Genomic DNA, 113,956 nt, shown 5'->3' with positions numbered 1-113,956 from the left:
GGGCTATAGGTGAGGCCCGGGGACACTGTCCCCTCCGCAGCCACGTAGACAAGAACGGCCGACCCCTCCGCGTTGTTCCGCATCCACTCCCGCGCCGGGCGTGATCCACGTCACGCCCGGCTTCGGGGGCTCAGCCCTCGGACGCCTGGGCGATCAGCGTCTGCAACCGAAGGCCACGACGGGCGTCGAGCTCGCCGGAGACACCGGCGCGTACCGCGGTCGCGAACTCGCGGCGCAGCACGGGCCAACTCTCCTCGTGGTCGAGTTCGGAACTGTCGAAGATCAACTCCGGTCCGGAACCGTAGAGTTCGACGCGGGCGACACCCTGCGCCACGTTGACCGAACCGGACAGGGAAGCCTGGCTCACCGCGCCGTTCTCGTGCTCACAGGTGAGCTCGATCCAGCGGCGCGGATCCCCGGTCCCGCGTACTCGTGCGATCCGCCCCACGGACGCGTCGAGCAGGTCCAGGACATGCGGCCCCAGATCGAGTAGCGCGCCGTGTTCGAGCCGCCAGGGGGTCGCGAACGCACCGCTCAGGAAGGCGTCGCTGAGGAAGCACGCCCGCGCGCCGAGCACGTCCGCACCGAGGGCCGCCTCCAGGAACCGGCGCGTCTCGGGGTGGTAGCGGTTCGTCAGGGTGACCTGAGAGACGACCCCGGCCTCGCCGATCGCGTCCACCAGCTGCCGGGCCGCCCCGAGATCCTCGGCGATCGGCTTCTCCAGCAGCACGGCCTTGCCCGCCTTCGCGGCACGCACGGCGAGCTCGGCCTGAACGGCGGGCGGTACGGCGAACGCCACCGCCTCGCAGGAGTCGAGCAGTTCCTCGAACCGGGCGGCGACCGGGGCCCCGTACGGCGCCGCCGTCTCCTGGGCCGCCTCGGGGCGGCGCGCCCAGACCCCGGCGAGCTCGGTCTCGGGCCCGGCGGCCAGCACGCGCGCGTGCACCCCCCGCGCCCAGGGGCCGGCCCCGACGAGCCCGACCTTGACGGGCGGGTGCGACCACGGTGCGGCGGTACTGGTCACGGCAGGGTCCAATCCGTACGGGAGGCCGATACGGAGATCACTCTGCGGTTCCGTCCGCCGTACCGTCAACCAGGGTCAACGCCGCGTACGCGCCCTGTGCTCAGCGGAACACGTTGTCCGAGTCGTCCCAGTGCGCGAGTTCCTCCGCCGCCGCGTTCGGCCGGGGAGAGCGCGTCCTGGCCTGGTACATCGCGTCGATCTCGAAGGCGTAGTGCCGCACGATGTCGTCCCGGCGCAGTTTCATCGAGGGGGTCAGCAGGCCGTTGCTGAGGGCGAAGGGCTCCGCGAGGACCCGGAACACCCGGATCGACTCGGACCGCGACACCGTGCTGTTGGCGGCGGCGACGGCCCGGCCGATCTCCTCCCGCAGGGCGTTCTCCTCGCGGGCCTGGCGGTGCGGCGTGTCCTCCTGAAGGGCCAGCGACGCGCGCCAGTGGGCGAGAAAGTCCGGGTCGAGGGTGATCAGGGCGCCCACGCACGGCCGGTTGTCGCCCACGATCACCGCCTGGTGCACCAGCGGATGCATCCGCAGCCGCTGCTCCAGGGCGGCCGGAGCGACGCTCTTGCCGCTGCTGGTGATGATGATGTCCTTCTTGCGCCCGGTGATCGTCAGATACCCCTCCGTGTCCAGCCGCCCGATGTCCCCGGTCGCCAGCCAGCCGCCCCGCAGCGCCTCCCGGGTTCCGGCGTCGTCGTTGACGTACCCCTGGAAGACGGAGGCGCCGTACACCAGGATCTCCCCGTCCGCGGCGACCCGGATCTCGGTGCCGGGCAGGGGCTGCCCGACCGTCCCGAACTTCTCCCGGCCCACGGGCTGCGCGGTGACGCCGCCGCTGGTCTCGGTGAGGCCGTAGCCGTCGTGGACGAGGATGCCGATACCCGAGTAGAACAGGGCGAGTTCGCGGTTGAGGGGCGAGCCGCCGGACACCGCGCCGCACACCCGTCCGCCGAGGGCGGCACGGAGTTTGCGGTACACCGTCCGTTCGTAGAGGGCGTGTTGGAGCCGCAGGTCGAAACCGGGGCCGGAGCCCGTGCCCAGTCGCTGCCGCTCGACGGCAGTCGCGAAGTCCCGTGCGGTACCGACGGCCCGCTCGAACAGGGCGCCCCGGCCCGCCTTCTGGGCGGCGCGCAGGAAGTTCTTGTAGATCTTCTCGAACACGGACGGCACCGCGTACAGATACGTCGGCCGGAAGGAGAGCAGCGCCGCCGACAGCGCCTCCCCGCTCAGGTCGGGTTCATGGCCCATCAGCAGGCCGCCGCGCAGGCACAGGCCCTGGATCATCAGGCCGTACACGTGCGAGAAGGGCAGGAAGGCGAGGACCGTGGGCTGTACGCCGGGCGGCGCCGCCGTGTGTCTCCAGCCCGCGAGGAGGGTGTCGCAGGGGCTGGCCAGGCTGCGGTGGCTCAGGGCGCAGCCGCGGGGATGCCCGGTGGTGCCGGACGTGTAGGCGACCACCGCGGCCGAGTCGGGGAGCACGATCCGGCGCATCGAGTCGACCGTGGTCGTCGGCACCGGCCGTCCCAGTTCGACGAGTTGGGACAGGGCCCCGTCGTCGAGCTGCCACACGTTGCGCAGCAGGGGCAGCGAGGTGCACACCGAGCCGACGGTCATGAGGCCCTGTTCGTCCTCGACGACGATGGCACTGCACTGCGAGTCCGCGAGGATCCAGGCGACCTGGTCGCGCGAAGAGGTCGGATAGATCGGCACGACCTCGGCGCCCACCGCCCAGAGCGCGTAGCAGAGCACCGTCCACTCGTAGCGGGTGCGGGCCATGATGGCCACGCGGTGGCCCGGTGAGATGCCGGAGGCGATGAATCCCTTGGCCAGGTCGACGACCTCGTCCCGCAGTTCGGCGGCCGTCACCTGGGTCCAGACCTGTTCGGCCGGGTCGTGGCGGCGCGAGAGCTGCGGCAGGTTCGGTTCGCGGAGCGCCGTGTCGAAGACGCTGTCGGCGAGGCCGCCCGTCAGCGGTGCGGTGGTGGTGGGGGGAGCGAGGGCGAAGTCGCGCATGCGCTGCTCCTGGATCGTACTGATTGTGACCGCGCCGACCAGTGGAGTTATCGACGGTGAACGAATCTAGCTCAGGTGACGGGCTTTGTTGCCGGGAACTGTGAAGTCGTTTTCCGCGTGGAGGTTTCGGAAGTCGTTTTCCGCGAATCACCCCGCTTGCCCGAGGCCCAGGTCCGTTCACGGGCACGCACTCACGGTCTTCTGGCAGTGCTCGGGATGACCGGGGGCAGTCGGAACCAGTGGAAGACGGCGCGTTCGAACCACTCGGGGTCCCGGTCCTTGGCGGGAGCGTCCTCGAAGGTGTCCGGGAGGGGTGGCGCTATCCCCCCGCAGTGGAGCGCTGGACCGCAGGGGCGGTGTGCCCGGTGAAACGGTCGCCGTGGGCCCATCCGGCCTGCTCCCGCAGGTAGGCGACCAGGCTCGTGCGGAGATAGCGCTCGGCGGCGTGCACGGCCTCCCGGGCGCACCGTTTCCCCATCAGCACGCACAGGGTGTAGCCCGAGTCCTCGAAACTGTCCCGCGCCGAACGGTCGGACGGGGCCGCGAGCATGACGCGCTCCCACGCCCGGTACCTGTCCAGCTGTCGGGCGACCTCGGCTTTGGCGGGCAACAGCATGGTGCTGGTCCCCTTCCTCGTGACTCACTGCTTCTGCGTTCCTACGGCGAGACCTTCACTCATGGTGCATGGGCGACGACCCATCGTCTTGTTGGATCTTCAATCACCGCTGGTGGTGCTCGTGTTGCACGAATGGACTAGCGCTTCCACTCTGGAGCTGACTCAGAAGCGAACAGTGCTCACGCTTCGCGTTCGGGGCCCGGCCCCGCAGAGCGTGGAGGAACGTGGGCCCGCCGTGAGGAGCCAACGAAGATGAAGACCGCAGAGTCCTGCTACTACCACCTCGACGTGGAGGTCTGTCCCGAACGGGTCGGGCAGGTGGGCCGCATCCTGGCCGCCCACCTCCGGCTCTGGGGCCTGGAGCACCTTGCCGGGTCCGTCTGCCACGGCACGGAATCGCTGTTGCGCGCCATCGACGAGCACGCGACCGACAAGCAGGCGGTGATCGAGATGTGGTGGAACGGCCAGCACCTCATCACCGCCATCGCCGGGAACGACCGCGACCTGCGCCTGGAACAGGAACTCGGCGACTGCCTGGCGTGGATCGCCGCGGTGAGCGACGGCTGGGGCTGCTGTGCCACCGGTACCGGTGCCAAGGTCGTCTGGTTCTCACGCCGTGCCCTGGCCTGCGAAGGCGTTCCCCGGCTCCCGGTCCCGCCCGCACCGACCCTGCGGGAGGTGCGCCAGGTACCCCGAGCGGGCTCGGCAGACAGGGCACCGGGTGCTCTCGTGAACGCGTAGGGCGGCCCGCGGGCTCAGCGGGGGAGGCGCGCCGTCACCGTGAACTGCGCCCCGTCCGGATCGCGCAGCACCGCCTCGTACGGCACGGAACCGGAGTCGTACCGCAGGACGCTGCCGCCGTTGTCCTGCGCGGCCCCGACGCAGGCCGCCACGTCCTCGACCGCGAAGTGGACCTGCCAGTGCGGCCGGACGGTGGGGTCGGGCGCCGCCTCCAGCGCGCCCGAGACGATGCGGGCCACCACGTCCCCCCGGCTGCGCAGCACGACCTCGTCGCCCTCGTAGTGGACCTGGCAGCTGCCCGGCCGGTCCGACGCCCACTCCAGGATCTCGCCGTAGAAGATGGCCGCGTCGAACGCGTCGCGGGTGTGCAGCCGCACGAATGTCGGGGCCGCCCGACGCCAGGCCTCCCAGCCGGCGAGCAGCTCACCCTCCCAGATCCCGAAGATCGCCCCGTCGCGGTCGGCCAGCAGGGCTGCCCGGCCGGGCGGGAAGGAGAGCGGCCCGACCGCCGCCGTACCTCCGCGCTCGCGGACCCGCGCCACCGCGTCGTCCGCGCTCGGTACGGCGAAGTACGGGGTCCAGGCGACCACCATCTGCCAGACGGAGGCCACCGCGGCGATCCCCGCGACCGGCGTGCCGTCCGCCAGTGCGACCCGGAAGCGGTCGCCCAGGCGGGCCGAACGCCACCTCCAGCCCAGTACGGCGCTGTAGAACGCCTCGGTGGCCCGGGTGTCGCGGCTGGTCAGACTCACCCAGCAGGGTGCGCCGAACACGGAACGGGTCGAGGAGACGACGTCCGTCGCGCCGCGGGGATGTGTCGGGTGGTTCATGGCACTCATGTCCTGACTTCGTCGACCGGCAGGCACCGGTCGGGCACCAGTCTCCGACCGAACCCCGTCCCGGTGCCTGTCGACTACCCCGATCGGGTCTTTCGGCACCTGCGGAGCCGGTCCCGGGAGGGCGGGCCCTCAGCGGGCACCGGCGAGGATGTCCCCGTGCCGTGTCCGCCTCCCCCCGGCGTGTTCGACGGGCGGACCGGCGGACGATTCCTTGCCCTGCTTTGTGTGCTGTTCCTCGTTCTGATCCTCGTTCAGTTCCTCGCGTATGCGTGCGCAGCAGGTGCTGAGCAACCGGGAGACGTGCATCTGTGAGATGCTCAGCTGCGACGCGATCCGGCTCTGTGTCATCCCGCCGAAGAACCGCAGATAGAGGATGGTCCGCTCACGTTCGGGCAGAGCCCGAAGACACGGACCCACGGCCGTTCGGTCGACGATCAGGTCGAAACCGGGGTCGGTCCTGCCGACGGTGTCGGTGAGCGCGTACCCGTCGGTGCGCGGCAGCTCCGCCTCCAACGAGAGCACGGAGAAGCACTCCAGGGCCTCCATGCCGGTACGCACCTCGCTCTCGCTCAGTTGTGCGTGAGCGGCGATCTCGGCGACGGTCGGTGGCCGCCCCGAGATGGTGGCGGACAGTTCCCTGGAGGCGGTGCGCACCCGATTGCGCAGGTCCTGGACCCTCCGCGGCACATGCAGCGCCCACAGGTGGTCGCGGAAGTGGCGCTTGATCTCGCCGGTGACAGTGGGTACGGCGTAGGCCTCGAAGGCGGTGCCGCGCTCGGGGTCGTAGTGGTCGACCGCCTTGACGAGTCCGACGGCCGCGACCTGGTAGAGATCCTCCAGGGACTCTCCGCGCCCCCGGAAGCGGACCGCGATCCGCTCCGACATGGGCAACCAGGCCCGTACGAGGTCGTCCCGGAGGGCTTGGCGTTCGGGACCCTCGGGCAGCCGGGCGAGCCGCTCGAAGTCGGCGGCCGTGTCGGGGGCGTCGTCATGCGGATGTTGCTTCGATCTGGTGGCGACAAGCATCGCGCGCACCTTCTTCGCACTGGTGCTGTTGGACAGACACCGGGGGAGGGTGCGCTCACGGACCGGACGGAGGTCGGCCGAGATCCGGCGAACCGGTTCCCACGGGCGTGCCTCCAGTCCGAAGCACTGTCTGACGAGTTCCCGTTCCGGTCGACATGAAAACAAATCGACATAAAAAGTGACTCGCTGCTCTCGGCTGCTTTCCATGCGAATTCACCACAAGGTACATGACGCATGCATGTTCTTGACTCTTCCATTCCCTCCAGATGGCTCTTTACCTCTGACTCAGAGCTAATATCGATGTGTGGAACCAGTGACCTTCGCGGACGAACTGGCCGACACCCTCGTCGGGGTGCAGCGGCTGATCAGGCGCCGACTGCGCGGCGGGACGAGCATGCCCCGGCTGCGGGGCGCCGAGGTCGAACTGCTGCGCCTGGTCGAGGGCCGTCCCGGCATCGGCATCTCCGAAGCGGCCAAGGAGCTGTACCTGGCGGGGAACTCCGTGTCCACGCTGGTGAACCAGCTGGTCGGAGCCGGCTATCTGATCCGCGGCACGGACCCGGCCGACCGGCGGGCCGCCCGGCTGCTGCTCACCCCGGCGGCCGAGGCCCGTCTCGGGGAGTGGCGGCAACGGCGCACGGCCCTCGTACGGCGGCAGGTGTCCCGCCTCGACGACGCCGACCGGGAAGCCCTGCGGGCCGCACTCCCGGCCTTGCGGAAACTGGCCCGGAACCTGAGCGAGGAAACGGAGGAGACGTGACGTCCGCAAGGATCACGAAGGGCCCCGACGCCGTCAGCTGCACCGGTCTTGTGTACGCCTTCGGCGGGACCAGGGCCGTCGACGGACTCGATCTCGCCGTGCGGGAGGGCGAGGTGTTCGGGCTCCTCGGGCCCAACGGCGCGGGGAAGACCACGGCGATCCGCTGCGTCACCACACTCCTGCCGGTACCCGTCGGCACGGTCGGCGTCTTCGGTCATGACGCCGCCCGGGACCGGATGGCGGTGCGGCGGCTGCTCGGATACGTGCCGCAGCAGCTGTCCGCCGACTCCGGGCTCACCGGGCGCGAGAACGTCGTCCTGTTCGCCCGGGTCTTCGACGTCCCGCGCCGGGAACGCGCCGAGCGGGTCGGCCAGGCCCTCGCGGCGGTCGGCCTCACCGACGCGGCCGACCGGCTCGCCAAGACGTACTCCGGTGGCATGGTGCGTCGGCTCGAACTCGCCCAGGCGCTGGTCAGCGCGCCCCGGCTGCTCATCCTCGACGAACCGACGATCGGGCTGGACCCCATCGCGAGGACCGGCGTGTGGGAACACATCGACGCCGTGCGCGCCGCCACCGGTATGACCGTCCTGGTGACCACGCACTACATGGACGAGGCCGACCAGTACTGCGACCGCGTCGCCCTGATGCACCACGGCCGCATCCGCGCCCTCGGCACCCCCGACGAACTCCGGGCGGGCCTCGGCGAACGGCGCCGGGCCGAGGGCGCGTCCGACACCGCCCCGCCGCCCACGCTGGAGGACGTCTTCCGGGACGTCGCCGACAGTGGCCTCGACGACCGGTCAGGAGACTTCCGCGATGTCCGCAGCACCCGCCGCACCGCTTCCCGCGTCGGCTGAACCCGCCGCCCCGAACCTGCTGCTCGTACCGCCCCGGCCCAGAACGGGCTGGCGGCTGCTGCCCGCCCGGGTCGGCGCGATGTGCGCCGTCGAACTGCAGAAACTCCGCCACGACCGCACCGAGCTGTACACCAGGGCCGTCCAGCCCGCTCTCTGGCTGCTGATCTTCGGCGAGACCTTCACCCGGATCAAAGCGATTCCCACCGGCGGCATCCCCTACCTCGACTATCTGGCGCCCGGGATCATCGCCCAGTCCGCGATGTTCATCGCCATCTTCTACGGCATCATGATCATCTGGGAACGGGATGCCGGCATCCTCACCAAACTCCTCGTCACCCCGACCCCACGCGCGGCCCTCGTCACCGGCAAGGCCTTCGCGGCGGGCGTGAAGGCGCTGATCCAGGCCGTCGTCGTGATCGTCATAGCCGCCCTGCTCGGCGTGGCCCTGACCTGGAACCCGCTCAGGCTGCTCGGAGTCGCGGCGGCGGTCGTCCTCGGCTCCGCCTTCTTCTCGTGCCTGTCGATGACGATCGCCGGGATCGTGCTCACCCGCGACCGGCTCATGGGCATAGGGCAGGCCATCACCATGCCGCTCTTCTTCGGCTCCAACGCCCTCTACCCCGTCAGCGTGATGCCGGGCTGGCTCCAGACGGTCAGCAGGATCAACCCCCTGAGCTATCAGGTGAACGCCCTGCGCGGTCTCCTCCTCGGCACCCCGGCCGACCTCGCCGTCGACTTCGGAGTCCTGCTGCTCGCCGCCGTCCTCGGCATCGTCGCGGCCTCCTCACTCCTGGGCAGGCTGGCCCGCTGAACGCAGGTCACGACCATGCACCCGAACGTGATGTGCGGCACGCGCCCACCTGGTGTGGGACGGGCCTTCGCCGGATTTCCGCTGCACACCGCTTGATCAGTGATCAAGGGGAAGAATTCGCTGGCCACAGCGCATTCCGCTCATTTGACTGTGCGCCGGGCACAAGGATAGGAAGCAGCCATCCGAGGTCGAGAGGTGGACTGTGCACGAGCCGAACGTGGTCGGGGACTGGCACGAGTACGACGAGCATGCCGGCCTGCGTGTCCGCGTCCACCGTCTGGTGGCGGCCGAACCGCCGCGCGGGCGCGACGACGCAGCCGAGGGACTGACCTACTTCAGCCTCCGGGCGACGGTCGAGAACCGCGGCAACCGGCGTTTCGGCGTCCACCTGGAGGACGGCCAGATCGACATCCGGCTCGGCCCCGACGGTGAGGGTGCCTTCATCGACTGGCGGAGCTCGCAGTTCATCGAGGGCTTCGACGTCCACCCGCTGCGCCGCGCCACGGCCGTCCTGTACGCGGCCGGCCCGGAAGCCTCCCTCGCGCAGGTCGACGTACAGATCCAGCTGCGGGTCGAGGAGGAGTGGACCGGCCGGCACCTCTGGGCGGGCGGGATCGGCCTGCCCGAGGACTTCACCGGCGCCGGCGCACACCACGGCACGGTCCGGGACGGCGTGGCCCACCAGGTGAGCGACTTCCTCAAGGAGCAGCGGAACCTGAGGGAACAGCGGGACCAGAAGGGCCAGACGGAACCCACCTGAGCGACCGGCCGACCCGAACCGGCGTGCTGACAACGCTGCCGCCGGACGGGCTCAATCCGCTGCTCGTGACTTCGCGAGCCAGCGTGGCCTCCGTCGACCGTTGCTTCACTGACCTGCATAGATGTGCGCCAACGCGCCTCTGCTGAGCTCTGTTCCGGGCGGTTGCGCGGCGACAGAACCGTAGTTGAGGCCGTCCTGAGGCCGACGGGTATCGAAAAAGTGTCGGTGGAGCTTCTATCCGACCACCGTCTCGGCGAGTTCGAGACTGTGATGTGATGATTTTCCGGATCTGGGCCTTGTGGCGAGCGCGTCCGACGAGGGGCGTGAGCGCAGGGAAACGGCCCCGATGAGCTGCCCGAGCCTCTCGGTTGTAGTGCCGCCGACCTGGCCGCGACGGCACACACGGGCCGCTCAGCGTCGGGGCGGGTCGGGCTCTTTGCTCAGGGCTGCCGCATCTGGCCCACGGCTTGCGCGGCCGGAAGGCAACGACAGCGGGTCGGTGAATGCCGTGCCGAGGATGGCCAGGCTGTTGGGCAGGATCAGCGCGCCGCCGAGGCCGACGACCAGCTGCGCGGCGATCACCGTGGCGGTGGTGTCGGCGGTCGTGGCGAGCAGTCCTCCCGCGATCAACACCGCCACACCGACGCAGAACATCCGCTTGCGGCCGAGGAGATTGCCCAGCGTTCCGGCCGACCGCACCAGGCTGGCCACGGCCAGCGTGTACGCGCTGAGGATCCAGATCAGTGCGCTCGGGCCGACGTGCAGGTCGGCCTGGATCGCCGACAGCGCCGAGACCGAGGCGGTGATGAGCAGGGACGTCATCATCACGCCCAGGCACGTCGCCACTGGTATCAGAAGTTTCTTGCGCTGTACGGCAGTTCGCCCGCGGTTTCCTGCCCGAGGGCTGCCTCCCCTGCTGCCCGGCAGGCGGTCGGCTGCCGACACGGACCCGCCGGCCGAGGGGGCACGGTCCCTGATCATGGAGGTCCTTCCTCGTTCCCCGAGGGTGTGGAGGGAGTCGGTCGCGGGTGGAGTGACCCCCGAGACTCCGACACCTGGACGCTGGATGTTTCGTCATCCAGGAGAAGGGATCCATGGTGGTAAAGCGAAGGAATTTCCCGGACGAGTTCAAACGGGACGCGGTCGATCTCGTGCGTTCCTCGAAGGACCGCACTCTCACCGACATCGCCCGGGGCCTGGGCATCCATCTGGAAACCCTGCGGAAGTGGGTCCGCGAGGACGCCACCCGGCGTTCCCGGACGCTGGACAGCGGGGGTGATTCCAGTATGAGCGCCGACGAACAAGAGGAACTCAGGCGCCTGCGGCGGGAGAACGCCCGGCTGAAGGAGGACAACGAGATCCTCCGCAAAGCCGCCTTAGATTCAACCGGTCAAGGCAACACTCTCGGTTGGCGTGCGGAATCCCAGGCACTTGCGCGGACGGTTGTTGAGCTTCGTCGCGATGGCGTCGAGGCCGTCTTGGCTGAACGTCGACAGGTTCGTGCCTTTGGGCAGGTACTGCCGGAGCAGCTTGTTGGTGTTCTCGTTGGTGCCCCGTTGCCAAGGGCTGCGCGGGGCTGCGAAGGGCCGCTCGACAGGTGTCCCGACCGCCTTCGCAGTCCCGTCCCGGACTCGCTCCTGGGCCGGGTCCCAGTCGGCTTCGGTCGCGGTCCGGGAGAGCTCCGCCTCTTGGATCAGGCCGCTCGCGGTGAGACTCCACGAGATCCGCCCGGCACGGAGTGACGTAGTACTCGGCCCCACATGGACGCGTACTGGCGCCACAACGGCCCGCTCACGTACGTGATCCCGTGTCGGGCACAGATCTCGCGCACCTGCGAGGAGAGTTCGGCGTAGCGGTTGCTGGGCAGGTCGGGGAAGGCGTGGTGCTCGATCTGGTGGCTCAGGTTGCCGGTGAGGAGGTGGAGGAGGAAACCGCCCTCGATGTTCGCCGAGCCCTGGATCTGGCGCAGGTACCACTGGCCGCGCGTCTCGCCGTCGAGCTGCTCCTCCTCGTACGCGAAGGTCTGGACGTCACCCGGGAAGTGGCCGCAGAAGATCACGGTGTGCGCCCAGATGTTGCGGAGCCCGTTCGCGGTGACGTTGCCGACCAGGCAGGGCACTGCGGACGGGCCCGCGAGCAGGGGGAAGAGGACGTAGTCCTTGGCTGCCTGGCGCACGGCCTTCCGGGCCAGGCGGCCAAGGTCGCCGAGGAAGGCCCGCACGCTCTTGCGGCCTGACGGCACGGCGTCCGCCTCCAGGTCGTAGAGGGCGATGCCCCACTCGAAGACGGGGGCGAGCAGGGCGGTGTACAGCGGCTGGAGGAGGTGTACCGGGTGCCAGGGCTGGTCCGGGCTCATGCGCAGGATGGTGTAACCGAGGTCCCGGTCGAGGCCGACGACGTTGGTGTATGTGTGGTGCAGGTGGTTGTGGGTGTGCTTCCAGGCGTCGGCGGAGGTGAGGAAGTCCCACTCCCAGGCCGTGGAGTGGATCGCCGGGTCGCCCATCCAGTCCCACTGACCGTGCAGGATGTTGTGGCCCAGCTCCATGTTCTCCAGGATCTTGGCGGTGGTCAGCATCGCGGTGCCCGCGAGCCAGGCGGGCGGAAAGAGGGAGACGGCGAGGGCGGCACGGCCGCCGGCCTCCAGGCCGCGTTGGGTGGCGATCACGGTATGGATGTAGCGGGCGTCCTTCGCGCCGCGTGCGGCGACGACCTCGGCGCGGATCCGGTCCAACTCCCTTGCGAGCAGCTCCGTTTGATCTTCGAACGACTCAAGGGGGATGACAGGTACGGCAGTTGCGGACATCGAAGGCTCCTTCGAGGGCCTAGAGATCGAGGGCGAGCGGACCTGCCGCACCGTTGATGCAGGTCTGGATCAACTCGCCCGGTTCACCGTGCAGTTCACCGGTCCGCAGATCACAGACACGACCGTGGAGCAGTGGGACGAGGCAGCCGAAACAGATACCCCGGCGGCAGCCGTACGGCATCGCCACCCCTGCCGCCTCCCCGGCCTCCAGGAGGGGTACGGCCGCGGATGCCTCGGCCTCGACACCGCTGCGCTCGAACCGGACCCGGCCGCCCGGCGCTTCGGAGCCGGGCGGCAGCACGGGTGTCAGCCGGAAACGCTCCACACGCAGCCGCTCACCGGCCCCGGCCGCCGCCCAGTGCCGCTCCAGGGCGTCGAGCAGTCCGTCCGGACCGCAGGCCCAGGTCTCCCGGTCGTAGCGGTCCGGACAGAGCACGCCCATGTGCTCCGGGGCCAGTCGGCCCGCGGTACGGGTGTACCGCGTGTGGATGCTCAGCCAGGGCAACCGGGCCGCCAGCCCGGTCAGTTCGGCACGGAAGAGGAACTCGTCCGGGCCGGGCGCGCTGTGCAGGAGTACGACGTCGGGGGCGGGCCCGGGAAGGCGCCGGCGTGCCAGCGTGCGCAGCATCCCCGCCACCGGGGTGATGCCGCTGCCTGCCGTCACCATGAGTATCCGCGGCGGCAGCGTACCCTCCGGCAGCGTGAACTCGCCCTGTGCGGGGCCCAGTCGGAGCACCGTGCCGGGCCGGGTTCGGTGTACGAGATGGGGGGAGACCCGGCCGCCGGGTTGCTCCTTGACTGTGATCGTCAGGGTCCTTCCCGGCGCCTCGGGAGGTGAGGTGATCGAGTACGTACGCCAGTGCCGTACGCCGTCGATCTCCACCCCCACCGGCAGGTACTGCCCGGCCCGGTGTCCCGCCCAGCCGCGCCCGGGACGGATCTCCAGCGTGGCCGCCCCGCCGCACTCCGGCCGCACGGCGACCACCCGGCCCGCGGGATGGCGGGCGGACAGCAGCGGGTCGATCAGGCCGAGGTAGTCGTCCGGAGCGAGGGGACTCGCAAGCGGGCTCACGAGAGCACCCGCGATCCGGCCCGCCACCGTCGGCACACGGCCGCCGCCCCGGTCGGCGAAGCCGAGAAGAGCGGCGAGCAAGCGGGCCGACGGCGTCAGTGCGCGCAGAACCGGCATGTGAGGGAACCCTTCTCTCACCACAGGGCACACGCGGGGGCAGGGCGCGTCAGCTCGTCGGCTCGGCGGGCACGTTCCCGCATCATGTACTCGGGATCGCCTCGCTCACGTGCGTCGGCCCCTGGGTAGGGGCCGAAGCCGACGTCCCGCCAGAAAACCACAACGACACGGCCCACGGGGGACACGGAATCAGATTCCGCCACCCCAGCCGTCCCTTCGGCCACTCACGCCGAACGACACGGGTGATCGCGCCCGGCGCATGCGGAAGACCTCGGAAGCAAGGCGTACGAAGTCCGCGGCCGTCTGCCGCACCATGGCCGAATCCCGCGACCGCGCGGGCAGCCAGGACGGCGATCCGGTCACCTCCCTGACTCCGCACGCGCCGATTCCGGCCGCTGAGGCCGGCTACTCGGGCCGTTGGGTGCGGTCGTTGTGGGCGAGGCCGTCCGGATGGTCCTCCGTGCGCTCGCCGAGAGGAAGAACCAGTACGCGGAAGGTCGTCGGGCCGGGCAGGCGCTCGATCCGCCCCACGTCCTGCCAGCCCCAGCCCTTGAGGACGGCGAGGGTCCACCGGGCGGACTGATCCACCAGCGTGACGCCCAGCGAGGCCTGGTGGTCGGTGAGCAGGCGCTCCTGCATCCGGCGGGCGAGCCCGCGGGCGTGCTGGTGCGGATGGACGACGGTCTCCAGGATCGCGAACACATGCCCGGACGCGGTCAGTTGCTCCAGGTTCTGCGGCAGTGGTCCATCGAAGCCCTGCCACCAGGACCCGTCGCGTGGCACGGAGAAACCGCAGACGGACCCAGTCAGGGTCTCCGCCTCGGCGACCAGCATGTCGAATCCCGGCAGTTTCACGTCTTCCGCCAGACGCTGCAGGAACTTCTGCCGGTCGTGGAACTCCTCACCGGACTCGGCGTCGGAGGACTCCACGTACAGATCCGCCAGGTCCTCCCGCAGGCCCTCGGCCTGCCAGCGGTTCAGCCGGCGCAACCGCACTGTGTCGAGGCCGAGACGCTCTGGGCCTTCGGGTTCGTGTCGTTGCCGCTGGGTGTGCATGAGATGCCTCCGTTTCAGGAGACCGGCAGATGTGACGGGAGCGTCATCGCGGCCGATGGGCGGTGCTGCGCTGAGGTTCGGGACGTCTCTACACCAGCATAGTCCCGGATCGGCTTCCCGGCAGGGCCCGTTGGGGAGCACGGGCGGTGTCTCCCAGATGCACCTGCACCGCCTGATCACCCGCACCTGTGCCCACGGTGGCGCGTCGACTGTGGCGCGGAGTGGGTCCGACGGTCAGGCCGGGTAGGAATTCGGAGTCGTCGATGAAGGCCCGGGCCACGTCGGAGAGGCGTCGGTTGTGGGAGCGGGCGTAGCCGCGCAGGGCGGTGAAGGCCTGTTCCATGTCGATGTTCTGACGTTCGGCGAGTTTGCCCTTGGCCTGTTCGATCAGTACGCGGCTGTTCAGCGCGGTCTGGAGCTGTTCGTTGAGGACGTTGCTGCGGTGGATGGAGCGTTGTTGCAGGAGGCTGATGGTGGCCGCGTCGGCCAGCGCCTGCGCGATGAGTGTGCCCGTCGGGTCGAAGGGGCCGGGCTCGGCACGGAACAGGTTCAGGGCGCCGACGACCTCGTCCCGCAGCCGCATCGGCAGCGCCTGGACGGCGGAGAAGCCGCTGCGCTTGGCGGCGCTGGCGAACCGCGGCCAGTCCTCGACCTCCCGGGTCAGGTCGGGGACGAGCACCGGGGTGCCGGTGCGGTAGCACTCCAGGCAGGGGCCCTCGTCGCTCTGCAGCTGGAACAGCTCCAGCAGACGCACCCGTTCGTCCGAGGCGCCGATCACCCGCAGTTCACCGTGACGTTCCGCGAGCAGTGCACCGGCCGCGTCGGCGCCGAGTATCGCCGCACAGCGGTCGGTGAGCAGGCGCAGGAAGTCGGTCAGGTCGAAGTCGGCGACCAGGTTGTCCGCCAACTCGACGAACGTCTTGGCCAGGAGCTGCTGATTCATCGTGTCACCCTCGATAGAGACTATTCATGTCAAAAGGTGGCGGAAAGGCCAGGTGGTTCATCGGTCGGCGCCTGTGCGTCGGCGAGTCGGCGTCCCCGCACGTGGGCATGGGAACGGAGCCGTGGTCTGCCCGGACTTGGCGGCGCAGGGGCTTCGACACGGGCGGCCGGGTGTGGGAGTCCGTGATTTCCGCCGTGTGCACGTGTTCGACGCGTGGCGTCATGACTGCTGACTTCCGTCCTTGAGCAGGCGGGTTTCGCTGTCATCGCAGGTGCCTGACACCGCCGGATCCCGCGGGCGTGTCCTGGTCCGTGTCCAACGCGCGCACGGCCGCGATGACGCTGCCGCGGTCCAGTTCGACCTCTGACTCGGCCAGTCCCTGTCCGACCGCGCAGGCACCGGTGAGGTCGGCGAGGGACAACAGCGCCGCCACCGGGCGGTTCTCGGCGATGTAGGAGGCGCTGAAGGTGTGGATGCGCCGTTCCAGCGCCGCCTGGGCCAGGAGTTCGACCAGCGCGGTCGCCAGCCCGACCCGGCGCCAGGCCGGGTCCACCGCGACGGCGACCTCCGCGACACCGTCGGCCACCTGCTCGTAGCGTGCGATGCCGATGCCCTTTCCGGAGGCAGCTTCCGCGGCGACGAGGGCGAATCGGAGGTTGTAGTCCAGCGTCGTGAGCCGGGTCAGCAGTTCCGGTGTGAGGCGTGGCGGACCGCCCAGGAAACGTCGGCGCAGTGTTTCGGCGTCCGCCGACCGGATCGCCGCGGCCAGGGCCGGTGCGTCGGACGGCACGATCGGCCGGATCGCGGCGCGTCGGCCGTCACTGAGCCGCAGTTCGCGTTCGTACGCGAGCGGGTAGCCCGGTGGTACGTCGGCGGGATGGGGTGGAAGAGTCATCGGTGCTCCGTGTCCGCAGGACCGCCCTGTCGGCGCGGAAATCCTTCCCCCGCGAGGTGACTCCATCGTGGGATGTCCGTCCTCGGTTCGTCTTGGGCCGGTGAGCCCCCGCACGGTGCCGTTGGTCCCCTTGCGGGGGCTCACCGGAGCCGCAGTATGGGGGTATGGAGGAGCCATCGGACTCGGGGGCGTGGCGCACCCCGGCGAAGTACGTGACGTCGCCTCACATGAACGCGACCGACGACATTGTCGACAACGCCCTTCACCGCCCCGACCGCGAGGCGTTCGCCCGCAAGGTCGACGGTGTCTGGCGGACTGTTACCTCCAGGGAGTTCGCCGACGAGGTCCGGGCGCTGGCCGCGGGCTTGATGGCGACCGGGATCGCGCCGGGCGACCGGATCGCGCTGATGGCGGCTTCCCGCTACGAATGGATGCTGTGCGACTTCGCGATCTGGACCGCGGCGGCGGTCAGCGTGCCCGTGTACGAGACCTCGTCCCCGGTGCAGGTCGCGTGGATCCTGCGCGACAGCGGTGCCGTGGCCGCGTTCGTCGAGGACGAGGGGCGGGAACGCGTCCTGGCCGAGGCCGGGGTGGCAGCGGTGGGCCAGGTGTGGCGGATGGACGAGGGGCTCGGGCACCTCGTCGAGCTGGGCCGATCGGTCCCCCCGGAACGGGTCGAGCGGCGGCGGCGTGCGGTCGGCGCCGACGGGCTGGCGACCATCGTCTACACCTCCGGCACGACCGGCACGCCCAGAGGCTGCCTGATCAGCCACGGCAATCTGGTCGCCGAGGTGCGCAACGTCGCCCTCGCCGACGGGATCGGGGAGAAGGTCCTGACCGAACACACCATGATCCTGATGTTCCTGCCGCCGGCGCACGTTCTGGCGCGGGTCGTCGGGCTCGCCGCCGTGCACAACGGCGCGCAGGTCGCGCACACCAGCGACCTCAAGAACCTCCCCACCGAACTGCGGTCCTACCGGCCCACGTTGCTGCTGGCCGTCCCGCGGGTGTTCGAGAAACTGCGCAACACCGCTCAGCGCACGGCCGTGGAGGGCGGGCACGCGAGATTGTTCCGTGCCGCCGAAGCCACCGCTGTCGCTTACAGCAAGTCCCTGGACCACGGCGGTCCCGGCCTGTGGCTGCGCGGCAGGCGCCGGGTGTTCGACCGGCTGGTGTTCAGGAAGCTGCGGGCCGCGCTGGGGGGACGGGTCGCCTACGCGTGCAGCGGCGGCGCGCCCCTGGGAGCCCGCCTCGGGCACTTCTGGCGCGGCGCCGGAGTCACCGTCCTGGAGGGCTGGGGGCTGACCGAAACCACCTCAGGAGTGACCCTCAACCTCCCGGCCGCCCAGCGTGTCGGCAGCGTCGGCCGCCCGCTGCCCGGCTGCGCGGTACGCATCGGTCCCGGGGACGAAGTGCTCGTGAAGGGCCCGAACGTCTTCGGTGGCTACCTGCACGACAAGCAGGCCACGGACGAGGCGTTCGACTCCGACGGCTGGTTCCGCACCGGTGACGTGGGCGAGTTGGACGACGGGTATCTGACCATCACCGGCCGCAAGAAGGACCTCATCATCACCGCCGTCGGTAAGAATGTCGCCCCCGCTCCGCTGGAGGACCGGCTCCGGGCCCACTGGCTGATCGACCAGTGCGTGCTCGTCGGCGACCAACGGCCCTACATCGGTGCGCTCATCACCCTCGACCCCGAATTCCTCACCCGGTGGAAGCTCGAACACGGCCGGCCGCGAGCGGCCGACATCAAGGAAATCCGCCACGACCCGGAACTCAGGTCGGCCATCCAGGCCGCTGTGGACGAGGCCAACCGGACGGTGTCCGCGGCCGAGAGCATCAGGAGATTCCGCATCCTGAGCCGAGCGTTCGTCGTCGGTGAGGAACTGACACACTCGCAGAAAGTGCGGCGCGGATACGTGGTCACCAAGTTCGCGGCGGACATCGAGGCGCTCTACGCACCGGACCGACCGAAGGCCTGAGGATGCCGCGGCAATCGCAACCGGGAACGGATGTCTGATTTTCGTCAAACGGTCAGTGGGATTCCGGGTTCGTGGCAGGTGACCGTCGCGGGCCATGGCCAGCAGGACGTCGATGTGACGCCGGACGAGGCGGAGAAAGCCGATCGCTCTGCGCCCTTCACGCTCATCCCGCACAACAAGGTTCTCGCGGCCGTCACGATCGCACTGGTCGGCGCGCTGGGCTTCGCCACGGTCTCGACGTCGCAGCGGCACGTAACGGCTCGGCGGACGCGATTTCGTGGCAGGCCCCGGCTGTACGTCCCGACCGGGGCGGCACCCGCACAGCCCGATGCCAAGGCCTTTCACAGGCTGGCCAAGTACCTTGGTCCCGCCGGGTGTTCAAACCAAGACCCATCTGGTGTCCAGCAACGCCGGAAAGGGAATTCGCTGCGGGCAGGTTCGGTTCCCGTCCTTGAGTAGGCGCGATCCTGCTGGGCCCCATTGAGGCCGAGTTGAGGCCGCAAGGAAAAGAACAGACTGACAAGGACTGCGGAACTCCTACATGGATAAACCTGTCTGACCTGCGAAAAAATCAAGGAAGAGCGTTGATCGGCAAGGACTGCCAAGATCCTCAAAGGACTCATAATCCGTCGGCCGTGGGTTCGAGTCCCACCCGTCCCACCTGCGCAGGGCTCTGACCTGCGGAAACGTTCATTTGCGGGTGTCGGAGCGTCAACTTTGCCTGAACGGGCCGAATCTGCTGCTCGTGAGTTCGGCCTGATTGCCGGTGTTGATAGTGTGAACGTCCACTGGCCTGCACGGATGTTCCAGTTCGTAGCGGTTGAACCTTGCGGTATATGGCTCCTGCGGCTGGTTGGGTACTGGATTCTGGACGCCGGCTGGACGCGAGGAAACCGGAAGGGGCCGCTCCGGCACCGTTCCATCCACTCTGCCCAGGGGCGCAGCAGGGTAGGCGCGGTGTGGTGGCGACGGGGCTCGCCTGGATCGTGCCGTTGCCGACGTGGCCGGTCGGCGTGAGGGAGAAACGGCCCGTACTGAAATCGGCCCCAGATCGCACCAGGAAGTCGCCCCCAGTGCCTCTCGGCTTCCTCGGGGTATGGCCGAGAGCAGCCGACATACCCCGTCGGCTGCTCGGTCTACGGACTGCCTGTAGCTGGGTGTCCGAGTGACGGACGATGAGCAGGGTGCTGGGCGGCCCTTGGATCACGGCGTAGCCGCCAACCGTGGGGCGACGAGAAACGGCCCGTACAGGAAACGGCACGAAGGTCATTCAGGGTGCGCGGAGGGCTGTCGACCCTCACCGCGTTCCGTGCGCGGTGTTTGTTCTGCGGCGCGGGGGACGGGAGCAAGCCCAGCCTGCGCGGGGCCGACTCGTAGCCCTTGATCGTGTTTGCCTGGGGGTGGGAGCTATCCCCGCATGTACGGGGCCTCTGCTTCTACGGCAGCAACCTGTACGTCGATAAGGAGCTATCCCCGCCTGCGTGGAAATGGACCGTACGGCGTCATCGTTGAGGGCAGCGCGGCGTGGGCGGGAGGTCACCAGCCGGAACTGGCGGGCGGCGACGCTGGGTGGCCGGTGTCGAGGTGTGCGAGCCTGCCCGCCTCGTGCGCAACTGGGGTCTCTCCCCCCGTTACCGTTTTCGTGGTTCCGCAATGGGGCCTCCGGCCTTCGGTTCTGGCATGACTTGCCCCTCCTGTTGTGGATGATCCGGGGGGTGGTCCTACGTTGTTGATGGGTCGGACGGGCTGTCGTACGGTCCGGAGGATCCAGTGGCCCCGGGTATGGCTTGGGGGTGGTTGCCTTCAATGGTTCCTGTGACACCTGGCCGCCCGGGGCCGCACGACGCTCGACCACTGATGAGGGGCTTGAGCACCGGCTTCACCCGAGTCGGAAGAGCTCTCCGTAACGTGGATGTGACAGCTCGGTGCCCTGGCAGGGCCGGACGAAAGCGTGATGGAGGGGCCTGCACGTGATCGACACCGGCGACATCGACGTCTTCCTCGGCCTGGACGTCGGCAAGGGCGAACACCACGCCACTGCCGTCACGCCGGCCGGGAAGAAGACGTTCGACAAGCGCCTGCCCAACACCGAGCCCAAGCTCCGCGAACTGTTCGCAAAGTTGCAGGCCAAGCGCGGAACGGTGCTGGTCGTGGTCGACCAGCCGGCCTCAATCGGAGCCCTGCCGCTGGCGGTCGCGAGGGACATGGGCTGCCCGGTCGCCTACCTGCCCGGACTGACGATGCGGCGGATCGCCGACCTCTACCCCGGTGAGGCGAAGACCGGCGCGAGGGACGCGTTCATCATCGCGGACGCCTCCCGCGCCATGCCCCACACGCTGCGGGCCATCGACGGCGAGGACGAGACGATCGCCGAGCTGGAGATGGTGGGCTTCGACGACGACCTGGCCGGCGGGGCAACCCGGGTCGCGAACCGGCTTCACGGACTGCTGACCCCAGATCCATCCGTCGCTGGAGCGGGTGCTAGGTGTACTGTCCCGTGAGGTTGGGGACGCGGGTGGCTGGCCTTCGAGCGCGGTGTGTCCGCGGTGGTGATTGTAGGTGTGGAGCCACTGTGGGTAGGTGTCGCGTCGTTCGGCCTCGGGGCCTGTAGGGCCGCGCGTAGGCCCATTCGTCGAGGATGGCCGAGCGGCTGGTCGAGGAGATCTTCGCCGCCCTGGACGAGCAGACCGTCGTCGTTCCGGGGACCGAGGCGGCCGCGCTGATCGTCCCAAGCCTGGCCGGGTCCCTGACGGCCGTCCTTGACCAGCGCAAGCTGCTGGCCGCTCGGATCGAGGAACTCCTGGAGGCTCACCCTCTTTCGAAGGTCCTGACGTCCATGCGGGGCATCGGCGTCAGGACCGGAGCACGGATCCTGATCGAGGTCGGCGACGGCAGCACCTTCCCGACCGCAGGCCACCTCGCCACCTACGCCGGACTCGCGCCGACGACCCGCAGTTCCGGGTCGTCGATCCGCGGCGAACAGCCCTCCCACAGAGGAAACAAGCAGCTCAAACGAGCATTCTTCCTCTCCGTCTTCGCCGCCTTGGGCGACCCGGCATCGCGGGCCTAGTACGACTAGAAGATCACTCAGGGCAAGCACCACACCCAGGCCCTGCTCTGCCTCGCCAGGCGCCGGGCCGACGTCCTCTCCGCAATGCTCCGCGACGGCACCTTCTGCGAACCCCAGGCCGCCGCGGCGACTTGAGACCTCCTTGTCCTCCGGACAGGTGCGTGATCAGCTTCGGAGATGGGGGCCGAGGATTCCGAGCACATGCAAGTCATCCGCCGCTGGCTGGCTGGCGAAGTGGTCAACAACACCGTCGGCATCAAGCTGACCGGTGGCCCGTTCAACGGACAGACCAAGATCGTCCAGCTCGATCAAGACGCGCTTCCACCTTCACGCCTCCGTGCTCGTGGCGGCCGGGTACAGGGACCCTGGAACCCTGCCGCCTGGCACATCTACACACCCGTCCGTTCCCCCGATGCTCCCGCCGGCTGGATCTACGAATACACCGGGGCCGACACAGCCACGGACAACTGAAGCTCGCACCGGGGACTCCCGCGGACGCCCAGACGGCTTGACCGAAGAGATAGGGGCACCCCCCCGCCCGAAGGATGAGGAGAGTCGGGTGCCGCGAGGGTCGGATCGGCGGAGGCGATGCCGTTGGGAGACTGCTCTTGTCCAGGACTGTCCGGGCCAGGCGGAGGGTCGAGTTCCGGCCCGTCGGCGGTGGTGAGCCTGTCCTCCAGCGGACGCGATCCGGTACCGGAGTGGAGGCGATGTCGGCGAGTTGCTCACGTGTGGACAGGAGTTATTCGCGCCCGTCTGCAGGCTGTGTCTCCGTTCGCTCCCGGGGCGCCGACATCTTCTAGCGCAGGGGCCGCGCTCGGCCCGTCGGGGTGCGACGGGGGACCGTGCGCGTGAACGTGATCGCGATGGTGAGAGCCAGGCCGACGGCGGCCGGGGCGACGGCTGTCGCTCAGCTCCCGCCGCCGTCGGATCCTGTTGTCATCGCGACGGCCGCGGTGACCACGGCGGCCACCAGACCGCAGCCGAGGAGGGCGGCGACAACGTATGGGGAGAGGTCGTGTCTCCGGCCGTGCTGGGGCAGGCCGGCGTCCAACACCGCCCAGCGACGGGCCATCTCCCGTACCTCCTGGTGGTGCTGTGCGGCGGCACGGATCCGCAGCACAGCCGTGACGGCCGCACCCGCCACCGCCACGACGCATGCCGCCTGCCAGATCACGCCGACGAAGAGAAGCACGGCGATGCCCGCGAGCGTCGTCCAGCCGGTGAGGCAGGCCGCCGCCGCAGTACGGCGGGAGGCCGGACGGTCGGTGCCCGCGCGCAGGTCTGCGAGGGCCGGGAGGTACCAGACGCAGCCGGACGCGGTCACCATCGTGGCGCCCAGGGCCAGGACGGGCTGGGCCATGGCCTACTCCGCCGCCTCGAGCGCGACGATCTCCGGATGATGCAGGTCGAACGCCGGGGACTCGGACCGGATCCGCGGCAGGGACACGAAGTTGTGCCGAGGCGGCGGGCAGGAGGTCGCCCACTCCAGGGAGCGGCCGTAGCCCCAGGGGTCGTCGACGTCGACCTTCTTTCCGTACTTGGCGGTCTTCCACGCGTTGTAGATGAACGGCAGGATCGACAGGCCCAGCAGGAACGAACCCATCGTCGAGATCGTGTTCAGGGCGGTGAAGCCGTCCGCGGCCAGATAGTCGGCGTAGCGGCGGGGCATGCCCTCGGCACCCAGCCAGTGCTGGACCAGGAACGTGGTGTGGAAGCCGATGGTGAGCGTCCAGAACGTGATCTTGCCAAGACGTTCGTCGAGTATCTTGCCGGTCATCTTCGGCCACCAGAAGTGGAAGCCCGCGAACATCGCGTACACGACCGTGCCGAAGACGGTGTAGTGGAAGTGGGCCACGACGAAGTACGAATCGGAGAGATGGAAGTCCATCGGCGGCGAGGCCAGGATCACACCGGTCAGACCGCCGAAGGTGAAGGTGATCAGGAAGCCGGTCGCCCACAGCATCGGGGTCTCGAACGACAGGCTCCCCTTCCACATGGTTCCGATCCAGTTGAAGAACTTCACGCCGGTCGGCACGGCGATGAGGAGCGTCATGAAGGAGAAGAACGGCAGCAGCACGCCACCGGTGACGTACATGTGGTGCGCCCATACCGTCACGGACAGACCGGCGATCGCGATCGTGGCGCCGATCAGGCCCATGTAGCCGAACATCGGCTTGCGGGAGAAGACCGGGATCACCTCGGAGACGATGCCGAAGAACGGCAGCGCGAGCACGTACACCTCAGGATGGCCGAAGAACCAGAACAGGTGCTGCCACAGCAGCGCCCCGCCGTTCGCCGCGTCGAAGACATGGCTGCCGAACTTGCGGTCGCATTCCAGCGCGAACAACGCCGCCGCCAGGACCGGAAAGATGATCAGGATCAGTACGGCGGTCAACAGCACGTTCCACACGAAGATCGGCATGCGGAACATGGTCATGCCCGGCGCACGCATGCAGATGATGGTGGTGATGAAGTTGACCGCGCCCAGGATCGAGCCGAATCCGGACAGCGCGACGCCCATGATCCACAGGTCGGCGCCCAGGCCGGGTGAGTGCACGGCGTCCGACAGCGGGGCGTAGAGGAACCAGCCGAAGTCGGCGGCCCCGCCCGGGGTGAGGAAGCCGAAGGCCGCGATCGAGGAGCCGAACAGGAAGAGCCAGTAGGCCAGCATGTTCAGCCGGGGGAAGGCGACGTCCGGGGCGCCGATCTGCAGCGGCATGATCCAGTTGGCGAAACCGGTGAACAGGGGCATCGCGAACATCAGCAGCATGATCGAGCCGTGCATCGTGAACGCCTGGTTGAACTGCTCGTTCGACATGACCTGCAGCCCGGGCCGGGCCAGCTCCGCGCGCATCAGCAGCGCCATCACGCCGCCCACGATGAAGAACACGAACGCGGTGACCAGGTACATCGTGCCGATCTTCTTGTGGTCGGTGGTCGTCAGCCAGTCCGTCCACGACGGCCGGGCCGCGGGCCGCACCGCAGGTCTGGATGCCTCGTCTGCCACGGCGGCCATGGCACGTGGCCGCGTGGTCCTCGCATGCTCTGTCTCGTCCACCGGACGGCGTCCTCCCCTGCTGTTCATGTCGTCGACGAGCCGGGAAGCACCAGGAGTGCGGAAATGAACCTGGCCCTTCCCGGCCGCTGCCACATGATCGTCGGTGGGGGACGGGGTCCGGATAGGGTCGAACGGCCCCTGCGGAAGGCCGCACATAGGGTCCAACGTCCCCTCTTCGTGCCGCCTGGCGGCCGGGCGCTCCGCACCCCGCGCCACGGTCGTACGCTGCTGCGCACCGACTGGTTCAGGAGCGTCAGGAATGCCCGAATCGCCACCCCCGAACTCCGCGCCGTCACAGCGGAGACTCGACGTACCGGAGCGGATGCACAGCCTCCTCGACGCCGTCACGAACATCGGCCGCGGCCTGGAGCTGCCCCAGGTTCTAAGCAGCATCGTGGATGCGGCGGTCACTCTTACCGACGCCGAGTACGGCGCCCTCGGTGTGATCGGCGACGGGCAGCGACTGTCGCAGTTCCTGCCGGTCGGCATCGCCGACGACCTCGCGGCCCGCATCGGCCAGGCCCCCTGCGGGCGCGGCATCCTCGGCGAGCTGATCCGCAATCCGGTTGCCCTGCGTCTCACAGATCTGACCCGCCACCCGGCCAGTTTCGGCTTTCCCGAGCACCATCCGCCGATGCGGACGTTCCTGGGGGTGCCTGTCCGTGTCCGGGGCGAGGTGTTCGGCAACCTCTACCTGACCGAGAAGCGCGGGGGCACGGGGTTCGACTCCGAGGACGAGGCCGTGCTGGCGACGCTGGCCAACGCGGCCGGGGTCGCCGTCGACAACGCACGCCTTTACCACGACAGCCGACGCCGGGAACGCTGGCTGGAGGCGCTCAGTGAGATCACCCGCAGTCTGTTCGCCGGAACCGCCGCCCGCGAGGTGCTCCGCCTGATCGCCCGCAGGGCGTGCGAGGTGGCCGACGCCGACCTGACCGCCGTACTGCTCCCGGCAGAGGCGGACGGTGCCCGGCTCACGGTGGAGGTGGCGTACGGCCATGACGCCGAGCACGTCGAAGGAGCGGTCCTTCCCGCACACGGGTCGCTGGTCGGCCCGGCCGCCGGTGCCGATGAACCCGCGACCACCGCGGACGCCGGTGGCGACCTGCGGGCGCATGCGCTCGGCCACGAGAGCGGCGATCCGCAGGGGTACGGCCCCATGGTGGCCGTACCGTTGCCGCTGGACGCCTCGGCCTGCGGCGCACTGCGCCTGAGCCGGCGTGCGGGTCGCCCGGCCTTCGACGACACCGAGGTCGCCTTGGTCTCCCGGTTCTCCGACCAGGCCGCGATCGCCCTGGAACTGGCGCGGCGCCGCGCCGAGTCCGAGGAGCTGGCCGTGCTGCACGAACGCGACCGCATCGCCCGCGACCTGCACGACCTGGCGATCCAGCGGCTCTTCGCCACCGGCATGACGCTGCAGAGCGCCATCCGCATGATCGAGAGCCCCGACGCCGCCGAGCGGGTCTCCCGGGCGGTAGGGGATCTGGACACCACCGTCCAGATCATCCGCTCCACCATCTTCGAGCTGCGCTCGGCCGGGGACGACCGCGGCGGTCCGGGGCTGCGCCGCCGGATGCCTGAAACCGCCCGGCTGGCCGCCCAGTCCCTCGGCTTCAGCCCGGTTCTTCGGATCGACGGACCGGTGGACTCCACCGTCCCCGCCGAGGTGGCCGAACACGTCCTGGCGGTGACCGCCGAAGCCCTCAGCAATATCGCCCGGCACGCACGCGCCCGCCGGGCGGACGTCGTCCTGACCGTGCCGACGGCCGGGGATGTCCTCACTCTCGCGGTGACGGACAACGGAGTGGGTATGGGCGCCGCCCAGCACACCGGCGGACTGGCCAACCTGCGCTCCCGCGCCGCGCAGTACGGCGGGACGCTGACCGTCGAGTCCCCGGCACAGGGCGGCACCCGGCTCGTGTGGCGGGTGCCGCTGCCCGCCGACTGACGGAGCGCCGGTCTACCGCTCGGGCCGCCGCTGCTCCCGCAGCTTTTCGGCCAGCATCGCTGCCTGGATGCGGCGGCCCACGCCCAGTTTGGCCAGGATGGACGACACCCGGTTCTTGATCGTCTTCTCCGCGAGGAACAGCCGCTCGGCGATCTGGCGGTTCGTCAGCCCCTCGCCGATCAGCTCCAGGATCTCCTGCTCGCGCGGCGAAAGCCGCTCCAACTCGGGTGAGACGTACGGGGCTTCGGGTTCCGGCCGGGGGTCGCGCAGCCGCGTCATCACCCGCGAGGCCGCCCGGGGATCCAGCATGGACTCTCCCCCCGCCACCGTACGGACGGCGGCCACCAGGTCGGAACCGTCGATCCGCTTGAGCACATAGCCGGCCGCGCCCGCCATGATGGCGTCGAACAACGCCTCGTCGTCGTCGAACGAGGTCAGCATCAGACAGGCCAGTTCGGGCATCCGGGCCCGCAGCTCCCGGCACACCTCGACCCCCGCGTGGTCCCCGTTGCCGGCCTCGCCGAGCCGCACGTCCAGCACCGCGACATGCGGGCGGACCGCGGGCACCCGGGCGAGCGCCTCCCGGGCACTCGCCGCCTCGCCGGCCACGACGATGTCCGGCTCGGCCTCCAGCAGGTCGCGCACCCCTCGGCGCACCACCTCGTGGTCATCCAGGATGAACACCCGCAGAGGTGAGGCGGGCGAGGAGACGAGGCCGGTGTTCGTGTGTGCTTCCACGGAAGCCAGCGTACGAGCCGGGTGGCTACGGAGACCGACTGCTCCGTGCCGGGCGTCCTGCGGGTGGTGACGTTCATCCGGTTCCGGACATCAACCATGAGGAGGAGCGTGATGAGCTGCGCCGACTCCCGCTCCTCGAAACGGCGGGCTCCTTCGTCGTACGCCGCGTCGGGGACCCCCTGACCAGGTCGCTGAAGGGGCGCCCCTGTCTCTTTCGTCGAGGGCGGGGCGGTTGTTCTTCAAGTGACTTGCGTGACCTGCGAAAACACCCGCCTCCCGGCCTGGGGGAAAGCCCCTTCCGAGGGTTCCGCATCCAGAGGCGCCGCAAGCGGGAACGGACACGCGGCACGGAGCAACGGACCAGTGGCAACCCGGGCACCACGCTCCGTGCCGACTCGACAGGCACCTCAGACGGGAGCGGGGACGGAGCACCCGGTACGCGCCGGCCTCCGCGCCCGTACGCGCAAGTAGGGCCAAACGGCCCCTGCGGAACCACGGCGCGGCCTCATAACTTACGGAACCGTAGGTTCATCCCCGCAGCGAAAGGCCGGTTCCTCCATGGCTGCCGCCCCCCTAGGGTCCCCTTCCACCCGCCGCACCACGTGGACGGACGCGCAGCTCCTCCACGCGCTGGAGGAGGTGGTCGAGCGCGAACTCAACCGCCACCTGGGGGTGTTCAAGGAGTGGATGCCCCACGAGTACGTCCCGTGGAGCCGAGGCCGGGACTTCGACGGGGTCCTGGGCGGTGAGCCCTGGGTGCCGGAGCAGTCTCCGCTGACCGCGATGGGCAAGGTCGCGATGGTGGTGAACCTGCTCACCGAGGACAACCTGCCCAGTTACCACCACGAGATCGCCACCCTGTTCGGGCGTGACGGCGCCTGGGGCACCTGGGTGCATCGGTGGACGGCGGAGGAGGCCCGGCACTCCATGGCCATGCGGGACTACCTGGTGGCGTCCCGCGCCGTGGACCCGGCGGCACTGGAGCGGGCCCGCATGACCCACATGTCCGCCGGATTCGTCTCCGACAACCGGCACTCGCCGCTCCACACCGTGGCGTACGTCGCCTTCCAGGAACTGGTCACCCGCATCTCGCACCGCAATACCGGGCACAGCTCGGGCGATCCGGTCTGCGACCGCCTGCTGGCGCGCATCGCCACCGACGAGAACCTGCACATGGTTTTCTACCGCAACCTGCTGGGGGCCGCCCTGGAGATCGCCCCCGACCAGGCCTTGCACGCCGTCGCCGACGTGGTGAGCGGCTTCCGGATGCCCGGCCACGGCCTGCCGGGCTTCGAACGCGCCGCCGTCGAGATCGCCCTGGGCGGGGTCTACAACCTGCGCGTCCACCACGACGACGTCCTCCAGCCGGTGCTGCGGCACCTCAAGGTCCTGCGCCTGACCGGCCTCGGGCCCGAGGGGCTCAAGGCCCAGCAGGAGCTGGGCGAGTTCCTCGGTTCACTGGACGCGCAGGCGACCCGGTTCGACGAGCGCCGGGCCGCCGTCCTGGCGCGGCGCGCGGCCGCCAGGCGCTGAGCGCGGCGTGTCCGCACCGGGTGAGGCACCGCGCGGGTGCGGACCCCGTGCCGAGGGGCCGCAGCCGCTTCCAGGCCCTCCGGCTTCGAGCCTGCTGACCGGAAAACTCAACGGTCGGATGGGTACGGTCAGATAGCCCTTCGGCGGTGACGGCCGGGGGCTCTCGTGGTTCGGGTGATCCCCAAAGGACTCGGCTTCCGTTCGCCGGTTCTCAGTGCGCGATGTCGTCGATCAGCTCGCGCGCGCCCTGCCGCAGCAGCGCCACGGCCACGGACGTGCCCAGTGTGGCCGGGTCGAGTCGGCCCGCCCATTCGTGGGCGTTGAGCTGGACCTTGCCGTCCGGGGTGAACACGCAGGCGCGCAGGGACAGTTCACCGTTGCGGGCCACCTTCGCGTACCCGGCGATCGGGCTGTTGCAGTGCCCCTGGAGAACGTGCAGGAACATGCGCTCGGCCGTCGCCTCCCGATGCGTGTCCGGGTCACCGAGGCCGCTGACCGCGTCGATCAGCTCGGTGTCGCCCTCGCGGCACTGGAGGGCGAGGATGCCCGCGCCGATCGGCGGCATCATCGCCTCGGGGGAGAGGATCTCGCTGACCACGTCCATCCGGCCGATGCGCTCCAGACCGGACACGGCGAGGAGCAGCGCGTCGGCCTCCCCGGCCGCGAGCTTCTCCAGCCGCCGGTTGGCGTTGCCGCGGAACGGCACGCACTCCAGGTGCGGATGGGACGCGGCCAGTTGGGCGATCCGGCGCACCGAGGACGTACCGATCCGGGTGCCGTCCGGCAACTCGTCGAGGGTGCGGCCACCCGGGTGGATCAGGGCGTCACGGATGTCGTCCCGCTTGAGGAACGCGGCGAACATCGTGCCTGCGGGGAGCGGCCGGTCGGCCGGCACGTCCTTGACGCAGTGCACCGCGAGATCGGCCTCGCCGGCCAGCAGCGCGGCGTCGACCTCCTTGGTGAACGCCCCCTTGCCCTCGACCATGGACAGATCGCCCATCCACTTGTCGCCGGTCGTCTTCACAGGGACGACCTCGGTGCGCACCCGCGGATGTACGACGGCCAGTTCGGCACGTACCCGTTCCACCTGGGCCAGTGCCATGGGCGAGTCGCGGGAGACGATTCGGATCAGTTCAGGGACGGACATGCCGACACGATAGACCCTCGGGACCGCCCTCTCGGTACGAACCGGTCGCTTCGCCCGGGGAGTTCGCAACCGGCACGGAGACCACCGGGAGCCCCGGCGCCGACTCCACGGAAGGTACGACCGCCTGCCTGCGGGACAGGAGGAGCGCGATGCCGACAGCCCGCCACGCGGCCCCGGCACCGAAGCCCACGGCCGCCACGGCCACCCGGAACCCGTTCCCGGAGGGCAGCGGCACACCGCCGAACGAGGTGGTCTTCCTGGCCGGCACGACCCCTGCCCTCACGCTGGGCGCCGCCGCCACGACGAGCGCGGGCATCGCACCGTAGAAGAGTCCGGCACCCGCCCCGATCTCGCGGGAGACCAGGACGGGCTGCCGGACGTCGGTCATGAGGGTGAGGCTCAGTCCGTATCCGGCCGCCTCGGGGAACTGCGGTGGCGGTCTACGGGGCCCACGGACTGTCTGCCGAGCGGTGACCGCCGGGACCGCGGGCGGGGCGGGGTCCGGGGAGGCGTTTCCCGGGCCCCGCCCCGCCCGCTCGTCCTACTCGTCGAAGGTGACGACGACCTTTTCGGCGGCGCCCGGGGTGAGGGCGAGGTCGAAGGCGGTGTCGACGTCGGCGAAGGGGATGCGGTGGCTGATGAGCCTGGCGAAGGTTTCGTGGTGCTCGACGAGTTCGGGGGTGACCTCGAAGATCTCCGTGGGGTAGCCCTGGGAGGCGATCAGGGTGAGTTCGCTGCGGAGCATGCCGCCCAGGTCGATCTGGTCGGACTTCTTCTGCACGGCGACCATGACGAGCTTCGCGCCCCACTTGGCGGACTCGACGGTGGTGTTGAAGACGGCGGCGACACCGGCGGCGTCGATGTAGATGTCGGTGCCGGGGCGGGGCTGGCCGAGGGCGTTGGCGGACTGCCCGTGGAGTTCCGTCAACCGCTCGGTGACGTTCTCGGTGCGGGAGTTGATGACGGCGTCGGCGCCGATGGCGAGGGCGGTCTCCAGGCGTTCGGGGATGACGTCGGCGACGACGACGTGCTTGACGCCGCGGAGCTTGAGCCAGATGGTGGCGCCGAGGCCGATGGGTCCGGCACCGAAGACGACGACGGTGTCCTCGGGGGTGGCTTCGGAGCGGTTGACGCAGTGCCGGGCCACCGCCATGGGCTCGTTCAGGGAGGCGACGTCGAAGGGGACGGTGTCGGGGAAGACGGCGACCGTCCTGCCGACCTCGCAGTCGTCGAGGAGCAGGTACTGGCTCATCGCGCCGTGTGCGCCGCCGCAGCCGATGATGCCGGACGACACGCCCTGCGGGTTGACGACAACACGGTCGCCGACCTTCAGGTCCCGTACTTCCGCGCCGAGTTCGACGATCTCACCGGCGGGCTCGTGGCCCAGTGGGATGGCGCGCATGGTGCCGTCCGCGGTCGGCATGCCACCGAGGTGGAGGAAGAAGGTGTCGGTACCGCAGATGCCGCAGGCCCGGATGCGCATGAGGGCGTCCTTGGGGCCTGGTACGGGGCGTTCGACCTCGACGACCTCGACCTTGTCCTTCGCGGTGTGTACGGACTTCATGGTGGTGGACATGAGTAACTCGCCTTCTGAGTAACGAAGTTGATGCTCGGTTGGGTGGGGGATCCGGGTGCGGCCGTCAGGCCGCGGTCGGTGTCCGGGCCGGAACCGGCCCGGATGTCGGGGGCGCCGGTGGCCCTGGCCGGTCGAGTCGGCCCGGACGCTCCGCTCCAGGTGCGTCGCGACCGGGTTCCCGGCGCCTGGGCGTCTTGCGGTACTTGTCCGCTTCATGAGACATGGGTGCTCATCCCGACGCCTTCAGGGCGCGCAGTACGGCGTCGGCCATCCCGCGTTCGCCTCGCTCGTTGGGGTGAACCGGGGCCGCGTCCGCCGCCGGCATCAGCGGCTCGATCCAGCGGGTCTCCCGAGCCGCGCAGGCGTCACGGCCGACGGACGGCCCGTAGGTGTCGACGTACACCGCCCCGGCGGCCTCGGCCCGCTTCCGGAGCGTGCTGTTGAGCTGACGTTCCTTGGCGTCGAGGAACCGCACGTCCCCGGGAGCGAGGGTCATGTCGTCGTCGCAGCGCTTCCCCTCGGACGGCAGGATCGCCGGATAGCCGACGACGTACACCTCGGCCCGCGGCGCACGGCGCTTCACCTCGGCGAGCGCGCCGGTCAGCCGCTCGCCCGCCGCGTCGATCCGCCGCGCCACCTTGTCGGCGCCGTCGGAGACGTACTCCCGCCGGCAGGGCGCGTCGTTGCCGCTGAACCTGCCGCTGCCCGTCAGCCGATAGACGACGCCCTTCTTGACGCACTCCTGGACCGTGGCGGCGAAACCGATGTCGTTGCCGCCCATGCCGATGGTGACCAGTCCGGTCCTCGTGGTGAGTGCGGACAGCTGGGCCGGGTTGACGCCGTTGTCCGTGGACTGGGCCGAGGAGAGGTCGGCGATCTTCGCGCCGCTGCAGCTCATGTCGCGGAAGTCGGCTGTTTCCAGAGCCAGTTGCCGCGCGACCAGGGAGGGGTAGTTCCGGTCGGAACGGTCGCAGCCCGCGGGGTTGGTGGCCTGGGCGGGAATCCCCGGGCCCGAGGTGTAGGAATCGCCCAGTGCCACATACGGGCCCTGTGGCGGCGCCGGATCGCCGTCGTCGCGTCCGACGGCGATCACCGTGACCAGCACGCCGCACGCGACCGCCCCGGCCAGTCCGGCTCGTCCGTAGGTCCTCATCGGGGTGTCCTGCCTTCCGTCTCCTGGGGCCGGTCCGGCCGGCACTGCTCGCTTCGGGGGCGCGTGGCCCGGGGGACGGTGGTGGGCGGTGAGCGGAGCGGTCTCGGCGGTGCTGTCGGCCTCGTGCGCCGGGGGAGTGGGCCGGGGGCTGCCCAGTGGTCACGAGGAGTCGCCGTCGAACCGGGGGTGGGGTGTCCTCGGACTCGGCGCCGGACGGGGGGAGTTGTCCGAGGCCGAGTCCGAGGGGCGCGCCGGGCCCCGTCCCCACGGGTTCGGCGCGGCGGGGCCTCCTCCGCTCAAGGCGGCCCCGGTCCGGGTGCCCGCGGCTCTTCGCCGCGCGGGCTTCGGTGACCTGGACGGTCACCGGGGTGGTGGTCAGGTGGTGCGGGTCATGGGAACTCCTGCGGTCGCGGTGCGAGGGGTCCGTGGGGCCGCAGGGGTATTGCCGACGGCGACGGACTCCGTTTTGCTTGAGTCAGGCAAGCACATGTGAATTACTTGAGTCAAGCAAGCTAATGTCGAACGGTGTCGAACACGGAAGGGGAGTGAACTGTTTTGCTTGAGTCACGCAAGCAAAATGCTAGGGTGGCGGGCATGCCCACACCACCGTCAGCGGAAGTCCTCGCGTCAGCCGCGACGGACGTTGCCGAGATCGACCGGAATCTCAACCGGATCGCTCACCTGGCCTACCATGCCCGGCAGCACGGCCGATTGAGGGAACTGGCCGGTGTTCCCCTGGAGCGCTCCGCCGTCGTGCTCCTGCGGCAGATCGCCGACTCCGAACCCCTGCGTCTGGGGGAGCTGGCCAACCGGCTGGCGGTCGAGGCCTCCCACGTCACCCGCCAGGTGCAGCAGCTCCAGAAGGCCGGATACGTCACCCGCGTACCCGACCCCGACGACCGCCGTGCGCAGCGCATCCGGCTCACCACGGCGGGCGAGGAGGCGGTCGTCCGTATCCGGGAGGTCAGTTGCCGCAACATGCGGAGGGCTCTGGAAGGGTGGTCACCTCATGAACTCCGGCGCCTGACCGCCTTCGTGGACCGGATGGTCGACGACGTGCTCTCCGCCATCGACGCGAGCGACGGCCGCGAGGCCGCCGTACCGCACCACACCCCCTGACCGCACCGGGCGGCGCAATGCGTACCCCCGCTCGCCGTGCCGTCCCATGTCACCGGGACGGCCGGTCGCGGTGGCTCGCGCAGCCGTTGAGACGTGAAGCGTGGATCCCATATGAACGGTCTTTCCAAGGCGGGCATCTGTGAGAAACCGGCGCCGGTCGAGGATCGCGGGCAGCACATCCTGGTCATAGCCCGCGATCCCGTGGTCACCGAACTGCTGTCGACGACACTGGAGTTGGCGGGCTACCTGGTCACCACGGCGTGCTCCGGGGCCGAGGCGCTGACCAGGCTCGGGGGCTTCCGGTTCGACCTGGTGGTGCTCGACCTGGCGCTGCCGGACCTGGACGTACTGGCGCGGCGGCATCGCGTCACCGGTGCCCGCCCGGCGGTCCTCTTCCTGGCGGCTCCCGACTCCCTGGGTGCCTTGCTGTCGGCGATGGGCCCGGTCGGCCGGGACTACGTGACCACGCCGTTCCGTATCTCCGAAGTCCTGGTCCGCGTGCAGGTGCTGTTGCGCGGCTCCAGCCCCGCACCGCAGCTGAGAGCGCTGTCGTACGGAGATCTGGCCCTGGACGACGCCACCTGTGAGGCGCGCCGCGGGTCGCGTCCGCTCGATCTGACTCCGGCGGAGTACCGGCTGCTGCGCCACCTGCTGGTCAACTCCGGGAAGGTGCTGTCGAAGGAGCGGATCGCCCGGCACGTCTGGGGTGAGTACCGGGGCGGAAACGCGATCGAGCAGCTTGTCTCCCGGCTGCGACGCAAGGTGAACCAGGAGGCGCCGGCGCTGATCCACACCCGTCGAGGGTTCGGCTACTGGCTCGGCGCCCTGACGCCGTGAGCGGGACGGTTCCCGACCGGTTCTCACCGAACTCCGGGCGCGCGACACTTCTCGGTCGACCGTCCCGGGCCCCGGACGGTCGGGAGGGCGACGGTGGGGCCGATGGCTGAATTTACTTGAGTTACGCAACGAGATGGTAAACTTGAGGGTATGTCCACACCGCCACCCAAGACCGCTCCCGCCCCGAAGGATGTGGCAGAGATCGAGCGAGCTCTCACCCGCATCTCCTATCTGCTCAGCCGTGCCAGGCAGCACGACCGTCTGATGGCGATCGCCGGAGTGCCGCTCGACCGGGCCGCCACCGCGCTCCTTCGGCAGATCGCCGACTCCGAACCGATGCGCCCCGGGGAGCTCGCCAACCGGCTGGCGGTCGAGGCCTCCCACGTCACCCGCCAGGTGCAGCAGCTCCAGAAGGCCGGATACGTCACCCGCGTACCCGATCCGGACGACCGTCGCGCCCAGCGCATCGAGCTGACCGCGACGGGAGAGGAGGCCGTCGAGCGCGTCCGGGAGGCGAGCCGCCGCGGTATGCAGATGGCCCTCGGCAACTGGTCCGCCGAGGAACTTCAGCAGCTCGCGGGCCTGTTCCACCGCATGGTGGACGACTTCCTCTCCTACTCCCTCGACGATGAAGGCGAGGCGGACGTCGTCGAGCCCCTCCCCAGCGTCTGACGCAGCACCTCGTGCCGTTTCGCACCGCGCCCGCGGTGCGAAAGGTCACTCCCCGTCGAGCACCAGCTCGACCGTACGCCGACCGGTTTCGGTCGCGGCGAGAACCGGGGCGCCAGGCCGGCCGTCCACCGTGCAGGAGCGCACCCGGTTGCCCGCGCCGGTCAGTGCGATGTCCAGGGTCAGGCCCCGCCAGCGCAGCCCGCGCAGCCGGACCGGCCCCCACCGCCGAGGCAGGCAAGGTCTCAGCCGCACCGCGTCCGGCGAGTGCTCCAGGCCGACCAGCCCCTCGTGGACGAGGCGCAGATACGCGGTCGCAGACCAGGTCTGATGCGGCTGCGAGACGAAGTGCTCGGCTCTGCCGCTCGCACCGCTCTGCCAGCCCCCGTCGACCCTCCCGCTCACCGAGTCGTACACCTCGTAGAAATCGTCCCCGCTGCCGGTGACGAGGTCCGCGAAGGTCTCGACGGCGCGTGCGAACGGTTCGGGCCGGCCGGCGCCGGCCGCGGCGAGCCCGTACAGGCCGTGCACCATCGGCCAGACCATCACGTTGTGCCGCCCGGGACGGCCGGCGCCGAACCGGGCGAAGTGCGGCCAGACGTTGACGATGCCGTGGGGCTGCCAGTGGGCGCCGTCCAGGATCTGCCGCGCCCGCCGCTCGTCGGCCACGCCCAGCAGCAGGGCCAGAGCGAGCCCGGCGCCCTCCTGAGAAGTGTCGACGCGGCCGGCGGACGGACCGGCACCGTGCACGAGATACGCGTACGTGCCCGCGTCCGGTCGCCACAGATGCCGGTCGACCGCGGAGCGCAGCCGCTCGGCCGTCGCACGCCACGATGCCGCCTCCGCCGGGTTGCCCAGTGCGTCGGCCATGGCCGCCAGCGCCGACCGGGCACCGAAGTAAAGGCAGTTCGTCGACAGGCACATCAGGTCCGCTGCGTGCGGATGGTCGAGGACGAAGGACGAACGGACACCCGCGGTCCAGGGCGGATCGGGATATCCGGAGATCCCGTCGTTCATGAACCCCGGCCCCCGGAAGAGCCCGTACGCACTGTTGAAACTGTGCTTCTCGCGCGCCTCCATCGTGTGGACGGCCGTCTCGTGCGCCCTGGTCAGGAAGTCCCCGTCGCCGGTGACCAGGTAGTGGTGCCAGGCGGCCACGATCCATACGACCTGGTCCCACCACTGGTTGTCCTGCTGTACGACGAGTCCGCCCGGCCCGCGGTCCACCACGGACCAGAGGGTGTTGCGCCCGAGGTCCGGCGCCAGCAGGGAGGCCGCGCTCCACGCGTTGACGGCCGCGTCCCGGGTCCACCGCTGCGGTGCCGGATAGCCGGCCCCGGCTCCTACGACGGTGCCGGGCGGGTCGGTGAGCAGCCCGGCCTTGTCGTGGACCGCCGGATCCGCCGTGATGGTGTTGCGGTCGGACACGTCCGCCAGCGCGGACGCGTAGAGCCTGCCCAGACGGCGCTGGACGGCGGGGTCGTCGAAGGTGAGTGACGGCATGGTGGACCCGATCGTGGGGGCCACGGTACGGGCGGTGGCCGGGGGTGGGGCGGCGCCGACGCCGGCCGCCGCGAGCGCCGTACCGCTCGCGGCCTTCAGGAACTCCCGTCGGTGAACCGGGCCTCCCTTGCCGTCCCGGTCACCGGTGTCCTGCTCCGCAGCCGCCGTGCTCATTCCTCGCCGCTCCCTTTCCGTGTCCCGCGAGCAGTGTGTCCCCCGGAGCCTGGAGAACGACGGCACCGCCCGGTCGGTGACGCGGTGCGGGCATCGGCGTCGGAGGCCGCGCGTGGGCGGCTGTTGTCCGCGGAGGCTCAGGCGATGCCCCCGTTCGCACGCAGTACCTGGCCGTTGACCCAGTGGCCGGTCGGGCCGACCAGGAAGGACACCACCGAGGCGATGTCCTGAGGGGTGCCCAGGCGTTCCAGAGGCGGCTGGGCGGCCAGGCGGGCGACGGTCTCCTCGTCCTTCCCGTCGAGGAACAGGTCGGTGGCCGTCGGGCCGGGCGCGACGGCGTTGACGGTGATGTCCCGGCCGCGCATCTCCCGGGCGAGGATCAGCGTGAGGGCCTCGACGGCGCCCTTGCTGGCCGCGTAGGCGCCGTAGCCCGGGAAGGACAGGCCGAGGACCGACGTGGAGAAGTTGACGAGTGCTCCGCCCGGCCGCAGCCGGCGCGCCGCCTCCCGGTCGACTACGAACGTGCCCCGGATGTTGGTGCGGTGGACGGCGTCGAGCTCGTCCAGGTCGAGTTCGGCTATCGGGGACAGCGCCATCCGGCCGGCCGCGTGGACGACGGCGTCGACACCGCCGTAGGTGCTCTCCGCGAGGTCGAACAGGGCGCTCACGTCGGTCTCGTCGGCGACATCGGCGCGGGCGGAGAGCGCGGTGCCGCCGGCGTCCACGATGGTGTGCACGGCGTCCTCGGCGGCCTCCTTGTTGCCCGCGTAGCCGACCACAACGGCGAATCCGTCGGTGGCGAGCTGCCGGGCCACCTGGCGCCCTATTCCCCGCGAGCCGCCGGTCACGACAGCGACGCGCGGGCCGGTGCCGGGCGTGCCGGACGGGGTGGTGCTGGTCCGAGTGGTCATGACGGATCCCTTCGTCATCCGACGTAGCGGCGCTACGGTCGATTCGTATCGACGGTACCACCGAATCGTAGCGATGTTAAGGGGTACTCGTAACGTCGCTACGAATGTCGTACCGTGAAGTCATGGACGCGAGAGAGAAGATCCTGGACGCCGCCGCGGAGCTGCTGGCCCGGGCGTCGGTCGCCGATGTGTCGACGCGTGCCGTGTGCGAGGCCGCGGGCGTGGGGGCGCCGATGCTCTACCGGCTCTTCGGCGACAAGGCGGGGCTGCTCGCCGCAGTGGTCGACCGGGGGTTCGAGCAGTACCTCGCGTCCAAGCGCGCCGCCCGGCCCAGTGCCGACCCGGTCGCCGACCTCAAGCGCGGCTGGGACAACCACATGCGGTTCGCACTGGACCACCCGAACCACTACCGCCTGATGTACTCGCCCGAGCTCACCACGCCCCCCGCCGCCGCGCAGGAGGCCCACGCCCTGCTGCACGGCGTGCTGGAGCGGTGTGCGGCGGCCGGGCTGCTGACCGTTCCACCGGAAGCCGCCACCCGGGTCGTCATGGCGGCGAACGTCGGTGCCGCCCTGTCCGTGCTCACCAGGCCCGAGCAGTACCCGGACATCCGGTTCGCCGCCCGCCTGCGCGACTCGGTGATCGACTCCGTCACCTGCCCCGCCGGCACCGGCGAACCAGGTGACAGCGGCCGGGGAAGCGCGGTACCGGCCGCGGCGGCCACCCTCGCGGCCCGGCTGCGCGCCGAACCGCCGCAGCGACTCACCACGGTCGAGGCGGCGCTCCTCCAGCAGTGGCTGGAAACGCTCGCGGACTCCGGCGACCCCACGTCCTGACCGCGGAAGGCAGTCGAACACCCGACTCTCGAACTGGATTTACCGTCCAGTAGGATCGCCCGGCACACCATCCGAGGAGGAAGCGTGCCCCGGTCCCAACGCTCACCCCTGCTGCTCGCCGGTCTGCTGGCCGCCGCGGGCGTCACCCACTTCGTCGCACCTCGCACGTTCGACGCGATCGTGCCGCGCTCGCTGCCGGGCACACCCAGGACCTGGACGTACGCCAGCGGCGCCGTCGAAATCGCACTGGCGGCCGGGGTCGCGCTGCCGCGGACCCGGCGGGTCGCCGCGCTGGTCACGGCGGGCTTCTTCGTCGGGGTGTTCCCGGCCAACGTGAAGATGGCCGTCGACTGGCGCAACCGGCCCGCCGCCCTGCGGGCCGGGGCGATCGGGCGGCTGCCGCTCCAGGTGCCGCTCGTCCTGTGGGCACGCAGTGTCGCGAAGAACGGAGAGGGCCGGTCATGACAAAGGTGAGCGTCGGCGACAAGATCGAGGACTTCGAGCTGCCGGACGAGAGCGGAGCGCCGCGTCGACTGTCGGAGCTGCTCGTCGACGGGCCGATCGTCCTCTTCTTCTACCCCGCGGCCCTGACCCCCGGCTGCACGGCCGAGGCCTGCCACTTCCGCGACCTGGCCGCCGAGTTCGCCGCCGTCGGCGCGCGGCCGGTCGGCATCAGCGGGGACTCGGTCGACCGTCAGCAGGAGTTCGCGCAGAGCCACACGCTCGGCATGCCGCTGTTGTCGGACGCCGACGGGACGGTCCGTGAGCTGTTCGGCGTCAAGCGTGGGTTCTCGATGATGCCCACCAAACGGGTCACCTTCGTCATAGCCCAGGACCGGACCGTCCTGGAGGTGGTGACGAGCGAGCTGCGGATGAACACCCACGCGGACCGCGCCCTCGCCGCACTCCGCGCCCACAGGGGCTGACGCCCGGCTCGGCTGTCTCCTGGCCGCCCGCAGCGGGCGGTCGGCCGGGATTGCCTTGCCGGTGTGGGGCATCTGGGTTGATGCCCCGGGGCCCAGGGACCATCCTGGGGCGTATGAAACAAGTCGCCGCCGCGGTGATCATCGATGCCCGAGGCATGGTGACGGGATGGAGCGAGGGCGCCCGGCGGTTGACGGGGCACACGGCCGAGGCCGTCGTCGGACGCCCGGCCGCCGGACTCCTCGCCGAGGGCCCGACGCCGACGGCGATGACCGAACTGGCCGGCGTGGTGGCGCTCCGCCACCGGGACGGCCACCGCGTCGAACTCGCCGTCAGCGCCTGCGCCGTACTGGGCGAGGACGGCCGGGCGCGGGGATTCGTCGTCACCGCCCTCCCCGAACCGGTGGCGCCCGAGCCGCAGAGGGACGCGCAGGCGCAGGCGCCGGCCCTGCTGGAGAGGACCGTCCGGCAGGCCTCCGTGTCGATGTCCGCCTTCGACACCAACCAGCGCTACACGTGGCTCAACGACGCCGCCTGCGACCTGATGGGGATCGAGGAACAGACCCTGATCGGGCAGTTCTACGGGGACGGGAACATCGTGCCCGACGACCGGATCAGCGAGGGATTCCTGCTCAACCTGCGCGAGGTCACCCGCACGGGCGTCCCCGTACGCTACGAGACCTTCGGCAAGGACGCGGACGACGGCCGGGAACACGCGTGGACCCTTGAGATGTGGCCGGTGCGAGACGACCTGGGGGCCGTCGTCTCGGTGGGCATCGCCGCGTTCGACAGCAGCGAACAGCACTGGGCGCGACGGCGGCTCGCCCTGCTCAACGAGGCGGCCACGACCATCGGGACCACCCTCGACGTCGTCCGCACCGCCGAGGAACTCGTCGAACTCGTCGTGCCCCGGTTCGCCGACTTCGTCAGCGTCGACCTGCTCGACTGGGTGCTCGGCGCCGACGAACCCACGGACGCGCAGGCCGACGAGGTCGTACTGCACCGGGTCGCCCACGGCTCCGTCACCGAGGGCACTCCGGAGGCCGTCATTCCGCTGGGCGCGAAGGACACCTACCCGCCGTTCACCCCGCCCGTTCGGGCGATCGCGGAGGGCCGGGCGGTACTCGGGCGGGTCGGCGAGCAGGCGTTCGACGAATGGGTGGCCGAACGCAACGCCCGCGAGCCCGTCGGCCGCCCGTACCGCAAGGGCGTCCACTCCATGGTGACCGTGCCGCTGCGGGCCCGCGGCACCACACTGGGCGTCGCGGTCTTCCTGCGCATCGGATGCCCCGACCCCTACACCGAGGACGACGTCGTCCTCGCCGAGGAACTGGCCAGCCGCGCCGCCGTCTGTGTCGACAACGCCCGCCGGTTCGCCCGGGAGCGCACCACCGCGCTCGCCCTCCAGCACAGACTCCTGCCCCGGGGGCTGCCCGGCCAGGCGGCCGTCGAGGTCGCCCACCGCTACCTGCCCTGCGGATCGGTGGCCGGCATCGGCGGCGACTGGTTCGACGTCATCCCGCTGTCCGGCAGCCGGGTCGCCCTCTGCGTCGGCGACGTCGTCGGGCACGGCATCCAGTCCTCCGCGACCATGGGACGGCTCCGTACGGCCGTACGGACCCTCGCGGACGTCGATCTGCCGCCGGACGAACTCCTCACCCACCTCGACGACCTGGTCACCCACCTGGCCGACGAGGAGGACGGTGCCGACGTCGCCGAACTGGGCGCCACCTGCCTCTACGCCGTCTACGACCCGGTCTCGCGCCGGCTCACCCTCGCCTCCGCCGGACACCCGCCGCCGGCCGTCGTACCGCCAGGCGGCGTCGCCGAGCTGATCGAGGTCACCGCGGGACCGCCGCTCGGTGTCGGCGGCCTGCCCTTCGAGTCGACCGAGCTGAAACTGCCCGAGGGCTCACTCCTCGCCCTCTACACGGACGGCCTGATCGAGGACCGAGACCGGGACATCGACCACGCCACCGCCGAGCTCTGCCGCGCGCTGAACCTGCCCGGCGCCTCGCTCGACGCCGTGTGCGACGCGGTGCTCAAGGCCGTGCTGCCTGAGCAGCCAGGCGACGACGTGGCCCTGCTGCTCGCCCGTACGCACGCGCTGGGCGCCGGGCGGGTGGCCACCTGGGACGTCCCGCCCGACCCCGCGCACGTGGCCGTCACCCGCCAGGCCGCCATGGAACAACTGACCGCCTGGGGGCTGGAGGAGGAGGCCTTCGTCACCGAACTCGTCGTCAGCGAACTGGTCACCAACGCCATCCGGTACGGCGAACCGCCCATCCAGCTCCGGCTGATCCGCGACCGTGCCCTCATCGTCGAGGTCTCCGACGGCAGCTCCACCTCACCGCACCTGCGCCGCGCGCACGTCTACGACGAGGGCGGCCGTGGCCTGCTGCTCGTCGCCCAGCTCACCCAGCGCTGGGGCAGCCGCCAGACAGGTGCCGGCAAGACGATCTGGGCGGAGCAGCCGCTACCGGCCGAGTGATCCGGCCGAAGGGGGACAGCGCGGGTTCATCGGCCGGTCACTGGAAGTCGCACCCGGGGTTCGCCGCGTCCTCCGAGAAGGGCGAGCCGTGCGGCAGTACGTACAGGACGTCGAGTACGACCGGCGTGCTGCCGAGATTCCGGCCCAGGTGGATGTTCCCGGGACCGGCCGGCTCGCTGATGGTGCTGCCCTGCGGATACACGCCGTCGGACTCGCAGGTGGAGTCGAAGTGGCTGAGGGTGCCCTGCTTGACGAGGCCGTAGAGGGGGCCGTCGTGGTAGTGCCAGCCGGTGGCCTGGCCTGCGGGGATGGTGATCTCCCGCAGGGTGTAGTCGGTGTCGCCGATGGTGGTCTGGGCGAGTATCCGGCCCGACACTCCGGGCCCGGGCGGCGTGGCGTGGGCGGTGCCGCAGGCGAGGACCGCGGTGACCGTTAAGGCTCCGGCCGTGGCGGTGCGAAGCAGGTTGCGCATGGTGGGCGTCCCCTCGATGGCGAGAGCGTGAGCGCGTCATGACAGGTCAGCGTGATCTTAGAGCGGCGGAACGGCCTGCGGAAAGAGGGGAGCGGCGCCCGCTGAGCAGGAAACGCCGGTGACCGCCCGGCCGTCAGGCAGGGGCAGTCACCGGCGTCGGAGCGGGGCGGGATCTCAGGCTCGCTCGGCCACTGGCTCGGCCGGGATCTCCGTCTCCACCGCCTTGTCCGTGTCCGGCCGGGGCCGGCGCGGAATCCCCAGCGCGCACAGCGCGCCCGCGAACACCACGACGACGCCGACCCACACCGCGGGGTGCAGCCCGTCCACGAACTGCTGCGGCGACCCCGTGCTGCCGTGCGCCACGAACACGGTGCTCAGTACGGCGATACCGAGCGCCCCGCCGATCTCCCGGACGGTGGTGTTGGCGCCGGAGGCCTTGCCCGCGTGTTCGCGGCTGACCGAGCCCAGCACGACCGCCGCCGTCGGCGCGAACACGAAGCCCATGCCGATACCGGCCACGATCATCGGCCCGACCAGGGACGAGTACCCGGTGTCGGTGTCCGCGACCAGGTTGATCCAGCCGAGCCCCACGCCCTGGAGGAAGAGGCCCAGCGCCATCAGCCTGCCGCCGCCCACCTTGTCGGTGAGCAGGCCCGCGACGGGCGCGACGAACATCGGCATCAGCGTCCACGCCAGTGTGCGGACCCCGGCCTCCAGCGGCGAACGCGGCGGCACGATCTGGAGGTACTGGGCGAGCAGGAAGAGCGACCCGAAGACACCGAAGTACATGGCCGCGGAGACGATGTTGGTGAGGGTGAACGCCCGCACCTTGTAGAAGGACAGCGGCAGCATCGGCTGCGGGACCCGGGCCTCCCAGCGGACGAACACGGCCAGCAGCACCGCGCTCGCGGCGAACGCGCCGAGCACCTCGGCCGAGGTCCAGCCGTCCGTCTCGCCGTTCACGATGCCCCACACCAGTGCGAACAGGCCGGCGGCGGCCAGCACCATGCCGACCAGGTCGAGCCTGGCTTCCGGCAGCCTGCTCTCGCGGAGCGTCAGCAGGATCAGGGGCACGGCGACGACGCCCACCGGCACGTTGATCCAGAAGATCCACCGCCAGTCCAGTCCTTCGACCACCGCGCCGCCCACCACGGGGCCCATCGCGACGGCCAGGCCGCTCACGCCCGACCACAGTCCGAGCGCCAGCCCGCGCAGCCGGTCCGGGACGGCCTGCGACAGCAGGGTCAGCGACAGCGGCATCACGGCCGCGGCGCCGAAGCCCTGCACGGTACGGAACGTGATCAGCTGCGCGCTTGTGTCGGCGAGACCGCAGCCGACCGAGGCCAGCGTGAAGACGACGATGCCGATCACGAAGACCGAGCGTCGGCCGAACCGGTCACCGAGTGCGGCCCCCGTCATCAGGAGACAGGCGAAACTGAGGACGTACGCGTTGACGAACCACTGGAGCTGCTGGGTGTTCGCCTCCAGATCGACGGCCAGCGTGTGCAGGGCGGTCGAGACGACCAGGTTGTCCAGCGCGACCATGAACATGGGCACGCTGCACGCGACGATCGCGACCCACAGCGGCACACGCCGGCCCGTGGCCGGCGGCGCGTCGGCCGCGTCCTCCACGACCGGGTTCTCTTCGGACAGCGTCATGGCGGGGGAATCTCCTAGGGGGAGTGGCTGATCCATTGATCCATTGATCCAGTGGTCCAGCAGTCCAGTGGTCCAGCAGTCCGGTGATCCAGTAGTCCAGCGAGCCAGCGAGCCAGCGAGCCAGCGAGCCAGCGGTCCGGCAGTGCGGCCGAAGCCGGCGGGTTGTGTCAGGCGGTCGGCGAGTTGCCGTCGGCGTCCGAGCGTTCCTGGGCCGACAGCCGGTCGCGCGCGTCCGACCAGTCGATGGGCAGGCCGGCTGCCGGCGTCTCCCAGAAGGTGAAGACCGAGCGGTTCATCGTGGAGCGCAGGCCGGTCATGACCGACTTGTGGGGCTCGGTCCGTGCGTATGTGTAGAGGGCCTGCTTGTCCTCCCAGGCCGACAGCGTCCAGAACGTGCGCTTCAGCGGCTCGGCGATCAGCGAGGCGCCGTACGCGCCCGGCGCGCTCTTCACCTGCTTCCACGCGGCGAGGGACCGCAGGAAGAAGCGGGGGACGTCGCGCAGGGAGCGGACTTCCAGGCGGGACGCCATGACGAACGCCGTCGTGTCCGGAGCGGGCTCGTTGACAGTGGTCCAGGGCAGGGTGGGCATGGCTGCGGCCTTCTTCTGAGAGGCAGGGTGAAGCAGAGGCTCTCTTGGATACCTCCACTATCCATGTTAGACAGTAGAGGTATCCAATGACCAGAGCGGAGCCCGACCGATGCGCATGTCCGAGCTGAGCCGCCTCAGTGGCGTCTCTGTCACGACGATCAAGTACTACCTCCGCGAAGGTCTCCTCCCGGCCGGTCGTCAGCTGTCGGCGACGCAGGCCGAGTACGACGAGAACCACCTGCGCAGACTCCGGCTGATCCGCGCGCTGATCGGCGTACGCGGCCTGTCCGTCAGCACCACCCGGGAGGTGCTGGGTGCGCTCGCCGAGCACACGGCGGACACCCACCGCCTCCTGGGGCTCACGCTGGGGGCGATCCGGCTGGCCGACGAGACCGAGGCGGACGCCCCGGAACCAGCCGAAGTAGACGCGCTGATCGAGGAGTTGGGCTGGGATGTGCACAAGTCCGCCCCCGCTCGCGTCACCCTGGCCGACACCCTCGCCTCGCTGCGGACCCTCGGATCGCCGCTGGACCGGCGGGTGCTCCTGCCGTACGCCCGGCTGGCCGAGGAGACCGCGGTCCTCGACCTCGACCAACTGGACGGAATCGAGGACCCGTTGGAGGTCGCCGAACGCGCGCTCCTGCTCACCGTCCTCCTGGAACCCGCGCTCATGGCGCTGCGGCGCATGGCCCAGCAGAACGAGTCGGCCCGGCGGCACGCGGACGGGGCGAACAGGGTTGACCGGACGGACGAAGTGGACCGGGCGGACAGCTGACCCGGTCTACCGCCCCAGTTCGCGCAGCAACTGGGCCGCCGCCTCCTTCCCGGCGGAGAACGCGGCCTCGTGCGAGCCGATCTGGTCGTGGTACTGCTGCTTGGAGTGGAAGTACGAGCCGCACAGCTTGACCCGTGGCCCTTCGTTGACCTCGTAGACGGTCTGCTGGGCGCGGCGCATGGCCATGTCGAGGACCGGGTGCTCGTAGTGGAAGGTGCGGATGACGCTCTCCTCGGCGACCGGCAGCGGGCAGTCGAGGGTGACGAAGTAGTCGGTCTCCGACTCGAAGCCGTGCAGCTTGTTCATGTAGTAGGCCACGTACGTGCGCGGCTGCCCGTCCATCGTCACCTTCCCGTAGTTCCACGCCTCCCACCGGGACCGGTCGGCCGGCATCACGGACGGATCGGTGTGCAGGATCACCGTGGAGGCGTTGTAGCGCAGCGGCGCGAGCAGCTCGCGTTGGCGGTCGGTGGGGTTCTCCAGCAGGGCGCGGGTCACATCGGCGTGGGTGGCGAGCACCACGTGGTCGAAGCGCTCGGAGCCGCCCGCGGTCCGCACGGTGACCCCGTCCTCGTCCTGGTGGATCCCGGTCACCGGCTCGGACAGCCGCACCTTCGGGTCGATCGCCGCGAGCACCTTGCGGACGTACGAGATCGAACCGCCGCCCACGGTCCGCCAGTCCACGCGACGGCCGCCGAGCCCTGTCTCGTCGTGGGCCATGAAGAACGCGATCACGGTCGTGGCCGGCATCTCCCAGACCAGCTCGGCGGGCACCGACCACACCGCGCTGCACAGCAGGATGAAGTAGCCGTACCGGAACTCCTGGCTGTAGCCGCCCCGGTCGAGGTACTCACCCATCGGCATGTCGGTGCGCTTGCGGAAGAAGTCCCGGCGGCCCTCCTCGTGGAACCGGCGGGCCTCGCGCCAGATGGTCTGGAACGCCTCGGGATAGCGGGCGCGCACCTCCTCCTCCGGCAGGTCCATCTCCTCGCTGCCGTACTGCGTGCCCTCGGTCAGGTCGAAGAAGTTGAAGCCGCTGAGCAACTGCTTGGCCTCCACGCCCAGTTCGTCGAAGAAGCCGCTGAGGTTGGGGTAGGCGGGGCGGTTGAAGACGACGAACGCGGTGTCGATGCCCAGGACCCGGCCCGCGTCCTCGACCTCGACGGTGTTGGCGTGGCCCCCGTAGTGGTCCTCTCGTTCGAACAGGGTGATCTCGGCGTGCTCGCGCAGGGCGTAGGCGGCGGAGAGGCCGGCGACGCCACCGCCGACGACGGCGATGCTGGGCTTGGCGGACATCGAGTGCTCCTTGGAGTCAGTGGGTGAGCGTGGTGGTGACCAGGCCGCCCGGTGTGCCCTCTTCGGCGGCGACGGCCACCACATGACCGGGGCCCGGGTGGATCAGGTCGAAGTGCCAGCGCTCACGCGCCGGCTCGGGTTCGCCGGTGTCGTACAGGCGGATGGTGCCGCCGGTCAGGCCGGTGAAGGCGATCGTGGACAGGTCCCGGCGCAGGCCGGTGCCGAGGGCCTTGAGGTATGCCTCCTTGAGCACCCAGTAGGCGGCGACGTGGCCGGGGCGTACGGAGTCGGGGACGGCCGCCAGTTCCGTGCGCTCCCGGTCGGCGAAGAAGCGGGGAAGGTGCGCGACCGCGTCGGGGCCCGCCGGTGAGCGTTCGGCGTCCACTCCGCAGGCCCGGCCGCCGTCGGTCACCACACAGGCGGTCAGGCCGTCCGTGTGGGTGAGGTTGAAGCGCAGCTTGTGCTCCGGGGACGGCTCGGGTTCCGGTCTGCCGTCCGCAGCGGTGCGGAAACGCCAGGAGGCGAGCGGCCTGCCGCTACGGGAGCTGAGCGCATGCCGGGCCAGCAGCCGGGCGGCCAACCGGCGACGCCGTTCGGGCGGTGCGAGGACGCGCTCGCACCGCTCGCGCTCGGCCGCGTCGAGCAGGGCCGGGCCGCCCGTGCGGGCGATGAACGTCTCGGCGGCCGAGTCCGGCAGCAGCCACAGATGACGGTCGGGTATCTGCATCCGGCCCTCCGGTCAGAGCCCGGCGGCGGGCAGGTCACCGCGCTCGGCGAGCGGGAACTGCCAGTACGAGAACAGCCGGTTCTCCCGGTGCAGATGTCGCAGCACCCGCATCACGTCGTCGACCACAGCGGCGTCGGTGACGGCTTCGTGAGGACGCAAGTGCCTTCGTACACGCTCCAGTTGGAGCAGGAGCAGCGCGCCGCTGGGCAACGGGTCCTCGAACGCGGCGGCGGAGTGGACGTAGGTGTGCACGCAGGCGGCGGCTGCGTGCAGGAGGCAGTACTCCTTGGCCAGGTCGAAGAGTTCGGCGGACTGGCCGTAGTCGCGGCCCAGCGACACCTTGAGGGAGGTGACGCGCTCGCGCAACGAGTCGGCTCCGGCGAGGAGTTGCTCCGCCGTGTCCGCCGCCCGGGTCAGCCGGTCGCGCTCGTCGCGCTTGGCCTCCTCGGCCAGCCGGCGCAGCCGGACGAGCGCGGCGGGCGCGGCCAGGAGGGCGTCGTCCCGGCCCCGGCTGTACAACTCCTGGTCCCAGGGCCGGTACAGCGGCAGCTCGCGGTCGATGCCGAAGAGGACGGCCGCGCGTTCGCCGGCCTCGTCGCGCAGTGTCCGGTCGGCGGTGGCGGCCGTGGTGAGCAGTCCGTCGAGCTGGAGCGCGATGTTCTTGAGGTTCACGACGGTGTTGCCGTCGGCGAAGTTGGCGACGGGCAGGTCACGCAGCATCTTCTGGTGGATCGCGTAGTGCGGATGGTCGCGGAGATAGAAGCGGGCTCCGAGTACGACGTTCAGCTGGGCGAAGGTGCGTTCCAGGAGTGTCGGCACGAAGTACTTGACGACCGACGACCACACGCTGGTCTGCTCCGGCACGACCTGCAGGGCCCGCACCGCGCCCAGACTGACCGCGTCGGCGACCATCAGATCCGCGAAGCACTCCACCAACTGGCGGCGGGAGTAGGGGACATCGCTGACCGTACGGCCGAAGACCGTCCGGCCCTCGGTGAAGTCGAGCGTGACCCGCAGCCCCGTGTCCACGGCCGACAGGGCGATGCCGCTGATGAGGGCGCGGGCCGTCTGCGAGGTCTTGAGGGCGATCTCCAGGCCCTGTCCCTCACGGCCGAGGAGCGCGGAGTCCGGTACGAAGACCCGGTCCAGCCGGAAACCGCTCATGTCGAGCCCGCGCAGTCCGTGCATGCGCTCGCGCGGCAGCTCGTCCACCGTCCCGGCGGGGGTCTGCCGTTTGTCGAGGACGAAGACGGAGTAGCCGCCGGGGCCGCCCCGGGGGTCGGTACGGGCGTGGATGCTGAGCCCGTCGGCGACCCGGCCGTTGCCGATCAGCCACTTCTCCCCGGTGAGGAGATAGCCGCCGTCCGTCTTCTCGGCGGTCATCTCGTTGGCGAGCAGATCACTGCCGTGCCGCCGCTCGGACAGGCCCCAGGCGTAGCGGTTGCCGCGCTGGACGGACTCCACCATGGCCCGCTTCTGGGCGTCGGTGCCGGCGACCCAGGCCGGCATGAAACTGAGGCTGGTGATGATGAACGCGGTCGCGGTGGTCGGGTCCCGGCGGGCGATCAGCCGCATCAGGTTGAAGCCGATCTCCACGTCGCCCGCCTTGCCGCCCTGGGCGCGGGGGAGCGAGTGGTCCAGCGCGCCCCAGCGCTGGAGGAGGTTCACGAACTCGTAGGGGTAGTCCTCGCGTTCGTCGTATTCGAGGACGCGGGTGTACGGCATGCGGCTCGCGGGGTCGTGCGGATCGCCCAGGTGGCGTTCAAGCCGCCCGGCCAGCTCCGTGAGGTCCGACTTCGGCACGGGGTCTCCCAACGGTCAGTGGTCGGCGGCGGGTTCGGGGTGCGGTGCGAGTTGTTCGGGGTGCGCGCAGAAGAGCCGGTTACGGGTGTGCAGGTCCGTGGTGATGTCCAGGGCTGGGAGGAGGGCGGGGGCCTCCCGGCGTGGGTCGGCGCCGTCCGCCCGGGCGAGGAGGTACGCGAGACAGGCGGCGAGCCAGCGGGTGTCGCCGGGTTCCGCGCCGAACAGGGGGCGGTCGGGGTTGGCCCACCAGAGGAGCAGGCAGCAGGCGGCGGCGTAGAGGTGGGCGAACCGGTCCGCTGCGTCCACCAGGCCGGTGTCCCGGTCGGCGGTCGCTGTGTCCTCGGCGAGTTGGGTGAGGGCGCTGGTGAGGCGGGTTGTCAGGGCGGCGGTTGTTCGGTCGCCCTGGGTGGTGAGGGTGGTTGCTGCCTGGGGTGCGATGTCGAACAGGGCGGTTGTTATGGGGGAGTTGCCTCGGGCGGTGAGGTCCAGGTGTTCGGGGGCGTATGGGGGAAGCGGTTCGGTGAGGTCGAAGGCCTTGCGTATGAGGTCGGTGCCTGTTCGCCCTGGGGAGCGCGGTGTGGTGGCTGCTGCCGCGCCGCTGTGGCCTGTCGCGCAGTTCTCCGCGCCCCTGGGGCCGTTGCCCTGGACCAGCGTCGGGAGTTGGGCCGCGTATGCGCGCAGGTTGGCCAGGGTGCTGGTGTCCACGACCCTCACGACGGCCGCGTCCCGCTGGAGTTTCTGGAACAGGCCGTCGCCCGGGCCCTCCGTACGGAGTACCGAGCGTGTCGCCAGGACCGTGGCACAACGGCGGATCAGGTCCTCGGTGCTCTCCGCGACCACGTGCTTGGCGGCGCATCCCCAGACACTGAACACCTCCGGGAACACATGGATACCCCGGGCGGCGGTCAGCGCTGTGACGTCCGACGCCAGGAGCGCGGCCGATGCGACCGCCAACTCCCGTCTCGGATAGGGCGACTCGCCAACCGTCGTGCGGCCGACCCGGCGTGCCGACGCGAAGTCCAGAGTGAGGCGCAGAGCCGTGTCCGCGCAGCCGAGGCTGCCGGCCATGCTCATCACCCGGACCACCTGCTGGGCCTTCATGACGGACTCCAGCGCCTGGCCCTCGCCGCCCACCAACGCCTCGGCCGGGACCGGGAGACGGTCGAAGCGGAGGTGGGCGAAGTCGATGCCGCGCATGCCCGAGGTGGGAACGGCCGGGCTGCGCCCGACGTCCCCCGTCAGGTCGAGCAGCACCGCCGTGAAGGCGCCCGGTCCCCGCCCGCCCGTCCGTGCCACCAGGTACAGCGCCTCGCAGCGGAGGCCGAGGCCCACCATCCACTTCTCGCCCGTCAACTCCCAGCCGTCCAGCACGGGTTCGAGGCGGACGGTGTTGGCCAGCAGGTCGCTTCCGTGGTCGGCCTCCGACAGGGCGAAGCCCACCGCACCGCCCCTGCCGAGGATCTCCGCCACATGCTTCTGCTGCTCGGGCGAGCCGTGCAGCGCCAGGCAGGTCGCCGCGGTGATGCCGAACATGGTGCCCGGCATGATGTTCAGATCCCGGCGGGCGGCGGTGCGGACCAGGACCATGCTGTGCTCGAAGGACTCGAACCGGCCGCCCCACTCCGTCGGCAGGTGGTTGAGGTGGAAGCCCGCCTCGCGCAGCGCGGCGCACAACTCGTCCGGGAACGCGTCCTGTTCGTCCCGGCGGACGGCTGCCGCGAATCCGTACGGGTTGTCCGCGTCGTACGGATCACCCAGGAGCCGCTCGATGTCTCCGGCGGTCGGCGCGCTCATCGTGTCTCCTCCAGCTCCGCCGGCGGTTCCAGGGGAACGGGCCGGTAGTCGGCCGCCGACGCCGGGATCCGTACGCCGGAGACGCGAAGGTGGGCCAGGCGGGTGTGGAACGCGGCGCCGCGCATCAGGTGGTGGGCCACGTCCGCGACCCGGCGATTGCCCGGGGCCTTGAGATAGCTGGCGGTGACCCAGTCGTTGAACGCGCCCATCGCCGGGCCGCACCACACCTGGTAGTCGAGTACACGGTCCGGGTCGCCGACCGTCGACCAGCGGGACGCCATGCCGAGGTACCAGCGGAACACCAGCGCCATCCGACGCTTCGGGTTCTCGGCGGCGCGGGCCAGCTGCTCGGGATCACGGCGGCCGAAGTAGCCGACGCACTCCTGCCAGACGTCCTCCAGCGGGCGGCGGATGATCTGGGTCTCCAGCCGGGCGCGCTCGCTGTCGGGCAGCGCTTCCAGCCCGTCGTACCTCTGGTACAGCTCGTACAGGCGCTTGGCGCGCATCGGGAACAGGGTGCCCTTCTTCAACACCTGGAGTTCCACGCCCATTTCGAACATGTCGGCGGCCGGCGCCATCTCGCAGTCCGCGATGCCCGCGTCCGCCAGCAGTTCCTTGGTCGGTTTCGACGCGCCCGACTCCACGCACGACTGGTTGACCGAGCCGGTGACGACATAGGCGGCACCCATGGTGAACGCCGCCGCGACGGAGGAGGGACAGCCGAGGCCGCCCGCCGCGCCCACCCGGATCGGGGTCGGGTAGCGGTGGTCGTGCTGGACGGTGTCCCGCAGCCGGAGGATCGTCGGCAGCAGGGCGGTGAGCGGGCGGCGGTCGGTGTGGCCGCCCGAGTCGCCCTCGACCGTGATGTCGTCGGCCATCGGGACGTACTTCGCCAGGTCCGCCTGTTCGGCGGTGATCAGCCCCTGGGAGTGGAGGGCGCTCACCACGGCGGCCGGAGCGGGGCGCATGAAGCGTTCCGCCGTCTCGGGGCGGGAGATCTTCGCGATGAGGCGGTGCGCGGCGACGACCTCCCCGGACGGGCCGCGGCGCAGGCCGGCCAGGCGATAGCGCACCACGTGCGGGCTGAGGCTCATGAACGCCGACGCCTCCACACACCGCACCCCGTACCGCAGGAACAGCTCCACCGCCTCCCGCTCCAGGCGCTCCTCGCTCGGGCTGTGGATCAGGTTGACGGCGTACGGCAGTCCCGGGATCTCGGCGGCGAACCGGGTGAGCGCCTTCTCGATGGTCTCGGGCAGCAGCCCGGCCGCCCCGTACGAGGCGAGGAATCCCTCCCGGGCCAGGGCGATCACCAGGTCGGCCGAGGCGATACCGCCCGCCATCGCGCCCGCCATGTAGGCGTACCGGACGCCGTGCGCGGCCAGGAACGCCGGGGAGCCGAGCGTGCGCGGAGGCAGTGGGCCGGCGGCGGCCAGGAGGGGGAAACCCTCGCCCGGAGTCGCCCGGCCGCCGGAGACGGCTCCGATGCCGGTCGGTGTGCGGACGACGAAGGCGGGCCGGTCGAGGTCGGCGAGGGACTGGTAGATGCCGGCCGGGTCGGTGCCGGGGCTGGCGTCTCCGTACCACCGCAGAGGAGTGGTCTGGGTGTGCATGGTCGGGGTCGTCTCCTCTGAGCCGGTCAGGCCCGGTCGCGGGTGGTGTCGGGGCTGACCTCGATGGCCACGTCGGTGAGTTCGTAGATGCGCAGCCCCGGCTTCCACAGGTCGGCGTCCGCGATCACCACGAGCCGCTCACCGTTCCGGCGGACCTCCTTGACGTGGACGTCGAAGCGCAACTCCCCGTCGTGGCGAAGGATCTGGCCCCGGTACTTCCAGCTCGTCGGCACGTCCACGGCGAGACCGAACCGGGGGTTCTCGATCCCCTCGGCGAGGCCCTGCTCCAGGACGAACAGGCGAAGACCCTGGAGAATCGCCTCCACGCCGAGCGAACCGGGCATCACCGGATCGCGGTGGAAGTGGCAGTCGAAGTACCACTCGTCGGGCCGGACCTGGCGGTAGCCGTGGAGGTATCCGGCGCCGTGCCTGCCGCCGTCCGCGACCAGGTCGACATGGTCGACGAGGTGGTAGTGACCGCCGGGCAGGTGCAGCCGGCCACCGGTCGGGTCGGTGAACGCCGTTGCCTCGTCGGGGAGTTCGATGCGGCGGATGCGGGAGGCGGCCGGTTTCTCCTGCTCGATCCAGGGTGCGACGTACGTTCCGTTGTCCAGGCCCACCTGGTTGGTGAGCGCGGCCTCGCTGAAGTATCCGAACAGCGACTCGCCGGTGTAGAAGACCTCGCCGTCTGCCGAGAGTTCGTACCTGAAGTTCTGAAGTACCGCACCCGACACGGCACTTGTCATCAGCAGGGTGGAGTGGTGGCGGATGGTCCGGCCGCGCAGGTCGATGTCCTTGACGTACGTCGCCTTTCCGTCGAGGTTGCGGATCGAGTACTCGGTCTCCGGCTGCTTCAGGGTGGCGCCCAGGTAGTAGCCGTTGAGGATGGCCGCCTGGAGCGAGGTCTCCATCAGCACGCAGTTGGGCAGATGGGGATGCGCGTTCTCGCGGTAGTACCAGGCGTCCGCCGGGGAGTCGTACTCCGTCACCATCTCCGCACCCGGCTTCAACTCACCGCGCGTACCGGTTAGTTGCATGATGCGGTCCACGAACTGGAAGTCCCCGTTGGGGATGTACGGGGCCCGGCTGTCCTTGTACACGTCGAACTCGGGGCCCATCGCCGTACCGAGGTCGCCCTTCGCGGCGTGCGCCAGGTGGAGTTCGTTGATCAGCGCGGGCTCGCCGGCGCGGTTGCGGCGGCCGAGGAACTCCGGGATGCCGCCGGGTCCGGCGCGGTAGGGCGTGCCGTCCTTCTCGCGGATCTGGATGCCGAAGTTGCGCATCCGGATCACCGCCTTGTCGCCCAGGTACACGAGGATGTCGGCGACGACGGAGGGACGCGGCAGCAGCGTCAGCTCCATGATCTCGATCTCGTAGCGGATCTCCCGGTGCTGCGGCGTGATCTGGCCGCGCACCTGCACCTCGGTCTCCAGCCCGACGATGGTCTGGAAGCGGGCGTCGGGCAGCACCAGGTGCATGCCCTGGTGGAGCAGATACGCCTGGAGGGTCTGGACGGCGCCCTCCGCCACCATCGACCCGGCCAGCACCGGATCGTCGGGGAAGTGGCACTCGAAGTACCAGGCGTCCGGGTCCAGCCGCTTGTGCGCGGTGATCGCGCCGATTCCGCGCGGCCCGCCCGTACGGTCGATGACGATCTCGTCGACCATGCGCAGCCGCGCGTCGGGCAGCCGCAGTGCCGGGTTGAGGCCGGCGTCCTGGGCGTGGTGCGGCCCGAACACCTCGCCCGGCTTCCCCGCTGCCAGCAACTCCAGGTCGGCGGCGCTGAGCCGGTTCTTCCCGGTGTCGGCCAGCGGCTTGAAAGTGGTCCTGGTCAGGGCGGCGCGCCGTTTCCGGTCCCGCTCGGTGACGACGACACCCAACGGCGTGTCGAGTTCGGCCTGTGTGAAGAACCCGGCGCTGGCGTCCTTGAGTTCGAGGATCAGCTCGCCGTCGGCGTAGCAGAGGTAGCTGAAGAAGAAGAGGGTGGTGTCGCCCTGGCGGACGAAACGGTTGATGGAGATGTCGTAGCGCAGGGTCTGGCCGGTCCTCGGCAGGTCGCCGTGGAAGACGAGGGTGCTGTCGAGGAGCCGGTAGACCCGCTCGCCCTTGTTGCGGAAGTCGATGCCGAGATAGCTGATGAGCAGCAGGTCGCACTGTCCCGCCTCGATGGCCACGGCCGGCGGCACCCCGCCGTCCACCGCGTACCAGGCATCCTTCGGCACGTCGTACTCGGTGCGGATGAACGAGGGTTCGTAGACACCGGTCTCCGCCCGGAGGCCGGTGACGCGGGTGACGAAGTGGTACGGGGGTGCGGGCAGCCGGACGCGCTTCGCGTACCCGTCGATGTCCGCGAAGTCGGGGCCGAACACGTCCGTGATCCGGCCGGTGGCGAAGGCGAGCAGCTGTTCCTCGTCCCAGATGACACCCGGCGCCCTGGCGGGCGGGGTGGCCTGGGGTGCGGCTTCGATGGCGGCGGGGGGCGGCGGGCCGCTGGGGAGCGCGGGCGGCGGGGTGGTGGGCGCTGCGGCGGGCGCGGGCGCGAAGGCCGCTTCGAGCAGCGCCTCCGTACGGGCCAGGGTGTTCTCCTGGAGGACACGCTGTGTCTCCATCACCACCGAGTGCGTGGCCACCATCTGCTGCCGTATCTCCCGTACGAGATCGGCGGCGGCGTTTCCCGACGACCACCCGGAGGGCGGGGCAGGGGTAGAGGCAGCGGTAGGGGCATGGGCCGGGGGCGGTGTGCCGGGGGTGCTGGGTACGAGGTGCCTGTGGGCCGGTGCCGGAGTCGGCGCGGCCGGTTCCGCCCAGGGCACGAAGGCGAGCGGTTCGCCGTCGAAGGTGATGACCTCGACGTCGTCGAGGCTCGGGTCGGCGGGCATCGGGGCGGGTACCTCCAAGTCTGCCGCCGCACGGGCGGGTTGGGTGTCCTTGACGTCAACTGCCGTGGAAGCAAGCTCTGTCGAGCCGTACGCGGCAGCCGCGCCGACATGTGCGGGCTCGGGCCGCGCAGCGCCGGCGACGACCTGCGAGGCCGCCGCCACCCGCGCCGTGATGCCCGCCGGGATGGATGCGCCGCCGCCGACCGGCACCCGCAGCAGCGCCGGTCGGGCGGCCGGCACGGGGTCCGGGCCGAGCAGTGCCGCAAGGTCCACCGGCAGCCCGTGCGCGGCGAGCCGGGCCGCCAGTTGGGCCACGGAACGGGCGGCGGGGACGCCGCGCCGGTCCACCGGCATCGCCACGTGCTCGGCGTCGCCGAGGGTGTCGTGCACCCAGCGGGTGCAGGTGGCCCCCGGACCGACCTCGACGAAGTAGCGGTAGCCACGGTCGTACGCGGTACGCACCAGGCGCGGGAAGTCGATCGTGGCGCGCAGGGTCCGCGCGATCCGCCGGGCCACCTCCGACCGCTCCAGCCCGGGCACGCGGTCGTAGTCGTAGGCGCTCAGCAGGTCGAGGCCGCCGGGGGAGCCGGTCGGATGGTCGTTGAGTTCGGCGAGGCCGGCCAGCTCCCCGTCCACGACCGGGCAGTGCATCACCGAGCCGACCGGCGAGCGGGCCGACGGGCAGTCCAACTCCGCTATCAGGGAACGGCATTGAGCCGGGTCGCCCGCGATCACCGCCTCGCGCGGGGTGTTGACGTGGGTCAGGAAAACCCTGTCGTAGGGGGTGCCGGCGCGGGAGAGCGCGTCCGTGATCCGGTCCGCCGACTCCAGCAGCACGAAGCTGCCCCACACGGCCTCGTCCGGGGTGTCCTCCCCGAGTCGCCACAGCTCACGGACGGTACGGCGAGGCCCGGACAGCCGGTCGCGGAACAGGGGAGTGGCGCTGATCCGGTCGTCCCGGCGCGCTGAGCGCCGCCAGCCGCCGGTGGCGAACAGCATGCTGCTCTCGCCCAGGCTGTAGCCGAACGCGCCGTGCGCCCGCACGCCGAGCAGGTCGCGCACCAGGTCGGTGTAGAGGATCGCGAAGGTGGTGCCGGTGGCGAGCATGAACGGGATGTCCTCGCCGAGCCGGCCCTCCAGGGCCATCAAGTCCCGACGCTCAGGCGTGACTTGGGTGCGCGGGTAGAGCTGGGCGGCGCGGAAGAGCCGGTCCGGATCGGAGGCCTCGGCCTCGAAGCTGTCGAGCAGGGACGGGAAGACGCGGAAGAAGTCCTGGCCCAGGCCCGGGTACGAGTTGAACGCACCCGGATAGACCAGAGCCACCTTCCCCTCGGGACCGATCGGCCGCGGCGCGAAGCAACTCCCCGCCGGGGTCGTCCACTCCTCGCCCTTCGCAGCCGCGCCCGGCAGGTCGCGCGCCGCCGACTCCAGCTGCGCGCGCAGCTGTTCGGAGTCCCGGCCGACCAGGACGACACGCAGCGCGCTGCCCGGCAGCTGTTCGGCGGCGGCCCGGCCCAGCCGGTACGGATCGGCACCCTCGGCGAGCAGTGTCAGATGGCGGTCCACCTCGGCGAGCAGCCCGTCGAGGTCCGGTGCGCCGAGGGGCAGCAGCACCGGACCGCCGGCCTTGCGCCAGTCGGCGGCAGCCACGTCGCCCCGGGTGCGGTCGGCGGACAGGACGACATGGGCGTGGGCGCCGTCCGAACCGATGGCGCTGACGGCCGCGTACCGGCGTACACCCTGCGCGACGCGCAGCCAGGGCCGGGACGCCTCCGGCACATGGAACGCCGAGGCCGCGAAGTGGCCGGCCAGCTCCGGTGCGGGCCTGCGCCAGCCGGGCGCGCCGGGGACATGGGCGTGGTGCAGGCACAGCACGGCACGCAGCAGGCCCGCCATCGCGGCGGCGGTCCGGGTGTCGCCGAGCTGAGCCTTGGCGCTGCCCAGCGCGACCGTGCCGGAGCCCGCCGGGTACACCACGGCCAGCGCCGCCAGTTCGGCCGCGTCCTGCGCCGGAGTGCCGCCCGCGTGGGCCTCGACGTAACCGACGTCGGCCGGGCCGATGCCGGCCGCGGCCAGCGCGTCCCCGGCGGCCAGCGCGAGGGTGTCCGCGTCCGCCTCCGGCAGCGTGCCGGCGACGGGTGCGGCGTGCCGTACGGCCACGGAGTCGATCCGCGCGTACGCCCGCCGTTCGTCCGGGGCCGCGCCGGGACGCGTGACGACGACGGCACCCGCGCCCTCGCCGATGCGCCGGCCGCGCTGCCCCTCGCCGAAGCTCAGGCCCGCCCCGGACACCGGCTTGTCGTCGCGCAGCAGCAGGTTCTCCGGCGAGGCCGCGAGATCCACCGCGCCGACCAGCACCGCTTCGACACTCTCGTCCAGCAGCAGGAGTTGGGCGATCTGGAGCGCCTCGGCGGTGCCCGCGCCGTCCGACGAAACGGTGAAGGACGGCCCGGTGAGGTTCCAGAGGGAGGAGATCCGGCTGGCCATGATGTTGCCGATGTAGCTGAGCACCTCGTTGGCGACGATCGGCTCGTGGACGCCTTCCCGTGCGACGGCGGCGAGCGCGGCGAACTGCTCCTCCGTCAGCTTGAGTCCGGCGTCGTCGTACGCGCGGCGCAGGAAGTCGCCGAGCCCGTAACGGGCCAGGTGCAGATGGGCACTCGGCTCGATCTCCATGGCCACGACCACCGCGATCCGGCGCGGCTCGGGAGCCTTGCGGCCCGGCGGCACCGTCCGGTCGTACCCCGCGTCGCGCAGCGCCTCGTCGGCGACCTTCGACATCAGGGCGTGCTGGAGGTTGTAGTTGCGCAGGTCGGCCGGGGGGATGCGGTTGTCGGCCGGATCGAGTTCGATCCGGTCCACGAACCCGCCCTCGGGCAGCGCCGCCCGGTGCAGCCCCGCCCGCTCCAGCGTGCCGCCGGTCGTGTCCTCCAGGCCGCGCCAGCGGTGTTCGGGCAGCGGCTGGAAGGCGTCGGTGCCGTCGTGCAGGGAGCGTTCGAGGGCGGTGACGTCGGCGAGGGTGCCGAAGTGCGCGCCGAGGCCGACGACGTCCAGGGCGGGGGGTACGACGGGCTCCGCCTCCCCGGCTTCCAGGGCGTCCGGCGTCCGGGAGAGGACGACATGGGCGTTCGTGCCGCCGAACCCGAACGCGGAGACCGCCGCCCGGCGTGGCCCCGGCCCGCGGTCGGGCCAGTCGCGCCCCGTGCGTACGACGGGCACTTCGCCCGCGGCCGGTGTGCTGAGCGGCTCGTCGATGCCGATCGTCGGCGGGAGATGCCCGTGCGCCATCGACAGGATCACCTTGAGAAGACTGCTCAGCCCGGCCACGGTCAGCAGATGACCGAGGTTGCCCTTCACCGAGCCGAGCGGCGGGACCGTGCCCCGCGTCCCGAACCAGGCGGCGACCGACTCCGCCTCAGTGCCGTCCCCGACGGGCGTCCCGGTGGCGTGGCACTCCAGGTAGTCCACCTGCTCGGGCCCGAAACCGGCCTGGGCGTAGGCGAGTTCGTACGAACTGAGCTGTCCCGCGGCATTCGGTAGGAGGAGATGGCGGCCGGCGCCGTCGTTCGACAGGCCGATGCCGTCGATCACCGCGTAGACGTGGTCGCCGTCGGCGATCGCGTCGGCGAGCCTGCGGACGGCGACCATGCCGGCGCCCTGACCGGTGAGGATGCCGGTGGAGCGGGCGTCGAAGGGCTGGCTGACGCCGTTCTGCGGATAGGCGTGCAGGTCGGAGAAGGAGAGGTGGATGAGCGTCGGGTCGGGCGCGCACACTCCGCCCGCCAGCACCAGGTCGGCCTGGCCGGCGGCGAGATGGTCGCAGGCCAGCTTCAGCGCGTACAGGGCCGAGGAGCAGGCGGCGTCGAGGGCGTAGCGGGGGCCGCCGAGGCCGAGGGCGGTGGCCGCGAGCCGGGCGGGGGCGCCGCTCACCCGGGCGTCCGCCGGGGACACGGACGCCGGGTCGAGCAGCGGGCCGGGCGCGGGTGCGGGGGCGCCGGATCCGCGCAGACCCTCCAGCACGGCTTCGTGGACGAGGGGCAGGCTGATGCGGGCCGAGGCCGGGGTGGGGAAGGAGTAGTCGCCGACCACCAGACCGGTGCGGGCCAGCAGTTCGGGGCGGTCACTGTGACCGCTGTCCCGCAGTGCCTCGCGGGCCACGTGCAGCGACCAGTGGAAGACCCGGTCGAGACCGGCGAGGTCCTCGGGGCGGAGGAGGAAGCCGGTGGGGTCGAACTCGAAGCCGGTGACGAAACCGCCCCGGACGCAGGTGATGGCGTGATCGGGATCCGGGGTCCCCTCACGGCCGGCGGCCGGCCCGGGAACGGCAGGGCCGAAGATCTCGGGGCCGCCCTCCGTGCGGCTGTCGACGCCGGCGCGGAGGTTGTCCCAGAACGCGCCGGGAGTGTCCGCCCCGGGGAAGAGGCAGGAGATCCCGACGATCGCGAACTTGCTGCTCATTGAAGCTGTTCCCTCCAGGGTGCCGGGGGCCCGGCGGGGGCCGTGGGGCCCGCCGCCGGGGTGACCACCGGTCCGGTCGTCGGCTCAGCGGCTCGCGAACTTGGCGGCCAGCTGCGGGGTGGACACAAGGGAAACTCCTGTGAACCGGGTCAACACCCGGCCGTCGGGAGCGCACGCCGTCACTGTGAGCGCAGCGGACGTACGGTTCCCGTTCCCGTTGCCGTTCACAGTGGCCGGTTCCGGCTCCACCACCACGACGAACGGCTCCCCGTCCGGCAGCGCCTCGTACAGATCGACCCGCGCCACCCCCATCGGCAGGCTCGCGGTGTCACGGTGCAGCCGCATCCACACCAGCGCGGCCTGGAGCAGCAGATCGGCGGTGCCCGGCGCGTACCGGCCCGTCCCGAACGCCCCGCCCGCCGGCCGGTGTTCGGCCAGCGCGCACTCCATGACCAACCGGGTCTCACCCGAGGTCAGCACCCGCCGCAGCCCGCGCAGGGACTCCCCGTGGAAGAGCGTGCCGTCGGCGTAGAACACCTGCGCGTCGCTGCCGCCGCCCAGTGCGGGCAGCCCGGCCACCCGGCGCGGGGCCTCGCCGCCGGCGTCGCCCAGGATCACCCGGGCCGCGTAGTGCGGCCGTACGGTGCCGTCGGCGCCGGTCGAACGGATCGCCACGTCGGCCTCGGCGCCGTCGGGCGTCGGGTCGACGGAGAGCTGGAAGGGCCCGCCGAAGCCTCCCGCGGCGCTGCCGCCGTCGAAGACCACGCCCTTGTGGACCGCGAAGTCCCGGACCTGCGCGACGACGCCGCCGGTCAGCCGTTCCACCGCGCCCGCGGCCCAGCCGAGGGCGGCGGCGGCGGGCAGCACCGGTACGTCACCGATCACATGGTCCGCGACGAGCGGATCGGTGACCAGGCCGGCGAGATCCCGTTCCAGTACGGCCGGTGACGTGGGCGCGATGTGCTCGCGAGCCGACAGGGGAGTGGTCGGCCCGAGAACCGTGACCACGTCGCCGGCCCTCTCGGGGCCGAACTGCTCGGTGAACATCAGGGTTCCGGTCCCCACCGGGATGAGCGGGATGCCCCGCTCCTCGAACACGGCCTTGATCTGCGGCGACACCATGCCGCTGTCCCAGGCACCCCAGTTGAGGGCGGTCACATGCGCCTCCGGACGGCTGCGCCGGAAGGCGGCGGCCCAGGTGTTGAGCACCTCGTTGGCCATCGCGTAGTCCGACTGCCCCCGGTTGCCGAAGAACCCCGCGACCGAGGAGAACAGCACCACGTGCCGCAACCGCTCGGCGGGCAGCGCGGCCACCACCGAGCGCAGGCCGCCCAGCTTGACCGAGAAGACCCGGTCGATCTCGGCCGCCTTCTTCGCGGAGATCAGCTGGTCCGCGAGCACACCGGCACCGTGCACCACTCCCGTCACGCGCTCCCGGTACGGGGCCAGCGCGGTGGCGGTCGCGGCGGCGTCGCCGATGTCCACCGCCACGTACTCGACCTCGCTGCCCGCCGCCCGGATCTCCGCGAGTGTCGAACGGACCTCGCGCTCACCGGTCACGGCCTGGTACAGCTGCTCGACCCGCTTCGGCGTCGGCTTCTCGCCCGCCAGCTTCAACTGGTCCACGGCCGCCGCCTTGAGCGCCGCCGCGTCGGCCAGTCCACGCGCCCACTCCGGCTCCTCGCCGAGCGCGGTGCGGCCGAGCAGCAGCAGGCCGGGGCGGTGTGCGGCGGCCAGGGCCACCGTGCAGCGGGCGGTGATCCCGCGTCCGCCGCCGGTCACGACGAGCAGGTCGTCCGAGGTGAGGGCAGGGGACGTCCCGGCCGGGCCCACTCCCTCGCCGGAGGCGGGGCGCGGGGTGGGTTCGAGGGTGAGGGCGACCCGGCGGGTACCGTCGCGGCCCACCTGGACCGGGCCGGAGGCCGCGTCGTACACCTCCTCCAGGACCAGTTCCGCCGCGTCCGCGGAGTTCAGCGCGGGGGCGAGATCGACGGCCCGGCAGTACAGCTCGGGCGCCTCCACGGCCAGCGTCTTGACCAGTCCGCCGACACCGCCGGCAGGCACCGCGTCCTCGCTCACCCCACCGAGCCCGAAGACTCCGTCGAGCCGGGTGACCGTGACGAACGCGGCCCGGTGACCGCCCGCGGCGGCCTCGGTGAGCGGGCCGACCGCGTGCTTGGCGATCAGCAGGGTGTGTGCCAGCCTCCGCACGCCCTCGGCCCAGGGCAGTTCACCGGCGGCCGCGAACGCGAGCACGAGATGCACCCGCTCGCCGCCCGACTCCGCGAATCCGGCCGCGAGTTCGCTCGCACCCCAGCCGCCGAGAGGAAGGTCCACCGCCCCGGTGATCCGTGGGGCGACACCCGGCAGCCGCAGAACACGCACCCGCCAGCCGGTCGCGACGAGCCGTGCCGCCGTGGCCTCGGCGACCTCACTGCCGTCGTCGACGACCACGGCGGCGGCCCCCAGCGGGTAGGCGCCGACGAGCCGGTCGGGCGTCGGCAGCCCGGCGAGCGACGCCTGACCACGGCCGAGGGCGGCCGGCACGGCGACGGGCGCCGCTCCGGAACCCGGCTCCCGCTCCGGGGAACCCGCGGCGGGGCCAGCGGAGATGGCCGGACCGGACGGGGCCCCGGACAGCCCGGCGACGAAGGCCACGATGTCGCCCAATGTCCGTAGTTCGGCGAGTTGTTCGGGTCCGACGGGGGTGGGGCTGGGGAACTGTTCCTGGAGTACGCCCATGATTTCGACGCGTTTGATGGAGTCGATGCCGAGGTCGGCCTCCACGTCCATGCCGAGGTCGAGCATCTCGGCCGGGTAGCCGGTCTTGGCCGCCACGACACCGAGCAGGGCCCCGCGCACGGCGTCACCGTCGACAGCGGGGGCCGCGCCGCCCTCCGGAGCCCTGACAGCCACCGGAGTCGAGGCCGCAGACTCCGAACCGCCGTTCAGACTGAGCATGAAGCCGACGATCTCGTTCAATGTGCGGAGTTCGGCGAGTTGTTCGGGTCCGACGGGGGTGGGGCTGGGGAACTGTTCCTGGAGTACGCCCATGATTTCGACGCGTTTGATGGAGTCGATGCCGAGGTCGGCCTCCACGTCCATGCCGAGGTCGAGCATCTCCGCGGGGTAGCCGGTCTTGTCCGACACGACACCGAGCAGTACGTCCGCCACGTCCTTCGCGCCGATCGCGGCCCGAGGGGAGGTGGTCGCGGTGGCAACCGTGACCTGCTGGACCCGGGGAGCCGTGCCGCGCGAACCACCGAGACTGAGCACGAAGTTCACGATCTCGTGCAACGTGCGCAGTTCGGCGAGTTGTTCGGGTCCGACGGGGGTGGGGCTCGGGAAGCGTTCCTGGAGTACACCCATGATCTCGACGCGTTTGATGGAGTCGATGCCCAAGTCAGCCTCCACGTCCATGCCGAGTTCGAGCATCTCGGCCGGGTAGCCGGTCTTCTGTGACACCACGTCGAGGAGAGCCGCCGCCACCTCGTCCGCCGTGACGTGGGCCGACGGGGGCTCGGAGGCGTCCGGGGCCGCGACGGGCGCGGGGGCCGGGAGAGGCGCGGGGGCCGGCAGCGCGACGGGCGCAGGGGTGGCCGGGGGTGCGACGGCAGCCGCCACCGGAGCCGCGGGCGGCCCGGCAGGCGCCGCGGGCGCGGCCGGAGTCACCGGAGCGGTCGGCGCGGCCGGAGCCGCCGGTGCCAGCGTGCCGAGCTCCATCGACGCGAGGTCCCGCAGGATCTCGTTGGCTCGCAGATGCGTGCGCCCGATGGCCAGCCCGTGTTCCTTCACCGTGGCCACGCCGGGGATCACCGCATCGACCCTGCCCTGCTCGCCGGCCCGCTCCAGGATGCCCATCAGGCGCTGGGCGCTGTTCAACTGGCCGTTGAGATAGTCGTCGTGCAGGGCCAGGTGGTCGGCGATCAGTCCGGAGAGCCGGTCGGGGGCGGGTGTCCGGTCGTGTTCTTCCACAGGCTCGCTCTCCGTGATGTGGGCGGCGGGAACAGGCGGCGCGGCGGGCGCCAACGGGTGGGGGGCCGGTCGTACGGCGACCGTGGCCGAGGTGGACACGGGCGCGGTCGAGGGAAGCGGCGCCGTCTCGGGAACGCGTGTGACGGCGGTACGCGGCACGGGGACGGCCTCCTGGCCGGGACGCGCGGCACCCGCATCGGCGGCCCCGCTCGCACCTGTCACCCGGTAGCCGTTCTCCAGTGCCTTCCGGTACGCGTCGCGGCGGGCCTGCGGCACATGGTTGATGCCGTTGAGCGGCACCGTCATGCCCTTGGCCGGCTCGGCGGCGAGCGGCGGCGAGACATAGCGGTCGGCCGTGCCCAACGGGAGCCCGAGTACGAGGAGTTGGGCCACCGCCCGCTTCAACGCGGTGTCGGCGTCCCCGCCGCTGCCCGGGTCGAGCTGGACCGCGAAGTGCTCGCGCTCGCCGAGGATGCGGTGGACCAGCTGGGTCAGCACTCCCTTGGGACCGAACTCGACGAACGTACGGAAGCCCGCCGCGTACATCTCCTCGACCCGGTCGGCGAACTGCACCGGCTTGACGAGCTGTTCCACCAGCGTCCGCCGGTTGGCGTCGGGGTCCGGACCGTAGGCGGCGCCGGGGGAGTTGGCGAAGACCGGACGCCGTGGTTCGACGATGCGCGCGTCGGCGACGCGGCGGCCGAAAGCTTCCACGGCGTGGGCGACGAACGGCGTGTGGAAGGCAGCCGACACCGGGAGCCGAGTCGCCCGTACGCCGTTCGCGTTCGAGGCCTCCACCAGCCGCTCGACGGCGTCGGTGGCACCGCCGACCACCACCTGGTCCGGCGCGTTGCGGTTGCAGACGGCCAACCCGGGGTGTTCGGCCAGGAGTTGCTCCAGCTGCCCGGCGGAGGCGGTCACCGCGGCCATCGCCCCGGGGTCGAAGCCGGGCTCGGCGGGCGGTGCCATCGCGGCGCCCCGGGCCCGGGCCAGCGCGAAGTACGTGTGGTCGTCGATCGCGCCGGCCGCCCACAGCGCCGCCAGTTCACCGAAGCTGTGGCCGAGGAACCCGTCGGCGTCGAAGCCCAGTTCGGCCAGATACCGGAAGTGCCCGGCTGCCAGCGCGCCGATGGCGGGCTGGGCGTACTCCGTGCGGCGCAGCTCGCTCTCCTGGGCCGCGCGCGTCGCCCCGTCGAAGGCGGGCGGCGGGAACGCGACCCGGGACAGGGGGAGTTCATGATCCCCGAAGGCCGCGTTGGCCCGGTCGAAGGCCGCCCGCAGCGGGGGCAGCGCGAGGACCGCGGTCCGGCCGGGGGAGACGTACTGGCTGCCCTGTCCCGCGAAGAGCGCGGCCACCTTTCCGGTGGGGGCGGCGGACCGGCGGAAGTAGATCCCCTTGGGGTGCGCCCAGGAGTCGGCCTCGCCCCTGGCCCGCAGTTCGGCCGCGGCGAGGGCGCGCAGCTCGGCGAGTTCGTCCTCGGTGCGGGCCACCAGGGAGAGCCGTGGATGGGATGAGGGGGCCGGTTCGGACCGTGGCCGCCCGCCCTCCGACAGGGCCCGTATCAGGGCATTCATGTCAGGTTCATGCCATGCGTATACCTGGCTCACAGGGAACATCACCCGCAGGTCGTCCCCGTCGCCGTGTTCCTCCAGCACCAGGTGGAAGTTGGTGCCGCCGAACCCGAACGAGGAGACACCTGCCCGGCGTTGCTCCCGGCGCGGGTCACGGATCCACGGGCGGGTCTGGGTGCTGACGTAGAACGGGCTCGCGGGCCAGTCGAGCGCCGGATTCGGGGCGTCCACGTTGATGGTGGGCGGCAACAGTCTGTGGTGCAGGGCGAGCGCCAGCTTGATCATGCCGGCCGCGCCGGCCGCCGCCTTGGTGTGGCCGATCTGCGACTTCACACTGCCGACCGCCGCGAACTGCCGCTCCTCGGTGTGCTCCGACACCACCGCCGACAGAGCCGACAGTTCGGTGGCCTCGCCGACCGCCGTACCCGTGCCGTGCGCCTCGAACAGTTCGACCGACGCCGGGGAGCAGTCGGCGTCCTCGTACGCGCGGCGCAGGGCGGCCATCTGGCCTTCCTTGCGCGGGGCGTAGATGGACTTGAACCGGCCGTCGCTCGACGAACCGATGCCGCGGATCACCGCGTAGATCCGGTTGCCGTCCCGCTCGGCGTCCGAGAGGCGGCGCAGCGCCAGCATGCCGATGCCCTCACCGATGAGGGTGCCGTCCGCGTCGGCGTCGAACGGACGGATCCGGCCGGCCTTGGAGAACGCGGGCGTCTTGCTGAAGCACAGGTACATGAAGATGGTGTTCTCGGCGTCGCAGCCCCCCACCAGCATCATGTCCGAGCGCCGCTCCAGCAGTTCACTGACCGCGGCCTTCACCGCGCCCAGCGAACTGGCGCAGGCCGCGTCGATGGTCATGTTGGTGCCGCCCAGGTCGAGGCGGTTGGCGATCCGTCCGGCCACGACGTTGCCCAGCATGCCGGGGAAGGAGTTCTCCTCCCACGGTGCGAACGCCAGCTTGAACTTCTCCGCGATCTCGTCGGCGTCCCGCTCCGAAAGGCCGCAACTGCGTACGACCTCCTTGATGACGGGCGTCTGGAGCCGTGCCGACAGCGGCTGGGTGAGCTGGTTGGCGCCGGTCACCCCGAGCACGACCCCGGTCCGTGAGGCGTCGTACCACTGCTGGTCGGAGCCCGCGTCGCGGAGCAGATCGCGAGCGACGACCAGGCTCAACAGCTGGAGCACGTCGGTGACTTCGAGGGTGTTGGGCGGCAGGCCGAATTCCAGCGGGTTGAAGGGGACGGGCGGGATGAAGCCGCCCCGCTTCGAGTACGTCTTGTCGGGCGCGGAGGGGTCGGCGTCGTAGTGCTCGGCCACACTCCAGTGGGTCTCGGGCACGTCCTCGATGCAGTCGGCGGCGGAGACCACGTTGTCCCAGAAGGCCCGCACGTCGGGCGACTTGGGGTACAGGGCGGACAACCCGACGATCGCGATGGGGTCGCGGGCCAGCCGGCGGTCGAGTTCGGAAGGGTGCGAAGCGTTCACGGGAGGCTCTCTTGGTCGGACGGCGGGGGACGCTCGCCCCGCAGCGGTTCGGAGGAACGGCACATGACGCACGAGAGAAGGAATCGGGGCGGAAAGGCAGAAAGAGAGAAGGGAAAGAGAAGCGGGGAGGGGAGGGGGAGGGCAGGGGAGGGGGAGGGGGAGAGCGGAAGAGGCGAATACGGCGGGAACGTGCCGGTCAGGACGCCTGGAGCAGCGGTGCGATCACGCTGAGGGAGTCCGGCCTGGCGAGCATCGTGTAGTGGTCGCCGGGACAGCGGTACGTGGTGAGGCCGTGCGGGGCCAGTGGGCGCCAGCCGAGTGTCGGGTCGGCCGGGACCAGGCTGCGTTCCGCCTGCACCAGCAGCAGGGGCAGCGGTGCTGGTCCCGGGCGGTGCGGTGCGGTCAGCCGGTTGTTGCGCAACAGGCCGTCGACGTACGTGTCGTAGAGCTTGCGCAGGCCCGGCAGCGGGGTGTCGGGCAGCAGTGCCCCGGTGGCGGTCGCGGCGTCGAGGACGGCCGTCAGCCCCTCGTCGGTCCCGCACCCGGCCAGCCGGTCCATGTCGAGCGGCACCGGCCGGCCCCGCTTGGCACCCAGGTACATGGCGAACCAACTGAGCAGCAGGTCCGGCCGCAGGGCGTCGTCGGGCTGCTTGTACTCCTCGACGGGGGCGATGCTGTCGAGGAGCACCAGGCGCCCGGGCAGTCGTCCGGCGGACATCAGCCCGGTCATCGCCAGGGCGAGCACCCCGCCGAAGGACCAGCCGGCCAGGCTCCAGCTCCCCTCCGCGGTGACGCCGTTCTCCTCGCGCGACCGCTCCAGCGCGGCCAGCAGCAGTGCCGCCAGGTCCGCCACGGTGGTCGCGGCCCGGCCTCCGGTGAGCGCCGCGTCCGCGTACTCGGGGACCGCGCCCAGGTCGAGCACGGTGAGGCCGGTGCCGTCCGGCAGTGCGTCCGCGAGCCCCTCGTACACCTGGGCGGCGAGGGCGCCCGGATGGACGACGTACACCGTGTGCCCGGCGGACGCGGCGGTGCGGAAGGGGCGGGCGACCGGCGGCGGACCCTTACGCGGCGGCCGCACGACGGCCGCACTCCTCGGCTATGTAGGCCGCCAGGTCCTTGACGGTCGGGTGGTACCAGAGTGTCGTCGTGCTCAGCTCGAAGCCGAGCCAGTTCTCCATCTCGCCGGCGAGGATCAGTGCCTCGGTCGAGTCGAGGTCGAGTTCGTCGAAGTACACCTCGGGTGAGATCTCGCCCGAGGGGACGCTCATCCGGTGGGCGATCTTCTCGATCAGCCAGTCCTGGGCCTCACGAGCGGTCACTACGGCCATGGTGTGTCGTCCTTCCCTGTGGCGCGCTCGGTTGGGGGCCCGGGGCGCGAATCGATGGTGAACGCTTCCGCTCGAAAGGGCCCTTCGGGGCCCGATTCGGGAGCGCACTGTTCCGAGCCGGCGTGGATCGGCGGGCCGGTGCGGAAATGGGTCGAGATAGACGGCAGTGTTTCTGTGAGCTATTTCACCGCGTGCGGCAGAGAACAACCCGTCAGTAGATGGGTGTGGCAGGAATCCGGTCTCCTGCTTCGGACATGCTGCTCCGCACGAAAGGAGCGGCGTTCGGGAGTGGCCGCCCGAACCGTGCAGGCCACAGTCTTGCCAGTTGACTGAATCTTGGACAACCACTCTTCCGGAGAGTGGAAAGAAATCGTGGTTTACGGGCGTAGAACGCGAGGCGGAAAATGTTACCGGCAAGTCAAGTTGTGGCCGGAAACCGCGGTCGGCGTTAATTCTGTGAATCGTCGCCGCGCCGGAATGTGCCAGGTGTCATATTCACGCGCCGTACGAAGAACTTGCCGAAGTTCGTGACTTCGGTGAACCCGAGCTGGCGGGCGATGCTGCCGACGGGCAGGTCCGTGTGGACCAGCAGGCGCTTCGCCTCCAGGGCGACGCGGGCGTCTATCAGGTCCTTGGTCGAGGTGCCGGCGACCGTGCGGCAGGCCCGGGACAGGGTGCGGGGCGTGCAGTTGAGCGCGGCGGCGTAGTCCTCGACCAGGCGGGTCCTGCGGTAGGAGGCCTCCAGTTCGCGCCGGAAACGCAGGAACAGCTCGCCGTTCTCGCCCGTGGGGGCCTCGGCCGTCGAACGGTCTGTGTGCTGGCCGCGGCACATCTGGTCGATGTGCATCAGGGTGACCGCCAGCAGATGCTTGAGGATGTCCTCGCCGAGCCCCTGGTCGGGCCGCTCGAACTCCTCCTGCATCAGGGCGAGCACGCGTCGGAAGGTGGCCAGCTCGTCGTCGCGGAGCTGCCAGTGGCAGGGGCGCAGCACGTCGTCGAGCATGCCCAGGTGAGCGCGCAGCCGCAGGGGGAAGGTCTCCGTGAACATGACGAGGCGGGCTTCCATGTTCGTCGCCGACGCGAACTGGATCACCTGGTTCGGCCTGATCCACAGCAGGGAGCCCACCGTGCACGAGTAGTGCGTGGAGTCGATCGTGAAGTCTCCGGTTCCCGACCCGACCAGCATGATCTGGTGGTAAGCGAACCGGTGGGGGGCGGTGGCGAAGTCTAGGCAGACCTTCGTGCGCACCTCGCTGAGCGAGGTCACGGCCATGCCGATCCCCGGTCTGCGGAGGGGGGTGTACGGGATCACAGGAATCGGTAACGAAGCGAAATCGACCATGAGCGTTCCGGAATCGACCTTTCTCAAGCTTCTTTAAAAATCAATGATAGATGTGGCCGCCCGTTGCCAGATCACTTCTGGCGCATGCACGAGTAACCATCCCCACATGATGTGCAGGTGAAGGGAAGTTGACGGGATGACCACCCCCTCCGGCGCCCCCGAGCGCTCGGTTGTCGACCGGACGCTCAGCATCCTCAGCGTGTTCGACCGCGACAACCGCACTCTGACGCTGAGCGACATCAGCCGGCGATCCGGTCTTCCGGTCGCCACGGTTCATCGCATCGTCAACAAGCTCCATGGCTGGGGCGCACTGGAACGAGGAGAAGAAGGCGGTTACAGCATCGGCCTGAGACTGTGGGAGACGGCGACGCTGGCCCCCCGCTACGCGGGACTGGCCGAGGCCGCGCAGTCCCACCTCGTGGAACTCCACGGCCAGGCGGGCGGCGCGGCCGTTCTCGCCCTGCGTGACGGAACGGAGAGCGTCTGCCTGTCCTTCCTCTCCAACGACCCCGGTCTGACGGCCTTCTGGGGCGACCCGGGCTGCCGGCTCCCCCTGCACACCACCGCCGCGGGCCTGGTCCTGCTGGCGTACGCCGGAGTCGTTCTGCAGGACGAGATCTGTGCCGGCCCGTTGCGCGCGTACACCCCCGCCACCATCACCGACGGCACCACGTTGCGAAATCACCTGAGCAAGATAAGACGCGAAGGTTACGCGATGGTGTGCGGCACCTTGCGCGAGGGCCGGGGAGCGCTCGCGGCCCCGGTGCGCAACGCGCGCGGCACGGTGGTGGCGTCGGTGGGCGTGGTGGGCCCGCCGCACATTCTCCAGCCGTCCCGACTGGCCCCGCTGGTCATGGCCACGGCCGAGGCGGTCTCCCAGCGCGACCGGACGGAAGGGTGGCGGATGGCGGGGGTGGGCGCGTAACCCGCCCTACCCCACGTACGCCGTCCCGCCCTCGGCTGCCAGCGCCGCGGCGATCAGCCGATGGGCCCGCAGCCGTTCCGACTCAGGTACCGGGGGCAGGAGCTCCTCCCACAGAGGGAGGAGCATGCCGCGCAACTGGGTAAGGCCGGCAGGGCGGGCGAGCAGCCAGAAGTGGAGGTGGGCCCCGCCGTCGCCCCACCGGTTGACGTGCACCCGTGCGACGCCGTCCACAGCCAGGACGGCCTGCTCGGCGCGCTGCAACAGCGGGCCCAGCTCGGCCGACCGGGCGGCGGGCAGCTCGGCCAGGTCGTAGTGGCCGCGTGGCTGCAACAGCACGACGGCGGGCAGACGTGCCTCGCCGAACGCGTCCAGCCGCCAGTGCTCGTCCGCCCAGAGCGCGTCGGTCACGGGCTTGCGGCAGACCGCGCAGTCCTCGGGCCCCGCCTCGCCGTCGCGATCCGGCTCGGGCAGCACGGGAGGCAACAACGGCTTGACCCGCAGTTCTCCCTCGGACGACTCGAAGGGGAAGGTCTCCCATGCGGTGACCGGGTCCTCGGACAGCGGCAGCCGCTCCCCGACGGGCAACCGCCGGACAAAGGCACTGGGTTCGGGGACACCGGACGCGGCAGCGGTCATCGTCACAGTGTTCCAGCTGTACCCGCCGCGCCGAAGCCTCGTGGGCAGTCGCGAGACCGGCCACGAGGGGCACGCAGGCGGGTGTACCGGGCGTCCGGCGCAGCGATGTGCCCCGTCGTCGGGCCTGCTGGATACTGGCACGTCCACAGGCGGGACCGACAGGACGAACCCACGATCGGAGTGTGCATGAGGACGGACCGGGCCACGAACGGCGAAGCTCCGCCGACCGCCCAGGAGCCGGGGGAGGCGAACGCCGCCGGGGTGGAGGTGCGGCCTGTCGCCGGGCACATCGGCGCCGAGATATCGGGCGTCGACCTGACCGAGCCCCTCGACGCCGCCGTGGTCGCCGCGATCAGGGCGGCCGTCCTGCGCTGGAAGGTGGTGTTCTTCCGCGGCCAGCGGCTGGACCACGCCGGGCACATCGCCTTCGCCCGCCGGTTCGGCGAGCCGGTCGTCCTCGGCCGCCGCGGCGGCGCCTCACCGCCCGACTTCCCGGAGATCGAGACGACCGCCGACCGGCTGGAGCTGGGCGGACGCTACGGCATGGAGCACGCCGAGTGGCTGGAGCGACGCCGCCACTCACTGCTGCGCGGCTGGCACTGCGACCACGGCGCCCGTGTCGACCCGCCCGCCGCGACGATCCTGCGCGCCGAGACCGTACCGCCCTACGGAGGTGACACCACCTGGGCCAACCTGGCCGCAGCGTACGCCGGACTCTCCGCGCCCGTGCGGGAGTTCGTGGACGGTCTCAGCGCCGAGCACCGGCTCGGCGTCGGCTACCAGGCGCGGCCCGGCGACGACGCGTATCTGCGACATCTGCTGGACCACCAGGTCGCCTCGGTGCACCCGCTGGTGCGGGTCCACCCGGAGACGGAGGAGCGGGTGCTGTTCGTCAACGGCTACTACCTGGAACAGATCGTGGGCGTCTCCCGCGCGGAGAGCCGGCTGCTGCTGGAGATGCTCCTCGAACAGGCGACCAGGCCCGAGTACACGGTCCGGTTCCGCTGGGAGCCCGGCAGCGTCGCCTTCTGGGACAACCGGGCCACCATCCATCTCGCCCCCAGCGACAACGCCCACCTCGGCCACCCCCGGGTCATGCACCGCGTGATGCTGACCGGCGACGTCCCGGCCGGAGTGGACGGCAGGCGGTCGGAGGCGGTCACCGGCACCGAACCCGGGCGGTGGTGAGGGTCCCGCAGGGACCTCAGCCGGTGGCCGGCTGCCAGCCCAGTGCGGGACCGAGACGGGTCGCGATGTCCGTGAGGATCTGGACGTAGTCCTCGTGGTCGAAGGTGAACGGCAGCGCGAAGGCCACCTCGTCGATCTCCTGGAACGCGACGTGCGCGTACAGGCGTTCTGCGATCTCGGCCGATGTGCCGACGAGGTCCGGCGCGAACATCAGCCGTGCCGGACCCTGCGGGGCCGCGGTCCGCGGCAGCCGCTTCGCCGCGTACTCCTCGTACTTCGCGCGCTGCTCGGGCGAGGCGCTGTCGGTGGGGATCACCACGAGGCCCTGGGAGACGCGGGCCCGGTCGCCGTCCGGGTGGTGGGCCCGGAAGGCCCGGACGCCCGCGAGCTGGATCTCGGCGAAGTCGGGCGACTCCTCGTCGCCCTCGGCCTTGACGACACTGCTGGTCAGGAAGTTCATACCGTGCTCACCGGCCCACCGCGCCGACCGCACACTCCCGCCGCCGTACCACAGCCGGCTGCCGAGCCCCGGGGAATGGGGCTGCACCCGGTCCGAGAACACCTCGAACCCCTGCACCCCGCTGAAGTCGCTGGCAGCCTTCCCGCGTACGTGGTCCAGCAGCCGCTCGACCCGCTGGTAGCTGAAGTCCTCGGCGTCCGCCGTGTCGGGGTACAGGGCGTCCTTGACGTGGTCGTAGTTCATCGGCGGGCCCACACTCAGACCCGGGTTGAGCCGGCCCCCGGAGAGGATGTCGACGGTCGCCCAGTCCTCCGCCAGCCGCAGCGGGTTCTCCCAGCCCAACGGGGTGACCGCGGTGCCCAGTTCGATACGGCGGGTACGCTGCGAGGCCGCCGCGAGGACGGCCACGGGGGAGGAGATCCCGTACTGGAGATGGCGGTGGCGCAGCCACGCGCTGTCGAAGCCCAGCCGCTCACCCAGCTCGATGATCTCCAGCGTCGACTCGTGCCCCGCCCGCGGGTCGTCCCCGTCGAACAGACCGATGGTGAGAAAGCCCAGCTTGCGCAGTGGCTGTGAGGGGGACGGCACGAGCTCCTCCAACGATCGTCGTACGGACGTTCACGCTTCGTCGATTGTGTCAGTCGGCCGGATCAGCGGAATGACCACCTCGTCCTCCACCGGCGGATCCAGCTCCTGCCTGAGCTGGCCGGTCGCGGCGAAGCAGCGCAGCCGGATCTCCTCGGGGGACACGTCGAGACGCAGGAAGCTCTTGAAGAACGGCGGGCTGTACGTCGCCGAACCGGGCGAGAACAGCTGCGTGTACGCCTTCCGGACCGGGAGCCGCACACGCCGGGTGCGGCCGGGACGGCGGGCCGTGCCCAGCAGACCGGCGACCAGCCGGATGCGCCAGGTGAGACGGACGGGGGCGCCCGGGGCGCGCGTCGGCCGGATGCCCAGGCGCTCGGCGATCACGGCCTTCGCCTCGGCCTCGGTGAGGGTGAAGAAGCGGCGCAGGTGCAGCCGTCGGCCGTAGATCCTGCTGTAGAAGGCCAGCGAGTCGCCGCGCAGCGGATAGCAGCGGAAGTCGTCCTCGGTGACGCCGGCGACCGAGACGCGCTCGATGGTGTGGGTGGCGTGCATGAACGCACCGCCCCCGCCCGAGACTATGTACTGGATGGTCCGGACGGTCGGGCTGGCTCGGCCGGGCACGGTCACCGGATAGCGCTGGTAGTTGTGGATGTCGCCGCCTATCGCGGCCACGAAGTTCCGCTCCGGATCGCGGACCAGGTCGTCGACCGTGCCGCCGCCGTCGATCGGGCAGGGGTGGTGCTCGCCGTCCACGTACAGGGGCGAGCCGGTGACGAGGATCTTCGGGACCGGCCCCTCGGACACTTCGCGCAGCCAGCGGCCCTGCTCGGCGTCGAGCGTCCCCAGCAGACCGGTGTCGATGCCTATGACGCGCACCGGTCCGGCGTCGATCGCCCAGTACGGGCCGGGCTGGACGGCCAGTTGGGCCGGTGTCGAGCGGAACTTGGCGGCCTCGGCGAGGCGTTGCTCGTCGACGGGGCTCGGCCGGTGCCACAGGAGCGAGCGCAGCCAGGCGGGGGTGAGCGGGCGGGGCGCGGGCTCGGCGGGGAGGGGCGGGGCGTCGCAGAACACGCGCATGAACCCGTTGAGGTCCTCGTACCAGTCGTGGTTGCCCGGTATCGCGTAGACGGGCGCCGGGTAGTCCCGGTAGGGACGGAAGAACTTGGTGCCGTAGTCGTCGGTCGCCCCGACGGGATAGATCACGTCACTGGCGAGCACGGTGAACGCCGTGTCCCGGCCTGCCGTCAGAAAGCCCGGGACCACCGCGTACTGGGGCGCGTCGCCCTCACCCGTGTCGCCGATGACCATGAAGGAGAAGCGGTCCGGGTCGTTGCGCCGGATCACCTTGTCGGCGGGAGCGCCTGCGGCGGTCCGTTGTCCGGCCCAGCGGCTCCGGGTACGGCCCGTGGGGTCGCCGAACCAGGAGGCCAGCACACCGTTGCGGGCGGGCCACAGTGTCCGGGGGTTGACCCACGAGAGCTTCTCGACCCGACTCGGCATCAACTCCCGGTAGGCGCCCGGGGTTTCGAGGTCCCAGCCGGCGCCCTCCGGGGTGTCGCGGGAGGAGTGGGTCCGTGAGGAGTCGACCATCGGGGCACCGTAGCAATGTCCTACAGGCGAAGATCCGAGCGGGTCTTGACCGGTGTCCGCTGCCAGCCGGGAGCGGGCTGTGCTGTGCCCTGGGCCGCCGACTGCGGCGGTATCTGTGGCGTCTCCCGCGCGGGCTGCGGGCGGGGGCTCTTCCCGCCCCACTCCCCGTCGCCCAGCACCAGCAGCGGGTCGAACATCACCACGACCGCGGCGAGCAGCAGGAAGATGACGGGGCCGATCAGCATCGGCAGCAGCAGTGAGGTCGGTGCGTCGCCCGCCCATGTGTTGCCGGACGTCTCGTGCAGATGCACGCTGACGGCGGCCATGCCCGTGTAGTGCATTCCGCTGACGGCGACACCCATCACCAGGCTGGCCCCGAGGCTGGTCAGGAAGCCCCGGATCGAGACGGCAGCCCACAGCGCGGCGGTTGCGGCGACGATGGCGATCACCACGGAGAGCCCCACGGTCACCGCGTCGTAGTCGATCGTGCCGTTCAGATGGAGAGCCGCCATACCGAGGTAGTGCATCGCGGCGACGCCGAGACCGGTCACGATGCCGGCGGCGGAGAGCGCCGCGGGTGTCGCGCCGCGATAACCGACGACGAACACGCCGACGCCGACGACGACGATCGCGACGGCGAGGCTGATGACCGTCAGCCCGGTGTCGTAGCGGACCGCGGTCTCCTCGACCTGGAAGCCGATCATCGCGATGAAGTGCATGGTCCAGATTCCGCACCCGATGGCCGCCGCCCCCAGCGCCAGCCAACCCGGCTTCCAGGAGTCCTCGTTGAGCAGCGATCTGACCACGCAGCGCAACCCCAGTGCGCTCCCCAGGCAGGCCATTATGTAGGCGGCCACAGGTGTGACGAACCCGTAACTGAATCCGTCAATTGTTCCTTGCATATGCCAAGTCCCCCTGAGGCGCAATACGTTTAGGGGTGAAATTCTCGCCTCAAGTGCGAGCAAAGCAAGCAGTTACCGCGAGTACTCGGTGAATTTTGTTTGACTGATGGTCAAGATCGGTCGAAAAGGGATGGGACTCGGCCGGAATCCCTGGTTCCGGTGGTGGTACTGCTGTTCGGCCCGCTGATCGCTATGCTGCGCGGAAAGCGTTCAAACGAACATTCCGTGCGCGGGTACCCCGGTGCGCCCGGACCTGAGGGAGCGAACCGTATGCGTGAGCCGGTGGAACTCAGGCGGCAGCGGATCCTGGCCGCGGTGCAGGCGCGCGGCGCCGCCCGGGTGACCGACCTCGCGGCCGAGCTGGAGGTCTCGGTGGTCACCGTCCGCCGGGACGTGGAGGAACTCGCCCGCGAGGGCAGGCTCCGGCGCGGTCACGGCATCGCCCGGTCCACCCTCCCCGTACCGGACGCCCGGCCCGAGCCGGCCACGGTGTCCGGGGACGGTGACACCGTCGTCCTGGTCGTACCCGCCCGTCACTCCTACCTGTACGAGACCCTGCACGGTGCCCGACCGGTCCTGGAGGAGGCCGGCGTACGCATCGCCCTGCACATCGCCCCGCAGGTCGCCGGGGCGGAACAGCCCCTGGTGGAGCGGGCGTTGGCGGACGGTGCCCGGGGTGTGCTGATCGCCCCCCGCTGGCGCACCCTCGCCGCCGAGGAGGCCGACGCGAAATGGCTGTGCGGGCTCGGCGTGCCGACCGTCCTGATGGAGCGCAGGCCCCGCCCCGGCAGCGCGCTGCACGCCCTGGACTCCGTCTGCTCCGACCACTGGTACGGCGCCCATCTCGCCGTCGAGCACCTGGTGGCCCTCGGCCACCGCAGGATCGTCCTCGCCACCCGCGACGACAGCCCCACCGCGCGAGCCCTGCGCGCCGCCCTCACCGGGATCGCCGGAGCCCATCCCGAACTCGACGCCTGGACCCTCACGCTCAGTTCGCCCGACGCGGGCCCCGACCACCTGGCCGGCGCGGACCGTCCGGCCGTCGACCTGCCCGCCGTGCTGCGCGAACTGGACGCCACGGCGTGCGTGCTGCACGGTGACGTTGACGCGCTGATGCTGGTCCAGGACCTGGCCGCGCACGGTGTCCGGGTACCGGAGGACTGCTCGGTCGTCGCGTACGACGACGTCGTGGCCGCCCTCGGCAGTACCCCCCTCACCGCCGTGTCCCCGCCCAAGGGCGAGGTGGGCCGGGCCGCGGCCGAACTGCTTCTGCACCGGCTGCGGGATCCGCGCGGCAGCGGGGCGGGACCGGTGCGGCGGATCGAACTGCTGCCGGAACTGAAGGTGCGCGGGTCGACGCGGGCGCTGATCTCCCCGGTGTCCGTGCCCGGTACCGAGTGAGCGTATGACCGCTTTGTTTTCCTCTGATCGCTCTCTTGACCGTTTCGCCCGTGCCGATCAGGATTCCCGTATGACGAAGCGCAGATCCCGTCCGGCGGTCAGGGCGGCCACGCGAAACGGATCGTTGCTCGCGGTCGTTCCCCTCGTCCTCGCCTGCGCCCAGCCGCGACGCCTCCGGCCCGGCGGTCCCACCGCAGGTCCCGTCAAGTAGCGGCTCGTGCACCGGAGTTCCCGACCACCAAGGAGCAACCGACCCCGTATGACCGTGTCCTCGCCGGGCCCCGGCTTCCGACCCCGTGCCGCCCTCGCCATGTCCGAGGACGCCGCGACCGCCGTTCTCGGCCCCGCCTCACTGGAGGCCCTCGCCGCCGTCTGTGACCTCGCCCCGCTCCCGGTCCTCGACGACTTCGGCACCGAGCGCGCACGCGAGACCCTCGCCGACGTCGATCTCCTCGTCACCGGCTGGGGCTGCCCCGTACTGGACGCCGGCGTCCTCGCGGCGGCGCCCCGGCTGCGGGCGGTCGTGCACACGGCGGGCAGCGTCCGGCCGCATGTCACCGACGCCTGCTGGGAGCGCGGCATCGAGGTGTCGTCCGCCGCCGCGGCCAACGCCCTGCCGGTCGCCGAGTACACCCTCGCGATGATCCTGCTCACCGGCAAACAGGTCCTGGAACGGGCCCACGCCTACGCCGCCACCCGCAACCGCGACGACTGGCTGCGCACCTCCCACGCGATCGGCAACTACCGCCGGACCGTGGGCATCGTCTCCGCCTCCCTGATCGGCCGCCGGGTCATCGAACTGCTTCGCCCCCACGACTTCGACATCCTCCTGTACGACCCGTACGTCACCGACGCGGACGTAGCCGAACTCGGCGTGGAGCGCGTCGAGTTGGATGCCCTGTTCGCCCGCTCCGACACGGTCAGCCTGCACACTCCGCTGCTGCCCACCACCCAGGGCCTGGTGAGCCGCACCCTGCTCGACGCCATGCGCCCCGGCGCCGTGTTCATCAACACCGCCCGGGGCGGCGTCGTCGACCAGGACGCCCTCACCGACGCGGTCCGCGAGCGCCGCATCCGCGCCGTCCTCGATGTCACCGACCCCGAAGTCCTGCCGCCTGGGCACCCGTTGTGGAACTGCCCGGACGCCCTCCTGACCCCCCACCTCGCCGGTTCCCAGGGCAACGAGTGGCGCCGCCTTGCCGACCTCGCCGTCGCCGAGACGGAGAACTGGGCATCAGGCGCGGGATTCCGCCATCCCGTACGACGCGAAAGGCTGGCCTTCCTCGCATGAGCAGCACGACCCGTATCAGCAGTGGGGGCATCCCGTTCCCCTTCCCGCCCGAGGAACGCGAGTCGAGTCCGTACACCGGCTACACCCGTGCCCACTGGGAGGCCGTGGCGGACGGGTTGCTGGCTGCCGCCTGGCGCTGGAGCACCCCCGGTGGCGCCCTGCTCGACCTGCCCGGCGCCCCGTCGCGCTCGGGTGTGCGCTCCGACGGCCTCGAAGGCTATGCCCGCACCTTCCTCGCCGCCGCCTTCCGCGTCGCGGGAGCGGGCGGAGACGACCCGCACGGCTGGCTCGACCGGTACGCCCAGGGCCTCACGGCGGGCACCCTCACGCCCGGCCGCGCGGACACCGAGTCCTGGCCGCTCATCCTCGACCACGACGTGCAGGGCCAGCCGATGGTCGAGTCGGCCTCCGTGGCCCTCGGCCTCAGGCTGACGGCACCCTGGCTGTGGAAACGGCTCGACTCCGCCGTACAGGACCGGGCGGAGCACTGGCTGCGCGGCTCGCTGCGGCACTCGCCCGCGCCGAACAACTGGTACCTCTTCCCGTACACCGTCGCCGGTTTCCTGGAGTCCGTGGGGCGCGGCGACGCGGAGACGGCCAGGGCTCGTGAGCGGGCGCTGGAGCTGATGGAGACCTGGTACCGGGGCGACGGCTGGTACGCGGACGGTGACGGCCGGGCGTTCGACCACTACAACGGCTGGGCCCTGCACCTGTACCCGGTCCTCGACGCCCACCTCGGCGACGACCGGGAACTGTCCGCCCTGTACGGCCCCCGTCTGCGCGAACACCTCGACGGCTTCGCCCTGATGTTCGGCGGAGACGGCGCCCCGATCCACTTCGGCCGCTCACTGTCGTACCGCTTCGCCGCCTCCGCAGCCGTCGGCCTCGGCGCCCTCACCGGCCACACCCCGCTCACCCCGGGCACGAGCCGCCGTCTGATCAGCGGCAGCCTCCGCCACTTCCTGGACCGGGGCGCCCTGACCGGGGACGGCCTCCTGACCCTCGGCTGGCACGGCCCGCACCAGGCCACCTTGCAGACCTATTCGGGTCCGGCGTCCCCGTACTGGGCCTCGAAGGCCTTCGTCTCCCTGCTCGCCCCCGCCGACGCCCCGCTGTGGACGGCCCGGGAGGAGCCCGCGCCCGTCGAGGAGGGCGACCGGGTGCTCGCGCTGCCCGCACCGGGGCTGCTGGTGCAGTCGACCCGCGCGGACGGGATCGTACGACTGCACAACCACGGCAGCGACCACGTCCGCCCGCACGAGGGCGAGACGGCGGCCGAGGACGACCCGCACTACGGCCGCCAGGCCTACTCGACTCACTCCGGTCCGACCGCCCTCGCCAACATCGCCGACAATCATCTCTCCGTGGAGATGGACGGCCGGGGCAGTGTGCGCCGCCGTATCCACCCGCTGGGCGCGGGCCACGGGGACGGCTGGGGCTGGGCAGCCTCCTGGCACCGCCCCGTCTTCACCGCCGGGCCGCCCATGGTGCCCGGGCTGAAGGTGGAGAGCGTCACCGTGGTACGAGGCCGCCACGAACTGCGCGTCCACCGTGTGATCGGAGCCCCGGCCGGCGCCCACGTCACGCACACGGGCTGGGCGACGGGTCCCGAGGAGGAGGCGACGTCGGCACTGCACGGCCTGTACGGGTGGACGCCCGACGCGGCGGAGGCACGGGCCCCGCAGGGCACCGCCTACACCCGCTGGGCCCTCGTCCCCCGACTGACCGGTGAGACGTCCGGTACCTCACTGCACGTGGCCCTGGCAGTCCTCACGGCCGACCCGGAACCCGTCGTACCCGAGCGGGTCGTCGCCGGTGTGGAGGTGACCGACGCTGCGGTCGAGGTGCGGTGGACCGAGGACGGCACCCGAACGACGATCACCTTCGAGCCCTTGACCGTGCGGCACGGCCGGCAGGCGCGCTGAAGGCAGGCGGGGCCGTGTCGCTCCGCGGCTCCCTCCCGTGGGCGCGGCCGGCCGTCAGGGCAGCAGCTTGTCCAGAGCCGCGGTACCCTCCTCCGCCAGCTTGCGCTCCGCCCACGCCAGGCTGCGCGGAGTGAGGTCACGGCCCGTCGCCAGCACCAGATCCTCGGCCGACGCGCCGTGCTCCGCACCGGTGTGCAGCAGGACGTCGGGGGTCGTGGTGTCGTCGGCGGGCGAGGGTGAGGACGAATCGGAGTGCTGGATCGGCATGACGTCTCCTTGCTCGACCGGACCTCCTACCACCATGCACAGCCCGCGCCCCGAGCGCACCCCGCACCGGTGTCGGGCCGGGCCGCGTTCGGGGGCCCTCACTCGAACCGTGACGTGTCTCCCGCGCCCCGGCGCACGATCTCGGCCTCGCCGCTGGAGAAGTCGATGACCGTCGTGGGCTCCGTGCCGCAGTCCCCGGAGTCGACGACCGCGTCCACGACGTGGTCGAGCCGCTCCTTGATCTCCCAGCCCTGCGTCAGCGGCTCCTTCTCGTCGGGGAGCAGCAGGGTGCTGGACAGCAGGGGCTCGCCCAGTTCGGCCAGCAGGGCCTGCACGACCGTGTGGTCGGGGATGCGCACGCCGACGGTCTTCTTCTTCGGATGCAGCAGCTTGCGCGGCACCTCGCGCGTCGCCGGGAGAATGAACGTGTAGCTGCCCGGCGTGGACGCCTTCACGGCCCGGAACACGTCGTTGTCGACCTGTACGAACTGGCCGAGCTGCGCGAAGTTCTGGCACACGAGGGTGAAGTGGTGACGGTCGTCGAGCTGCCGGATCGACCGGATGCGGTCGATGCCGTCACGGCTGCCGAGCTGGCACCCCAGCGCGAAGCAGGAGTCCGTCGGGTACGCGATCAGCGCGCCGGAGCGGATGCTGTCGGCGACCTGGCTGATCGTGCGGGGCTGCGGGTTGTCGGGATGGACGTCGAAGTACCTTGCCATTCAACGAGCTTATGCCGTCGCGTCACCGAACTCGCGCAGGCCCTTGCCGGCGATCGGACGGCGAGCGGTTGACCGACCGGGAGAGAACCCTCGTGCCGTGCCTGGCCAGGCAGCCAAGTGCAGCCGTCGTGGGTGGGCAGTGTGAGTAGCCGGCCGGTACAGGGGCACTCGGGGGCCATGAACACGGCAGAAGCAGCAGACGCGGGACAGGTGCTCGCCGCATCGAGCAACGTACTCAATGTGATCGCCGCCTTCGCCGGTGGCCTGATCGTGGTGGCCCTGCTGATCTGGGCCGTCCGGCTGGGAGTGAAGGCCAAGGAGGCGGAACTGCCCCCGCCCAGGCCGGACGAGCAGCCCACGCTGCCGGAGACCGGGCCGGTGCACGAGGAGCGGGAGATGCGCGAGCCCAACGAGGTGCCGCACACCTCCGAGGACAGTGACCGGCTCGATCCGCACAACCTCGATGCCTCCGGCACGAAGCGCGGCGACGACCAGACCCGCCCGCGCTGGTCGCCCGGCAGCAGAGGCTCCTTCGGCAGCGGAGGCTCGGGCCGGAAGTGACCCTGCCGGTGGTCCGTGCGTGACCCGGCTCCTAGAGTGGGGCGCATGGGGGAAACACCGCACGCACGGCCCACCTCGGAGTTTCACGCACGCAACTTCTCCACGGCTGACGTCGGACGTCTCGTGGCCGGTCTGGACGCCCAGGACGGGGCCGACGGCGTACGACGGCTGCGTGCCTGGGCGCAGAACGCGCTGGACCCGCGTCCGGGCGAACATGTGATCGACGTCGGCAGTGGTACGGGCTCGCAGACCCTGGTCCTGGCGGCGGCTGTCGGCCCGTCCGGCGACGCGGTGGGCATCGAGGCGAACCCGGCACTGCGCGAGGTCGCCGAGCAGCGGGCGGCGGCGGCCGGCAGCACGTCCCGCTTCCTGGACGGCGACGCGCTCGCCCTCCCCCTGCCGGACGCCACGGTGGACGTGGTCTGGTGCGAGCGGGTCCTGCAGCACCTGTCCGAGCCGGACAAGGCCGTCGGTGAGATCGCGCGGGTCCTGCGCCCCGGCGGACGCGTGGTGCTCATCGACTCGGACTGGGCGACCGCCCTCCTGCACCCCGGTGACCCCGACGCGGTGGCCGCCCTCATGGCGGGAACCCTCGCCGCGGCGGCCAACCCGCACTCCGGACGCCGGCTCCCGGATCAGTTGTCCGCCGCGGGGCTGGTCATCGACGACCGGGGCTCGCAGGCGCTGCTCCAGGACAACACGGCGGTGCCCTGGCCCCTGGTGCGCATGCTGGGCGAGTCGACCGTGCGGCGCGGACTGATGACCGAGGAGCAGCGCGACCGCCTCTACGCGGCGCTGACCGAGGCCGCGGAGCGGGGCGCGCTGCACATGTCGGTGACGATGTTCGCCGTGGTCGCGCACCGCCCTGTCTGACCTGCCCCGGGGGTCCGCCGACGCCTCGGCGCCGACGCGGCCGGCCTCCAGGGGAGCCGGCCGCGCCGTGGGAACCGTACGCCCTACTCGGTACCCCCTATTCGGTGTCGGCCCCGGCGCCGACGAGCGCGCGGACCTCGAACTCCTCGTACGCGGATGTCTCCTGACGACGTGTCAGGACTGTGCCGAGCCAGCCGAGGAGGAAGCCGGCCGGGATGGAGACGATGCCGGGGTTCTGCAACGGGAACCAGGCGAAGTCCACCGACGGATAGATCGAGGAGGAGGTCGACGAGACCACCGGTGAGAACACGACCAGGAGCACCGAGCAGACCAGCCCTCCGCACAGACTGAGCAGCGCGCCACGGGAGTTGAAACGGCGCCAGAACAGGCTGTAGAGGAGCGTCGGCAGCAGGGCGGACGCGGCGATGGCGAAAGCGAGGAAGGCGAGCGTCGAGACGTTGGTCTCCCACGACAGCAGGGCCAGCGCCATCCCCAGCACGCCGATGAGCACCGCCGCCAGCCGGGCCGCGCCCAGTTCCTCGGCCTGGGTGGCGCGTCCCTTGCGGATGACCTCGCCGTACAGGTCGTGGGCGAGGGACGAGGCCGCCGCGAGGGTGAGACCGGCCGCGACCGCGAGCAGCGTGACGAAGGCGAGGCAGGACAGGAGTGCGGTGAGTATCCCGCCGCCGATGGACTGGGCGAGCAGCAGGACGGCCGCGTCGCCCTTCGGGTCGGTGTCGATGATCGACTCGCGGCCCACGAGGGCGGTGGCGCCCAGGCCGAGGATGCCGGCGGCCAGGCAGACGAATCCGACCAGGCCCGCCGCCCACACGACCGAGGAGCGCAGGACGTTGGTGGAGCGCGGGGCGAGCAGCCGCATCATCACGTGGGGGAGCGCGGCGAGACCGAGCACGATGGCCAACTGGAGGCTGAGGAAGTCGAGTTTGCTGGTGGTGCTGGCGCCGTAGCGCAGTCCGGGCTCAAGGAACCGCTGTCCGATGCCGCTGTTCTCGGTGGCGGCCTCCAGCAGCGCGTTGAAGTTCCAGTCGAAGCGGTGCAGCACCATGACGGCCGTGACCGCGACGCCGGATATCAGCATCACGGCCTTGACGATCTGGATGAACGTCGCGCCGGGCATGCCGCCGAGTGAGGCGTACACGATGACGATGGTGCCGATGACGACGACGCACAGGGTGCGCGTGGTGGTGCTGGGCACGCCGGTGAACTGGGTCAACAGGGCGACACTGCCCACGAGTTGAGCCACCAGATAGAGGCAGCAGATGGTCAGGGTGCAGATGGAGAGCGCGAGCCGGACCGCCCGTCCGCCCTGGGGCAGGCGCAGGGCCAGGGTGTCCCCGAGGGTGAACCTGCCGGAGTTGCGCAGGGGTTCGGCGATCACCAGGAGCACCATCATCCAGGCGACCGTCGTGCCGCACAGGTACAACAGTCCGTCGTAGCCGGTGAGGGCGACCAGTCCGGTACTGCCCAGCAGGGTCGCGGCCGAGAGGTAGTCCCCGCACATCGCCAGCCCGTTGCGCAGCGGGGACATCTGCCGGTTGCCGAGATAGAACTCGGCGACCTCGTCGCGCTGCGGGGCGATCAGGAGCGCGGCGAACAGTGTGACGACGACGACCGACAGGAACAGTACGAAGGTCAGTTGCCGGCTGAACGGGTCGACGACACCGGCACCGATGGTCACCACGTGCGGTACTCCCTCGTGTTCTGCGGACGCGCCCCGGCCTGTTCGGCCGGACGGTGCTGCCCTGGCCGGTTCTGCTCCAACTGCGCGCGCAGCCCGCGGGCGACCGGATCGAAGTGGGTGCGCATGCGCCGTACGTAGCGCCAGGCGGTCACCGCCATGACCAGGAACTGCCCCAGTCCGAGCGCGAGTCCGAGGGTGAGATGACCGGCGAGCGGCTGATTCATGATGCCGGGCGCGAAGTTCGACAACAGGACGTACAGCAGGAATCCGCCGACGGCGAGCGCCGTCGACAGTACGGCGAAGCGGCGGTACCCGTTCCGAAGTGACATAAATTCAGGATGACCGTGAATCGCCCGTCCCGGAGTGGGGTCGGTGTTCGTGCGGCTGTATGCGGGCGGCTCGTCCGGCCGCGTGAAATAATTGGACATAAACGCACCTTCTTCGCTGCATTATGTCGCGCATCCAACTCTTGCGAGCCGTCGATCTTCCAGCTCACCCGAGGTGACGGAAAACGCCGGAGTCGCGTTCTTGTGCGGACTTGGTGGGGGAATCGTGAATCCGGACGTAGCGCCGAGTGAATTCCGGTTCGGAGCGTCGGGGAGTTTTGTGTCAGCCCCGGGGGCCCCGCCGGGGGGTGACGACGGGTCAGGAAGCGGATTATGGCAGCGGCGCTCAGGAACAATCAACTCGCTGTGAATTACTATTGAGTACTGGCTCATTAGCGCTCTTCGGCGGCGCTTTGCCGTCCCGCGCGGCCTGCGGGAATCCGCCGCAGCCGGATAAGGTCCGTACTATTCCTGACGCGGACTGTCTCAAATGTGCCGGACGAGAGAGGTGCGGCGGCCCCGGTGTGGAGACGTGGTGAAGGGGAAGCCGAAGGGCAGGAAGGCCGGAGCAGGGGCAGGCACGCAACAACGGAGGGGTGATGGATTCCACCACGACAGTGATGGTGATCGTCGGGGTCCTGGCAGTGGCCGTACTGGCGGTGGCGGCGACCCTGCTGGTCCGGCTGGTCCGCACCCGCCGGGATCTGCGCCGCGCCGGTCTGCCGACGGGTTCGCGCTGGGTCTTCTGGGGCGCGGTCGCCTACCTGGTGCTGCCGACCGACCTCGTGCCCGATCCCGTCTACCTCGACGACATCGGCGTACTCCTGCTGGCGCTGCGCAGCATGCGCAACCAGGCACGGGAGTTCGGCATCGGAGGGCGGACCGAATCCGTTCCGACCGGTGGCCCGGATCCGGTCGTCCGTCTGGACAAGCCCAGATGAGGGACGACGAAGGCCCGGCTCGCGGGGTACCGCGAGCCGGGCCTTCGTCGTGTTGCGGCCCTGCCTACGCCTCGCTGGCCCGGAGCATGTCCTCGCGCTCGACGAGCTTCACGCGCTCGCGTCCCTGGGGCTCTCCCAGGGCCTTCTCCGCGGCGTCCAGCCGGTACCAGCCCTCCCAGGTGGTGAAACGGACGTCCCGCTCGCCGAGGAACGCGTCCACGGCCTCCGGGGTGGGCGACGCCGGCTCGGGCAGGCGGCCGTTGGCGTAGTCGTCCAGCAGATTGGCGACGGTCTCGTTGGCGTCGCCCTTCGTGTGGCCGATCAGCCCGACAGGGCCGCGCCGGATCCAGCCGGTGACGTACATCGACGTGAGGTGCTCGCCGGTCTCCTCGAGCACCCGGCCGCCCTGGTCGGGGACGGTGCCCGACTCGACGTCCCAGGGCAGCTTGGGCAGCTTGTCGGAAAGGTAGCCCACGGCACGGTAGACCGCGCTCACGTCCCAGTCCTTGAAGGCGCCGGTGCCCTTGACGTTGCCGGTGCCGTCGAGCGCGGTCCGCTCCGTACGCAGACCGACGACCCTGCCGTCCTCGCCGAGGATCTCGGTGGGCGACTCGAAGAAGTGCAGGAACAGTTTGTGGGGCCGGTCGCCGGTGTCCCGGATGGCCCAGTTCTCCAGCGTCTTGGCGACCATGTCGGCCTGCTTGTTGCCGCGCCGGGTCGCGATCGAGCCGTCGTCGTAGTCGATGTCCTCGGGGTCGACGATGACCTCGATGTTGGGGGAGTGGTCCAGCTCGCGCAGTTCCATCGGGCTGAACTTGGCCTGCGCCGGGCCACGTCGGCCGAAGACGTGGACTTCGAGCGCCTTGTTGGCCCTGAGCCCCTCGTGGACGTTCGGCGGGATCTCGGTCGGCAGCAGCTCGTCCGCGGTCTTGGCGAGGATCCGCGCCACGTCGAGCGCGACGTTGCCGACCCCGAGGACCGCGACCTTCTCCGCGTCGAGCGGCCACGTGCGCGGCACGTCCGGGTGTCCGTCGTACCAGGAGACGAAGTCCGCGGCCCCGTACGAGCCGTCCAGCTCGACGCCGGGTATGTCGAGGGAGCGGTCGGCCGTGGCCCCCGTGGAGAAGATCACCGCGTCGTAGAAGGCGCGCAGGTCGTCGAGGTTGATGTCGCCCGGGTAGTCGACATTGCCGAAGAGACGGATCTGCGGCTTGTCGAGCACCTGGTGCAGGGCCGTGATGATGCCCTTGATGCGCGGGTGGTCGGGGGCCACCCCGTACCGGATCAGCCCGAACGGGGCCGGCATCCGCTCGAAGAGGTCGATGGACACGCCGGGCTCCGCGGCCACTGCGGACTTCAGCAACGCGTCGGCGGCGTAGATCCCGGCGGGGCCGGCTCCGACAATGGCCACCCGCAGTGGGCGAGGCATGATCAGGTTCCCTTCGAGCGAGGACAAGAGATCTTCAAAGGGAGCCTAAACTAAGGCAAGCCTAAGCTGGTACGGGGGTCGGGGTTATGAGCTCATAAAGTGGACTTATGGGCTTCGGGTCCACCCCTGAGCACCCTGCTTCCTTAGAGGTTTCTATGAATCCGCGTGGCGCTTGAACGCCCGAGGGTCCGCCCGCGTATGGCACTGGGGACATTTCCATGTCGAATCGGCCAGGAAGCGGAGTACTTCCGTGGGACGTAACACGCGCAGACGCCCGACAGGCCCCCGCCGCGCCACCTTTGCGGCGGTCGCCCTGATGCTGGGCGGAGGTGGACTGGTCGTGGGGAACGTGTACGCCTCGGCCACCGAAGGAGGTCTCGGCGGCGATTCGGCTCAGCAGAGCCGGACCGACCGGACACTCTCCTCGGGAGCCGCCACGATCGACTGCCCTGATGTCGGCGACCAGTTGGCCTTCGTACCGGACGAGGCGCGGTCGGAGGTCGACAGCGAACTCGCCGCCCTGGACCAGCAGATAGCCGAGGCCTACCAGCGGCTGCAGGAATCGACGCAGGCGATGCAGCAGGACAGCGGCTTCGCCGACTCCGCGATCATGAGTCCGCTCAAGGAGAAGCGGGCCGCGACCATCGAACGGATCGCGATCGCCATCGACCGGGTGGGAGACCGCCCGCAGGGCATCGAGAACCTGGCGGCCTGCGAGTTCCGCGCCTCCGGCAATCAGGCCGGGCAGTGGCAGGACCAGAACGGCGACAGCCAGGACGGTCAGGGCAATCAGGACGGTCAGAACGGTCAGGACCAGGGCGATGGCCAGGGCGACGGCCAGGGTGACGACCAGGGCGGCCAGGAGGACCAGCAGGGCGGCAACGGCGGCCAGGCCGGGAACGGACCGGTCGCCGCCGACTTCGCGGACATCACCACCGTCCAGCCCAACGTCCGGTTCCCGTCCCCGGAGGACAACGCCTCCCGCGGCACCTTCGCCACCAGCTGCGGTGTGAACGCGAACGGCCTGTTCAACTCGGACAACGTCATCGTGGCCCCCGCCGTCTCCAACGGCGCACACCACTTCCACGACTACGTCGGCAACCAGTCCAACGACGCGTTCGCGAGCAACGACGACCTGGCCGCGGCGCAGACCAGCTGCGTGGACCAGGGCGACAGATCCTCCTACTTCTGGCCCGTACTGCGCCTGCAGAACGGTGCGCAGGAACAGGACGCCCAGTCGCCCGGCGGCGGCATCGAGGGCAACGCCGGTGAGATCGTCACGCCCAGCCAGGTCACGATGACGTTCGTGGGCAACCCGCGCGGCCAGGTCGTGGCCATGCCCAAGCTGCTGCGCATCATCACCGGCGACGCCAAGGCGTTCGTCAACGGCAACGCCAACGTCAACGCCTCGTGGAGCTGCACCGGGTTCGAGGACCGGCAGCTCAAGGACAAGTACCCGCTGTGCCCCCAGGGCAGCGACGTGGTGCGCACGTTCAGGTTCCAGAGCTGCTGGGACGGCAGGAACATCGACAGCGCCAACCACCGCACCCATGTGGCCTTCGCCGACGCCGCCGGGAACTGCGCGAACGACTTCCAGCCGATTCCGCAGCTGGTGCAGCGCATCGTCTACGACGTCGACGCGCCGAGCCTCCAGGACGGCGGCCGTACGGTGCCACTGTTCGCGGTCGACTCCTTCCCCGAGCAGCTGCACAAGCCGGTCACTGACCACGGCGACTTCATCAACGTCTTCGACGAGGACCTGATGCGGGAGATGGTCGACTGCATAAACACCGGTCGGCAGTGCGGCGCCGGATCCTCGAACGGCGAGGACCCGGGAAACACCCCCGCGCCGACCCCCGACCCGTCGTCCGGCGGGACCGACGAGCCGACCGCGGACCCCACGGTCACCCCGGGCGGGGACGAGACCCCGGAGCCGTCGGCTTCTCCGTCGTCCCTCCCGGGTACGCAGGCGCCGGACCCGGCGAGCGCCACTCCCACGAAGGAGCCCGTCGAGGCGGAGCCCAGGGCCTACACGTCACCGCCGGCCACCCAGCGCGCCGAGTCGGCCGCCTCGCCGACGGACGACTCCGACGGCCGGACGGGCGGCGAGGCGACCGCGGACGAAGGCAACGGCAACGGTGACGTCACCGCCCCGCAGACCGAACCGCAGACCGAACCCCAGGCGGTCACCGGCGACCTCGCCGACACGGGAACCCAGCTGTGGCCGGCCGCAATCGGAGCGCTTCTCCTCATCGCCGGATTCCTGATGCTGCGCCGTATCCGGCACGCGACACGATGACGACCCCGGGCGCCTCTGCTCAGGGCCGGTAGGACTGCTGCGGCGGCGTGTCGGTACGGCCACCGACAGCGCCGCCGACGCCCTGCATCTGTTCCGCCTGTTCCTTGGTCACCTTCTGCTCCGCACCGCAGAAGGTGCACTGGGTCGTGTACTTCGTCGAGAAGGGGAACAGGGGCACGAAGAACAGTGTGAACTTGGTGACGCGTTTCCGGAGCGCGTGTGCGGAGGGATTCCCGCAGTGGCCGCACACCAGCGTGAGTATCGCCAGCTGGTACAGGTATCCCTTGGTGCCAAAAATGATCATGTCGTGAGTCCTGTCGTCGGTGCTCTGTCGCCGGTGTGTCCGTTGTCGGCCCGGCCCCCTCAGAAGGGGGTGGTGGATCGTGTGCGTCCGGTTCATGGTGGGGGACATGACCGAACCGCAGACCTTCCCACTGCCCCCGACCGTCGGAGGCGGTGACGCCGACCGGTTACTCGGCCGGGCGCTCATCGCGGCCTCGCAGGTCGACGGTATCTTCCAGATCCAGGCCACTCCCGACCAGGATGCCGCCACCGTACGAGCCCTGGACGCGTCCAGGGCCTTTGTCGGCCGCCCGCTCAAGGAGAAGGCCCGGTACGTCTCCGACCTCACCCACAGCGGATATGCCGCATCCGGTGAGGAGGAGACAGCCGGGGAGAAGGACGGCTCGGAGATCTTCACCACCCTTCTCTCGACTCCGCACAAGGTGCGCCTGGCCGACCGCGAGCGATTCACCATGGCGTACTTCCATGAACCGTCGTTCCGGGCCGTCGCGCGCCCCCTGGACGCATCCGGGTCGGACGAGTTCATCCACTACGGCACGCACTTCACCAACATGTTCATGCGCTGCTGCCCCGACCGCTCGACCACCGCGCGCATCGAGCGGGAGGACCGGCTCGCCGTCCTGGAGGGGCTCCGCGAGGAAGCCCTCAACTCCTGAACCGTGCCTGCCGCGTGCCACGGGTTCCGGCGCCTTCTGAAGCCGTCCAGTCGCCGCTGGGCGGCCCCCGGGCGGCTGGACGGCTCCAGAACGTTCCGGAACCCGGAGACAGCTTCCGGCCCTGGCTGTTTCCGCCCTCAGGGCAGTAGACCCAGGCGGCGGGCGGTCATGACCGCCTCCAGGCGTGAATGGCATCCCAGCCGGCGCATCGCGCTGCGCAGATAGCTCTTGACCGTCTCGGCCCGGAGACCGAGTTCGCTCGCCACGTCGGTGTTGGTCCGCCCCAGGGCGACGCACGAAAGGACGTCGAGTTCCCGTGAGGAGAGGACCGGGTCGGTGGAGCGCCGGGCGGCGGGGGCTCCGGCGTCGGCCAGCCTGTCACTCAGCGCGGCGACCCGGTCGCGCAGGTCGCTGTCCGTGAGGTGCTGGGCGAGAACCCGCAGTTCGGCGTATGCCTCGCGAATCGTCTCCCACTGAGGGGAGGCCGGCTCCGGTGCTCGGTCGGCGGCCACCCCGGGCTCGTCGAGACGGCCGAGGCGGTGCGCCACCTCGTCGCGCACCGCCAGGTTCTGCTCCAGTGCGCGGGCGGTGTCCATGACGGCGTCGACCGTCCGGTCGCCCAGCCCGACGGACTGGCGGACCGCGCCGTACATCACCGCCCGCACCGTCCGGTTCACCACTACGGGGGCCGCGACGACGGCACGTATGCCCTCCGCGGCGACCATCAGGTCGTAGTGATGGCTGATCCGCTTGGAGTTCGCGTAGTCGTTGACCGCGATGGGGCGGTGCAGCGCCACCGCCTTGCCGCCCAGCCCCATGCCGAACCCGAGGGTCAACCCCATGAGGGCTCTGGTCGAGTTCCCGGCGAACTCGGTGAGCTGGGCGTGCCGTCCTCTGGTCACGACGCCGCCGAAGGTGAGATCGACGCCGGTCGTGTGCCGTAACGAGTCGATGGCCCGCCTGAGTTGACGGTCGTCGTCCGAAACGGGGGGTGGATTCACTGTCATACGTTTTCCTCGGTCTGCGCGGGAGCCCAGTCTGCTCCCGACGTGCCTTGCTGCGCGGGGTCAGCGGCCGGTGGGGGGTGTGAGGACGCGGTCCTCGGTCCAGTCGACGGTCAGTTCCCGGCGGGTGAAGCGCCAGGCTCCCGTCGTACGCCGGTAGGAGTCGCGGAAGCGGATGGAGCGCACGCGCAGTCTGGCGGCGTCGGCGTCGGCGGCGTACATCTCGTGCGCGAGGCAGTCGGTCTCTCCCGAGGCGCTGTCCCCGGCCAGCCGGACCGTGTGGCTGCCGACGAAGTGTGTGGTGACGACGCACGGCGCCAGCGCGGACAGCACGCGCGCCCAGCCGTCCCGCCCGGCGAGGACGAGGGGCGGACGGTCGGTGCCTGCCGGGGGGTTCAGGACCAGTTCGCCGTCCTCGTCGAACAGTGAAGCGAACAGCTTCGGGTTCTGCCGGTCCAGGGCGGACGCGTAGGTGTCGACGAGCCGGCGCAGGTCCTGCCGGTCCCGCGCCCCGTCCGTCCAACCAGCTTTTGTCGCGGGTGAGTTGCTCGGTTCGGTAGGTGTCACATGTACCGCCAGACGAAGATGGGGGTGTTTCCGCGGCGCCTGGGTCAGCGGCCGATGGTCTGCGAGGCCACGGGCAGGGGCGTGACCCTTGGCCGCAGGGCCCGCGGCCCGATCGTCGCGAGACCCTCGGCGCCCAGTTCTCCCGGTCTGCCCAGGGCGTCGCCGGTCTCGCGTTCGTCCTCGTGTGCCGCGGTCCTCCGGGTGGGACCGACAGCGCTTTCTCCGAGATCGGCGGGACGCGGTGAGGGGGAGAAGACCATGGGGGTTCCTCTCTGGGCGTGCGGGCTCGGAGCCGCCGGGTGCACCCGGCGGCCTCGCGCTGCGGGGTGGGGTGCGCGCGGCCCGGGTGAGGGGGCAAACGGCTGTACATCCCGTTCTGTGGACCGGGAAGCGGCCTTCTACTGGCACCACCTTGAGGTAAACCGTCCCGCCCAGCTACCCCCGGTTGAGGGGACAAGTGGAGGAGGCTGCTCCTCAAGAACCCTTACGAACATGTGGAAACCACGCCATTTCTGCTGTGCGGTGCAGGGCCCGGAGTGCGGTCGCGCCACGCCACTCGAAGCTGACGAATGGTCAATTCTGCTTTCCAGCAAGGAACTTGACGCCAAAGGGCGGCTTGCAGAAAGGTTCTCCTGGCGGCAGGGGGGAGCGGCCGAGCAGTTCCCCGACGCACAAGGAGCGGCGGGTGGCCGCCGTGAGCAAAAGGAGTCGACCGGGTCGTGATGCCGGCGGAAGACAGTGCGGAGGCCGCCGCTGCCCGTGCCGCGGTGCTGGCGATGCGCAGGGACAGCGGTATGCCTGTGGCGGGTGCGGCCTGGGTCGTCGGCCCGGAGTTGCTGCAGATCGGCGAGACCAGCGGTGTGAAGTCGTCCTGCCGCCGGGGGTTCCCTGTGCCGGCGGACGCCGGACTGATCGGCAAGGTGCTGACGACACGTCGCCTGGCCGCGGTGAGCGACTATCGGGCGGCGCAGCAGGTCAGCCATGAGTACGACTCCTTCGTCGCTGCGGAGGAGGTACGGGCGATGGCGGCGGCACCCGTGATCGTCGGCACCACGGTACGAGCCGCGCTCTTCGTGGGGTCGCGTGACGCGGTACGGCTGGGCGACCGCGTACTGACCGCGGTGACGGAGGCGGCACGCGACCTGGAACAGTTCCTCGCGACCCACGAGCACGCGCACCGGCTCCTCTCGGAGGCCCGGGCCGCACAGAACCGTGCCTCGCCCCGTGACACGGTGGCCTTGGAACAGGTGCACGAAGTCCACACCGAGCTGCTGGAGCTGACGGCTACCCTCGGCGAGGGCCACCTCAAGGACCGTTTCCACGAGGTGTGTTGCCTGCTGGAGTCGGGCTGTTGCTCCGAGCGCGTGCCGCACGGGCCGACGCCGCGTCTGTCGCCGCGCGAACTGGACGTCCTGGTCGCGGTCGCCGCGGGCTGCACCAACCTGGAGATCTCCGAGCGGCTCGAGATCGGCCTGGAGACAGTGAAGGGCTATCTGCGTTCGGTGATGCGCAAACTCGGCGGCACCAGCACCCGGCTCGAAGCCGTCACTGCGGCCCGCCGGGCGGGCCTGCTTCCGTAGCGCGGCACTCCGTCGGTTCCCTCCCGCGCCGGTCGCCTCACCCTCCGAAGCGCGATGAGCCGAGTGTCACCTGGTGACCGACGAGTCCGATCTCGACGCCGTCGGCGGTGGCGCGGGCCGACTCGAAGCCGACGCCCTCCGGGAGACCGACCCGCCAGACGTATCCGGCCCTTTCGACACCAGGGACCGTCAGGGAAAGCTCTGTGCCCTGCGCGAGGAGTGTTCCCGTGGTGTTCAGGGCCGTCCCGCCGACCGTGCCCGAGACCCTGACACGCGCCGCCTGGCCGCTCGATCCCGGCGCCCGGGAGACCTGCAACGGGCCGCCGTCGCCCGCGAGCCGCGTCAGCACACCGGACAGTTCCTCGTACGAGAGGGTCAGCGTGCCGGTGGCGAGGTTCGCTTCGGCGCTGCGCGCTGTCAGTGACGTCACACTCACATCACGCAGGTCCAGGCGGAGACGGTCGACGTGCAGATAGCCGCCCTGGGTGTTGGTCGTGGTGTCGATGCTGAACCGGCTCGCCGTCAGCGCCACATGACCGAATTCCTCGCCGGCCGCCTGGGTCAGGAAGGGAAAGCCCTCGATCGCCACGTCCACGTGGCCGTCGGTGGTGTTGCCGTAGCCGTACTTCTCCTTGGCGAGCTGTGTCACTTCCTTGTCCGCGTAGTGGACGGCCGTGCGGTCCGCGGCTGTGAACAGCGCGGCGAGCACCACGACCGTGATCAGCAGTACTTTCACCCATCGACGTCTCACGCCGATCCCCCCGTGTGCGGTGAGTCGATTGCGTGGCGCTCACTTGGAGGCCGGGGGAGACTCTAGGGTCCCGTTGGACATGAGCGGGCGTCCGGTTGTTCAAAGCAGTGTCAAGGCGGGGTGCCGGACGTCGACGGGGGATCCGGCGGAAATCGGTGGGACGCGGCCGGCAACGGCAGAGGCGCCCGGCGCGGATGGCCGGGCGCCCAGGAGATCTCAGACGGCGTCGAGTTCGGCCGACTCCTCGGCGGAGAGCACCAGGTCCACAGCGGCGGCGGAGTCGCGGATCGTCTCCGGGCGGCTGGCGCCGGGGATCGGCACGACCACCGGTGACTTGGCGAGCATCCAGGCCAGGCACACACGCTGCGGGCTGACACCGTGGGCCGCGGCGATCCGGGCGAAGGGCGCGTACGCCGACCCGAGGGCACCGGCCCGGGAGATACCGCCGAGCGGGCTCCAGGGCAGGAACGCGATGCCCAGCTCGTCGCACAGCCGCAGTTCCGGTTCGCTGGACCGGAAGGCCGGGGAGAACTGGTTCTGCACGGCGACGAGACGTCCGCCGAGGATCTCGTTCGCCAGCCGGATCTGGTCCGGGTCGGCGTTGGAGATGCCGGCCATGCGGATCTTGCCCTCGTCCAGCAGGTCCCGGACCGCGCCGACCGACTCCGCGTACGGGACCTTCGGGTCGGGGCGGTGGAACTGGTACAGCCCGATGGCCTCCACGCCCAGGCGACGCAGCGAGGCTTCGCACGCCTCCTTGATGTGCGCGGGGGAGCCGTCCAGGGTCCAGCTGCCGTCACCGGGACGCAGATGTCCGCCCTTGGTGGCGACCAGGACGTCCGGGCCGCGCTCGTGGGAGGCGAGCGCCTTGGCGATGAGCGTCTCGTTGTGGCCGACCTCGTCGGCGCCCCGGTGGTAGGCGTCCGCGGTGTCGATCAGTGTCAGGCCCGCGTCGAGCGCGGCGTGGATGGTGGCGAGGGAACGGGCCTCGTCCGGCCGCCCCTCGATCGACATGGGCATCCCGCCCAGACCGATCGCGCTGACCTCCACGTCACCGATGCGTCGAGTGTGCATGTGCTCGTGACCTCTTCCGGGTGTCGCGAAGTAAGGGTGCGCGCTCCAGCCTTGCTCGCCGACGCCCCGAGGTCCAATAGAGGAATACGAACGCATTCAGTACCCGAGCATCTGAATCGGGGTGCCGCCGCTGATAAAATGGGGTCACGCTTCGACACGGCCGGGGCCCGTACCAAGGGGTACGGGCCCCGGCGTGTTGCAGGCGTCAGACCAGGAAGGTTCCTCATGAACGCCAAACCGTCGGGCCCCGGACACTCCCGTGCAGGCAAGCCCCAGCAGGCTGCGCTGTCGCAGGGTGAGATCTCCACCCCGAAGACGGTGTCCCAGGGTCTGCCGCCGGCCGAGTCCTTCGACGCGCTCGGGCTGCCGTCGGAGCTCGTGGAGACGATGACAGGCCTCGGGGTCACGGAGCCCTTCCCGATCCAGGCGGCGACGCTGCCCAACGCGCTGGCCGGCCGTGATGTCCTGGGCCGTGCGCGGACCGGCTCCGGCAAGACGCTCGCCTTCGGACTCGCGCTGCTCGTCCGTACGGCGGGCCGGCGTGCCGAGTCCAAGCGGCCCCTCGCACTGGTGCTGGTGCCGACCCGGGAACTCGCGCAGCAGGTGGGCGACGCGCTGGCACCGTACGCGCGGACACTGAACGTACGACTGGCGACGGTGGTCGGCGGGCTGTCGATCAACCGGCAGCAGGCGGAGCTGCGGACCGGCGCCGAGGTGGTCATCGCGACCCCGGGACGGCTGACCGACCTGGTGTCGCGCCGGGACTGCGTCCTGAACCACGTGCGGATCACGGTGCTGGACGAGGCGGACCAGATGTGCGACCTGGGGTTCCTTCCCCAGGTGTCGGACATCATGGACCAGCTCCCCTCCGACGGACAGCGGCTGCTGTTCTCGGCGACACTCGACCGCAACGTCGACCAGCTGGTGCGCGACCACCTGCACGACCCGGTGCTCGCCACGGTCGACCGGGCGGCGGGCTCGGTCACCACGATGGAGCACCACGTCCTGAACATCCACGCCGCGGACAAGTACGCCACCGCGACCGAGATCGCCGCGCGGGACGGCCGGGTGCTGATGTTCCTGGACACCAAGACGGGCGTGGACCAGTTCACCCGTCACCTGCGGGCCAGCGGGGTGCGGGCCGGCGCCCTGCACAGCGGGAAGTCGCAGCCGCAGCGCACCCACACGCTCGGTCAGTTCAAGCACGGTGAGATCACCGTGCTGGTGGCCACCAACGTCGCCGCGCGGGGCATTCACATCGACGCCCTCGACCTCGTCGTCAACGTCGACCCGCCGGCCGACGCCAAGGACTACCTGCACCGTGGCGGGCGCACGGCGCGTGCGGGGGAGTCCGGGAAGGTGGTCACCCTGGTCACCCCCAACCAGCGGCGCGACGTGAACCGGATGATGTCCGACGCCGGGATTCGCCCGACGGTCGCACAGGTGCGCTCCGGCGAGGAGAAGCTGACCGCCATCACCGGCGCGAAGCGCCCGCCGACCGAGACGAAGACCACCACAGGCAACGCGCCCTTCCGCGGCATCGGCACCCGCCCGGGCCGCCCCGCCAAGGAGTCCCGCAAGGCCGCCGAGGCCCGCAGGACCGCGGAAGCCCGAGCGGCGGCCAGGGTCCGCAAGGGCCGCTGACGCGGAGGTGGGAGGGGACACCCTCTCGCCGCTTTGCCACCCCGCGCGAACTCGGACGCGACGGTGTCCGGGACGCGGCGGTCGAAGAGCGACCAGGAGTCCCTCAGCTGCAGATCGGAAACGATGCCTGGAACGCCAGGCGCCGGTCGGCCCCGTCGCCGATGTGGGCGAGGACTTCGTCCAGTGCGATGAACTCTTCCCACTCCGGTCGGCCACTGGCTTCGGTCAGCCGGGCCACGACGAGATCCTCCAGGTCAGGGACACGCTTGTTCTTCCAGATCTTGTCGGCAAGGCTGACCAGCAAGTCCTCCGGGCCGACACGCGCGTCCGCCCATGACGCGTGAGTCGCGGCGAAGCGCGCCAGGTCCGGGCTGATGCCGTGGCCCAGCAGAAGAGTCCGCCCGGCCTCCTCGTGAGCCGATCCGGGCCCGGAGAGCTCGCCGAGGTGCACCGTCTTTCCCACGTCGTGAGTGGCTGCCCCGAAAAGCACCGCCTCACGGTCGAAGATCAGGGCGGGGCAGTGCTGTTCCAGCCAGCCGACCAGTTGGTGCGCGACATCGTGGACAGCTCGCAGGTGCGCCGCCAGCCGCGGCGGACTTCCCAGCTGGGACAGAATTCCTGAGACCCGGTCCGGCAGAGGAAGCAGGGGCGGGTCGGCGGCGCCGCTCACGGCTCTCGACAAGAGCGTGTTGGTCATCACCGCGCCAGGGTACTGACAGACCGCGGTCTCCTCTCATGGATTCCCGCTCACCTCGCGAAGGTCGTCTCCTGAGCGCGAACCGGCCGGTGCGGGTCACGGCTTGCGGGCGAGGCCGCCGTGTTCGCCGATGACCTGGGGGGCGGGGGCTGTGGGGTCCGGGCGCCAGAAGGGGACCGGGACGACGCCCGGGTCGAGGAGTTCCAGGCCGTCGAAGTAGGACGTGATCTCCTCGACGGTGCGCAGGTTGTAGGGGACCGCGCCACTCTCGTTGTAGGCGGCCTGGGCCTGCTCGAAGACAGGGTCGACGCCTGCTGAGCCGTCGTTGACGGAGAGGTGGCTGCCGGAGGGCAGCGCGCTCATCAGCGAGGTGACGATCGAGCGGGCCTGCTCGTGGGTGGCCACGTGGCCGAGGATGTTGCTGAGGATCAGCGCGGTCGGCCGGGACAGGTCGAGGGTCTGCGCGGCGGCGTCGAGGATGCGGTCGGTGTCCAGCAGGTCGGCGTCGATGTACGCGGTCGCTCCCTCCGGTGTGGAGCGGAGCAGCGTGCGGGCGTGGGCGAGGACCGTCGGGTCCTTGTCGACGTAGACGATCCGGGCGGTGGGGGCGAAGCGCTGCGCGACCTGGTGGGTGTTGTCGGCGCTCGGCAGACCGGTCCCGACGTCCAGGAACTGCCGTATGCCTGCCTCGGCGACCAGGTAGGTGATGTTGCGGGCCAGAAAGGCGCGGCTGCTGCGGGCGATGGTGACGATGCCGGGGAAGACGTCCGTGTAGGCGTCACCGGCCGCCCTGTCGACGGGGTGGTTGTCCGTCCCGCCCAGCCAGTAGTTCCAGATGCGTGCCGAGTGTGGAACCGACGTGTCGATGTTGCGGTGTTCCGCCGGTTCGGGCGTTGCGGTCTTCTCGGTCATACGACGGTCCGTCCTTCGGGAGGGGGCGAGGATGGTCCGGTCGGGCCGCCGACCGGTCGTCAGAGGGCGAACGCCTCGGTCAGACGCACGCTGTAGCCGTCCTCCTCCATCAGGACCACGGTGACGCCGAAGGGGGAGGGGTGGTCGATTTCGAGCGGGATGAAGGAGTAGTCGACCGCCGCCCGGACCGGGGGGATCAGTTCGCCGCCCGGCTGGGGTTCGGGCGCGGGGAGCCATCGCGGCTCGATCGAGGCGCGGCCCTCGGCGGCCTGCTCGGCGTAGGGGAAGCGGTGCAGGGTATGGGAGTCCTTCGTGGCGTGCACCAGGTTCAGGCACGGCGTCGGGTCGGTGACCGGCAACTCGCAGGCGGCGGCGACGTCCTGGGTCTCCCAGGCGAGGACGACCTCGTCCGCACCGGCCGCCGCGGCGATGTTCGACAGCTGGGCGATGCCGGTGAGCGCGTCCTTGCCGGTCTCGACGGGACGCAGCCAGATCAGGCCGACCAGTTCACCGCGGACCAGCGGCATGATGACCGGCCGGGGCACCGCCCCCTCGCCCGGGCCCGCGATGTACGCGTTCCTCATCGAGGCGGCCAGTGCGTCCCAGGTCTGCGTGTCCACGAACTTCCTCTCAGCAACAGCACGTTCACGACTCAGGCGACCCTGCCATGGCAGCCGCGCCGACGCCACCTCGTTCGGACGGGACCAGCGGCAGGAGCGGCCGGTCGGGGAGGGCCCGCGGAATCCGCTCCAGGACACCGCCCGCGAACACGTCGTACAACGGCAGCGTCTCCAGGTGCACGTATCCGATGTGGCAGTCGCACACCTCCGACGGACAGGCCCGCGGACGTAGCGCCGCACGGTAGGAACCGTCGTACAGATTTCCCAGCTCCGCGCGGACGAAGTGACAGCGGCGCACCGTGCCCTCACCGTCCACCGAGAGCACCGACTCACCCGTGCGGCACGGCAGGCCCGCCGAGCGGTGCGGGTGGCGGCTGAGCGGGAAGAGCCGGTCCAGCTCACTCCACTCACCGGCCTGCTCGTCCGTGTAGGTGTGCCCTTCGGCCGCGTTCACCCACAGGTAGACGTGCTCCGGCAGTTCGGCACGCAGTCGTCGCGCGTGCTCCAGATGGTCAGGGACACCGACGATGCCGACGCTGAAGCGGACCCCGAGGGCGGTCAGCTCGTACGTCCTGGCCAGGAACCGTTCGTAGGGCGTCTGCCCGGGATGGTAGGTGCACCACAGGGCGACGGTGTCGCGGTCCGCTTCCGCGAGCCAGTCGGTGCGGCAGCTCAGGTTGGTCTGGATCGCGACCCGGCGGATGTGCGGCTGGTGCGAGAGTGTCACGAGAGCGCGCCGGTACCAGGAGCGGACCAGGCCCTCGCCCCACGGGGTGAAGAGGACCGACAGCCGGTCCTCCCGCTGTTCGCACGCCCACGCCGTGAACCGTTCCAGCGCAGCGCGGTCGGCGCGCAGTTGCGCCGTGGTGTCGCGGCGCTTCGCGAACGGGCAGTAGGGGCAGTCGTAGTCGCAGGAGGAGAGCGGACCGCGGTACAGCAGTGTCAGATCCACCGGGTGTCTCTCACTTCGTCTCGTAGGCGGCCATGGCGTCGCGCACGTCCGGTGAGAAGAACTCGGGCCCGATGGCGTCCGAGTGGGCCAGCCCCTCGGCGGACAGGCGCAGCCGCTCCGGCCGGTCGCCGTCGAGCCAGTCCCGGGCGGCCAGGAGATCCAGCTCGGCGGGGAAGTCGTCGTACGGGTCCGAGCCGAACCGCAGCCGGTACTCCGCGACGGGCAGGCCCTCGGCCTGGAGCAGCGACTGCAGCAGATGACGGCGCCGTGCCTCGTCCTCGTCGACCCGGCGCCCGTGCAGCGCGCGGGAGAAGTCCTCGGTGGCCGTGTAGTCGTCGATGATGCCGCGTATCTCCCGCATCGACACCGCGTAGTCGAAGGAGTAGTGCAGCCGGGAGGTGTACGAGCGGGCGCCGCAGCCCAGGCCGATCATGCCGTCGGTCTGGCAGGCGTAGTCGTCCGGGCCCTGCGGCGGCGCGTCCGAGCGCCGGAACATGCGCATCGACACCTGCTCGTAGCCCTGGGAGAGGAGATGGTCGCGGCCCTCCCGGTAGCGGCGCAGGCGTTGCTCGTCCCACTCGTGGTCGGCTGCGAGCGGGTCGGTGTGGCGGCCGAGACCGGTGAGCGGGCGGATGTAGAGGGGGTACAGGTAGATCTCCTCGGGACGCCAGGCGAGGGCCGCGTCGAGGGAGTAGCGCCAACTGGCCGCCGTCTGCCCGTCGATGCCGTAGATCAGGTCGATGTTGAGGACGGGCACGCCGGCCTCGCGGATACGCGTCAGTGCCGCCTCGACGTCGGACCTGTGCTGTGGGCGTACGGCGGCCCGCGCCTCCTCCTCGACGAAGCTCTGCACGCCGAGGCTGAGGCGGGTGGCGCCCCGCTCGACCAGCACGGCCAGCCGGTCGGCCGTGGCTGTGGACGGAGACGCCTCCACGGAGAGCGGGACGGCCCGCAGATCCACGCCCGTCTCGCGCTCGGCGATGTCGCACAGCCGCTCCAGCTCCGCCGCCTCCAGGAAGGTCGGGGTGCCGCCGCCGAACGCCGCGTTGGCGAACCGCGGGGGCTGCGCGTCACCCAGCGCCTCACGGACGGCGGCCGCCTGCCGTTGCAGGGCGTCCAGGTAGCGGCCCGTCAGACCGTCCGGCGCGCCGATCCGGGTGAACAGGTTGCAGAAACCGCAGCGGACCTCGCAGAACGGGATGTGCAGGTACAGGGACAGGGCCTGGCGGGACTCGCCGGCCCACAGGTCCGCGAGCCGGGGCCCGGGCGTGAGCGGCCGGTAGGCGGTCTTGTGCGGGTACGCGTACGTATAGCTCTGGTACGGCCGTGGAAGGCGGACGGAGGTGTCCGGCGAGGTGACGGTCATGGTCATGCGGACGGCTCCAGGAAGAAGTGGCCGTAGGGCACGGTCCACACGGATTCGTGACCGAGGCGGTGACCGGTGTGGCCGTCGTCCCCGTAGGCGGTGCCGTGGTCGGAACAGACGATGGCGAAGCAGCGGCGGCGCGAACTCATCGCCGTGAACAGCCGCCCCACGTGACGGTCGATGTACTCCAGCGCGGCGGCATGGGTGAGCCGGCTGTCGCCCGCCTCGCGGGTCGCGCCGGGGAGGTGGAACCAGTTCGGCTGGTGCAGCGCGGAGGCGTTCAGGAAGAGGAACAGCCGCTGCTCCGGAGGCAGTTCGGACACCGTCTGCTCGGCGCGTGCCACCTGCGCCTCGAAGGAGGTCGGTGAGGCCACCGAGAACTCCGGCTCCCAGTGGCTCTCCTGGAAGAACCCGGGCAGCACGTCGCCCAGGGCGCCCTGCTTGTTGAAGAAGCCGACACCGCCGATGCACACCGTGCGGTAGCCGTGCGCGGCCAGGCCGGACACCAGGTCCGGGGTGTCGAAGACGTACGTGCCGTCCGCCGTCGTCTCACTGCCCGCGAACCGGGCCGCGAACAGCCGCGGATGCGGTCCGGGCGCCGCCGGAGTGGGCAGGAAACCCGCGAACATCGCCTGGTGGGAGGCGTAGGTGAAACTCCCGGGCGCGTGCCGCTTCTCCCAGGTGCCGCCCGGCAGGTGCGCGGTCAGGTTGGGCAGCCGTCCGGCGGCGGCGAGTTCGACGGCCACGTCGTGGCGGAGGGTGTCCAGGGTGAGCAGCAGCAGGTCGTCGCGGCCCACCACCTGGTTCATGTCCGGCACGGCGGCCGGCGCGGGAAGCGGCTCAGACGATGGCATGGGTGTTCCTCGGCAGCTCGTGCGGTCGTACGGGTGATGCCGCGGGCGGTGCGGGAGGCTCCGGTGTCCCGGGAAGGCGGCCGGGGGAGAAGGAGACGGCCGCGGCGACCTGCGCGGCGTACGTGTCCAGGCCCTCCGCCCCGCTGCCGGGGAGGCCGGTGAGACGGGGGAGCAGGTCACCGAACGCGTTGACCTCGCCGACGGCGAAACGGCGCCAGCCGACCGCCGGCAGCAGATCGACACCGACACACAGGGTGCCGGGGAAGCAGGCAGCGGCCCGCTCACTCGTTTCGAGGGCCGCTGCCCACCGGTCGCCGGCCAGCGCCCGGACGGCCGCCAGGTCGCCGCGCGCTCCGCCCAGATGCAGATTCGTCAGCGGGGAACGGCTGGTGCGGACCACGGCGTGGGTGGCCCGGCCGCCCACGACCACGACGCGGAGATCCGCCGACCGGCCGCCGAGCGACGCCTTCGGCAGCCACCGCTCGATGTGCAGTCCGTCCCCGGCGAGCGTGTCGACGATCGCGGCGATCTCCCGCTCCTCGGTGTAGCGGCGCACGCGCAGGGAGTTGTGGAGCCGGCCCTCCTCGGCCCGCTCCACGGACGTGGTCGCGCGGATGCGGCCCGACGCGGTCGTCTCGATCGCCAGCACACCGGACGCGGAGGAACCGTGCGCGAGCTTGACGAAGACCCGCCGCAGGCCCGCCTCCTCCATGAGACCCCGTACGTCCGCCCAGTCCCGCACCGGTACCCCGCCCCCGGAGGTGGGCGACGGCGGCACCGGCACGCCCGCCCGCAGGAGCCGCTCGTGACACAGCCGTTTGTCGAACATCACGGCCAGGTCCACCGGGTCGTCGAGCCGTCGCCCACCGCGCAGCGAGGCCACACACTCCAGGAACCGCCCGTACCAGAGCGCGGACCCCTCGACCCGCGTCGGATCGTCCACACCGCGCAGCAGGGCGTCCACCTCGGCGCTCTCCCCGGGAGAGTCGAGACGGACGAGCTCGTCGTCGGCGAAGTCGTGTCCCCCCTCGCGCAGCACGTCACGCCACTCGACCACGCGAGGCGTGCCGTGACCGGCGGCCTCGGTGGCCGCGGCGAACAGGCCCACCCGGCGGTTGTCCCCGTTGGCGACCACCGCCCACCTCGGTGAGGCGCTCCCCGCCTCCGTGTACCGCATGCCGCTCCCCATCCCCCTACCTGCCTTGGTTCCCTGGTCCGGACGCCGGTGTGCTACTCGCCCACCGAGACGAAACGCCAGACCTCGCCGTCGTCGTCCTCGTCGGACTCGGCGTCCTCGGGATCGGCGTCGACCTCCACACCGGCGGGCTCCAGCGTCTGGAGCAACCGTGTACGCAGCGCCTCACTGAGGTAGTTGTGGTGCAGGTCGAGCTTCTTCAGATGCGTCAACGGCTGACCGGTCAGCAGCGCCGTGGCGCCGTCGTCGGTGAGCACGCCCATCGAGACGTCGAGCACCTCAAGACGGGCCACCACCGGCGCGGACGCGAGCGCCGTACAGACGGCGTCCTGGATCTCGCTGTTGCGCAGACCGAGGCGCGTCAGACTCGGCAGCCTGGTGCCCGCGAAGAAGGGTTCCAGATCTGCCACGTCCGCATCGCCCCCGTACTCGGACGTCCCCAGCCACAGGTCGAGTTCGACGAGGGCGGGCAGATCGCTGGCCGCGATGCCGCGCACCACCTCGACGGGCATGCCGCCGGTCTCCACGGTCAGCTTGCGCAGCCGCTCGTGACGGACGGCGGGGAAGACCAGCTCGTTGCCCCCGCGGACTCCGAACTCCTCCAGGTCGGGAAAGGCTTCCAGGAGGGGAGTGACGTCGCCCTGGTTGATCCAGGAGATCTCGCACTCCTCGGACAGGATGTCGGCCAGGAACAGGCTGCGCAGGCCGGGGAGCTGGTCGCGGGCCGCCACCAGCGCCCCGATCACGGCGTCGGGGGCGTTGTCGTACACGTCGCTCCACGCGCCGACGATCAGTGCGCGGACCCGCCGGGTGTCGACGGCCTCCAGGAAGCGGGCGAAGGCATCCTCCCACTGCTCCTTGGCATCGTAGGAGTCCACGGCGATGCGCCAGGCGACGGACTCGGGCGACGGGAGCGCGGACATGTCCGCCGATGTGTCACCGGCGTCGGGAAAGGTGAAGGCCGGGAGGCCGTGGAGTTCCCCGAGGTGGCTACCGAGTGTCATGCGTGCCTGCTCCCTGATGCTGAGACCGGTGGATCGGCTGTCGTGGTGCTGGTCCTGGTGTGCGCGCCGACCGCATCCAGGTAGAGGAGTTCTACCAAGCGGCACTGACAACGCCGCGGACAGGGGCCTCCCCACGGTCCAACGGCCGTGCGCCGAGACGCAGATGACCACACGTCGTGCCCGGTAACGGCGGCGTGGCCCGGCCGTCGGAACCTGAGCATCAGCATCGATGTCAGTGCCCGCCCCTACGGTCGTTCCATGGCACACGGCGTGCCGCGAACGGGAGGGAGACCCATGTACCGGCAAGGAGACGTTCTGATCGTGGCGCTGGCCGAGGGAGCGGTGCCGGAGTACGCGGTGGACGCGGCGTCCGAACCGCGTGACGGCCGCGGCAGACTCGTCCTGGCCCTCGGTGAAGTCACCGGGCACGCCCATGCGGTGGCCGGTCCGGGGCGCCTGATCCGGGAGGCCGGGGTGTTCGGGCCGATGCTGCTGCACGTGCCCGAGGGCGCGCGTGTCGTCCACGAGGAGCACGCGGCGATCTCACTCCCGAAGGGCTGGTACCGGGTGATCCGGCAGCGGGAGTACATCCCGGGTTCGGTGCGCGTCGTCGCCGACTGACAGCACCGGGGGGAGCGGGCCAGCGGGGGAAACGCAGGGCCGGGCGGCACGGGGATGCGGTCCGGCACAGTACTGGGGAGAGGAACGGCGTTGAAGGATCAGGTCAGTTGGCGGGCGGCGGCGGCAGCGACGGGACCGGGGGACCGGGCGGCGGCCGAGGAAGGCGTCCGGCTCGCCTACCGGAGCGCGGGGCTGGCGGAACCCGACCGCATCCTGTGGGCGCGCTCGCCCCGCGAGGCGGTGCGGATGCTCATGACGGCCGCTCACCCGGACGGTTCGGCGCTCGGCCCTCTCGGAGCCGGTGTCCGCGACGCCGTGCTGGGCAGGCCCTGGGCGGCCGAACGGGCCCGGCTGCACGCGCGGTTGGGGCCCGAGCGGTGGAGCGGGCACTGGCGGGCCACCGGAGCGAGCCTGTGGGAGTCGACCCGCACCCTGGTCGACCGGGTGCGGGCGGGAATCGTCGAGGAACTCGCCGCCGACCGCCAGGAGGAGACACAGGTCCGCCTGCTGCTTCTGGACGCCGCGCTGGGACAGCACGACGCGGCCTGGCTGTGCGCGTTCGAGTCCGGCGACGACAGCCCCCTGGCGGGCCTCGCCGCAGTGGCGCGCGACGCGGGCTGGTGGTGGCCCTACGAGGGGACGGCGATCGTCAGCGAACGCCCGCTCACCCTGCACCGCGACGAAGCCGGACGCCTGGACCGAGGCGACGGCCCGGCCCTCGGCTACGCGGACGGGTTCGAGCTGTACGCCTGGCGCGGCATGCCCGTGCCACGGGATTTCCTGGACGAGCTGACCGCACTGAGCCCGGAGCGGATCCGTGGCGAGGAGAACGCCGAACTCCGCCGGGTGATGCTGGAGTACTACGGCTACGACCGGTACCTGGACGAGTCGGGCGCGAAGCCCGTCCACCGCGACGAGACGGGCGTGCTGTGGCGGATCGCACTCGTCGGCGACGAGGACGTGGTCATGGTCGAGGTCGTCAACTCCACACCGGAACCGGACGGTACGAGCCGCACCTACTGGCTGCGGGTGCCGCCGACGACCCGCACGGCCCGCGAGGGAGTGGCCTGGACGTTCGGGATAGGAGCTGACATGTACGAGCCGTTGCGGCAGACATGACCGGAAGCCCGGACCGGCCGGCGGGCCGCGGGGCGGCGGACGTGTGTTGTTCAGGGGCCGGCAGGTCGCGGGCCGGGGGTGGCGGCGCCGACGGGCGATGCGGGGGAAGCCGGTGACAGCGGGCCGCAGCCGGTACCTGGAAGCCGACCACCCCGCGCCTGCCCCCGCTCCGGGACGGCACCGGTGCGTCGGCGCCCGGTTCAGGGCACCTGTACCGGTGTGGTTTCCAGGAGTTCGGCGGCCATCCGGCGGGCGGGGGCCTCGGTCTGTTCCGCGATGCGGTGGAAGGTCGCCTGGGCGGAGCGGGCCGGCCAGTCGGGAGGCAGGTGGCCGGCGGGGAGCCGTGGGTCCGTGCGGATGGTGTCCAGCCATTCACTGATCACGCGCAGCCGGACACCGAGCGGGTCGTCGGAACCGGTGCCGGGCCAGGTGGACCAGCGCTCGTCGAAGTCGGCGTACCGGGCGCCGACGCTGTCCAGGTCCCAGGTGTCACGGATCATCAGGCCGATGTCGGTGGCGTCGTCGGCCGAGGCATGGAAGATCTTGACGTGGGCGGCGAGCCCGAGCTCGGAGACGAGCGGGGAGGCGTCGACGTCGCCGGGGGCGATCCACAGCCCGCTGTACAGGGCGCCGAAGCCCGACCAGGTGAGCCGGGAGCGCAGATCGTGCCGCTGGCGCTGCCAGGACTCGGGCAGTGAGAAGCCCAGCAGGGTCCAGGTGCCGTCCCAGTCCTCGTTGACGGCTCCGGTGTGCCAGAGGCGTCGACTGCCGTCCTGGAGGATCTGTTCCGTCTGGGCGGTCAGGCCGAAGTACATCCTGCGTCCCTGGCGCTGTCGCTGGAGCAGCCCCCGGTTGACCATGCGGGTGAGGGTGGACCTGACGGCGTGTTCGCCGACTCCGGCGCGGGCGAGCACATCGATGATGCTGCCCGAGTACACGTGTCCGAGTCCGTCCTCCAGGACGTAGCTGCCGAACAGGGTGAACAGGAGCGACTGGGGGCGCGGCTGCGGTCCGGCGGGGGGTTCCTCCGCGGCCTGGATGTTCTCGTCGTGCACGTCGGAAAGGTTACGGCCGCCCGGCGGGCCCCCGGTGTCAGGGGGTATGGGCGAGATCACGGCGACGTCGGGCCGACGGGGCCACGGATTCGCGTACGGGGCTGCACGGTCGGAACTCCCTTTCGGCTGTGCCTCGTTGGCGGTGGCCGTGCTTGTCGAAGTTGTCGGGGCCTCTCTTGTCCTGAGTGCTGACATCGCGAACATAGGTGTGTACATTGCGGCCGTCAAGAAAGTGCACAACATTCGGGTCGCAGGTCCGCGCGACTCGTTCCGTCATCTCGGGGCATTCACCCATCCAGCGTTGCTTCCGTCAGGAGAGGCCCATGCAAAGGCGCATTCTCGGGCTTGCCGCAGTAGTGATCACGATCGTCGGCGCGGCCGGATGCGGGTCGTCGGACCCGGCAGACAGCGGGTCGTCGTCCTCCGGCGGCGACAAGACCACGCAGGTCAAGGTCGGCATCATCCCCATCATCGACGTGGCCCCGCTCTACCTGGGCCAGAAGAAGGGGTTCTTCAGCAGCCAGGGCATCGAACTGGAGATGGTGAGCGCCCAGGGCGGCGCGGCGATCATTCCCGGTGTGGTGAGCGATCAGTTCCAGTTCGGGTTCAGCAACACCACGTCGCTGATGATCGCCCAGGTCAAGGGCGTACCGATCAAGTCCGTGGTCAACGGAGCGGCCTCCAACGGCAAGGTCGGGGCGGACGTCACCGGTGTGGCCGTCAAGAAGGACAGCTCGATCAAGTCGGCCAAGGACCTTGCCGGGCACACGGTCGCCGTCAACACCCTGCAGAACATCGGGTCGACCACGGTGCGTGAGTCGGTCCGGCTGGCCGGCGGCGACCCGTCGAAGGTCAAGTTCGTCGAAATGCCGTTCGACCAGATGCCGGCCGCGCTGGACGGCGGGCAGGTGGACGCCGCCTGGATGGGCGATCCCGCGATGACGATCGCCAAGGCGCAGGGTGCCCGCGTCGTCGCCTCACCGTTCGCCGAGACGGACCCGAAGCTCACCGTGGCGACCTACTTCACCTCCACCCAGCTCGTGAAGCAGAAGCCCGACCTGGTCAAGAAGTTCGCCGCGGCCATGAGCGAGTCGCTCAAGTACGCCTCCGACCACCCCGACGAGGCACGCCAGATCCTCACCACCTACACCAAGCTCAGCGGCGATGTCCTGAACAAGGTCACGCTGCCCGACTGGCCGGCGGAGGTCGACATGGCCTCGCTGGAGAAGCTCGCCTCCCTCGGTGAGCAGGACGGCCTCTTCGACGGCAAGAAGCCCGACCTGAACGCCCTGTTCTCATGACCCGCGCCGCCGTCACCACCGACGTGACGGGCTCCGCCGGAACCGGGAGCAGTCCCGGTTCCGGCGGAACCCCCGCCCGACGGCTGCCGGAGCGGGCGGTCGCCCCGCTGCGCGGCCTGGCCGGCGTCGCCGGGCTCGTCGCGGTGCTCGAAGTGCTGCCGCACACCGGCCTGGTGTCGGCGGACTATCTGCCCCCGGCCTCGGTGACCGTCCGCGCGCTGTGGCACCTGCTCGCCGAGCAGGAGTTCTGGACCGCGCTCGGCGACACCCTCACCGGCTGGGGCCTGGGCCTGGCCGTCTCCGTCGTCGCGGGCGTGGTGGCCGGTCTGGTGATCGGCTCCGTACCCGTACTGCGCGCGGTCACCGCCTCCACCATCGAGTTCCTCCGCCCCATCCCGTCCGTCGCCCTGATCCCCATCGCCGTCCTGCTCTACGGCACCGACCTCAGGTCCAAGCTGCTGCTCGTGGTCTATGCCTCCTTCTGGCAGGTGATCGTCCAGGTCCTGGCCGGCGTCCAGGACGTCGACCCGGTCGCGGACGACACCGCCCGCAGCTATCGGCTCGGCACCTGGGGACGCCTGCGCCACGTCATGTGGCCCACCGCCCTGCCGTACGTGATGACGGGCGTACGGCTGGCCGCCACCGTGGCGCTCATCCTCGCCGTCACCGCCGAACTCGTCATCGGCGCGCCCGGCCTCGGCCGCGAGATCGCCGTCGCTCAGACGTCCGGAGCCGTGCCGCGGGTCTACGCCCTGGTCCTGGTCACCGGGCTGCTGGGCGTCGCCGTCAACCTGGTCGCGCGAGCGGTCGAGCGGCGGGTACTGCACTGGCACCAGTCCGTACGCACGGAGGTGGCCGTATGACCGTCCTCACCGTTCTGCGACGCGCCCTGCTCCTGCTGGGCCTGCCCGCCGTCCTCTTCGGCGTGTGGTGGTTCGCCACCGCCGACAGCACCGACTTCTACGTCCCGCCCCTGTCCGCCATCCTGGAGGCCTTCGGGAAGGTCTGGACGGGGGAGCGGCTGCTGTCCGACGTCGTCCCGAGCCTTCTGCGCCTCACGGCCGGCTATCTCCTCGCCGTGGTGGTCGGAGTGGGGCTCGGCCTGCTGGTCGGTATGCGGCGGGTCGTACGGGACGTCCTGGAGCCGGTCCTGGAACTCTTCCGGGCCATCCCGCCGCCCGTCCTCGTGCCGGTGATCATGCTGTTCGCGGGCATCGGCGACACCATGAAGGTGATCGTCATCGTCAGCGGATGCGTGTGGCCGATCCTGCTCAACACCGTCGAAGGCGTCCGCGCCGTGGACGAGGTGCTCAGCGACACCTGCCGGTCCTACGGCATCACCGGCATCGCACGGCTGCGGCACCTGGTGCTGCGCGCGGCGAGCCCGCAGATCGTCACCGGCATGCGCCAGGCGCTGTCGATCGGCATCATCCTCATGGTCATCAGCGAGATGTTCGCCGCCAGCAACGGACTGGGCTTCACCATCGTGCAGTTCCAGCGCTCGTTCGCCATCCCTGAGATGTGGAGCGGCGTCCTGCTCCTCGGCATCCTCGGCTTCCTTCTCTCCCTGCTCTTCCGGTTCGCCGAGAACCGGGTCCTGGCCTGGTACCACGGCCTGCGCCGCGCCCAGCGCAACCCCTGAAACGGAGCCGTCGATGCTCGACGTACGCAACCTGCAGAAGATCTACACCGGACGGAACCGCAATGTCGAAGCCCTGCGGAACCTGACGTTCCATATCGGTGCCGGTGAACTCGTCTGCCTGGTCGGGCCGTCGGGATGCGGCAAGACGACGTTGCTGAAGTGCATGGCGGGACTGCTCGCCCCCACCGACGGCGAAGTACTCCTGGAAGGGCGCCCGGTCGTCGGGCCCCCGCCAGGGATGGCGGTCGTCTTCCAGGAGTACGGCCGCTCCCTGTTCGCCTGGATGAACGTCCGCGACAACGTCGCCCTGCCGCTGCGCCGCAAGAAGCTCGGCAAGGCGCGGACCCGGGAACTGGTGGACCACGCACTCGAAGTCGTGGGCCTCGCCGACGCCCGCCAGGCCTACCCCTGGCAGCTGTCGGGCGGAATGCAGCAGCGCGTCGCCATCGCCCGCGCCGTGGCCTTCGAACCGAAGGTACTGCTCATGGACGAGCCCTTCGCGGCCGTCGACGCCCAGACCCGGGCCGAACTGGAGGACCTCATCCGGCACCTGTGGCAGGAGCTGGGGGTCACCGTCCTGTTCGTCACCCACGACATCGACGAGGCCGTGTACCTCGGCCAGCGCACCGTCGTCCTGTCAGCGTCGCCGACCGTCGTGCAGGAGGATCTCACCATCGACCTCCCCGACGAACGCGACCAGTTGCACACCCGCTCCAGCCCCCGGTTCGCCGAACTGCGTGCCCACGTCTACGAACAGATCCAGCTGGCGAAACACCGGAGCGCCGACACGGACGCCCGGATCGAGGACCGGACACCCGAGCCGGCGCTGCAGAAGACCGAACGCTGAGGGGCCCGTTGGGAGAGCCGCGCATGGAACAGCCGACCGGGATCGAGGAGATCGAGGAACGGGTCGCACTGGTCGACGAGGCCGTCCGGCCCATCGCGGAGCGGCCGGTGGACATCAGCGATCCCGACTGGGTGACGGGAATGCGGCAGGGGCCGGCCCCGATGGACGAGGCGGGTGTCCGGGCGGAGGCCGAGTCGGTGCTGCGGGCCCTGATCGCCGTCTACGCACAGGGCGACGAGGCACTTCGCGCGTCCGTACGCGGGCTCTTCTCCCGCTACACCTCCTTCCGTTGGGCCACCCACCTGCCCGTAGAACCCACCCCCGAAGGCTTCCGGCAGCGACTGCTGCACATGTCCGCCGTCGACCAGGGCTCCGACACGCGTGACGAGCTGCTCTCGCTGCGCGACCTGTGCGCGGACGCGCGGACGGCGGGGATCGACCTCGGGCCGATCCTGCGCGAGGTGGCGGAACTCTCCAGCCGGGAGGACAAGTACGGAATGGGTTCCATGCACGACATCCTGCGCGGCGCGGCCCGGACCTGACCGCGCGAGGCGTCGGCTCTACCTCGCCGGGAGCGCCACCGGCCGGCCGGTCCGCAGCGACTCGTAGGCGGCCAGCACGATCCGCAGGGTGCGCAGGCCCGCCTCGCCGTCGGGGGACGGCCGCCGTCCGTTGCCTACGGCGTCGAGGAACTCGTCGAGCATGGCCGCGTCCAGATCCGCCCCGCCCGCCTCCCAACGGCCGCGGCCGGTGGCGGAGTCGAATCCGCCCAGCAGCGGGGGGAAGGCGTCGAACTCCACGATCGCCTTCTCGGCGACGCAGGTCATGGTGAGCCCGCCCCAGGTCGGGTGGTCCGGCGGATGACTCCAACTGGCGTCCACGGCGGCGACCAGCCCGCCGGGATACCGGATGCTGACCAGCCCCGCGGTCTCCACGTCCGGCGTGGGGCCGCCGTCGTCGAGGACGCTGTTCGCCTGGGCGTACACCTCCGCCGCCTGCTCGCCCCCCAGCAGCGCGTCCACGAGGTCGGCGATATGGACGGTGTGATCGGCCAGCGCTCCGCCGCCCGCCAGTTCGGGGTCGGCGAACCAGGGGTGCGAACGGGCCGGGTTCGAGCCGTTGTTGGCGCCGTGGACGCTGATCAGCCCGCCGAGCGAACCGTCGGCCAGCGCGCGGCGCAGGGCGGTGAACGCGGGGCTGAACCGCACGGGATAGGCGGTCATCAACCGCACCCCGGCTTGTGCGCAGACGTCGATCATGGCCTGCGCGTCCGCCTCCGTCGTCGCGAGGGGCTTTTCGCACAGCACGTGTGCGCCGACCGCGGCGGCCCGTTCGACCAGGTGCCGGTGGCGGGCGTTCTCGCTGGTGACCACGACGGCGTCGGGGCGCAGCGCGAACACCGCGTCCCAGGTGTCGGCGTAGGCGGCGCCGAGCCGCTCGGCGAGGTCCCGGCCGCGGGTCGGGTCGCCGGGCGGGGCGTCGGGGTCCGCGGTGACCAGTTCGATGCCGTCGCGGTCGCGCAGCAGCCTGATGTAGGTCGCGGCGTGGACATGGGCGAAGGACAGTACGGCGACTCTCACTGGTCGATCCCCTCCGTGGAGACGGCGGCTGCGGTGGTTGTCAGCGGGGCGAGTTCCACGGCCTGTCCGGTGCGTGCGGACTCGGCCGCCGCCTCGGCGATGCGGACGGCCGCCACGCCGTCCCGGCCGCTCACCCTTGGTTCCGGGCCGCCCGCGAACGCCTCGGCGAACTCACGGATCTGGGTGAGGTACGGCGACTCCCCGAAGTCCCCGGCCGGTATGCCCTCCGCCGGGCCGTCGGCCCCGGCACCGGTGATCCGCAGGTCCGGATGGGCCCGGGAGTCGTGCTGGAGGGTCCCGCCGGTGCCCGACACGTGGAACGTCGTGCGGAACGGCGTGCCCGGCGGCCCCCACACCCCCACCACCTGCGTGATGGTGCCGTCCGCGTGGGTGAGCACGGCGGTGCCGGTGGCGACCGCCCCCTCCGGGGCCGGGGCGGTGACATGCCCCTGCTGCCGGGCGTGGACCCGGACGACGTCGCCGAAGAGCCAGCGGGCGATGTCCATGTCGTGGATCATCTGGTCGGTCAGGATCCCGCCGGAACGCGCCGGATCGGCGAACCAGCCGCTCCAGGTGGGATATCGGCCGGTACGGGTGAACCGGGCGACGGCCACCCGGCCCAGGGCGCCCCCCGCTACCAGGTCGCGCAGCCGGGCGTACGCGGGGAAGAAGCGCACGACATGGCCCGGGTACAGCCGTACCCCCGCCGCCTCCGCCGCGTCGGCCATCTCCCCGGCCTCGGCGGCGCCGAGCGACAGCGGCTTCTCGCACAGGACGTGGGCCCCGGCCCCGACGGCGGCCAGCGTGATCTCCCG

At 70.8% G+C, this 113,956-nt stretch carries 95 protein-coding genes and 4 pseudogenes (1 of these 99 cut by a window edge); 40 read left to right on the top strand and 59 right to left on the bottom strand.

The annotated features are described in order from the left end of the window. Window positions 1–130 precede the first annotated feature (130 nt). From OG595_RS02535 to OG595_RS02525, 3 genes are all read right to left on the bottom strand, one after another. Window positions 131–1,024, bottom strand: a complete 894-nt coding sequence (locus tag OG595_RS02535) for a Gfo/Idh/MocA family protein (RefSeq protein WP_329267286.1) — start codon at window positions 1,022–1,024, stop codon at window positions 131–133. 100 nt (window positions 1,025–1,124) lie between these two features. Beyond that, window positions 1,125–3,035: an AMP-dependent synthetase/ligase gene (locus OG595_RS02530; protein ID WP_329267284.1), complete on the bottom strand. Its 1,911-nt coding sequence runs from the start codon at window positions 3,033–3,035 to the stop codon at window positions 1,125–1,127. A gap of 319 nt (window positions 3,036–3,354) precedes the next feature. Continuing rightward, window positions 3,355–3,651, bottom strand: a complete 297-nt coding sequence (locus tag OG595_RS02525; RefSeq protein ID WP_329267282.1) for a DUF5133 domain-containing protein — start codon at window positions 3,649–3,651, stop codon at window positions 3,355–3,357. 252 nt (window positions 3,652–3,903) lie between these two features. On the opposite strand from OG595_RS02525, the gene OG595_RS02520 reads away from it, so the two are divergent. Further along, entirely contained in the window at window positions 3,904–4,392 is a 489-nt protein-coding gene (locus OG595_RS02520) for a pep a2 (RefSeq protein WP_329267280.1), read from the top strand. A gap of 14 nt (window positions 4,393–4,406) precedes the next feature. Here the strand turns inward: OG595_RS02520 and OG595_RS02515 are convergent, their stop codons facing one another. Further along, entirely contained in the window at window positions 4,407–5,222 is an 816-nt protein-coding gene (locus OG595_RS02515) for a VOC family protein (RefSeq protein WP_329282591.1), read from the bottom strand. 138 nt (window positions 5,223–5,360) lie between these two features. Further along, window positions 5,361–6,257 carry a SigB/SigF/SigG family RNA polymerase sigma factor gene (locus tag OG595_RS02510; protein WP_329267278.1) on the bottom strand — a complete coding sequence of 299 codons (897 nt, stop codon included), beginning with the start codon at window positions 6,255–6,257 and terminating at the stop codon, window positions 5,361–5,363. A 304-nt stretch (window positions 6,258–6,561) separates the two neighbouring features. Between OG595_RS02510 and OG595_RS02505 the strand changes: the two genes are divergently transcribed. The 4 genes from OG595_RS02505 to OG595_RS02490 all read left to right on the top strand — a co-directional run bounded on the left by OG595_RS02505 (window position 6,562) and on the right by OG595_RS02490 (window position 9,445). After that, entirely contained in the window at window positions 6,562–7,017 is a 456-nt protein-coding gene (locus OG595_RS02505; protein WP_329267276.1) for a MarR family winged helix-turn-helix transcriptional regulator, read from the top strand. Beyond that, entirely contained in the window at window positions 7,014–7,874 is an 861-nt protein-coding gene (locus OG595_RS02500) for an ATP-binding cassette domain-containing protein (protein WP_329267274.1), read from the top strand. Before OG595_RS02505 ends, OG595_RS02500 begins: the two co-directional genes overlap by 4 nt. Further along, window positions 7,834–8,685 (top strand): ABC transporter permease, encoded by an 852-nt coding sequence (locus OG595_RS02495; RefSeq protein WP_329267272.1) that lies wholly within the window; start codon window positions 7,834–7,836, stop codon window positions 8,683–8,685. Before OG595_RS02500 ends, OG595_RS02495 begins: the two co-directional genes overlap by 41 nt. Window positions 8,686–8,887: 202 nt before the next feature. Beyond that, window positions 8,888–9,445 (top strand): hypothetical protein, encoded by a 558-nt coding sequence (locus OG595_RS02490; RefSeq protein WP_329267270.1) that lies wholly within the window; start codon window positions 8,888–8,890, stop codon window positions 9,443–9,445. Between the two features lie 411 nt (window positions 9,446–9,856). On the opposite strand, the gene OG595_RS02485 is transcribed toward OG595_RS02490, so the two are convergent. Next, window positions 9,857–10,291 carry an MFS transporter gene (locus tag OG595_RS02485; RefSeq protein WP_329267268.1) on the bottom strand — a complete coding sequence of 145 codons (435 nt, stop codon included), beginning with the start codon at window positions 10,289–10,291 and terminating at the stop codon, window positions 9,857–9,859. A 248-nt stretch (window positions 10,292–10,539) separates the two neighbouring features. Between OG595_RS02485 and OG595_RS45275 the strand changes: the two are divergent. Next, a pseudogene (locus tag OG595_RS45275) lies at window positions 10,540–10,770 on the top strand (transposase); the annotation flags it as partial. Window positions 10,771–10,827: 57 nt separating this feature from the next. On the opposite strand, the pseudogene OG595_RS02480 reads toward OG595_RS45275, so the two are convergent. The 6 genes and pseudogenes from OG595_RS02480 to OG595_RS02455 form a co-directional block, all read right to left on the bottom strand. Then, a pseudogene (locus OG595_RS02480) lies at window positions 10,828–11,028 on the bottom strand (transposase); the annotation flags it as partial. Window positions 11,029–11,138: 110 nt separating this feature from the next. Further along, window positions 11,139–12,248 (bottom strand): fatty acid desaturase family protein, encoded by a 1,110-nt coding sequence (locus tag OG595_RS02475; RefSeq protein WP_329267266.1) that lies wholly within the window; start codon window positions 12,246–12,248, stop codon window positions 11,139–11,141. Window positions 12,249–12,267: 19 nt separating this feature from the next. Continuing rightward, on the bottom strand, window positions 12,268–13,437 hold the full coding sequence (locus OG595_RS02470) for a ferredoxin reductase (protein WP_329267264.1): 1,170 nt from the start codon (window positions 13,435–13,437) through the stop codon (window positions 12,268–12,270). 405 nt (window positions 13,438–13,842) lie between these two features. Next, the gene (locus OG595_RS02465) at window positions 13,843–14,493 is read right to left on the bottom strand and encodes a hypothetical protein (RefSeq protein ID WP_329267262.1); all 651 of its coding nucleotides are present in this window, start codon (window positions 14,491–14,493) and stop codon (window positions 13,843–13,845) included. Window positions 14,494–14,728: 235 nt separating this feature from the next. Continuing rightward, a pseudogene (locus OG595_RS02460) lies at window positions 14,729–15,436 on the bottom strand (ANTAR domain-containing protein); the annotation flags it as partial. A gap of 262 nt (window positions 15,437–15,698) precedes the next feature. After that, the gene (locus OG595_RS02455) at window positions 15,699–16,331 is read right to left on the bottom strand and encodes a GNAT family N-acetyltransferase (protein ID WP_329267259.1); all 633 of its coding nucleotides are present in this window, start codon (window positions 16,329–16,331) and stop codon (window positions 15,699–15,701) included. Between the two features lie 164 nt (window positions 16,332–16,495). Here OG595_RS02455 and OG595_RS02450 point away from each other — a divergent pair, with 164 nt between their 5' ends. The 4 genes and pseudogenes from OG595_RS02450 to OG595_RS02435 all read left to right on the top strand — a co-directional run bounded on the left by OG595_RS02450 (window position 16,496) and on the right by OG595_RS02435 (window position 21,857). Further along, the gene (locus tag OG595_RS02450) at window positions 16,496–18,316 is read left to right on the top strand and encodes an AMP-dependent synthetase/ligase (RefSeq protein WP_329267257.1); all 1,821 of its coding nucleotides are present in this window, start codon (window positions 16,496–16,498) and stop codon (window positions 18,314–18,316) included. A gap of 30 nt (window positions 18,317–18,346) precedes the next feature. Beyond that, window positions 18,347–18,775, top strand: coding sequence for a hypothetical protein (locus tag OG595_RS02445; protein WP_329283638.1), 429 nt, complete (start codon window positions 18,347–18,349; stop codon window positions 18,773–18,775). 1,511 nt (window positions 18,776–20,286) lie between these two features. Beyond that, a pseudogene (locus OG595_RS02440) lies at window positions 20,287–21,521 on the top strand (IS110 family transposase). Between the two features lie 42 nt (window positions 21,522–21,563). Then, window positions 21,564–21,857 (top strand): hypothetical protein, encoded by a 294-nt coding sequence (locus tag OG595_RS02435; RefSeq protein WP_329267255.1) that lies wholly within the window; start codon window positions 21,564–21,566, stop codon window positions 21,855–21,857. Between the two features lie 439 nt (window positions 21,858–22,296). Here the strand turns inward: OG595_RS02435 and OG595_RS02430 are convergent, their stop codons facing one another. Then, window positions 22,297–22,749 carry a hypothetical protein gene (locus OG595_RS02430; RefSeq protein ID WP_329267253.1) on the bottom strand — a complete coding sequence of 151 codons (453 nt, stop codon included), beginning with the start codon at window positions 22,747–22,749 and terminating at the stop codon, window positions 22,297–22,299. Between the two features lie 3 nt (window positions 22,750–22,752). Then, window positions 22,753–24,405, bottom strand: a complete 1,653-nt coding sequence (ctaD, locus tag OG595_RS02425; RefSeq protein ID WP_329267251.1) for an aa3-type cytochrome oxidase subunit I — start codon at window positions 24,403–24,405, stop codon at window positions 22,753–22,755. Window positions 24,406–24,769: 364 nt separating this feature from the next. Between ctaD and OG595_RS02420 the strand changes: the two genes are divergently transcribed. Further along, window positions 24,770–26,395 carry a sensor histidine kinase gene (locus OG595_RS02420; RefSeq protein ID WP_329282587.1) on the top strand — a complete coding sequence of 542 codons (1,626 nt, stop codon included), beginning with the start codon at window positions 24,770–24,772 and terminating at the stop codon, window positions 26,393–26,395. A gap of 12 nt (window positions 26,396–26,407) precedes the next feature. Here OG595_RS02420 and OG595_RS02415 read toward each other — a convergent pair whose 3' ends face one another. After that, on the bottom strand, window positions 26,408–27,133 hold the full coding sequence (locus tag OG595_RS02415) for a response regulator transcription factor (RefSeq protein WP_329267250.1): 726 nt from the start codon (window positions 27,131–27,133) through the stop codon (window positions 26,408–26,410). Window positions 27,134–27,691: 558 nt separating this feature from the next. Between OG595_RS02415 and OG595_RS02410 the strand changes: the two genes are divergently transcribed. Further along, entirely contained in the window at window positions 27,692–28,666 is a 975-nt protein-coding gene (locus OG595_RS02410; RefSeq protein ID WP_329267248.1) for an acyl-ACP desaturase, read from the top strand. 211 nt (window positions 28,667–28,877) lie between these two features. Here the strand turns inward: OG595_RS02410 and hemC are convergent, their stop codons facing one another. Further along, window positions 28,878–29,813 carry a hydroxymethylbilane synthase gene (gene hemC / locus OG595_RS02405; RefSeq protein ID WP_329267246.1) on the bottom strand — a complete coding sequence of 312 codons (936 nt, stop codon included), beginning with the start codon at window positions 29,811–29,813 and terminating at the stop codon, window positions 28,878–28,880. 149 nt (window positions 29,814–29,962) lie between these two features. Between hemC and OG595_RS02400 the strand changes: the two genes are divergently transcribed. Next, window positions 29,963–30,139, top strand: a complete 177-nt coding sequence (locus tag OG595_RS02400) for a hypothetical protein (protein WP_329267244.1) — start codon at window positions 29,963–29,965, stop codon at window positions 30,137–30,139. Window positions 30,140–30,354: 215 nt separating this feature from the next. On the opposite strand, the gene OG595_RS02395 is transcribed toward OG595_RS02400, so the two are convergent. Both OG595_RS02395 and OG595_RS02390 read right to left on the bottom strand, forming a co-directional pair. Further along, window positions 30,355–31,389: a zinc-dependent alcohol dehydrogenase gene (locus OG595_RS02395; RefSeq protein WP_329267242.1), complete on the bottom strand. Its 1,035-nt coding sequence runs from the start codon at window positions 31,387–31,389 to the stop codon at window positions 30,355–30,357. A 229-nt stretch (window positions 31,390–31,618) separates the two neighbouring features. Then, the gene (locus OG595_RS02390) at window positions 31,619–32,542 is read right to left on the bottom strand and encodes an SGNH/GDSL hydrolase family protein (RefSeq protein WP_329267241.1); all 924 of its coding nucleotides are present in this window, start codon (window positions 32,540–32,542) and stop codon (window positions 31,619–31,621) included. A 594-nt stretch (window positions 32,543–33,136) separates the two neighbouring features. Here OG595_RS02390 and OG595_RS02385 point away from each other — a divergent pair. The 3 genes from OG595_RS02385 (at window position 33,137) to OG595_RS02375 (ending at window position 35,170) form a co-directional block, all read left to right on the top strand. Further along, entirely contained in the window at window positions 33,137–33,661 is a 525-nt protein-coding gene (locus OG595_RS02385) for a MarR family winged helix-turn-helix transcriptional regulator (protein ID WP_329267240.1), read from the top strand. 111 nt (window positions 33,662–33,772) lie between these two features. Continuing rightward, window positions 33,773–34,498 carry a response regulator transcription factor gene (locus OG595_RS02380; RefSeq protein WP_329267239.1) on the top strand — a complete coding sequence of 242 codons (726 nt, stop codon included), beginning with the start codon at window positions 33,773–33,775 and terminating at the stop codon, window positions 34,496–34,498. A 150-nt stretch (window positions 34,499–34,648) separates the two neighbouring features. After that, complete coding sequence (locus tag OG595_RS02375) at window positions 34,649–35,170, top strand: MarR family winged helix-turn-helix transcriptional regulator (protein WP_329267237.1); 522 nt, start codon at window positions 34,649–34,651, stop codon at window positions 35,168–35,170. A 45-nt stretch (window positions 35,171–35,215) separates the two neighbouring features. Here the strand turns inward: OG595_RS02375 and OG595_RS02370 are convergent, their stop codons facing one another. Next, a complete protein-coding gene (locus OG595_RS02370) occupies window positions 35,216–36,844 on the bottom strand; it encodes an MGH1-like glycoside hydrolase domain-containing protein (protein ID WP_329267236.1) in 1,629 nt (542 codons plus the stop codon). Between the two features lie 137 nt (window positions 36,845–36,981). Beyond that, window positions 36,982–37,755, bottom strand: a complete 774-nt coding sequence (locus tag OG595_RS02365; protein ID WP_329267235.1) for an SDR family oxidoreductase — start codon at window positions 37,753–37,755, stop codon at window positions 36,982–36,984. Between the two features lie 122 nt (window positions 37,756–37,877). On the opposite strand from OG595_RS02365, the gene OG595_RS02360 reads away from it, so the two are divergent. The 4 genes from OG595_RS02360 (at window position 37,878) to OG595_RS02345 (ending at window position 42,006) form a co-directional block, all read left to right on the top strand. After that, window positions 37,878–38,591, top strand: a complete 714-nt coding sequence (locus OG595_RS02360; RefSeq protein ID WP_329267234.1) for a TetR/AcrR family transcriptional regulator — start codon at window positions 37,878–37,880, stop codon at window positions 38,589–38,591. Between the two features lie 84 nt (window positions 38,592–38,675). Further along, complete coding sequence (locus tag OG595_RS02355) at window positions 38,676–39,056, top strand: DoxX family protein (protein ID WP_329267233.1); 381 nt, start codon at window positions 38,676–38,678, stop codon at window positions 39,054–39,056. Continuing rightward, window positions 39,053–39,517 carry a peroxiredoxin gene (locus tag OG595_RS02350; protein ID WP_329267231.1) on the top strand — a complete coding sequence of 155 codons (465 nt, stop codon included), beginning with the start codon at window positions 39,053–39,055 and terminating at the stop codon, window positions 39,515–39,517. Before OG595_RS02355 ends, OG595_RS02350 begins: the two co-directional genes overlap by 4 nt. Before the next feature lie 113 nt (window positions 39,518–39,630). Then, on the top strand, window positions 39,631–42,006 hold the full coding sequence (locus tag OG595_RS02345; RefSeq protein ID WP_329267229.1) for a SpoIIE family protein phosphatase: 2,376 nt from the start codon (window positions 39,631–39,633) through the stop codon (window positions 42,004–42,006). Window positions 42,007–42,043: 37 nt separating this feature from the next. Here OG595_RS02345 and OG595_RS02340 read toward each other — a convergent pair whose 3' ends face one another. The 3 genes from OG595_RS02340 to OG595_RS02330 all read right to left on the bottom strand — a co-directional run bounded on the left by OG595_RS02340 (window position 42,044) and on the right by OG595_RS02330 (window position 44,727). Then, window positions 42,044–42,478 (bottom strand): cupin domain-containing protein, encoded by a 435-nt coding sequence (locus tag OG595_RS02340; protein WP_329267227.1) that lies wholly within the window; start codon window positions 42,476–42,478, stop codon window positions 42,044–42,046. A gap of 174 nt (window positions 42,479–42,652) precedes the next feature. Beyond that, window positions 42,653–44,137: an MFS transporter gene (locus OG595_RS02335; RefSeq protein WP_329267225.1), complete on the bottom strand. Its 1,485-nt coding sequence runs from the start codon at window positions 44,135–44,137 to the stop codon at window positions 42,653–42,655. Between the two features lie 167 nt (window positions 44,138–44,304). Beyond that, window positions 44,305–44,727, bottom strand: coding sequence for a DUF3291 domain-containing protein (locus OG595_RS02330; protein WP_329267224.1), 423 nt, complete (start codon window positions 44,725–44,727; stop codon window positions 44,305–44,307). A 109-nt stretch (window positions 44,728–44,836) separates the two neighbouring features. Between OG595_RS02330 and OG595_RS02325 the strand changes: the two genes are divergently transcribed. After that, window positions 44,837–45,502 carry a MerR family transcriptional regulator gene (locus tag OG595_RS02325; protein WP_329267222.1) on the top strand — a complete coding sequence of 222 codons (666 nt, stop codon included), beginning with the start codon at window positions 44,837–44,839 and terminating at the stop codon, window positions 45,500–45,502. A gap of 6 nt (window positions 45,503–45,508) precedes the next feature. Here OG595_RS02325 and OG595_RS02320 read toward each other — a convergent pair whose 3' ends face one another. From OG595_RS02320 to OG595_RS02275, 10 genes are all read right to left on the bottom strand, one after another. Beyond that, window positions 45,509–46,798 carry an NAD(P)/FAD-dependent oxidoreductase gene (locus OG595_RS02320; RefSeq protein WP_329267220.1) on the bottom strand — a complete coding sequence of 430 codons (1,290 nt, stop codon included), beginning with the start codon at window positions 46,796–46,798 and terminating at the stop codon, window positions 45,509–45,511. 16 nt (window positions 46,799–46,814) lie between these two features. Then, window positions 46,815–47,525 (bottom strand): 4'-phosphopantetheinyl transferase family protein, encoded by a 711-nt coding sequence (locus tag OG595_RS02315; RefSeq protein WP_329267218.1) that lies wholly within the window; start codon window positions 47,523–47,525, stop codon window positions 46,815–46,817. A 12-nt stretch (window positions 47,526–47,537) separates the two neighbouring features. Further along, window positions 47,538–49,328, bottom strand: a complete 1,791-nt coding sequence (locus tag OG595_RS02310; RefSeq protein ID WP_329267216.1) for an acyl-CoA dehydrogenase — start codon at window positions 49,326–49,328, stop codon at window positions 47,538–47,540. Window positions 49,329–49,343: 15 nt separating this feature from the next. Beyond that, window positions 49,344–51,122 carry an acyl-CoA dehydrogenase family protein gene (locus OG595_RS02305; RefSeq protein ID WP_329267214.1) on the bottom strand — a complete coding sequence of 593 codons (1,779 nt, stop codon included), beginning with the start codon at window positions 51,120–51,122 and terminating at the stop codon, window positions 49,344–49,346. Continuing rightward, entirely contained in the window at window positions 51,119–52,735 is a 1,617-nt protein-coding gene (locus OG595_RS02300) for a PfaD family polyunsaturated fatty acid/polyketide biosynthesis protein (protein ID WP_329267213.1), read from the bottom strand. The genes OG595_RS02305 and OG595_RS02300 overlap by 4 nt, the downstream gene beginning before the upstream one ends. Before the next feature lie 26 nt (window positions 52,736–52,761). Then, entirely contained in the window at window positions 52,762–60,072 is a 7,311-nt protein-coding gene (locus OG595_RS02295) for a beta-ketoacyl synthase N-terminal-like domain-containing protein (RefSeq protein WP_329267210.1), read from the bottom strand. An 84-nt stretch (window positions 60,073–60,156) separates the two neighbouring features. Beyond that, window positions 60,157–67,104, bottom strand: a complete 6,948-nt coding sequence (locus tag OG595_RS02290) for an SDR family NAD(P)-dependent oxidoreductase (protein WP_329267208.1) — start codon at window positions 67,102–67,104, stop codon at window positions 60,157–60,159. A gap of 196 nt (window positions 67,105–67,300) precedes the next feature. Continuing rightward, the gene (locus OG595_RS02285) at window positions 67,301–68,182 is read right to left on the bottom strand and encodes a thioesterase domain-containing protein (protein ID WP_329267207.1); all 882 of its coding nucleotides are present in this window, start codon (window positions 68,180–68,182) and stop codon (window positions 67,301–67,303) included. Next, window positions 68,166–68,432 (bottom strand): acyl carrier protein, encoded by a 267-nt coding sequence (locus OG595_RS02280; protein ID WP_329267205.1) that lies wholly within the window; start codon window positions 68,430–68,432, stop codon window positions 68,166–68,168. Before OG595_RS02280 ends, OG595_RS02285 begins: the two co-directional genes overlap by 17 nt. Window positions 68,433–68,880: 448 nt before the next feature. Continuing rightward, window positions 68,881–69,705 carry an AraC family transcriptional regulator gene (locus OG595_RS02275; protein ID WP_329267203.1) on the bottom strand — a complete coding sequence of 275 codons (825 nt, stop codon included), beginning with the start codon at window positions 69,703–69,705 and terminating at the stop codon, window positions 68,881–68,883. A 205-nt stretch (window positions 69,706–69,910) separates the two neighbouring features. On the opposite strand from OG595_RS02275, the gene OG595_RS02270 reads away from it, so the two are divergent. Next, window positions 69,911–70,699 (top strand): IclR family transcriptional regulator, encoded by a 789-nt coding sequence (locus OG595_RS02270; protein WP_329267202.1) that lies wholly within the window; start codon window positions 69,911–69,913, stop codon window positions 70,697–70,699. A gap of 6 nt (window positions 70,700–70,705) precedes the next feature. Here the strand turns inward: OG595_RS02270 and OG595_RS02265 are convergent, their stop codons facing one another. Beyond that, the gene (locus OG595_RS02265; RefSeq protein WP_329267200.1) at window positions 70,706–71,335 is read right to left on the bottom strand and encodes an HIT family protein; all 630 of its coding nucleotides are present in this window, start codon (window positions 71,333–71,335) and stop codon (window positions 70,706–70,708) included. A 186-nt stretch (window positions 71,336–71,521) separates the two neighbouring features. Between OG595_RS02265 and OG595_RS02260 the strand changes: the two genes are divergently transcribed. Beyond that, window positions 71,522–72,523 (top strand): TauD/TfdA dioxygenase family protein, encoded by a 1,002-nt coding sequence (locus tag OG595_RS02260; RefSeq protein ID WP_329267199.1) that lies wholly within the window; start codon window positions 71,522–71,524, stop codon window positions 72,521–72,523. Window positions 72,524–72,539: 16 nt separating this feature from the next. Here OG595_RS02260 and OG595_RS02255 read toward each other — a convergent pair whose 3' ends face one another. From OG595_RS02255 to OG595_RS02245, 3 genes are read right to left on the bottom strand one after another with little or no spacing between them, the layout of a single operon-like run. Then, entirely contained in the window at window positions 72,540–73,571 is a 1,032-nt protein-coding gene (locus OG595_RS02255) for an LLM class flavin-dependent oxidoreductase (protein ID WP_329267197.1), read from the bottom strand. 30 nt (window positions 73,572–73,601) lie between these two features. Beyond that, the gene (locus tag OG595_RS02250; protein ID WP_329267196.1) at window positions 73,602–75,161 is read right to left on the bottom strand and encodes a metallophosphoesterase family protein; all 1,560 of its coding nucleotides are present in this window, start codon (window positions 75,159–75,161) and stop codon (window positions 73,602–73,604) included. 20 nt (window positions 75,162–75,181) lie between these two features. Continuing rightward, window positions 75,182–76,063 carry an MHYT domain-containing protein gene (locus OG595_RS02245; protein WP_329267195.1) on the bottom strand — a complete coding sequence of 294 codons (882 nt, stop codon included), beginning with the start codon at window positions 76,061–76,063 and terminating at the stop codon, window positions 75,182–75,184. A gap of 270 nt (window positions 76,064–76,333) precedes the next feature. Between OG595_RS02245 and OG595_RS02240 the strand changes: the two genes are divergently transcribed. The 3 genes from OG595_RS02240 (at window position 76,334) to OG595_RS02230 (ending at window position 80,680) form a co-directional block, all read left to right on the top strand. Continuing rightward, window positions 76,334–77,464 (top strand): substrate-binding domain-containing protein, encoded by a 1,131-nt coding sequence (locus OG595_RS02240; protein ID WP_329267193.1) that lies wholly within the window; start codon window positions 76,334–76,336, stop codon window positions 77,462–77,464. Window positions 77,465–77,723: 259 nt separating this feature from the next. Then, on the top strand, window positions 77,724–78,755 hold the full coding sequence (locus OG595_RS02235; protein ID WP_329267191.1) for a hydroxyacid dehydrogenase: 1,032 nt from the start codon (window positions 77,724–77,726) through the stop codon (window positions 78,753–78,755). After that, a complete protein-coding gene (locus OG595_RS02230) occupies window positions 78,752–80,680 on the top strand; it encodes a DUF2264 domain-containing protein (protein ID WP_329267189.1) in 1,929 nt (642 codons plus the stop codon). Before OG595_RS02235 ends, OG595_RS02230 begins: the two co-directional genes overlap by 4 nt. 54 nt (window positions 80,681–80,734) lie before the next feature. On the opposite strand, the gene OG595_RS02225 is transcribed toward OG595_RS02230, so the two are convergent. Together OG595_RS02225 and OG595_RS02220 are read right to left on the bottom strand one after the other, a co-directional pair. Beyond that, a complete protein-coding gene (locus OG595_RS02225) occupies window positions 80,735–80,947 on the bottom strand; it encodes a hypothetical protein (protein ID WP_329267187.1) in 213 nt (70 codons plus the stop codon). 98 nt (window positions 80,948–81,045) lie between these two features. Continuing rightward, on the bottom strand, window positions 81,046–81,666 hold the full coding sequence (locus OG595_RS02220) for an L-threonylcarbamoyladenylate synthase (RefSeq protein WP_006376425.1): 621 nt from the start codon (window positions 81,664–81,666) through the stop codon (window positions 81,046–81,048). Between the two features lie 177 nt (window positions 81,667–81,843). Between OG595_RS02220 and OG595_RS02215 the strand changes: the two genes are divergently transcribed. Together OG595_RS02215 and OG595_RS02210 are read left to right on the top strand one after the other, a co-directional pair. Then, on the top strand, window positions 81,844–82,227 hold the full coding sequence (locus OG595_RS02215) for a DUF6479 family protein (protein WP_329267183.1): 384 nt from the start codon (window positions 81,844–81,846) through the stop codon (window positions 82,225–82,227). Between the two features lie 45 nt (window positions 82,228–82,272). Continuing rightward, a complete protein-coding gene (locus OG595_RS02210; protein WP_329267181.1) occupies window positions 82,273–83,100 on the top strand; it encodes a methyltransferase domain-containing protein in 828 nt (275 codons plus the stop codon). 97 nt (window positions 83,101–83,197) lie between these two features. Here OG595_RS02210 and OG595_RS02205 read toward each other — a convergent pair whose 3' ends face one another. After that, a complete protein-coding gene (locus OG595_RS02205; protein ID WP_329267179.1) occupies window positions 83,198–84,802 on the bottom strand; it encodes a solute symporter family protein in 1,605 nt (534 codons plus the stop codon). Then, complete coding sequence (locus OG595_RS02200; RefSeq protein ID WP_329267178.1) at window positions 84,796–85,131, bottom strand: DUF485 domain-containing protein; 336 nt, start codon at window positions 85,129–85,131, stop codon at window positions 84,796–84,798. Before OG595_RS02200 ends, OG595_RS02205 begins: the two co-directional genes overlap by 7 nt. 596 nt (window positions 85,132–85,727) lie before the next feature. On the opposite strand from OG595_RS02200, the gene OG595_RS02195 reads away from it, so the two are divergent. Next, window positions 85,728–86,069: a YkvA family protein gene (locus OG595_RS02195; RefSeq protein WP_329267176.1), complete on the top strand. Its 342-nt coding sequence runs from the start codon at window positions 85,728–85,730 to the stop codon at window positions 86,067–86,069. 64 nt (window positions 86,070–86,133) lie between these two features. On the opposite strand, the gene OG595_RS02190 is transcribed toward OG595_RS02195, so the two are convergent. After that, complete coding sequence (locus tag OG595_RS02190) at window positions 86,134–87,498, bottom strand: FAD-dependent oxidoreductase (protein WP_329267174.1); 1,365 nt, start codon at window positions 87,496–87,498, stop codon at window positions 86,134–86,136. A gap of 316 nt (window positions 87,499–87,814) precedes the next feature. Here OG595_RS02190 and OG595_RS02185 point away from each other — a divergent pair, with 316 nt between their 5' ends. Then, complete coding sequence (locus OG595_RS02185) at window positions 87,815–89,797, top strand: DUF1996 domain-containing protein (protein WP_329282585.1); 1,983 nt, start codon at window positions 87,815–87,817, stop codon at window positions 89,795–89,797. A 19-nt stretch (window positions 89,798–89,816) separates the two neighbouring features. Here the strand turns inward: OG595_RS02185 and OG595_RS02180 are convergent, their stop codons facing one another. Then, window positions 89,817–90,101, bottom strand: coding sequence for a zinc-ribbon domain-containing protein (locus OG595_RS02180; RefSeq protein ID WP_189151266.1), 285 nt, complete (start codon window positions 90,099–90,101; stop codon window positions 89,817–89,819). 106 nt (window positions 90,102–90,207) lie between these two features. On the opposite strand from OG595_RS02180, the gene OG595_RS02175 reads away from it, so the two are divergent. After that, window positions 90,208–90,756, top strand: coding sequence for a 2-oxoglutarate and iron-dependent oxygenase domain-containing protein (locus tag OG595_RS02175; protein WP_329267172.1), 549 nt, complete (start codon window positions 90,208–90,210; stop codon window positions 90,754–90,756). 137 nt (window positions 90,757–90,893) lie between these two features. Here OG595_RS02175 and OG595_RS02170 read toward each other — a convergent pair whose 3' ends face one another. From OG595_RS02170 to OG595_RS02160, 3 genes are read right to left on the bottom strand one after another with little or no spacing between them, the layout of a single operon-like run. Then, the gene (locus OG595_RS02170) at window positions 90,894–91,763 is read right to left on the bottom strand and encodes a helix-turn-helix transcriptional regulator (protein WP_329267170.1); all 870 of its coding nucleotides are present in this window, start codon (window positions 91,761–91,763) and stop codon (window positions 90,894–90,896) included. A gap of 60 nt (window positions 91,764–91,823) precedes the next feature. Then, window positions 91,824–92,327: a nuclear transport factor 2 family protein gene (locus OG595_RS02165; RefSeq protein WP_329267168.1), complete on the bottom strand. Its 504-nt coding sequence runs from the start codon at window positions 92,325–92,327 to the stop codon at window positions 91,824–91,826. A 44-nt stretch (window positions 92,328–92,371) separates the two neighbouring features. Next, window positions 92,372–92,587, bottom strand: coding sequence for a hypothetical protein (locus OG595_RS02160; protein ID WP_329267166.1), 216 nt, complete (start codon window positions 92,585–92,587; stop codon window positions 92,372–92,374). A gap of 462 nt (window positions 92,588–93,049) precedes the next feature. On the opposite strand from OG595_RS02160, the gene OG595_RS02155 reads away from it, so the two are divergent. Next, window positions 93,050–93,907, top strand: coding sequence for a LuxR C-terminal-related transcriptional regulator (locus OG595_RS02155; RefSeq protein WP_329282582.1), 858 nt, complete (start codon window positions 93,050–93,052; stop codon window positions 93,905–93,907). 37 nt (window positions 93,908–93,944) lie between these two features. On the opposite strand, the gene OG595_RS02150 is transcribed toward OG595_RS02155, so the two are convergent. Both OG595_RS02150 and OG595_RS02145 read right to left on the bottom strand, forming a co-directional pair. Next, the gene (locus OG595_RS02150; RefSeq protein ID WP_329267164.1) at window positions 93,945–94,658 is read right to left on the bottom strand and encodes an LmeA family phospholipid-binding protein; all 714 of its coding nucleotides are present in this window, start codon (window positions 94,656–94,658) and stop codon (window positions 93,945–93,947) included. Between the two features lie 216 nt (window positions 94,659–94,874). Next, a complete protein-coding gene (locus OG595_RS02145) occupies window positions 94,875–95,732 on the bottom strand; it encodes an aldo/keto reductase (protein ID WP_329267162.1) in 858 nt (285 codons plus the stop codon). 225 nt (window positions 95,733–95,957) lie between these two features. Between OG595_RS02145 and OG595_RS02140 the strand changes: the two genes are divergently transcribed. Next, window positions 95,958–97,376 carry a DEAD/DEAH box helicase gene (locus OG595_RS02140; protein ID WP_329267161.1) on the top strand — a complete coding sequence of 473 codons (1,419 nt, stop codon included), beginning with the start codon at window positions 95,958–95,960 and terminating at the stop codon, window positions 97,374–97,376. A 103-nt stretch (window positions 97,377–97,479) separates the two neighbouring features. Here OG595_RS02140 and OG595_RS02135 read toward each other — a convergent pair whose 3' ends face one another. The 8 genes from OG595_RS02135 to OG595_RS02100 all read right to left on the bottom strand — a co-directional run bounded on the left by OG595_RS02135 (window position 97,480) and on the right by OG595_RS02100 (window position 104,976). After that, window positions 97,480–98,073 carry an HD domain-containing protein gene (locus OG595_RS02135; RefSeq protein ID WP_329267160.1) on the bottom strand — a complete coding sequence of 198 codons (594 nt, stop codon included), beginning with the start codon at window positions 98,071–98,073 and terminating at the stop codon, window positions 97,480–97,482. 96 nt (window positions 98,074–98,169) lie between these two features. Continuing rightward, on the bottom strand, window positions 98,170–98,985 hold the full coding sequence (locus OG595_RS02130; protein WP_329267159.1) for an SAM-dependent methyltransferase: 816 nt from the start codon (window positions 98,983–98,985) through the stop codon (window positions 98,170–98,172). Between the two features lie 59 nt (window positions 98,986–99,044). After that, on the bottom strand, window positions 99,045–99,605 hold the full coding sequence (locus tag OG595_RS02125) for a hypothetical protein (RefSeq protein WP_329267157.1): 561 nt from the start codon (window positions 99,603–99,605) through the stop codon (window positions 99,045–99,047). Window positions 99,606–99,630: 25 nt separating this feature from the next. Beyond that, window positions 99,631–100,557: an STM4011 family radical SAM protein gene (locus tag OG595_RS02120; RefSeq protein ID WP_329267155.1), complete on the bottom strand. Its 927-nt coding sequence runs from the start codon at window positions 100,555–100,557 to the stop codon at window positions 99,631–99,633. Window positions 100,558–100,567: 10 nt separating this feature from the next. Beyond that, the gene (locus OG595_RS02115; RefSeq protein WP_329267153.1) at window positions 100,568–101,929 is read right to left on the bottom strand and encodes an STM4012 family radical SAM protein; all 1,362 of its coding nucleotides are present in this window, start codon (window positions 101,927–101,929) and stop codon (window positions 100,568–100,570) included. Further along, window positions 101,926–102,732, bottom strand: a complete 807-nt coding sequence (locus OG595_RS02110; protein ID WP_329282579.1) for an STM4013/SEN3800 family hydrolase — start codon at window positions 102,730–102,732, stop codon at window positions 101,926–101,928. The genes OG595_RS02115 and OG595_RS02110 overlap by 4 nt, the downstream gene beginning before the upstream one ends. Before the next feature lie 31 nt (window positions 102,733–102,763). Next, the gene (locus tag OG595_RS02105; protein ID WP_329267151.1) at window positions 102,764–103,954 is read right to left on the bottom strand and encodes an STM4014 family protein; all 1,191 of its coding nucleotides are present in this window, start codon (window positions 103,952–103,954) and stop codon (window positions 102,764–102,766) included. Between the two features lie 53 nt (window positions 103,955–104,007). Further along, the gene (locus tag OG595_RS02100; protein WP_329267149.1) at window positions 104,008–104,976 is read right to left on the bottom strand and encodes an STM4015 family protein; all 969 of its coding nucleotides are present in this window, start codon (window positions 104,974–104,976) and stop codon (window positions 104,008–104,010) included. A gap of 294 nt (window positions 104,977–105,270) precedes the next feature. Here OG595_RS02100 and OG595_RS02095 point away from each other — a divergent pair, with 294 nt between their 5' ends. Together OG595_RS02095 and OG595_RS02090 are read left to right on the top strand one after the other, a co-directional pair. Next, window positions 105,271–105,597, top strand: a complete 327-nt coding sequence (locus OG595_RS02095) for a hypothetical protein (RefSeq protein ID WP_164312027.1) — start codon at window positions 105,271–105,273, stop codon at window positions 105,595–105,597. A gap of 54 nt (window positions 105,598–105,651) precedes the next feature. Next, complete coding sequence (locus OG595_RS02090; RefSeq protein WP_443072943.1) at window positions 105,652–106,716, top strand: DUF6745 domain-containing protein; 1,065 nt, start codon at window positions 105,652–105,654, stop codon at window positions 106,714–106,716. A gap of 200 nt (window positions 106,717–106,916) precedes the next feature. Here OG595_RS02090 and OG595_RS02085 read toward each other — a convergent pair whose 3' ends face one another. Continuing rightward, complete coding sequence (locus OG595_RS02085) at window positions 106,917–107,975, bottom strand: PaaX family transcriptional regulator (protein WP_329267145.1); 1,059 nt, start codon at window positions 107,973–107,975, stop codon at window positions 106,917–106,919. Window positions 107,976–108,094: 119 nt separating this feature from the next. Between OG595_RS02085 and OG595_RS02080 the strand changes: the two genes are divergently transcribed. From OG595_RS02080 to OG595_RS02060, 5 genes are read left to right on the top strand one after another with little or no spacing between them, the layout of a single operon-like run. Further along, complete coding sequence (locus OG595_RS02080) at window positions 108,095–109,072, top strand: ABC transporter substrate-binding protein (protein WP_329267143.1); 978 nt, start codon at window positions 108,095–108,097, stop codon at window positions 109,070–109,072. Then, a complete protein-coding gene (locus OG595_RS02075; RefSeq protein WP_329267142.1) occupies window positions 109,069–109,935 on the top strand; it encodes an ABC transporter permease in 867 nt (288 codons plus the stop codon). The genes OG595_RS02080 and OG595_RS02075 overlap by 4 nt, the downstream gene beginning before the upstream one ends. Next, window positions 109,932–110,714: an ABC transporter permease gene (locus OG595_RS02070; protein WP_329267141.1), complete on the top strand. Its 783-nt coding sequence runs from the start codon at window positions 109,932–109,934 to the stop codon at window positions 110,712–110,714. Before OG595_RS02075 ends, OG595_RS02070 begins: the two co-directional genes overlap by 4 nt. A 13-nt stretch (window positions 110,715–110,727) precedes the next feature. Continuing rightward, window positions 110,728–111,561 (top strand): ABC transporter ATP-binding protein, encoded by an 834-nt coding sequence (locus OG595_RS02065; protein WP_329267139.1) that lies wholly within the window; start codon window positions 110,728–110,730, stop codon window positions 111,559–111,561. Window positions 111,562–111,584: 23 nt separating this feature from the next. After that, complete coding sequence (locus OG595_RS02060) at window positions 111,585–112,103, top strand: hypothetical protein (protein ID WP_329267137.1); 519 nt, start codon at window positions 111,585–111,587, stop codon at window positions 112,101–112,103. Between the two features lie 18 nt (window positions 112,104–112,121). Here OG595_RS02060 and OG595_RS02055 read toward each other — a convergent pair whose 3' ends face one another. Both OG595_RS02055 and OG595_RS02050 read right to left on the bottom strand, forming a co-directional pair. Continuing rightward, window positions 112,122–113,141, bottom strand: a complete 1,020-nt coding sequence (locus OG595_RS02055) for a Gfo/Idh/MocA family protein (protein WP_329267136.1) — start codon at window positions 113,139–113,141, stop codon at window positions 112,122–112,124. After that, window positions 113,138–113,956, bottom strand: the 3' portion of a protein-coding gene (locus tag OG595_RS02050) for a Gfo/Idh/MocA family protein (protein WP_329267135.1). The gene runs 216 nt beyond the window's last position; 819 of the gene's 1,035 nt are visible here — the last part of the coding sequence; the start codon falls outside the window, past its right edge — the gene reads right to left on this strand; it ends in the stop codon at window positions 113,138–113,140. Before OG595_RS02050 ends, OG595_RS02055 begins: the two co-directional genes overlap by 4 nt.

The sequence above is a fragment of the Streptomyces sp. NBC_01451 genome (genome assembly GCF_036227485.1).
Lineage (GTDB): Bacteria > Actinomycetota > Actinomycetes > Streptomycetales > Streptomycetaceae > Streptomyces.
The sequence above is the reverse complement of the archived record's forward strand: the minus strand, read 5'-3'. Positions and strand labels throughout refer to the sequence as shown.

Bases quoted from the DNA above. Each gene is read 5' to 3' on its own strand.
- OG595_RS02230 (WP_329267189.1), top strand. From the start codon at position 78,752: ATGAGCAGCACGACCCGTATCAGCAGTGGGGGCATCCCGTTCCCCTTC.
- OG595_RS02110 (WP_329282579.1), bottom strand. From the start codon at position 102,732: ATGAACCAGGTGGTGGGCCGCGACGACCTGCTGCTGCTCACCCTGGAC.
- OG595_RS02075 (WP_329267142.1), top strand. From the start codon at position 109,069: ATGACCCGCGCCGCCGTCACCACCGACGTGACGGGCTCCGCCGGAACC.
- OG595_RS02065 (WP_329267139.1), top strand. From the start codon at position 110,728: ATGCTCGACGTACGCAACCTGCAGAAGATCTACACCGGACGGAACCGC.
- OG595_RS02060 (WP_329267137.1), top strand. From the start codon at position 111,585: ATGGAACAGCCGACCGGGATCGAGGAGATCGAGGAACGGGTCGCACTG.
- OG595_RS02375 (WP_329267237.1), top strand. From the start codon at position 34,649: ATGTCCACACCGCCACCCAAGACCGCTCCCGCCCCGAAGGATGTGGCA.
- OG595_RS02435 (WP_329267255.1), top strand. From the start codon at position 21,564: ATGGGGGCCGAGGATTCCGAGCACATGCAAGTCATCCGCCGCTGGCTG.
- OG595_RS02350 (WP_329267231.1), top strand. From the start codon at position 39,053: ATGACAAAGGTGAGCGTCGGCGACAAGATCGAGGACTTCGAGCTGCCG.
- OG595_RS02105 (WP_329267151.1), bottom strand. From the start codon at position 103,954: ATGCGGTACACGGAGGCGGGGAGCGCCTCACCGAGGTGGGCGGTGGTC.
- OG595_RS02390 (WP_329267241.1), bottom strand. From the start codon at position 32,542: ATGAGGACCTACGGACGAGCCGGACTGGCCGGGGCGGTCGCGTGCGGC.
- OG595_RS02280 (WP_329267205.1), bottom strand. From the start codon at position 68,432: ATGGCCGTAGTGACCGCTCGTGAGGCCCAGGACTGGCTGATCGAGAAG.
- OG595_RS02430 (WP_329267253.1), bottom strand. From the start codon at position 22,749: ATGGCCCAGCCCGTCCTGGCCCTGGGCGCCACGATGGTGACCGCGTCC.
- OG595_RS02130 (WP_329267159.1), bottom strand. From the start codon at position 98,985: ATGACCGAGAAGACCGCAACGCCCGAACCGGCGGAACACCGCAACATC.
- OG595_RS02090 (WP_443072943.1), top strand. From the start codon at position 105,652: ATGCGGTCCGGCACAGTACTGGGGAGAGGAACGGCGTTGAAGGATCAG.
- OG595_RS02445 (WP_329283638.1), top strand. From the start codon at position 18,347: ATGTCTGATTTTCGTCAAACGGTCAGTGGGATTCCGGGTTCGTGGCAG.
- OG595_RS02300 (WP_329267213.1), bottom strand. From the start codon at position 52,735: ATGCACACCCAGACCACTCCTCTGCGGTGGTACGGAGACGCCAGCCCC.
- OG595_RS02340 (WP_329267227.1), bottom strand. From the start codon at position 42,478: ATGCGCAACCTGCTTCGCACCGCCACGGCCGGAGCCTTAACGGTCACC.
- OG595_RS02160 (WP_329267166.1), bottom strand. From the start codon at position 92,587: ATGGTCTTCTCCCCCTCACCGCGTCCCGCCGATCTCGGAGAAAGCGCT.
- OG595_RS02525 (WP_329267282.1), bottom strand. From the start codon at position 3,651: ATGCTGTTGCCCGCCAAAGCCGAGGTCGCCCGACAGCTGGACAGGTAC.
- OG595_RS02395 (WP_329267242.1), bottom strand. From the start codon at position 31,389: ATGTCCACCACCATGAAGTCCGTACACACCGCGAAGGACAAGGTCGAG.
- OG595_RS02115 (WP_329267153.1), bottom strand. From the start codon at position 101,929: ATGACCATGACCGTCACCTCGCCGGACACCTCCGTCCGCCTTCCACGG.
- OG595_RS02305 (WP_329267214.1), bottom strand. From the start codon at position 51,122: ATGAGCGCGCCGACCGCCGGAGACATCGAGCGGCTCCTGGGTGATCCG.
- OG595_RS02345 (WP_329267229.1), top strand. From the start codon at position 39,631: ATGAAACAAGTCGCCGCCGCGGTGATCATCGATGCCCGAGGCATGGTG.
- OG595_RS02510 (WP_329267278.1), bottom strand. From the start codon at position 6,257: ATGCTTGTCGCCACCAGATCGAAGCAACATCCGCATGACGACGCCCCC.
- OG595_RS02360 (WP_329267234.1), top strand. From the start codon at position 37,878: ATGGACGCGAGAGAGAAGATCCTGGACGCCGCCGCGGAGCTGCTGGCC.
- OG595_RS02200 (WP_329267178.1), bottom strand. From the start codon at position 85,131: ATGTCACTTCGGAACGGGTACCGCCGCTTCGCCGTACTGTCGACGGCG.
- OG595_RS02465 (WP_329267262.1), bottom strand. From the start codon at position 14,493: ATGCACACCCAGCGGCAACGACACGAACCCGAAGGCCCAGAGCGTCTC.
- OG595_RS02515 (WP_329282591.1), bottom strand. From the start codon at position 5,222: ATGAACCACCCGACACATCCCCGCGGCGCGACGGACGTCGTCTCCTCG.
- ctaD (WP_329267251.1), bottom strand. From the start codon at position 24,405: ATGGCCGCCGTGGCAGACGAGGCATCCAGACCTGCGGTGCGGCCCGCG.
- OG595_RS02190 (WP_329267174.1), bottom strand. From the start codon at position 87,498: ATGCCTCGCCCACTGCGGGTGGCCATTGTCGGAGCCGGCCCCGCCGGG.
- OG595_RS02330 (WP_329267224.1), bottom strand. From the start codon at position 44,727: ATGCCCACCCTGCCCTGGACCACTGTCAACGAGCCCGCTCCGGACACG.
- OG595_RS02185 (WP_329282585.1), top strand. From the start codon at position 87,815: ATGCTGGGCGGAGGTGGACTGGTCGTGGGGAACGTGTACGCCTCGGCC.
- OG595_RS02400 (WP_329267244.1), top strand. From the start codon at position 29,963: ATGCCGACAGCCCGCCACGCGGCCCCGGCACCGAAGCCCACGGCCGCC.
- OG595_RS02240 (WP_329267193.1), top strand. From the start codon at position 76,334: ATGCGTGAGCCGGTGGAACTCAGGCGGCAGCGGATCCTGGCCGCGGTG.
- OG595_RS02245 (WP_329267195.1), bottom strand. From the start codon at position 76,063: ATGCAAGGAACAATTGACGGATTCAGTTACGGGTTCGTCACACCTGTG.
- OG595_RS02470 (WP_329267264.1), bottom strand. From the start codon at position 13,437: ATGCCGGTTCTGCGCGCACTGACGCCGTCGGCCCGCTTGCTCGCCGCT.
- OG595_RS02410 (WP_329267248.1), top strand. From the start codon at position 27,692: ATGGCTGCCGCCCCCCTAGGGTCCCCTTCCACCCGCCGCACCACGTGG.
- OG595_RS02220 (WP_006376425.1), bottom strand. From the start codon at position 81,666: ATGGCAAGGTACTTCGACGTCCATCCCGACAACCCGCAGCCCCGCACG.
- OG595_RS02420 (WP_329282587.1), top strand. From the start codon at position 24,770: ATGCACAGCCTCCTCGACGCCGTCACGAACATCGGCCGCGGCCTGGAG.
- OG595_RS02095 (WP_164312027.1), top strand. From the start codon at position 105,271: ATGTACCGGCAAGGAGACGTTCTGATCGTGGCGCTGGCCGAGGGAGCG.
- OG595_RS02210 (WP_329267181.1), top strand. From the start codon at position 82,273: ATGGGGGAAACACCGCACGCACGGCCCACCTCGGAGTTTCACGCACGC.
- OG595_RS02180 (WP_189151266.1), bottom strand. From the start codon at position 90,101: ATGATCATTTTTGGCACCAAGGGATACCTGTACCAGCTGGCGATACTC.
- OG595_RS02170 (WP_329267170.1), bottom strand. From the start codon at position 91,763: ATGACAGTGAATCCACCCCCCGTTTCGGACGACGACCGTCAACTCAGG.
- OG595_RS02140 (WP_329267161.1), top strand. From the start codon at position 95,958: ATGAACGCCAAACCGTCGGGCCCCGGACACTCCCGTGCAGGCAAGCCC.
- OG595_RS02380 (WP_329267239.1), top strand. From the start codon at position 33,773: ATGAACGGTCTTTCCAAGGCGGGCATCTGTGAGAAACCGGCGCCGGTC.
- OG595_RS02145 (WP_329267162.1), bottom strand. From the start codon at position 95,732: ATGCACACTCGACGCATCGGTGACGTGGAGGTCAGCGCGATCGGTCTG.
- OG595_RS02250 (WP_329267196.1), bottom strand. From the start codon at position 75,161: ATGGTCGACTCCTCACGGACCCACTCCTCCCGCGACACCCCGGAGGGC.
- OG595_RS02270 (WP_329267202.1), top strand. From the start codon at position 69,911: ATGACCACCCCCTCCGGCGCCCCCGAGCGCTCGGTTGTCGACCGGACG.
- OG595_RS02235 (WP_329267191.1), top strand. From the start codon at position 77,724: ATGACCGTGTCCTCGCCGGGCCCCGGCTTCCGACCCCGTGCCGCCCTC.
- OG595_RS02155 (WP_329282582.1), top strand. From the start codon at position 93,050: ATGCCGGCGGAAGACAGTGCGGAGGCCGCCGCTGCCCGTGCCGCGGTG.
- OG595_RS02175 (WP_329267172.1), top strand. From the start codon at position 90,208: ATGACCGAACCGCAGACCTTCCCACTGCCCCCGACCGTCGGAGGCGGT.
- OG595_RS02085 (WP_329267145.1), bottom strand. From the start codon at position 107,975: ATGTTCGCGATGTCAGCACTCAGGACAAGAGAGGCCCCGACAACTTCG.
- OG595_RS02215 (WP_329267183.1), top strand. From the start codon at position 81,844: ATGAACACGGCAGAAGCAGCAGACGCGGGACAGGTGCTCGCCGCATCG.
- OG595_RS02225 (WP_329267187.1), bottom strand. From the start codon at position 80,947: ATGCCGATCCAGCACTCCGATTCGTCCTCACCCTCGCCCGCCGACGAC.
- OG595_RS02070 (WP_329267141.1), top strand. From the start codon at position 109,932: ATGACCGTCCTCACCGTTCTGCGACGCGCCCTGCTCCTGCTGGGCCTG.
- OG595_RS02325 (WP_329267222.1), top strand. From the start codon at position 44,837: ATGCGCATGTCCGAGCTGAGCCGCCTCAGTGGCGTCTCTGTCACGACG.
- OG595_RS02135 (WP_329267160.1), bottom strand. From the start codon at position 98,073: ATGACCAACACGCTCTTGTCGAGAGCCGTGAGCGGCGCCGCCGACCCG.
- OG595_RS02335 (WP_329267225.1), bottom strand. From the start codon at position 44,137: ATGACGCTGTCCGAAGAGAACCCGGTCGTGGAGGACGCGGCCGACGCG.
- OG595_RS02385 (WP_329267240.1), top strand. From the start codon at position 33,137: ATGCCCACACCACCGTCAGCGGAAGTCCTCGCGTCAGCCGCGACGGAC.
- hemC (WP_329267246.1), bottom strand. From the start codon at position 29,813: ATGTCCGTCCCTGAACTGATCCGAATCGTCTCCCGCGACTCGCCCATG.
- OG595_RS02370 (WP_329267236.1), bottom strand. From the start codon at position 36,844: ATGAGCACGGCGGCTGCGGAGCAGGACACCGGTGACCGGGACGGCAAG.
- OG595_RS02530 (WP_329267284.1), bottom strand. From the start codon at position 3,035: ATGCGCGACTTCGCCCTCGCTCCCCCCACCACCACCGCACCGCTGACG.
- OG595_RS02455 (WP_329267259.1), bottom strand. From the start codon at position 16,331: ATGACTCTTCCACCCCATCCCGCCGACGTACCACCGGGCTACCCGCTC.
- OG595_RS02475 (WP_329267266.1), bottom strand. From the start codon at position 12,248: ATGTCCGCAACTGCCGTACCTGTCATCCCCCTTGAGTCGTTCGAAGAT.
- OG595_RS02265 (WP_329267200.1), bottom strand. From the start codon at position 71,335: ATGACCGCTGCCGCGTCCGGTGTCCCCGAACCCAGTGCCTTTGTCCGG.
- OG595_RS02100 (WP_329267149.1), bottom strand. From the start codon at position 104,976: ATGACACTCGGTAGCCACCTCGGGGAACTCCACGGCCTCCCGGCCTTC.
- OG595_RS02320 (WP_329267220.1), bottom strand. From the start codon at position 46,798: ATGTCCGCCAAGCCCAGCATCGCCGTCGTCGGCGGTGGCGTCGCCGGC.
- OG595_RS02260 (WP_329267199.1), top strand. From the start codon at position 71,522: ATGAGGACGGACCGGGCCACGAACGGCGAAGCTCCGCCGACCGCCCAG.
- OG595_RS02195 (WP_329267176.1), top strand. From the start codon at position 85,728: ATGGATTCCACCACGACAGTGATGGTGATCGTCGGGGTCCTGGCAGTG.
- OG595_RS02520 (WP_329267280.1), top strand. From the start codon at position 3,904: ATGAAGACCGCAGAGTCCTGCTACTACCACCTCGACGTGGAGGTCTGT.
- OG595_RS02495 (WP_329267272.1), top strand. From the start codon at position 7,834: ATGTCCGCAGCACCCGCCGCACCGCTTCCCGCGTCGGCTGAACCCGCC.
- OG595_RS02365 (WP_329267235.1), bottom strand. From the start codon at position 37,755: ATGACCACTCGGACCAGCACCACCCCGTCCGGCACGCCCGGCACCGGC.
- OG595_RS02450 (WP_329267257.1), top strand. From the start codon at position 16,496: ATGGAGGAGCCATCGGACTCGGGGGCGTGGCGCACCCCGGCGAAGTAC.
- OG595_RS02295 (WP_329267210.1), bottom strand. From the start codon at position 60,072: ATGAGCAGCAAGTTCGCGATCGTCGGGATCTCCTGCCTCTTCCCCGGG.
- OG595_RS02275 (WP_329267203.1), bottom strand. From the start codon at position 69,705: ATGGCCGTGACCTCGCTCAGCGAGGTGCGCACGAAGGTCTGCCTAGAC.
- OG595_RS02080 (WP_329267143.1), top strand. From the start codon at position 108,095: ATGCAAAGGCGCATTCTCGGGCTTGCCGCAGTAGTGATCACGATCGTC.
- OG595_RS02315 (WP_329267218.1), bottom strand. From the start codon at position 47,525: ATGCAGATACCCGACCGTCATCTGTGGCTGCTGCCGGACTCGGCCGCC.